The organism is Nostoc commune NIES-4072 (assembly GCF_003113895.1).
GTDB lineage: Bacteria > Cyanobacteriota > Cyanobacteriia > Cyanobacteriales > Nostocaceae > Nostoc > Nostoc commune.
In genome coordinates this window covers 2,816,383-2,931,725 of record NZ_BDUD01000001.1, presented here as the reverse complement: position 1 = coordinate 2,931,725, position 115,343 = coordinate 2,816,383, and the positions used below count along the sequence as shown (strand labels likewise).

Below are 115,343 nucleotides of genomic sequence, written 5' to 3'. Positions count from 1 at the left end.
AATTCAGTTTTCAACTTATCTAACCTCAACGGCACATCGGGCTTTGCCATCAATGGCATCAATCCAGATGACCGTTCAGGCAACTCTATTAGCAATGCCGGAGACATCAACAGCGACGGCATTGACGACCTGATTATCGGGGCACCCTTTGCCGACCCCAACGGCGACAATTCAGGACAAACCTACGTGGTGTTTGGCAGCAAAAAAAGTTTTGATGCCCAATTTTACCTCTCCACCCTCAACGGCACATCAGGCTTTGCTATCAACGGCATCAATCCAGATGACCGTTCAGGCAATTCTATTAGCAGTGCCGGAGATATCAACGGCGACGGCATTGACGACCTGATTATCGGGGCAAATGGTGCCTCCCCCAACGGCATCACTTCAGGGCAAACCTATGTGGTGTTTGGCAGCAAGGAAAGTTTTGCTGCCCAATTCAACCTCTCCACCCTCAACGGCAATAATGGTTTCACCATCAACGGCATCAATCAATACGACTCCTTAGGCAACTCTGTTAGCAGTGCCGGAGACATTAACGGCGATGGCATTGACGACTTGATTATCGGCGCACCCTTTGCCTCCCCCAATGGCACCTCTTCAGGGCAAACCTACGTAGTGTTTGGCAGCAAAGAAAGTTTTGCTGCCCAATTCGACCTCTCCACCCTCAACGGCACTAACGGTTTCACCATCAACGGCATTAATGAAGATGACTTATTAGGCAACTCTGTTAGCAGTGCTGGAGACATTAACGGCGATGGCATTGACGACTTGATTATCGGCGCACCCTTTGCCGACCCCAACAGCTCTTCAGGGCAAAGCTACGTGGTATTTGGCAGCAGGGAAAGTTTTGATGCCCAACTCAACCTCTCCACCCTCAACGGCACAAATGGCTTTGCCATCAACGGCATCAATCCAGATGACCGTTCAGGCAACTCTGTTAGCAGTGCCGGAGACATCAACGGCGACGGCATTGATGACCTGATTATCGGGGCACCCTTTGCCGATGCCAACGGCGACAATTCAGGGCAAAGCTACGTGGTGTTTGGCAGCAGGGAAAGTTTTGCTGCCCAATTCAACCTCTCCACCCTCAACGGCACTAACGGCTTCGTCATCAACGGCTTCAATAAAGGTGACGGCTTCTTCAGCAGTTTTGTCAGCAGTGCCGGAGACATCAACGGCGACGGCATTGATGACCTGATTATCGCAGCACCCTTTGCCGACCCCAACGGCACCAATTCAGGGCAAAGCTACGTGGTGTTTGGCAGCAAGGAGGGTTTTGGTGCCCAACTCAACCTCTTCAACCTCAACGGCACAAATGGCTTTACCATCAACGGTATCAATTCAGATGACCGTTCAGGCTACTCTGTTGGCAGTGCTGGAGATATCAACGGCGACGGTATTGACGACCTGATTATTGGGACACCTTTTGCCGACCCCAACGACATCAGCTCAGGGCAAACCTATGTGGTGTTTGGCAACCGCGCTCCCGTTCTCGACCTCAACGGCAACTCAGAGGGTATTGATTTTAGCACTACCTTTAGCGGCACTCCCGTCTCCATCATCGATAGCACCTTCACCCTCGACGACAACGACACTACTCTAGCTGGTGCCACCATCACCATTACCAATCTCTTGAATGGCGCAACCGAAAGCCTAAATGCCACTGCCATCGGCAACATCACCTCTACCTACAACCCTACCACAGGCACTCTCACTCTTAGTGGCACGGATACCATTGCCAATTATCGACAAGTCCTCAGCAGCGTTACCTACAACAGTACAGCTACTAATGCTAACACTACAATTGAGTTTGTCGTCGATGACGGGCAAGATTTGAATAACACCAGTGCAGTGGCAACCACCACTTTAGGTTTTGTTCAGAAATTGATTACGGGCACAAGTAGTGCAGATATCCTCATCGGCACACCCAACAACAACATCATCGAGGGCAAAGCTGGTGACGACAAGCTCACTGGTAATGGTGGTCGAGACAAATTCATCTTCTCAACAGGTGATGGCATCGACACCATAACCGACTTTGGCGGCGTAGGTAGCGTAGGTATTGATTCAAATCCATCAACGGCGGTAATTCCTGAAGTTGACACTTTAAATCCATCAACGGCGGTAATTCCTGAAGTTGACACTTCAAATCCATCAACGGCGGTAATTGCTGAAGTTGATACCTTGGATTTTACTAGATTAGGATTGACTGCTAAAAATCTGCAATTAAATCAAAATGGCAACAATCTAGAACTCACTTTTGAAAATACAAGCAATACCCAAATCATTCTAGAAAACTTCCTGTTAGAAAACTTTAATAATTTACCAGCATCTGATACCAGCCCAGCTATTGGTAATATCCTGTTTGATAACCAGAGGGGTATCGTTGACAGTTTTGATGTCTTCGATGCCAACTCCACTCAAACTGACTTATTTAAGCCAAACACCGTTACATTCCTGAATGACCTTAACAATAACATTACGGGTTTTAAGGACTCCGGTGATGTGATTAATGGTCAGGGAGGTGATGACATCATCAACGGCAATAGTGGCAATGATTTACTGCGGGGTGGAACTGGTAATGATACCCTCATCGGTGGTGCTGGCAATGATACTCTGGTTGGCGGTGCTGGCAATGACGTACTCACAGGTGGTGAGGGTGCTGACACATTCCTTTACAACAGCAGTACTGCTTTTAACAGCACTGATGTTGGTCTAGATAGTATTAATGGATTCTACGGTGTATTTTTTGCAGCCACTACACAAAGTGACAAGATTGTACTGAATAAGTCTACCTTTAATACAATTACTTCTGTTCCGGGAATAGGTTTTAGTAACGAGAGTGATTTTGAAATCACTTCTTCTGCGGAGACTAGCACGGCGAAAATTGTCTACGATCCTGTGAGTGGACAGTTGTTCTACAACGAAAATGGCAGCACGGCTGGTTTCGGTAGCGGTGGTCTATTTGTGACTCTAACTGGTGCGCCAATTCTCAAGACATCTGATTTTATTATCCAAGCGTAGGTCGCTTGGAACTCAAAGTTTGTTGTTCCAAGCACTAAACTTCGAGTTCCAAACAACAAACCCCGAGAAAAAAACATCAAACTCCAAGCTTGGAACACCAAAGTTTAATACCATTTCACACAAACCCTGATAGTCAGTAGGAAGTATAATCTTTGATAATGGCTTAGTTTGTTCTGATAAGTTACTAAACTAAACCACATCCAATACTTGTCGGGTTTTGGGGAAAAGGGGAAAGGGAAAGGGGAAAGAAAAAACCTTTAACCTAAACCCAGTAACCTTTTCCCGAAACCCAATTCCGAGTTAAAAATCCTTAACCGAGCAGTATTGAATTGCGATCGCGCTGCCAAGACACTGTTAGCATTACGTTGTAACCAATCTTGGGAAAAACGAATTGCTGTAACTCTTGATCTTCCATCTTCAGTACCTTTAGTAAAGGAGAAGGGGATATCATTGAGAATGAAAGTTTGACTGCGCCGGAAATCGAATGCTAACGAAAGAGCAAATTCGTTATCGCTGCTAGGGCGATCGCATACGCTACATTCTCTATATAACACTAAAAATCGGTTTAAACTGTGACTCTTGTACCGTCAAATTTGGTGAATGTGAAGCCATTGAATCTTTCGTTGTAACCCAGTCTCTCATCCCTAAGCAGGCTAATAGCAACCTCTTCTCCCAAAGCCAAAGCAGCTGAACCATCTGAACGCCAATGGATACCGCCGTGACCGCGACCAATAGCATAGTTAGTTGCTAGTTTATTCAACTCTCCACCCACAGTTAATGGTGGGCCACTGTAAGAAATTACTTTTGTGGGGTCATTGGGATCAGGCACTACTGGTGAGGGGATAACAAAGTTTTCATCAAAAAACGCTTTCAACAGTGTGACATTGACGCCAGCAGTGGCAGCCGCACCTCCGGTATAAGAGGAATGAGTTGGCGCTCCTTCTGGATATGCTTGGGGCAATAGATAAGTGCCGAAGGTGCTAAAGGTCTGAGCCAAAGCTTGGGAATTAAAAACCTCCGAATTAATCGGATACTTAGTTTTATTAACAATGTTGTTGTAGACTAGACCACCAAACGCTTCTGGGCGTAGAATGCGGTGCACATAATACTTCTGCCAGTATGATGCTCTAATCGCACGCGAGCTACCCAAATTAAGCAAGGCTTGTAAATGTCCCACTGCAAAGGTTGCAGCTGAACCACTTTGAGTTTTCGATCTGACGTAGGGATTACCCGGATTCAAAGGTGTACCATTGCTATTAAGAATCAAGGAGGCTCCCAGGTATGTAGGGCCGCCAATATGGGCATACTCACCTAAATCCCGAACTGTGGTTATGTAACGGTTTTTGGGGTCGTATTTTATGGATTTCCCGGAACTACCTCCATTCTGAACAGTCAACCATTCTTGGAAATTGAGGAGAAAGTCATTACCAGGAAGAGCAGTACGAATCAATGGCGAAACAGACTGAGTTCCCCAAGGAATAGTTAGCAACAAAAATTGTGAGAGATAGGGCCCATCTAGTACCCCTGGTGGAATAACATATCTTGTACTTGAACCTGAACCAACGTAGTTGACACTACCACGAAACAAAGTTTGAGGAGTGACACGGCCATTTTGTTTTGGCCCTCGAAACGCCGAAAGCTTGTTGAGGTCTTCGACGGCTGCTAAGACTTTTGGGTTGTCAGTATTGTTTTGGAACTTGGAAAGAGGTACATCTCGAAGTAAAGCTTGCCAGTAAAGTTCAACTGCTTCAGCAGCCCGTTCTGCGCTAGCTAAAGCTGGTGGTGGTGGCACAGCTATCTGCGCTGCATTGATTCCTTCTAGGCTAATTGCCAGAGGCCCTTGAGGATTAACCAGCTTTCTGTCGCCACCTAAGATGATATTTTCAAAATCATTCGGGTCTTGCGTTGTCAGTGCTTTGGTCAAAGAGTTGTAAGCTTCTAGCTTGACTTCGCCTAGATTATTATGTGGGAGTCCTCTACTGTCAGAGCCAATTTTGTTGGGATAACGCTCCTCATCGCCATTAGTCGGATGCGGCGGAATCGGAATATTTCGTTCACGTGTCGCTGCTTCAAGACGTACTCGATAGGCTTTATCAACAAACCTCCTGTAGTCGAAGGGTCGATTATTATTATAATAATACCGCCTGTTGATAGCTTGGGCTTGTACAACATCTCCTCCGTTCTTTGAGGAGAAAGTTGAACCTAAAACTCCTGTAACAACGCTAGCGGCACTAAACAAACCAGCGCGACCAAGAAATGAGCGTCTGCTGGCGTGAGTACCAAAAAAACGTTTGTTAGCTACACGGGGTTGTTTCAGTTTATCTTCGCTATTAGCCTGAGTATCTTGCTCGGAACCTTCATGAGAATTAGGATCTACTTGCATGAGATGTTCTCCACTGATCAAAAATAAGACAAAAGTTTAGTCATGAGTGAATACATGAGCATTGCAAAGCTAGAACAACTAGCCACGCACAAAATACGCGCCTCCGGAAAAACAAGTTAATATCGCCGGATTTAGGATGAAATCTGGGATTACTCTACTGGAAGGTAACTTGCATAGAAGTTGATTTTCCTGAAAGTCATGTAAGTATTCAGTCCTGGTATGATGCTTCCATCACACGGCTGTTATAACTTTGTGGTTGTAATCAGTCTGATAGGATGTTGCCGGGGTTAAACCACAGCTATAACTACCACCTAATTCAGGTCAATCCATAAAGTACTGTAAATCTATCGAATTAATGTATTTTATAGATATTAAATCAGACTTTCTCACAATCGGTGATGAAAATCAAGAGGTTTTTACAATAAACTTAGCAAGACCGTCAAAGCCTTAAAGGAAAAGGCGCACAGTGTCTTGTTCCTTGCACAAGACTGTGGATCAAGCGCGACACGCTGGGTTTTGATGAAGTATCAAAGGCGGTTGTGGTTGAAAGGTTGAGTTGAGAGAATTAGGCATAGGCGTAGCCCGTCGTAGACATCGCTTCCAAATAAACATCCTATAAAAGCGGACTTAGCCTTTATTTGACTGTGTAATTAAGCCCAACTCTGCGTAAATTGGATCGAATTAGTTAGTTGATAAACTAGCCATACCAAAGCAATTTGAGTCATCCAAGATCCGAAAAAAGATAAACTTTCTCCGATAACAAAACAGGAGAAATTGACAGATTTAAGCGCAGCAGGAAGTTTAAAATAAACAAACTTTGGTTTATGATTTTGGAAGTTTTCTCTATTACTTGGTATCATGAGCTTTTCCCTATTTAAAGTTTTCATCCTTCGTTCGTTGTTAAGACTTACGGATAAGAGATCCCCCAACCTCTAAAAAAGGGGCTTTTGAGTTTCCCCTTTTTTTTAGGGGAGATAGATGTTTCAAGTTGTTAGTGCGTAAGTCCTGGTTGTGTTCGCGTTGGGTGTGCTTTGCGTTCACTCTGTTCATAGTGCTTCTTCCTTTAACCCATTACGCTTTGACAGGTACTCCTAGCACCTGCGTCAAACGTTGCTCTAGTTGTTCGGCAAAAACTCGCCCTCGGTAAAATGTTGCTGTTGTAAAGCCGTATGCTCCAAAATGTACTCTGGCTCTAGCTAATTTTTCTACTTCTTTAACAGCTTCTTCATTAATGTCATCCATTGATTCATAGCTCTCAGATGCGTGTGAGCGTTGAGCAATCACGCGATGGCTATGAATACTGACTTGACTGGAAAAAGCAGAGTGAAAGTCAGGCTCAAACGTGGTGTTACCTGCGGGTACTAGCAAGCCAAGACGGATCTGCCTATTAAAGTCAGCTTTCGAGTACATATAATACCTCTTTTTGACAAGCCTGATTATGTCTAAATATTTATTTAGTTACACTAATAATTAGGTATACATATTTTCAGGAAGACTGTATAATATAAAAACTACGTTAAATCGACCGATAAACTGTAATATATCATCTAACTGACATAGATACCTGCCACTCAATTATTGAACTGCACTAATTAACACGTCTGGCTTTTGTCTTATTGCTTTAGTTGGAGTTGTGCAATCTCAAATAGTCTGCATCCACGATGATTATAAGGAAAAGATTTCATGAGCAACATACAACTGTACTTCGCCAAAGCCTCTACTTTCTCTCAACGGACTCGTGTAGTCTTACTGGAAAAGGGCATTGACTTCACCGCGATAGAAATTGACTTACAGAACAAACCAGATGGGTACACTCAGATTTCCCACTATGGCAAAGTCCCAGCTATCAAACATGGGGATGTTGTAATTTACGAGTCCGCCATCATCAATGAATATCTAGATGAAGTCTTCCCGGAACCACCTCTATTACCCCGTGATCCCGCAGCTAAAGCGATCGCTCGCATCTGGATAGACTACGCTAATACTCGGTTTGTACCTGCATTTAACAAATTTCTGCGCGGTAAAGATAGCCAAGAACAAGAACAAGGACGAAGAGAGTTCACAGAAGCACTTCTATATATTGAACAAGAAGGATTAGGCAAAGGTGATTATTTGTTAGGAGATCAGTTTAGCCTAGTTGATATCAGCTTCTATCCTTGGTTTGAACGTTTACCACTCTTAGAACACTTCCGCAAATTCACACTACCAGCAGAAACACCTCGTTTGCAGACATGGTGGAATCTAGTAGGCGATCGCTCCTCAATTCAAGCAGTAGCAAACCCTGTGGACTTCTATTTGCAAAGATTCGCCAAAGTTGTCGGAGAACCTGTTCCCGTTGGTGCAGTTCAAAAATAGGACGTATGGATGAATGGCACGCTTGATAAGCGTAAACCCATGATATTACTGGCTTTTGGGTATAGGGTGTAGGGTGCAGGGTGTAGGGAAAGAAGAAGATGTTGTTCTATTTGATGCACTAAAATTCAATTTTATTAAACACTACACCCAACACCCTACCCCCAACAAGATAGCCCTGACTAGGTTTCATCTTTTCTTAGTGCCATTCGGACGTATGGATTCATAGAAATTAACTAAAATCCAAAATGAGATAACCTATGAGCTTAAATAACCAAGTTCTAGACAAACCGATTTCCGCAGAACTGCCATACGTAGAGGCTAACCTCAGTTACCTGGTTCCAATGGCGGAAAAACCTGTTAACTATACTTACGAACCACCGCCAGGGATTCCTCGCACCAATGCAACTTATCAAACGCACAAACTGCCAATTTACAATGCTCGTTCTATCTCAGAGAACATCTCGTTAGATCGAGAAGGTTTCGCCTTTACTGGACATAATACTAATGTCCGCAACTTTTACGATGAAGACGAAGTACGCCGCGTCTACTATCCAGAAGCCGAGCAATTGTTAAAAAAAGTAACAGGTGCAACGAAAGTAATAATATTTGATCACACCTTGCGTAATGCCAGTCAGTCAAAGCCCGGTGAGAATAATATTAAAGAACCTGCCTTGCGCGTACACAACGACTTCACCGCCAAATCCGGCTATACTCGCGCCCGTTTGGAACTAGCAGCGCGAGGCATAGATGATATTGATACGCTACTTAAACAACGATTTGCCATCATCAATGTTTGGCGAGCGATCGCAACACCAATTCAAGAGTCACCCTTAGCAGTGTGTGACGCGCAAAGTATCCCACCCACAGACCTTGTGGCTGGTGATTTAGTGTACCGCGATCGCGTCGGTGAAACATACGGAATCACATATAATTCCAAACATAAATGGTTTTACTTTCCGCAAATGCACAGAGAAGAAGCACTATTTATTAAATGCTTCGACTCCGCAGAAGATGGATATGCCCGTTTTGCCGCCCATACAGCCTTTGAAGACCCCACCAGCCCAGCCAACGCTCCCCCACGAGAAAGCATCGAACTACGAACATTCGTCTTTTACCCTGCATAGATCGCAAAACTTCTCTTATACTCCTACTCTCTGCGTGAAACAAATTAATTAATCCTTGGAGACACAAATATTATAGCATCGGGCTGTTTTCACTTCAACTGTATACGAAACCCTCCATCCAGTTGTCCGCGTCCATCCTGAATCTGGTGAGCGTGGTTTATTTATTGGTGGGTTCGTGCGCCGCCTGCGCGGTTTTTCACAGAATGAATCCGATGAAATCGTGAAATTGTTGCAAGCTTACATCACACGTCCTGAAAACACAGTCCGGTGGCGTTGGAAAGTAGGCGATGTGGCTTTCTGGGATAATCGCGCTACTCAACATTATGCGATCGCAGACTACGGTAATCAACCTCGCCACGTTCAACGAGTTACACTTGTGGGTGATATTCCTGTTGGTATTGATGGTAAGCAGATTCAGGAGTGCTGAGTGCTGAGTAACCCCATAGATAAATCTAGGGGATTGAAGTAAGGACGCATTATTTCTCGTGCTACGCATCTCGAAATAAATCTTTTTTTGTTTTTCCATACCGCATGCTGGGGCTTCAAACCTTTTGTGCTGAGTGCGCTTATTACTTTTTTTACTCAGCACTCGTTACTCAGCACTCAGCACTGTTTCGGTGAGGCTATTAAGGGAGATTCTTCTGCATATAACCGACGTGAACCCGCTTTAGTTTAGAACAGATCAATACCTTTTTTATCTTTGTGTGGGCAGTCCGTACCCTCTGGGTTCGCTGAAAGCGTTCTCGTAAGAGTAGCCGCTATGCAATACTTGTAGGGTTTTGGGGAAAAGGGGAAAGAAAAAACCTTTACCCTTTAACCTTTACCCCAAACCCAATGCCGAGTTAAAAATGCTTTACCCGAGCAGTATTGGCAATACTATTTATTTTTTTGCCTTTTCAATAATATACAACTTACCTACAGACTTGCCGTAGTTTAAAATAATTATAGATTTAACTAAACAGAAATTTTAATTAGTTTCATATAAAGGTGCGATCGCTTCACCCAATAACTTTGTACCTTTAACAGCACGACTGATAAATATAGCGGCTTGAGGCGCAGCACCATGCACAGTATGTAGGCGCGTTAGCTTATTGATTTACAACCAACATCAGAACTATTTACTGCGTTACTGCATTAAAGTTTGTGGTTGATTGACTTTTTTGGTTGATTACTTTGTCCTAGTGTCACAGACTCGATTGTGAGATTGATGCTATGTTATTTTTGCACAAACTCCTTTATCTCAATCGCCATACAAGCTATGACACTCAATTTATATTTACTGCGACATGGAGAAACTACTTTTAGTCAAAGTGGTAATTTCTGCGGTGAAACAGATGCGGAGTTGACTTCTGAAGGTATGCAGATGGCATCCAGTTTTGCCGATGTGTATCAAAAATTGAAGTGGGAGGCTGTTTATGTTAGCCCTATGAAGCGCACAATTGCAACTGCCAAGCCATTTTGTGATGCTATTGGTATGGATATGCAGTTGCGTGACGGACTTAGAGAAGGTAGTTACGGCGAATGGGAAACTAAGAGTAAATCGTTTGCCCAAGAGAATTACGCAGAAAACTATATAAAATGGTTGACAGAACCCGCTTGGAATGCACCACTAGGTGGAGAAACTGCGGTAGATATTGCTAACCGTTCTATGCCTGTAATTGCTGAAATTCAAGAAAAATATCCCCAAGGAAATGTTTTAGTAGTTTCCCATAAAGCTACGATTCGGATTATGCTTTGCAGTTTACTGGGGATTGATTTGGGACGCTATCGCTATCGGGTGAATATTTTGGTTGCGTCGGTAAGTATGGTTAAATTTGACGTTAATGGCCCTTTGTTAGAAATATTAGGCGATCGCCATCATATACCCGATCATATTCGCTCTCGTTCGGGAACATAAAGTTTTTTAAACAAAAATCGAAGACGAGCGATCGCGTGGGTTGAGGGGGTAAATCAGCAATCGTACAGAAAGTTATGCCTAGAGTATCGCTATCGGGGAGTAATGAAGCGCCATCAAATTTTTTTGCGTATTCAAATATTTGAATACGCAAAAACTTAAGTATTAGTCTAATTTGGCACCTGGATGACCATTCTCAACAACATATGATTATGCTGCTAGTTTTGATCTAGTTTGAACGAAAAATCTTCGTTTCAGGCACAAGAAATTTTCGATTCATACTATTTTCCTGGATTGGCAAGGTGACGCCTATATTGACCGCTTGACGAATAAAAGCATAGCGCCTTTTAGCAACAGATCAAAAGCTGTTGCACGTTACTTTGGCAAAAACAGCAGGCACTTGCCGATGTGGTCAATAATTTGACACTCAACATCTCTACCCATACTTACCACCAATTGGTAGAGGACTTAAAGCTCTGACAAAGTGTAGCTTTGTTACAAGAACCTGGAAATAGGGAGAAACAGGACAAGTGCGATGATCGCCCGCAGGCGACAGCATTTGTGTGTACACCATAGGTTACCTGCTCCAAAGGCGTTTGTTAACCAACCCCAATGAGTAGCACACTGTCTAAGACTGTCCACTTGTCAAGTATATGTAACTTTTGTTAATCTTAAGTCAAGGGAATATATAAAGCTAATGTTGCAAAACACTGGAGATTAAAAACTATGGATATCCCTATGGAGCTTAACTTAGAGCAAAAATTCAACCTCAAACTTTACGAAGAGCAAATTAAGGGGTTAAACCAGGAAGAATCTAACAAATTGCTTTTAGAGGTACTGCGGCAGTTAATGGTCAAAGACAATATGATTAAGCATCTTCTCAAGCAGACTTAGGTAATTGGGGATGTTTGTTAATTTTCTAGAGTCCAAGTAGAAACAAAAGGATGTGGCAAGCCTTCTCTAGATAAAACTGCAAGCCGACTCTATCCTCTGGCATATATTCAATCTCAACAAAACTGGCGTTAATGTCGTTCTTGGCTAAGGAGGTTCATCTCCACAACGTTCATTAGCAAAAGCTGGTCGGATTTACTCAGCACGATCGCACTATTTTTTAGAACCAAGCAGAAAAATGGGCATGAGGCATTTGTCAATGTTATTTCTCTTCTGCTTCCTCATCTTCTTCATCCCCTTAATCCCAATCCCCGTTACCCCTTCGCCCTTAATCCTGAAAGCGTACCCCTACTTCCCCAGTCAGACCAATGCTGACTGGGGATTGTTTGTTAAGGATTATTACTTAGTTTCTCATAACTGAGACTAAGATAGGTGTCATCTTTTATGTTCTATATTGTCTTGTTCAGGGAACAGGCAATCAAGTTTCAGAGAAAACCAATTTTTAAGGAGAGCGAAATGCTTGACGCTTTTTCTAGAGCTGTAGTTTCAGCAGATGCCAGCACTTCTAGCGTATCTGATATTGCTGCCCTCAGAGCCTTCGTTGCTAATGGTAACAGACGTTTGGATGCTGTAAATGCGATCGCTAGCAACGCTAGCTGCATCGTCTCTGACTCTGTTGCTGGAATGATCTGCGAAAACCAAGGTTTGATCCAAGCTGGTGGTAACTGCTATCCTAACCGTCGCATGGCTGCTTGTCTGCGTGATGCAGAAATCATCTTACGCTATGTAACCTACGCTTTATTAGCTGGTGACGCTTCAGTTCTAGATGATCGTTGTTTGAATGGTTTGAAAGAAACTTATGCAGCTCTTGGTGTACCCACCACCTCTACAGTACGTGCCGTTCAAATCATGAAGGCGTGTGCAGCTGCTCACATTCAAGACACCCCCAGTGAGGCTCGTGCTGGTGCCAAATTGCGTAAGATGGGTTCTCCTGTCGTAGAAGATCGCTGCGCTAGCTTGGTTGCTGAATCTTCCAGCTACTTTGATCGCGTAATTTCTGCTCTGAGCTAAGGAATTTGCGAATCGCAATTCACTCAACAGATTGACATCCAACACAGTTTAAATAAAAAGTCTTTTGGGAGATTTAAGAAATGAAATCAGTTGTTACCACCGTTATCGCATCAGCAGATGCCGCAGGTCGTTTCCCCAGCACCTCTGATTTAGAATCAGTACAAGGTTCTATCCAACGTGCTGCTGCTCGTTTGGAAGCTGCTGAAAAGCTAGCTAACAACCTTGATGCAGTCGCAACCGAAGCTTACAACGCTGCTATCAAAAAATATTCTTACTTGAACAACGCTGGTGAAGCTAATTCCACCGATACATTCAAGTCGAAGTGTGCTCGTGACATCAAGCACTACCTCCGCCTTATTCAATACAGCTTGGTAGTTGGTGGTACTGGCCCATTGGATGAGTGGGGTATTGCTGGACAACGTGAAGTTTATCGCGCTTTGGGCTTGCCCACTGCTCCTTACGTTGAAGCTTTAAGCTTTGCTCGTAACCGTGGTTGTGCGCCTCGTGATATGTCTGCTCAAGCATTGACTGAGTACAATGCTTTACTAGACTACGCTATTAACTCTCTCTCCTAGTTAGTTGCCAAACTTGTCATTTGGTGATAAGAGTACATTGTGACTCTACAAGCCTGGAGGTTCTTGGCTCTTTGCTTTGCCTATTAAGGTTGAGTAATGGCAAAGAATCTTCAGGTTTATTTTGTCTTAATAAGATTCGGCAAGTTGATATAGCAATCCGATTTGATTTCTGAATCAGTCCTAAAGGTAAGGGATTGGGAACTGGGGACTGGGGACTGGGAAGAAGGAATAAAGGTGTACTGAGTTTTGTTCAAAAATCAAATATGAGTCCTATATATCTATAATATATGGATAAACGCTTTTTTAATTTTTTTAATCTCACAGAAGACCAGGCGATCGCTCTTTTGGATACGCCTCAAGACCAATTGAGTGAGGATGATTCACGTTATATTGCCGCTTCTCATTTAATTAATTTTCCCACAGAGCGATCAATTAAAGCGCTGATGCGGGCGGTGCAGCAAACTGACCCCTTGCTGGATAATCGCATCGTCCGCCGTAAATCGGTAGAGACTTTGGGGCGACTGCAAGCTGAGTCAGCCTTACCAGTGATCCGCACCTGTCTTTTTGATGAAGACTGTTACACTGTGGAAAATGCTGTTTGGGCGATCGGTGAAATTGGTACTCAAGACCCCAACATATTAGAAGATATTGCTCAATTGCTGGATAAGCCAGGGCAAACCTATCGAGTAATTATTCATACATTAACAAAGTTTAATTATCAACCTGCCCTAGAACGAATTCGCAAATTTGTAGATGATACCGATCCACCGACAGCTAGTGCGGCAATGGCCGCAGTTTGCCGTTTAACTGGCGACTATTCCCAGATGGGAAAAGTAGTGGCAATGTTACAACACCCAAATGTGTTAGGACGGCGGTTGTCTATCCAAGATTTAATGGATGCCCGTTACTATGATGCAATACCTTATATTGCCCGATGTCCAGTATCTTTGGTGTTTCGGCTGCGAGGAATTCGGACTTTGGCAGAAGCCGGAATCACTGCCAGAGCAATTACTTTTGCCACGATTCAACCTTATTTAGAGCAGACGTTATACGACCATCCAAATGATCTGAGTTTGGTGCATAGTTACCCAAGCCCGCCTACCTTACCAGTTCTGATTCGGGGGTTGTATGAAACAGACTTTGGGCGCTGTTATTTGGCAGCTAAAACCATTCTTGACCATCACGCTGATGCTGCTCCTGAGGCTTTGTTTGCCACTTACGCCGAAGAAGCAAATAATGATTATGGTGCTCACTTCCATGTGATAAAGCTGTTCGGTTGGTTGAAACATGCCCCAGCTTATGATTTACTAGTTGAAGGTTTGCATAATAAACAACCACAGTTTCAAAAATCACGGGCAGCAGCAGCGATCGCTCTTGGTGAACTCGGCGATCCACGGGCAATTCCCGAACTGAAACCCTGTCTAGAAACCAAAATTTGGGATCTGAAGTATGCGGCATTGATGGCGCTAGAAAAACTTGGTGATACCAGTGGTTATGAACAAGTCATCAATGATGATGATTGGCTGGTTCGTGAAAAAGCCAAGTCAGCCCCTGCGGGGAATTAAAAATTAAAAATTAAAAATTAAAAATTAAAAATTAATCACACCAATGATAAATCTAGAGGGTTGAAGAAGAGGCAAGGGAGCAGGGAGCAGGGAGTAAGGGGGAAAGTTATACAATTCGCAATTCGCAATTACGTGTTGTAATGGGGATTTAAACCCCTACATTTTGTTCAAATGGGGATTTGGCCGATTCGTGTTTAAGAACCACTGCACATTTTTGATAATTTATTAAAATCTTGTTATGTCCACAGAAGAACTATTCCAACAACTAAAACACCCCAACCCCCATCTACGTGACCAAGCAATGTGGGAATTGGCTGATAATCCTGATGAGACAACTATTCCCCGGTTGATGAGTATTCTTGATGAAGAGGATACCACCTATCGACGAGCTGCCGTCAAAGCTCTAGGTGCGATCGGCCCTGATGCAGTGACTCCTTTAGTTGAAGCCTTGCTCAATAGTGATAATGTCACCGTCCGGGGAAGTGCCGCCAAAGCACTGGCACAAGTCGCCATTAATCATCCAGATGTTCCCTTTGCAGCTGAAGGTGTGCAGGCTTTAACGACTGCTCTTAATGACCCCAATCCTGTAGTGAATATTGCAGCTGTCATGGCTCTAGGTGAAATTGGTTCTCCCGTGGTGGATGTTTTAATTGAAGCATTGCAAACCACAGACAACCCAGCACTGGCAATCTCTCTCGTGAATGCTCTTGGCTCAATTGGCGATCGCCGAGGTGTGGAAGTGCTACAATCACTCATTCAAGATGAATCCACTGACTCCTATGTACGTGAGTCTGCCACTAGTGCATTATCTCGCTTAGAGATGACGGTGAAGTTTCAGCGAGGAGAAAAATAATACCCACAGGACGAAAAATAGCTTGGTAGAGGGAATTTCTGCATCTGCTTGTAACTCGCTTTCAAGCTATCGATTGAAAATGAGATGTCGGTAGAGACAGCAAGCAGCTGAACGGGAACATTACCAATCATCTGCTTCGGACTGGCGTTCAATTTGCGCGATCGCTAGTTTAGCCAGAACCCGCACCACCTCTTGTTGATCATTAAGTAGCGGCTGTAATGATTCTAATGCACTGCGATCGCCAATTTTACCAAGAGAATTGATTGCTGCCTTCCTTACGTCTAAATCAGTATCTTGAATTGCCAAAATTAAATGCGGCACAGATGGAGGATAATTTACTTGTCCCAAGGCTGCGGCTGCTTCAGTGCGGATAAGCGCTTCTGGATCAGTCAGAGCAGAAACTAGAAGGTTGCAGGATTTTTCGTCTGACTGCTCTTGCGCCACATGACCAAGGGCGCCGATGACAGCACATCGGACATCTAAAGAGGCGGCGTTCAATGCTTTGTATAGATGGTCTGCTGCTTCCGATCCAATAAACGCCAACGCCCATGCCGCAAGACCTTTAATATCTTGTGGATGCTCGTCTGATGCTAAAATTTCCAGCAACGCTGGTACAGATGCTTCTCCGGTTCTGGCCAACGCCCCGGCGGCTGAACTTCTGACTACCCTATCTTCATCATTGAGAAAAGCATGAAGCAAGTCTGGCACAGCAGACGGGTCAGATATGATAGTAAGTGTCTTGGCAGCAGCTCGCCGCACAACTACATTGGAATGATTTGCCAGTGCCTCTACGAGAAATGGCGTTGCTGCTTCACCAATTTCACCCAAGGTTTCGGCAAACCGCAGTCGCACCATTCCCCGTGGATCTCCTAAACCCTCCACGAGTTGTTTAAGAACTTTGTGATCTGTAGAATCGAAGGTTTCTAGTGTAATCTGCTCATTTACCCTCTGAACCAGATCATCATTTTCAGCTTGCACTCGCAGGATGAGATCATCCACTGCTGGAGCTTTGGAGTTGAGCGATTGACTCATGACAAATTCCCTATCACCGTTATTGTTAAATGATCTAGTACAGGTCGGCAGAAATAAACCTACCGTTTTATTACAGCCAGAAAGCCTAAAATTAAAGCTTTTTGACCGTCGCTTCCCTCCAATTAAAAATTGAGAAAAATACCTAAATTTTTAATTTTTAATTCTTAATTTTTAATTCCCCAAAGGGGTACTAGTTACCAGATGTCAGAGTAGATTGCTGCTGTCGTAGTGACTCAAGAGTTGCATCTAGCTGGGCAAGCTGAGGTTGCAGGCTAGCAAGTGCTTGTGTCTTCATAATTTTGGCGCGTTGCGCCATTGACAAGGTATCGTTAACCAGGCGTTCCCGATATTCTTCTAATTCAGCGATCGCTTCTGTTAGTTCTTCAAGGCTGGTTTGAGCGATTGAAGTGAGTTCTGTAGTATCAGCCATATCCTTTGTGTTTCCTAAAAGTAGATTTAAAATGCCCATGTTCGATTTTCTCAGATTCAGTTACCAACGGACAAACCTTTTTGATTATCCTGGTTCTACTGGTCTGTCAAATTCATTTTGATGACGGTTGGGGAGACGCGATAAATCGCCGTCTCTACAAGGAATCTATCCGTCAATTATTTTTTGACAAACTACTACCTTTGATACCAACTTCGGATAGGTAATCTTGTTTCAAACTTATAGAATAGTTTATCAAGCAAGATTTTTAATCCAAAATCCAAAATCTAAAATTGGTATTGCTTCATCTAATCGCTGATGTTAGCTTTCTTTCCAAATCGAATAAAAACCCGTGGATATATTCTTCTGTCCACTCAGCACCGTAAAAACGGGTGAACATTCCTCGTGCTGGATCTTTTTCGGCTCGATAGCGCAGATAACGCAGTTGAGCCTGTTCAATGTCTGCTAAATATTTGGAGTCGGTTATCGGTTGTGCCTGGTCAACAAAATCCAGGTAGGCTTGTAGATAGTCAATGAACGCTGCAAACACATGGGTTTCCACTACCTCAGTTTCCTGGGGGCGCGTCCAGAGAAAGGCGGGTGAGAAAAAGGGCTGGGCTTCTTCAGGAAAGTCGCCCCCCCAAGGTAGATGCTGCTGATGTGCGTGAAAAGTTGGCAGGATAGGCTGGGTATACTTTGCCTGATACTCCAAATCATCCCGAAATAGGGGTTGCATATCGAGGGCAATTAAGTGTCCTCCTGGCAAGGTAACTAAATCTGCGCCAAAGAAGGGCAAATCGTAATTCAGATGGGGGAAAATAACGAAATTTAATACCTGAAGTGAGTTACCTCCTTGTACATGGGCGGCTCGAATTTGCCGGAGTTTGGTAGTTTGATAGGCATAGCTAGTGGTTAAGACCTCTTGTTGATGTTTGCCTTTGCCTACTGTTGCTTGCTTCGACTCAAACCCTTGAGGAATTGCATAAGGCTGCAAATTCAAGCGTTCCTGCAAAAGCGCGATCGCATAATCTAAAAATGGCTGATAGAGAGTCAATGTCGCTTCGCTCCCAATTCAAAATTAAAAATTCAAAATTAACTATCACCATTTTTTTGTGGTGATGTAGATTTAAAGCACTATTTGGCTGCATTAACTACTAATGGCACAGCATCCTCAAACAAAAATTCATGCAAAAATCGCTCTGACCATTGATGTCCAAAGTAGCTACTGAACAAACCAGATGCAGGATCGCGATCGGCACTATATTGATCGTAGTCTTTTTGGGCTTTGACAATCCGTTGAATGTCTGACTGGTCGTTCAGAGGTTTAGCTTGGACTAGCATCTGCCAGTACAAATTTAGATAGTCTTTGAATGCCTCAAAGACCCTCGTTTTTACTGTTTCTGCATCGGTTTTGGCAAATAAGAGATATTTTGAGAAGTACTGATTAGCATCATAAAATTTCATTTCCAAGCCTTGTGCCAAGTCTGGATACTTATCATGCAATGTCTGCAATGGATGTATGTACTTCCTTAAGTAAGCTTCATCTTGAAATAAAGGCTGGAAATCCATCACAATCAGGTTTTTTACCTGACCGAAAGAGAGAAAATCAATGCCAAGTAAGGGCAACTCGTAGTTATGACTGGGATAAATCACACTATTAAAAATCTGGGCACTTGCGCCTGCATCAATGTATGTATAGCGGATTTTCCGTAACTGTGGACATTGATAGCACCAACTCTGAATTGTGGCGGGATTTCTGCCGCGATCGCTCACCTGATACTCTAGTCCTGGGGGAATTGGGCGACTTTCTAATGTAAACCGTTGCAAAAGCCATTGTTCCAGATGCTCAAGGAAGCACTTATACATAAAATTTATAGCCTAATTTGCCTTAACCCCAGAGAATAGGGTATTCCCAGATTCGCCGTCTCGAATATGTTAAACAAAGCAACGATCCTTAACGTTAGGATTAGGCGATGGTGCAATGCCTATTGATGGCGATCGCCAGAAATATGGCCTATAAACGATAGCAAGTCCTTCAAAATTATGAGCGACCAGATAATCAAACGGATGCTCTAGATAAATTGTGTTGCACCATTTGTGCTAAATTCGCCTCAGTTAAATAGCGTCGTTCAGAACAATAGGTCATCAAATACACTCCATTCATCATCCGCACTGTGCTGACGCGTACCCGAAAATCATCGGTCATGAACCAGCACCGTTCCTGACCTTGGTTGGTTTCATACTCAGTATCGATGGTTAAAATACCATCTTGTCCAAACCAGTAACGGCTAACTACCGGAATTTTTTCCACATAGCCTTGGTTGCGGAGCAATTTTCCTGATCGCCCTGTTTCATCATCTGGTACATCAATTAAGACAGCGACACGATCAAGATTGGGTTCTTGGTCGTCGTCATGTTCTTGCCACATAAAGCTAGCACCTCCCTTAGCACTAGCTGGATCGATACCTTGCGGCTGGCAGATTGCTTTTACTCGTGGGTCATCAAGTGCGATCGCGCCTACATAAAGCTTTGATTCTCCTGATTGATCCGGTACCATATCAAAGTGATGCACTGTGCGCTGGGTAAACCAGACTCCTTCACTCTTACGGAAAAACTCCATCATGGTCATTGGTGGTACAAAAGGCATAGCTGATCCCCATAATGATTGTAGATATGTCGCGGTACAATACCCCTAAATAATCTCACGATTTCAACCCATGATCAGCAGGGATCAGAAGACACCCCAAGAGGTTTTGGCTGTCCTCAAGGCAGGATTTGCTCTAACTCAAGAAGATTTATATCAATTCAACCTCAGTGGTTTAGAACTGCAAAGAGCTAATTTGCATCAAGCTACTTTGATTCGAGCGAATCTCAGTAAAGCCGATCTCAGTGCTGCCGATCTCAGTGGCGCTGATTTACGCGCAGCCGATCTTAGCCAAGCGATTTTAAGGGATGCCAATTTACAGGCAGCTTGTTTGTACCGAGTCGATCTGAGTGGCGCAGATTTACGGGGAGCTATTTTGACTGATACCAAGCTGCTAGGGGCAATATATGATAGCCAAACTCTGTTTCCTGAAGGCTTTAATTACAAATCCTCTGGGGCAATTGGGCCAAATGCCTATTTGAATGGTGCCCAGCTGAATACAGCCAACTTGCGTCATGCTGATTTGCAAGGTGCAAGTATGTTGGGAGCATATTTAGGGGGGGCTGATTTAACTCATGCTAATCTTCAGGGAGCGCGGCTAAGTCAGGCTGACTTGCGGAAAGCCTGGTTGCCAGGAGTATCTTTACGCAATGCTCGATTAAATGGAGCCAATCTTGCAGGAGCTGATTTACGAGCAGCAGATTTGACTGGCGTTGATTTCGAGCATCTGGAAAGCATTGCAGGAGCAGATTTTAGCCATGTTCAAGGGCTAAGTAACGAAATGCGATCGCGCCTCCTTAGCCAACCTGCACAAGAGCTAGATACACCTCATGCTTTAACTCGTCGCACCACACGCGCTAGTCTAGAAACTAAGTAGGTCGTTGGGATAAGGTAGGGGGCAGGGGGAAAAAGAGTTTTAGCGTTGTTGACTTTTATTCACACAGTTTGAGTTTATTGTTATGAAAGTTTGATAATGGGGGCAAAGAGGACAAGGAGGAGAAACAACTCAAAGTTATTTCCTGTTCCCCATTCCCCATTCCCCATTCCCCATTCCCTATTCCCTATTCCCTTCTTAAGATTTAGTAGCTGTCCAATCTTTTTTCAGCAACGCCAGAAAGGTAGCAATTCCTTTAGAAAATCCTAGTGGGTCGGGTAGAACATACTGCGGAAATTCTTCATACGGCCGCCACGGCTCTGAAGAATTATGCCGCAGGTGCAAAACGCGATCGTCCCCTTCCAATTTCCAGAGCATTTGACCGCCAGTGGGAATTTCAGCCATTTGTTTCTCCTATGGTGCAAACAATAATACTCAGTCACAGTTTGCTCTTTCCCAATTCTGCCAGTCTAAATATTAATTTATGTCAAGATTGCTACAAAATTTCTAGACTTTTGTGTTGAATTGCTGTATGAGCATGGATAAATTATAGGTGTTCATCACTGAGTTAGGCATAACTCAAAGAAATAGTTTTCTTCTCCACCTAGTGGTAGAGTCAGCCTCAACTCTTGGAGACGCCACGCGAACGTGGAAGTCAAAAGTCAAAAGTCAAAATTAAGAACCCCATAAATGAATTTAGTTGCTCTGCATCCAAATTATTTTTTGGATAAAAATCAACAGTAAATATTCTCCTCTGTCCCCTTGTCTCCTTGTCCGGTTCCCCCTGCTCCTCAAGAGATTAAATTTTCCATTGCCGCCCCCACCACCCGATGATCGGCATCCTGTCTGAGTTGCGCCAGGGCTTCCTTGGCTTCAGGAGTATTAAAGTGCTTGAGAGCATAAGCAACTCGTACCCGGATATATTCAAACTCAGAATTTTTCAGGTTTAGGAGTTGGGACAAAGCTACCTCAGACTGACGGGAAGCCGCCAATGACCCCAGCGCATCTATAGATGCTTCCTGGACTGCGGCATCGTCACCTTCTAGCCCCAGAATACAAACCTCTACAACTTCTTCAGGGCAATCCATTTCTACCAAGGCTGCCAAAATACTCCGACGTACCAACCAGTGATCGTCTCGTAAAAATGTCTGCACCAGATGAGAGGCTGAAATTCTGCCAAACAAGGACAGGGAATTAGAGGCTTCTGCGCGGACATTGGGGGTGTTATCAAATTTCATAATTTGCAACAGGACAGCAAAAGATTCTGAGGTTTTTTGCTTACCTAACTCCCTAGCAACAAAGGTTCGCACCAGAAACTCTGGGTCTTGGATATGGCGGTTGAGCAAAGGAAAAGCGACATCCGCCGGATAATCTTGCAGGGCAGAGATCGCCTTCAGGCGGTATTGAAAATCCGAGTTTTGCAGATCGGTTTCGATTTGACTGAGATCCATAGAATTGACAATCTGAAATTAAGTTACAGTTTTAAGCCCTTCAGGAATGGGAAAGCGTTCTCCTTTTAGGTAAGCAGCGAAGTGCTGCTTAAAATACAGTGTACTGGTCATATTTGGTTCGTTACTCTGGTCAGGTGTAAATTCATAGTTTCCCTTTTGAGTTTCCTAACAATTTACCGCTACAGTGTTACTAACTAGTGGTGTGTCTCATTAATTCTGAAGGGTTATAAAAGTTCGTAGTAAGGACTTTAGTCCTTGATTTGAGCGATAAATCGCTCACTACAAACCCAGCAAAATTAATGCGATGAACCACTAGTAGTCTGCCAACCCAAAAATGTTAGGTGGAGGTTGGGTAAAGGTTAAAGGGAAAAGGGTAAGGGATAAAACCCTTTTCCCTTTACCCCGCCAAGTTGCCTTGGCGTACTACTAGCCCTGCTGAAAATTTGAAAAAGGGCAGGAGTTCTACTTTTCAACCAGTCTATTAATAGTTTTGACCATGACTCAGCCACAATTGAGCGAAAAAGTTCGAGAACTGATTCAAAAAGCAAGGATTGTCAGTTTTGCTACTTGGCAAAATACCCATCCAGCAGAGGCTATTCAGCTATTTCAGGCGGCTGACGATCAAGGACGCTATCTTACTGATGAAGATTTGCAGCAGATTCAGCAGCTTGTATCAGCAAATACAAAACTCATTGCCGTAAGTCAGGGGCTACGCGATCGCGTCCGTGAAATCGTAGATGAAGCCAGAACCCATGTATTAGCTACATTTCCCAACATTACCCAACCCGGTGGTGGACTCTACCCAGCAATAAGGGCTGATGCCTGTTGGCGTGATTTCTGGCACTTCCTGCGCTGTATTACTTACGGCATTGCCGGACAGCACACCGACTATACTAGTGTCGAAGGATTGCACTACATGCAACTGTTGTATCAAGAATTGCAAGTACCTTTAGATGCAATGGTTGTAGGGTTAGAAGGTATTAAAACTGCCAGTTTAAAGCGAGTGGAGCCCGATCAGCAAGCAATCGTTGCTCCCTACTTCGATCATCTGATTGAGCAATTAAAGCAATTTCGCTAATTGTTGGTGCGATCGCTTTGCCAACGTCTTCGGTGGACACTTTGGGCATCAATTCCCCATCGGCTGTATTGATTTTTCTATAGACTTTGCGGTTTGAGCTATTTCCGACAGCAGCCCCACGCCGTCCCGAAGGGCGGCGATGGGAAGAATGTCGGGGCGGTGACGAACACACCCCCGAACCGATGTCAACCGCTAGGTTGACGGGGTGAGTGGGGTGTGTATTGAATCAAGTTAGCTTGTAGTTGTCAAGTTAGCTTGTAGTAATAACTTGTAGTAGTATTTTGTATAGATGACTTCAGGTGAAAACTTTATGACACTAAGAGAGTCACTAGGACTCACTCAAAGACAAATAGCTGAAGCAGTAGGTGTTACCGATCAAACTGTTTCCAACTGGGAGCGTGGAGTTCATGCTCCGAAACTTACCCTAAGACAAACTATCAAGCTTTGCAAAATCACGAGATCCACAGTTGAAGATTTAGCTGATTTATTTGAACCAGAAAAAGATTAGATCAGAATGCGCCTAGCCTACCAGTACCGTCTAAGACCAACCAAACAACAAATAGCCACTTTTGAAAACTGGCTTGAATTGTGCCGTCGTCAATATAACTACAGGTTGGCAGAACGGTTTAACTGGTGGGAGCAAAATCGCTGTAACGTTGACCGATGCTCTATCATTTCTTGTGGTATTGCACCACTAAAAGACAAACCCAGTTATTACAGTCAGAAACGCGATTTAACCAACACCAAAGCCTTGTTCTCTGACTATAAAGAAATCCCCTCGCACACCCTACAAGATGTAATAGCAAGGGTAGAGAAAACGTTTGACCGTTGGCTGAAGGGAGATGGTAAGGGTTTTAAGTCTGGTCGTCCCCGGTTCAAAGGCAAAGGGCGCTATCATTCATTGGCATTTCCTGACCCCATCAAACCAGAACACTTAACGGGTAAATTTATTCAGTTACCCAAAATTGGCAAGGTCAAAATGATTTTGCATCGCCCTATTCCTGACGGTTTCAAAATCAAAACCGCCACAATTACCTGTAAAGCTGACAATTGGTATATCAGTCTTAGCTTAGAAGATGTAACCGTGCCTAGTACTAAAGTTGATGTCATCCCCGCACTGGATAACACACTCGGTATTGACATGGGACTGAAATCATTTTTGGTGACGAGTGACAAACAGGAAGTAGAAATCCCTCGACATTATCGCAAATCTGAAAAGAAATTAAAGCGGTTGCAGCGTCAATTATCCCGTAGAAAGAAAGGGTCAAAACGTCGTCAAAAATCTATTAAGCGTGTTGCAAAATCTCATTTAAAAGTTGCTAATCAACGTAAAGATTTTCATTATAAAACTGCCTTATGTTTACTTAAGCAATCCCAGGTTATTGCACATGAAAACTTAAATATCAAGGGACTAGCAAAATCAATGCTAGCGAAATCTGTAAATGATGCTGGATGGGGTCAATTTCTACAAATTCTGAACATCAAGGCTGCAAGTGCTGGGTGTTTGATAGTAGCGGTAAATCCCAACGGCACAAGTCAAGAATGCTCTGATTGTGGCGCGACAGTCCCAAAAACACTGGCTGACCGATGGCACAGTTGCCAGTGCGGTGCTAGTTACGACCGTGACCACAACGCAGCGCGAAATATAAAACATAGGGCGGTGGGGCATCCTGTCCTTTCAAAAGCTAGGGAAATGTCCAACCCGTTGGGGGGAGTCACCTAGAAGCCCTCGCCGTCCCGGAGGGCGGCGCAGGGAGTATGTCACGCGGAATAATCATTCTACCCCTTTTATTTCCGAAACTTTTCCTGCCTACTTATTTATAAGCTTTAAGAGATTTGTTAGTGTCGTTCCTGAGTAGTATTGAATATCGGGAGAATGAGTAACTTTATCTACAACGAAACCAATTTTCATTCCAGATGTATAGGTGACTCCGGAATGGGCAGTTTGTTCGATGCGAATTTCATACTCAACAGGTTGCTCTGGTTTAAGCCAAGAATCAAAGCGATCGCCCAAATTGATCTGATAAGCATCGGCCCAGTGAGGATAGGGTTGATGTGGAACAAGTGGGTAAGACATCTCGCTGACTTTGGAGTTGTTCTGGGACAAAATAATTGTCAATTTAACCGTTTTTAACTCGCCCAGAAGCTTACCTTCATCTAAAAGAGTAAAATTGCGGGGATCGGGGAAGCGATCAAATCCTTTAAATTTAAAACGTCCTAAACGTTTAGGGTGAATACCTCCAGTAATCGTAATTTCGGTTTGGTTTGGCGAATTATTGAGAATATAATCCAATGTGCCTGGAATATAAAATTGCAATTTCCCCGATTCAGTAATTTCAGTTTTGAGCGGAGGATCTCCTAAATCTTCTGGGCGTTTAATAGTTTGCCAAGACACTTTAAAAGAATTTTGGACGGTTTCTAATAAACGATAACTATCTCGGACATCCGAACCAATACCAAGTAGACTCTGTAGCCCCATTTTTTTCGACAAATTTTTCTTGATCAGCCTAATGCTTCGATCGACTAACAGACTAACGCGATCGCTATAACTAATTTGTTCTTGAGGAATTTCTGTACCCTTAACTAACAATACTTGACCGTAACTACCAGGTTCCCCATCTATACCGTTGCGTCCCGGTTGACCAGTAAGGCCATTCTCACAAGTAAAATCTCTCTGTTGTGATAGACCAATATATTTCCAGCCATAACGGTAGTTTGGATCTAAAATTGCTGGCTGGGGTCGATCTTGTTGTTCGTCATAGAACGCATCACCCGAACAGCGAAATAATTCTCTGTTAACTTCTCTCCACTGGGCGTTATCTACATTGATTTGCTGCGCCATCAATGCCCAAGTGCAATAGTTTACAGTCCAGCGCGGTTGAGTACAGTTACATCCACTACCTGCTTGTCCCCCCTTTCCTCCAACACCTGCCCTCCCACCCCGATTATGTAACACCACATTCTTGAGTTGAGATAATGACTCAAAGTAAACAGTAGCATTACCGCCATAACCACCGCGACCACCATTACCACCATTACCGCCATTGCCGCCTTTAGCACCGCATACATTCACTGTCACATCCTGCGGCTGTTGGCATCCAGAAGCTTGTTCACCAGAGGTAGCAGATTCTCCCGCTTCGCCATCTGTACCGAAGATGTCAATCGTTTGTAGTTGTTCGCTAGCGCGAATTATTCGCTCGGTGGCAGAGTTTCCATCTCGTCCAGACCGACCATCTACCCCATGTCTACCATCTTGGCCAAAAATTTGTACTTCAGCAGCAACAACATTGACAGCTAAAGCATTAACAGTTGTTGCCAAAAGGCATAGTTTGAGAATGTACTGAAGCGGCTGATTAATATTCATACAAGTTACCAGTATTACAGACTAGTCAAGCATCAATCAGGTTACAAGCTTTTTATTATTTAGCAATTAACTTACTAAAATTTCATTCTCAAACTCAAATGTTTGGTAAAAACTTAAAATTTTTACAAACCTTTACAAACCTTTACAAACCTTTACAAACATAGTCCTCAAACTACGACGACCGCTACTCATTTTACTTCACCACAAAATCCCCAAAAGTTTGGGAGGCAAAGACGAATATAAAGAAGGCAGTCCCGATGAAAAGACAATTGAGGATGGGTCAGTAACCCTGTTTTGTCACTCTCGGAAAACAATAATCGAACCTAAATTCTGAGACTTGGAATTAATCAAGCTTTAAGGCTTTATTTTCTAACAGTAACTAAAATTTCTAGTTAAAAAGCAGAAATTAAAGCGCCAAAAGGGTTTCAGCTATTGGGTTTTCCCACTCTGACAAAACAGGGTTAGTGAAGTACAGATGACAATGTGCCGATTCATTGAGAAGCCGTGTAATGGGAAACTATTAAGCACGGTTTTGAAGACCAGCGAGTTTCGCGAGGGACTCGCTGAGTTTACTAGTATGCCAACTGATGTATTTGTAAATGTTTATTCGCAAAAAGGTATCGGTGGAATTTTCAAGCTACATAGTCAAAAAGCATAGTGGTCATGTAGCGTTCAGCCCACTCTTGACCAAAGGATTTCTCTAGAACTCGCCGAGTTTTATCATTTTGTTGCTGCTTGGTACAGTAATTTCGTTGTCCTGCTAGAACCTTGGAAATGTCAAGATTTGATGTCAGAGGTGTCTGTTGACTAGCAATCTGACAATGAATGGTTAAAAACTCCCGAACTCGATTGAGAAACCTATCTTCTTCTTGAGAGTCCCCCGGACGGACAAATAGACAAAATTCCGAAAAGATATCGCCCCATTCTGGTAAAGCCCGTGGTTGGGAAAACTCAAGCCCAGACAAAACAGACAATTGTTGAGAATAGCTTGGTGGTAAGGTACGATCGCTACTAACCGGAGATAAATCAGCGATCGCCGCACTAATTCCTCCTCGTCCGCCAACCAAATCTGTGCCAAAAATCGGCAAGGCATATTCGGCATTAGGGAACATTACACAGTGCAGAATATCTAATCCATTGCCAACCTGAGCCAATTCTAAATGCAGTTTGCGAAATTGCGGAGCTTGATAGCAATGATTTTCAATGATCAGCCGTTCACCTTCCAAATGTCCCTCGACGTAGCCTAAACCTTCTGGTACAGAGTAAGGGGAGATATCGAGGTACTGTTGCCAAATTTCTTCGATGGAATCCGCTAATCTGTGGATTAATGGATGCTGACGGGTTCTTAACGACGTTTGCATAGAGTTCAACATACGCTTCTCTTTGAGAATAGAATTAATATTTACCTTGGCGTATAGTTTGTGCAAAATTTGTGCAGTCTTGAGGGATTGGGGATTCTGACTTTTCCCGTTAAGTCGTGAAACAACGAGATAGCAAGGGTTTCAGGCTACATTTTATTCTCAATAGCTTAATATTAATGACAAGAAATAACGAGATAATGCGGCTTTGGGCTAGGGGTTTAGTTAGTGATCGCTCAATTAATGAGATAACGGGAAAAGTCAGATTGGGGATTGGGGACTGGGGACTAGGGATTGGGGATTGGGGATTAGGGATTAGGGGATGAGGGGATTAGGGGATTAGGGATTAGGGGATGAGGGGATGAGGGGATTAGGGATTAGGGGATGAGGGGATGAGGGGATGAGGGGATGAGGGGATTTGTGAGAACTTGCAACAAGTCTTTCCCCTTGTCCCCAATCCCCAATCCCCAATCCCCAATCCCCAATCCCCAATCCCCAATCCCCAATCCCCAATCCCCAATCCCCAATCCCCAATCCCCAATCCCCAATCCCCAATCCCCAATCCCCAATCCCCAATTCCCCTATCCTATAATCAACTTGCCCAAGCCTTAACTCTTTGTAACCGTCGCAGAATTCGGTTAGCTAGTTCGACTCCTTTAACGGGCTTACACAGATAATCGTCAGCACCAACAGTAAAAGCTTGATTCTGAGTGGCGGAATCTGTCAGCACACTCAGAAATAAAACTGGCAAACGCTGCCAATGAGGATCACTGCGGAGAATCTGGCAGAGTTCAAATCCGTTGATCTGTGGCAGATTGACATCTAATACTAGAGCATCGGGGGTGACAGTCTCTAGTACTGTCCAAAATTGTTGCGGATCGGCAAGGGTTGTAACTTTAAATCCCCAAGGTTTCAGCAGGGTGGGAAGAGTGTGCAACCAGTCTTGATCGTCATCAAGAATCATCACCTTTTTTGTGATCTCAGTACCGCGCAACAAGTTTACTACTGTGTCAATCACCTGTTCAGGAGGAATTGGTGCTGTCAAAAATAGTTTTCCGCCCCGCCGCATTGCCTCCAAGCGATCGCTCAATTCACTGCGATCGCTAATCACAACAATTGGCAAGCTAGGGTAACGCTGTGCTAATATCTGCAATGTTTCCCAAAAATTACTTACTTGGTGAGTATCGGGTTGGGATGGAATTGAGGCAAAATACAACAGTATGATATCAGGATTTTGGTCTAAGCTATCAAAAACTGAATCTCTTGCTCCCAAAGCTTTAGCCATATTCTCCAGCATCGGCGCAATCTGAATGCGAATTCCCCGGCTTGCCGCCACAGGCTCTAACGATTGGTTAAACTCGATATCCGAACTCACAATCAGTAAAAGCGGTGATTGCCCATTGGGAACCTGAGACAATTGAATCAGTGTAGTCTGCTCAATGTCTTGCTGGAGAGCCATTACCAGGGTTTTCATCAACGGCGCGTGTTTCGGTTGTAGCGGTTCTTGACCACCCAACCAATACTCTAACTGCCGTGCGGTATGCATTGTTTTGCTTAACCCAAAGATTCCCAGATTTCCCGCCAGTTTGTGAGCAATTTGTTGCGCCTGTGCTTGTTGTTGAGGTTTGAGTTGATTTATTTGTAAATCTCTGGCAACTTGTAACAAAATTGTCATCTGGTCGAGGCTTTTCGGTTTTGTAGTTTTCCAAGTTTCGTTGAGAAAAGCCAAGTATTGTTGTTGGGAATCGTCAGGAAAATCATACTTTGGGAAATCACTCAACGTTTTTAAAGATACAGCGATTTGAGAGTCACCCGCAGCATTATTTACAGCAGGTGTCGCCGATTGAGTGGTTGATTCTTCTGTGTTTGGTGCTTTTAAGTAGTAACCCCGTCCATGCATGGTAGCGATAAAATCATGAGGCGCACCGACTGCAACTAGCTTTTGTCGCACTCGACGGATATGGGAACGTACCGTTGCGCCAGATGGAAAATCTTCTGAAGACCATAATTTATCTAAAAGTTCTTCAGTGCTAAACACATGCTGGCAGTTTTGCAGCAAAAGTTCTAGCAAATCATATTCCATTGTCGTCAGGTTCAGGGGGCGGCCATTGTAGGTCACTTCACAAGTACTGGGGTTAAGGAGCAAATCCCCCCAAGTCAGTAAAGGAAAGGGATTATTACTTCCCCGCCTCAGCAATGCCCGAATCCTAGCAATCAGTTCTATGGGATTGAAAGGTTTTACAACATAGTCATCTGCACCTGCATCCAATCCCTGCACTTTGGCAGTAATGTTATCTTGAGCTGTAAGTAACAGAATTGGGACGGTGTATCCCTCTGTCCGCAGACGCTTGCATAAGCTAATGCCATCCAATTTCGGCAGCATGATATCTAGTACAATCAAGTCATACTCAAAGGTGGAGCTATAAGTCCAACCCATTTCCCCATCTTTGACGACATCTACAACATAGTGATGGGTTGCCAGATTTCTAGTCAGGATCTTAATTAATAAATCGTCATCATCTACAAGCAAGATTTTCATCTAAACCTCCCAAGAGACCCCCACTATATCGTTACTCCGATTAGTGGTGGGAGGAATGGGAGAAAAATTACGAAACGTTTCCTGACCACTTTTCTGCATAGCAGAAACCGTAAGGGAAACAGTTGAGTAATTTCTAAATCTTTTATTGTGTATATGAGTAGCCATCTTTTTTGTGAATTACTGAACAATATTTGTGACTAATTCCTTGAACTAATCCGTTTTTAGTAGAGATGTTGAAACTCCCTGTTGCACGAGTTGCAATTCTCCCAATATATTCACCAACTTTCTTACCAGTTTTAACAACAGCTTTAACAATGTCTCCAGTCTGAAAACCAAAGTGAAATTTAGCTCTTGAACAATGACGATTTGGAAAACCGTATTTATCTGTGCGACATAATTGCCTAGTACCATGACCGTTAGCTATAATCAACAATGGTTTAACACCTTTAATAATCAATTTGGGCGTTGATTTACCAACACAAGCAGCATCTAACCAATGAGTTTTTTCTAGATTCTGTTGGCTACGATTAAACTTTGTTAATCCACCAGAACCTGTTTCTATTGTTAATCCAGTTGCTTTTAGAGCCTCTAGCAATGCAAAACGAGTTGTGTTTACTGCTGCTGCATCAGTTAATGTTTTTTTTGTTTGAGCCAATATTTTTGCTAGCCTTGTTTTGTCTTTTTTTAGGAACTCTTTGATATCCTTAATTTCTTTCTTTGTGTTGCATTTTTCACAACTTAGAGTCAGGTTAGTAATCGAATTACTGCCTCCTTTGGCTCTTGGGTGAATATGTTCTATCTGTAGTGGAACGTCTTTAGCATCACAGTAAGCGCATTGTCTACTCCATTTTTCAAGTAAATATTCTCTGATTTCGTAACCAGTCAAAGTACCTTGTTGATACTCCTTTCCTTGGATATCTGGATTACGCATTAATTGCATATCAAAGCGTACTAATTCCTGGCTAATTGCTTCAATTTGTGCAATTTTACGTAGCTTATTAACCCATGTTTTGATATTTTCAACACGACTTTGTAAGCTCGGTGCTAACCACCCTTTTGGACGTATTCTGTTTAAGAATCTTGGTTTACGGTATCTAGTTTTACGGCTTCTTCTGCTACTTCTCAACTGTCTCCTATAAGTTAAAGCATCTCTAATTGCAAAGCCTCTATGTTTTAGTTCGGCTGCAAATATAACTTCCCCAGTAGTATCGTTGACCAATATAATCCCTGTTGTTTTAGCTCCAGGATCAAGCTTTAATCGCAGTGGTGTTACTGATAAATCTGAATGTGATTTTTTGAGAATAATGGTGAACGGAAAACGGCGGTAAACTGCTGCTTTACCGTTTCTTAATAGTTGTCTAGCTTGGGCTGAATGGATTGGGTCTAATGGTCTTTTTTCAGTATCAATTACAAATACTTTGGACATAAGTCCCTCCTTTCGGGTAATGTTAGCTTCGTCAATGTTTCAGGTCGGTAACTATCTCAAAAGTACTGGCTTAACCCTTAAACCTGTTTAACTCTTAAGTTCTAGAGCAAAGAACTAGCTACGCATTCTCTGGTAGGTCTTGAACACTTACCTTAAACGTAGTGATTTAACACTTAGACTGGACAACTAGGCTCTTTCAAGCTCCCACTATATCGGTACTCCGATTAGTGGTGGGTGGTTGACTGATGCAGCTACCAATGGAGAATTTTACTAATTTGCTCCGGTAGATTGAGGGAGTTAAATGGTTTTGTAATGACACCACTAACTCCCAAATCATTAAACTGGCGCTTTTCTGCCGTTTGTGCCTTGGCAGTTAAAATAATCACCGGAATTTGTTCTGTTTCAGAATGAGACTGGAGTTCTTTAAAGGTAGCAATACCATCCATATCTGGCATCATCACATCCAGCAAAATCACATCGGGTTTTTCGCTTTGGGCAGTCTGGATGCCTTCAAAGCCAGAACTAGCCGTGAAAACTTCCCAACCTGCTGCCATTTTGATGCCAAATTGCACAACGGTTTGAATGGTTTCTTCGTCATCAATAATTAAAATCCGCTTCATATTCATAGCTCACTCTCCATGAGATATTGACGCACTCAAGGGTAGGTAATGTAAATGCAAAGGTGCTTCCACTCCCTGGAGTACTCTCAGCCCAAATTCTACCGTTGTGTTGTTCAATAATTTTGCGACAGATGGTCAGCCCTAAACCAGTACCACCTTTTTTGCGGGAATCTGATGAATCTACTTGTTGAAACTTTTCAAAGATCCGTTCGAGTTGGTCAGCAGGAATGCCTTGACCTTCATCTCGCACTCGAAACACTAATTCTTTGGGGAGGTTTTGGGAACCTTGCTCTTGTTCTACGGTTAGCCAAACAGTCCCCCCAGGTGATGAAAACTTGATGGCATTACTAATTAAATTTGTCAAAGCTTGCAAGATATAATCTGCATCTGCCCACACTGAGATATCTTGTGGTTGTTTGACCAGAGTGATTTCATGCTGCTGTGCCATTGCTTGCATTGCCTCTGCTGCTTGGATCATCAAATTAGCAGCATTACAAGCTTGGCACTCCATGATGACTTTGCCAGACTCAATTCGCTGTAAATCGAGGACGTTGTTAACTAAACGCACTAACCGTTCAGTGCTATCATCGGCAATTCCTAGCATTTGTTGTCCTTCGGTCGAGAGAGTGCCCAATCGCCCTGTAGCTAAGATTTTTAGGGCGCTGTGCAACGAAGTTAGGGGAGTTCGCAATTCATGGCTAATTACAGAAATGAATTCATCTTTCATCCTTTCAATAGCTTTGCGATCGCTAATATCACTACTCAAGGCGAAAAATCCCTTCACGGTGTTCTGGTCATCTACATCAGGGATGTAAGTTACATCAACCGATCGCCAACTCCCATCTTTTAAAAGAATATCATTTTCATAGTTGACGGCTTGCCCAGATAAAGCTGTTTTTACATAAACTTGCATTCTTTGGTAGCAATCTTCTCCCCAAACCTGTTGGAGATGGGAACCATAAATTTCTTTAGGAGATTGTCCCAGCCAATCCTGATATGCTTGATTATTAAAGCGATATTGTTGTTGATCGTCCACATAGGCGATTAGTACTGGCAGCGCATTCGTAATTAAACGCAATTGCTCCTCACTCTGTCGCAGTGCCGCTTCCGCCTGCATCCGCACATTAATTTCCTCTTGTAATTCTGCGGTGCGATCTGCTACAACCTCTTCTAAACGTTCCAGTAGTTGGGCTTGAGATAAAGCAATACTGATTTGATCGGCTAGTTGTTGCATCAATTCCAACTCAAAATCTACCCAATGGCGAACGCTGTCGCATTGGTGCGCGATTAACAAACCCCAAAGGTGATTCTGTGACTGGGCATTGAGGTTTTGCACAATCGGTACAATTAATTTGGCTTTAATCTGGAATTGATCGACAAATTCCACCAAACAATCTGCCAAGCCAGCCGCCGGATCGTGTACATCTGCGGTTGCACGTACCCGTCCGTGAGCATACAGTTGTTGATACTCTTGGGGAAAAACTTCTTCAGGAAATTCTAGATCCATCAGTGTGGGATAATCTGGTAAAACTGCTTCGCTGATGGTTTTTCCTGTACCATCCGGTAATACCTGATAAATTAGCACGCGATCGGCTTGCAGAATCCGTTGCACTTCCGTAACAGTGGTATGCAGAATTTCCTTTAGCTGTAACGACTGGCGAATTTTCAGCGTCACTTCTGAAAATAGTTCTACCCGTTGCTGTTGCTGTCGTAATTCCGCCTGCATGGATTCCCGGCGCTGACTAATGTCTCGTAATAGCAGCAGATGACAGTGGGGAAGGACGTTAGGTATTAAGGTATACTCCATCTCTCGCTGGTTCTGGGCAGAAGATGAAACTAACAGTTCCCCCATCAATGATTGTCCGGGTGGAAAACTAAGAGAGTTGGGTTGACAAGCAAATTCGGCAGTGATGAAATTAGCTAAAACTTGCCCTTTGAGTTGCTTACGTGATAAACCGAGTAAATCACTTGTAGCAATATTCATATCCACCAAACATAAGCGATCGTCAATTAAGGCGATCGCATCATGAGCGTTTTTAAATAAAGTTTGAATCAGACGCTTCTGAGTTTTTCCTTGATGTTTAGATTTTTTCGCGCCAGATTCCTTTGGCAGAACCTCTGGCAGAGAAGCTTTCCGTTCGCCTAGCGTCTCACAGAGAAGAAATCGCTGCTTAGAGGAACGTTTAGACACCTACATTTATATGCAAAGGGACATTTCCATTTTTTACTGAACTTATGGAAAGTTCAAATCTTATAAAGTTAATGTTGGAAAATTTAACATTTGGTCTAAGTCTGCACCAACGTACAAGTCCCCACTCCCCGGCCACCTAGATAATCTCAAAAATCAAATACAATTCCTATAGTAGACTGAAGGCATTGATTGGGCTAAGTTGACCTATGACTATTGCGATCAACCAACCAATACAACAGAAGCCACTCAGCTTTGATGAGTTTCTCGCCTGTTATAGTGGCGATAAGCGTTATGAACTGATCGATGGAGAGGTGTTTGACTTGGAACCAACAGGTCTCCATGAACAGGTTGCAGCCTTCATTACCACAAAGATTTGTGTCCAAATCGACGGAGCAGGCTTACCTTGGTTTGTCCTTCAGCGAGGACTATTGCGCCCTTCTAACACTGGTATGACAGCATTTCGACCTGATGTTGCAGTTGTCGATCCAGATGAACTTATCAAAGAACCGCTTTGGTCTGACCAATCAATCCTAACACTGGGCAGTTCGATTAAATTTGTGGCGGAAGTTGTTAGTAGCAACTGGCAAAATGATTATGCCCGTAAGGTTGAAGACTACGCGGTTTTAGGCATTCCCGAATATTGGATTGCAGACTACGCAGCTAATGGTGGTACTCGACACATTGGCAAGCCCAAACAACCCACCCTCTCTATCTGTACGCTAATGAATGGGGAGTATGAAATTCAGCAGTTTCGAGGCAATCAGACCATCGTCTCTCTAACTTTCCCAGATTTAAAACTAACGGCTGAACAGGTGTTGAGGGCTGGTAGATAAAATCGCTATCATTCGACTACTCAAATACAGCAGAAAGTTAAGAAGCACTGGTGCTGAGTTTAAGTTTACTTGCTGCCGCTAATTTGAACCGTTGACAAAGTTGAGCTAATATGAATGCAACGTGCGTTTTGCCCTACTGAGGCTTACGTCGCGCCGCTTCTCTGATGATTGAGCGATCGCTGCATAATGTTATAACTAACAGTCTCTTGAACGCACCTAATACCGCGAAAAGTCATGTTTTTCGCCAAGGCTAAATACTCGCTCTACTACGTCAGAGCCTTCCCCATCAATCACCTACTGCACATATCTATCTTTAGGTACAGAAAAATTTCATTTTGATTTCATTTTTTTATGGAACACTATGGATAGGGTGAACGGTAAGACATTTCAGACATTTATATACCTTCATTGATGACAAGTGATTGCTAAAAATATGTTAGCCAGGGGTAAAATTCTCTGGTTGAGGCTTTCCCGTCAGTTGGTTCAACCCAGGCGCTTGGCTTTCGTGGAAGCTTGCCTGATTGGTCTAGTTTCTGGGCTAGCAGCAGTTCTGTTAGGACAGGCAGTGGATTGGGCAGGCGCATTGCGAGTGCGTATTTCTTACCTTTGGCCTGCCTACTTGGTGCTACCAGGCATTGGACTGATAGGAGGAATTTTAGCTGGTTGGCTAGTCGAGCGCTTTGCACCTGAAGCATCAGGTAGTGGAATGTCTGAAGTCAAAGCCGTATTGGCTCGCGTACCAATGCCGTTAAATCTGCGGATTGCTTTGGTCAAGCTGGTGAGCGCTACACTAGTGCTGGGTTCTGGAATGCCTTTAGGAAGGGAAGGGCCAACTGTCCAAATTGGGGCAGCCTTGGCAAATCAACTTAGTAACTGGGCACCGACTTCACCAGAGCATCGTCGCCAACTGATCGCCGCCGGAGCTGGAGCTGGGTTAGCAGCAGCTTTTAATGCACCGATCGCAGGTGTGCTTTTTGTAGTGGAAGAATTACTCCAAGATGTGTCAGGTATCACTCTTGGTACTGCGATTTTGGCTTCTTTCATCGCTTCAGTCATCTCTCGGCTCTATGGTAGCCACAATCTGGATCTAAATCATCTAAATTTAGGTCTTCCCGATACAACTTTCTTCGCTCAAGAAATCCCTTTCTACTTGATTTTAGGAGTGCTGGCGGGACTTCTAGGCATTCTGTTTAATAAGGGTATTCTTGCCAGTTTAGCAATTAACCGCCGCGTACTACGCCTAAGTTTACCTTGGCGAATTGGACTTGCTGGGTTAGTCAGTGGTGTTGCGATCGCTTTATTACCTGCTACCTTTCGGGATCATGCTGGACTGAGAGAAATTTTGCTTGGGGGTAATACTAATTGGTCATTTGCTGCGATCGCTCTTTTAGTTCAGTTTATCCTAATTATTTTTACTTACGGCTCTGGAGCGCCAGGGGGTTTGCTAGTTCCCACCTTGGCCTTGGGAGCTGCCCTTGGTTACTTAGTGGGTGCTGTCGAACACAGTTTACTGGGAATGAGTGCTGCAACAGTCTATGCTCATGTGGGCATGGCTGCCTTTTTTAGCGCCGTCTCCAAAGTACCAATTACAGCAGTCGTCATTGTATTTGAGATGACAACAGATTTCAATCTAGTGCTACCGCTAATGATTGCGTCTGTGGTTGCCTATTTAGTAGCAGAAAAAATTGACCATCGATCGCTCTACGACCTTTTACTAGAGTGGAAAGGGATTCACATCACCAAAGAGCCAAGCACAGAGGGGCTTCTAGCACAACTGAGTGCTGTAGATGTGATGCAACGGCGTGTGGAAACCCTCTCTAGCCAAATGAGTACTGATGAAGCAGTACAGGCATTTTCCCACTCTCACCATCGCAACTTCCCGGTTTTAGAGAATGGTAAAGTTGTTGGTATTGTCACTCAGAAAGATTTAGTTAATATTGCTTCGCAAGAGTTAGGTAAAGATACAACTATTAGCCAGATTATGACACCAGAGCCAGTGACAGTAACTCCCACAGCTACACTAGCTCATGTACTGCATATACTCAATCGTTATCGTCTAAGCTGTTTACCTGTTACAGAAAATCGGAAGTTAATCGGAATTATTACTCGTAGTGATATTATTCGTGTAGAAGCAGAGCGACTCAGTGGTAATAGCCAACAAATAGAACCGAAATCAGCACCTTCTTATGTAGTTTACCAAACTCGCGCTCCGGCTACAGGCAAAGGACGTTTGCTAGTACCACTTTCACATCCACAGACAGCCGAGACTTTATTGGAAATGGCAGTTGCGATCGCCAAAGATCGCAATTACGAAATAGAATGCCTACAAGTGATTATTGTTCCGTCTGGCCGCATCCCATCGGAAACACCAGTGCAAATCAGCAAAAGTCTTCAACTTTTGCAACGAGCAATACTTTTAGGAGAGAAATGGCGGATTCCCGTTCACACCCAAATCCGAGTTACCCATAATGTTGCTGGGGCAATTTTGGAGACTGTCAAAGATCGACATATTGACTTGGTGCTGATGGGTTGGAAAGGTAGTACATCAACTCCTGGTAGAGTTTTTAGCCGAGTGGTGGATACCATAATTCGACAGGCTCCTTGTGATGTTATTTTGGCTAAATTAGATCATAAAAGAGCTTTTGACCGTTGGTTGTTGCCAATGGCAGGCGGCCCTAACTCCAGCCAAGCAATTAAGTTATTACCTGCTCTGGCTTCTCTAAGCACTTCGCCCCAAATCAAGCTATGTCAGGTTTTTCAGCCTACTAACTCCATTCCTGACACAACATTACTAGATAAATCTGTTCACTTTCTGCAACGCCGAGTTAGTGGTAAAGTTATGGCAACTCCAGTTCGTGCCAATTCTGTTTCTGATGCTGTCTTGAAGTGTGCAGAACTTGACAATAGTGATGTGATTGTTCTGGGAGCTAGCCGTGAAAGTCTACTACAACAAGCGATTCAAGGAAATATCGCCGAGAATATTTCTCGCAAGAGCAATTGCACAGTTATCATGGTCAAAACTTAATTACGAATTGCGAAAATCTCTACTTTGCTGTTCTGACAACAGAGAAACTGGTGTTATTTTTCGCCAGCGTTTCACTGCTGTTTGTAATTCCCCCGACAACCAGGTATCAAATTGCGGATACACTGGCGATCGCGCCACCAATTCCCACCCAGCAGGTTGTAAAATTTCTCTTAATGCTTGTTCTTGAACATGAGGATAATCGGGATTCACTTCATCTTTTGGGCCAATTCCACCTAAATCTCGCGCACCAGCTTCGATACAAGCGAGTAACCAGCAGTTATCTTTAACTAAATTGGGCGGAATTTGAATAGTAATATCTGGCGGTAAAATCTGACGCGCTTTCGCAATTACTTCTGGTAATTTATGGGGATCAAAAGGTGGTGCATCAAAAGTTTGCTGATGTCCAGGACTATGAGGTTGTAGGATGACTTCTTGAATGTGATGATAACGTTGATGCAATTTAGAAATAGCTTCCAAAGTTTCCCACCAATCATTTACAGTTTCTCCAATTCCCAACAGTAACCCAGTTGTAAAAGGAATCTGCAACTCTCCCGCCCATTGTAATTGTTGTAGCCGTACCTCTGGTAATTTACTCGGTGCGTGCCGATGTACAGTATTTAACAATGCTGGTGTTAACTGTTCCAACATCAGCCCCATTGAAACATTTACACGCTTAAGCTTTTGCATTTCCTCAAAACTTAATGGTCCCGCATTGGTATGTGGTAAAAACCCCATTGAAAGTGCTAATTCACACAAATCATAAATACGCCCAAACCACGCCTGACGCCTTGACGAATGAGGATGCACTTCACCGCTAAGGATGAGGATTTCACAGATATTTTGGCTTTGAAGTGGCTTTAAAATACTTTCTACATCTGAAATACTCATCCAGGGACTTTTACCCGGTTCACTGCGAAAGTTGCAGTAACTACAACGATTAAAGCACTCGTAAGTAGGAACGATTGTATAAGCAGGGCTATAGGTGACAAGACGACAATTATTAATTGGCATAAGTAGGATAATCTAAAAGAATGCTTTACTCAAACTATATAGATTATCGTGTAATTCTTATTGCTATTATATTAGATAGACAATAACTATTTTGCTTTGTAAATTTCTGGTAACTGCCACCAACAAACATTGGGATATTGGTGATGTTCTTCGTGGTAGCCGAAATGATAGCATGTAATAAATGACCACCAAATTGGACGGCTAATCGTTTGGGCACAATGAGGCTGTACATAACCTCCTATTGGTTCACTATGAGGTAAAAAAGTGCCGAAATAGAATAATTGTAATGAACTTAAAAGCGAGGGTAACACCCAAAAGTAAGTTAGATTATCAGTTGGTATATGGAGTATGTATTTAGCAAAGTTATAAATAATAGTCAAAGCAATTATTTGTCCCCAACTCCAGTAACCTTTCATAAAATGAAAATACCAAGCAAAGAAATTTTGGTGTTTACCATTATGAAAATCTGGGTCTATTTTAGTTGCGGGATTATGGTGATGTAACCAATGTTTTTTCAGGAGTTTTTGATATGGTAAAAGAGCATAAAGGGATAAGGTCAATGTTCCAATAAAATGATTAATCTTGGGATTCTGGGGAAATACTACACCATGCATGGCATCATGAGATGTAATAAATAATCCCGTATATAAAAATGTCTGCCATAGGATAACAGGCAATAATATCCAAAATTTCAGCTTGGAGATGTCAAGTGAAAGTAATATACTCAGGCTAATAACCCATGCGCTAACAATGACAATAGCAATGAAAAGCCCTTTGAACTGAGATTTACTTTTCACTACTGGAGTCCGTTTTGTTTGATGACTGGGTGGTTGTTCTAACTGGATCACGCTTTTACTCCGCCTCGCATTCAGATGAAAATTTCAAAAATAAAATATAGTCATGACAAAAAAGACTAACCGAGAAAATCTGTTAGTGGTCAATTTTTTGCACTGGACAATGCCACTGCTAAAAAATATATAGAAATATTAAGATACTTTAACTAGTATTACACAAGCCACTGCTATTCTAAAAACTGTTTTCAGTTAAAAGGTTGGTTCAGTAGTGCTGAGTACTGAGTGCTGAGTGCTGAGTATAACCCCATAGTTAAAACTAGGGGATTGAAAACAAGGACGTATTTTTTCTTGCACTACGTGTCTCAAAAAAAATATTTTTATTTTTTTCATAAATAAATTGTAAGGATTCAGACCCTATATGCTGAGTGCAATTAATTTTACTTTTTACTCAGCACTCGTTACTCGGCACTCAGCACTGTTTTGGTGATATGAGTGGAGACTTCTGTATTGTCTCCTTCCCCTAAAACCATTACCCTTTTCCCCAAGAGTGCAAAAAGCACTTTTGCAAGAGGTCTATTGTATGCAGTTTCAGTTTTATCACTAAGAGTAATTGCCATTATTAAGTTAATTTAAGAAGTTCATTACATTCTTCATATTACTTAACTTAGCAATTTGACGCTATCTGTCTCTAGTTTCAAAGTAGAAGCAACTCTAAAGAATGAGATTTTAAGGAGTTGAGCAAAGATTTATCTAACAAAAGTTCAATAATAGCTTCTATTAGTCTGTAAACCAGAGGTATTTTTACTAAACAACTGCTAACGAGAACTTGTAATTTCACTAAAAAACTATTTTGGAAATGAGAAAAAATCTAACAAAAGTTAGAAGGTTTGTAGAGTGTTATTAACTAGACAAATCAACAGTAAATAGGTTTTTCAAACTTAAAGTATGACTCCTACGGTACTGATTACAGGTGCGATGCTTGGTTGGGAGAATTTATCGCAAGCTTTGTATCGGTTGTTCCCTGGTTTAATAAAGTGGGTTTCGCGGCAAGGGTTGAAGAATCAGGATAATTAATTTTTGCTAGCAGTAGATTCTGTTATTGCGACTCACATTCTCGTTTCGTTACATAGTGGCGATAGCGAAACATAGCTTCTAGTTGCACTTGTACTAACCAACCACTGACAAATTCAACTGTTCCTCCGCCAGGCATAGAGAAGGAAATAGCATCAGTCAGCCTAGTTTTGCCAGCTTCTGGTTCAAATTCATGTCGATGTACCCAAGATTCAAAGGGGCCAGATATCTGTTCATCGGTAAACAGGCGATATTTTTCACATTCAGTATGACGCGCTAACCAAGTTAAGGGTAATGGGCCGAGAAACAGGCGAAATTCTGTGATAGCGCCTACGTTCAGTCCCCCCTCACGACGAACCACTTGGACTGGCTGCCAAGGTGGATTCAGCAGTCGCAAAATATCTGCCCTTTCGTGAAATTTCCAAACTACTTCTGGTGGGGCATTAATTACTGAGGAATGTTTAAAGTGCAGCATGGAAAGAAAAACCTAAAATTCAACTTTCGGATTCTGTATCAATCTCGATATCTAGGGTATCTTCATCAACCCGCACATACAAAATATTTGGATTACAGCAAACTTGACAATCTTCAACGTAGGATTGCTGTCCTCCAGCACTCAAGTCAATAAAAGTTAAGTTCGGTTCGCCGCAATAGGCGCAGTAATACTCGGCTGTGTTTTGCATCAAGTTTTCAGCTAGGAATTCAATGGTATTGGGCATTGGGCATTGGGCATTGGGCATGGGAAAGAGGACTTGGGGACTCTTGAGAATTGGGGACAAGGGGAAACACTTGTTGCAAGTTCTGATTTAAGTCGCCTTGTCCCCTTGTCTCCCCTGCCCCTGCTCCCTCATCTCCCCACTCCCCTACTCTTTAGTCCCTAGCCCCCAGTACTGGCTGTAATTCCTTTGGGGATGGGTTGATATAACTCTGAGCTTCAGCCAAATGCTTTAGTAGTGTAGACTGTGGCAGAGGCCCTTGCAAGTGGCTCCAGGGTAATACTTGTTCTGTTGACCATTCGGCGTGGACGTAGAAATCTAAATCGGGGATTTGTCCTTTGAGTTGTTTAAAAGCACGTTTGTAGCTACCCAAGGAGTCGCCAAAGTCACGAGTCAGTTGCAGGAGTTGGGACACTCTGCGATCGCCTCTCGATAACAAAGCCTGTATAATCGACCAATTATAGCTTTCTGGGCGAAACTCTATCCCCTGTGGTTTTAGCTGTTTTTGCAAAAACTGCAACCGCTTTTCGGCTTGGCGATTCACCCCAAACCATTGAAACGGTGTGTGTGCTTTGGGTACAAAGGTGCTGCATCCGTATGTTAACCGCAATCCTGGCGCAGCTTTTTTGATATTACGCATCATCACCACGGTTTGTTCTAAATCTTCTACTTCTTCACCGGGAATTCCTGCCATTCCGTAGAGTTTCAAGCTTTTTAATCCGCCAGCTTTAGCATTTACCGCCGCTTGGATAATTTCGTCGTTATGCAGCTTTTTGTTGATGATTTGCCGGATTTTCTCCGAACCACTTTCTACAGCAATGGTAAGCGATCGCGTGTCTCGTTTCGTCAAAGTTTCTGCTAACTGCACTGTTACGGTATTGGTTCGCACTGAAGCAATACTGAGACGGACATCATGATACTTTGGTTGACTAATATAATCTAGCAAAGTCCCAAATTCTGGATGCTGAGTTACAGAAGCCCCCAATAATCCTAACCGATTTGTGACTTCTAAACCTCTTTCAATGGCTGGAATTAACGAACTTTCAAGACTGGCTGTTCTAAAAGGCAGTGTGAGATAACTCGCCAAACAAAAGCGGCACATTTCTGGACAACTTCTTACCACTTCCACCATGTAAATATTTTCCCATGCGGCTTTTTCGGTGACTACAGTTGATGCCGATAGCGTGTTTCCTCTGTAAGTTTGCTTTTGCACCACTGCGGGAATTTCGGGAGAAATTGGTTTAATTGACTTTACTGCACCATCTATGCTGTGATATTCGACTTCATACAAACTGGGTACATAAATTCCTGGTATTTGTGCAAGTCTTTTGAGTTGAGTTTGTCTAGAAGCATTTCTCACTTCTTTGTACGCCTCAATGAAATTTCCCAAGAGGTTTTCGCCATCCCCCAGTAAAATTACATCAAAAAAATCTGCAAAAGGTTCGGGATTCGCTGTAAGAACGGGCCCACCACCAAAAATTATCGGATGAGAATCATCACGAGAAGTTGCTAGAATCGGAATTTCTAAAGATTCCAGCAAATTTAAAATATTTACATAATCCAGTTCCCAGGAAATCGAAAATCCTACAATTTCCGGGGTTCTGGGGAGTTGTTCGTGAGTATCTGTAAACAGGCGACTCACCTGCACATCATCACGCATTGCTAAGGTTGCCCAAACTACCTGATAGCCGAGGCTAGTGATGCCTACGCTGTACTCATTGGGAAAGGCGAAGATGATGGGGATAGCTTTGGCATCTGGGTTAGCGGGGGTGAAAAGGAGGTGTTCAGAGGTAAATACAGATGATGTCACAAATGTTGTTAGGTGTGTTTAAATAATGGAGTCTCATAGAATTCGCGCCTACACAGGCAAAAACCACTTTTCCTTCTCTTTTCTACGAGATGGGACGCGAACGTGGGTTTTATTTTAGTCCACGCAGGCTGACAAGAGTTTGTCTAGCCGAGATTTATAGTCATCAGGGCTTCTTTATCTATATTTAATTTTAAGCCATAAAATTATCAAGTTAAAAAACAATGTCACACTATTAGCAAGAATAATTGGCTTTTAAGTTCCAAGCATCCAAGAATAAATCATCAGTTGATTCTACGAAAGACCCAGCACGGGCTGAACCTGCATTGTTAATCAAAATATCAATTTGATTAAATTGGGCTAATGTTGTAGAGACAACTTTTTCAACATCTTCTGCTTTAGTCAGATCGGCGCTGATGGCAATAACTTTAGCGCCTAGCGTGGGTAAGGATTGGATGTCAGCCACAGCTTGATCTAAGCGTTCTTGATTGCGGGCTGCGATCGCAACACTCACGCCCTCACTATAAAGTGCTTTGGCAGTAGCTAATCCAATTCCCGCACTTCCTCCGGTAACGATCGCTGTTTTACCTGATAATTTTAGTTCTAAACTCATACAACCTTACGCTCAAAAATGTAATTTACTTGCGAACCAATAATATTGCCGATTGAGAACCTGTATTATGGATATCCAAGATGGCTTGATTTTCCCCAGAAGTGCAGCCCAGAAGTATTTTGATTTCTGTATCCCGTTTTTCTAAGTCAACACTACAAATGACGGCGGTGACTTTTTTACTAGACAAACTACCTATCCAGACATCTATTCCGCACTTCGCTTTGTAGCACACCAGTACTACAGTTTTGGGGCTAATAGTCCTTGAATAGCGATCGCTAAAAGTCTAGTAGATAGCAGTTTCAAGTTGTAATTTCATCATTTATAAGTCGGTTCATATTTTTTTGCAACAGTTGTTTGACAATATATTGGCCAGTTTCATGAGTAACTGGTATCATCAAAATTTGGGCAACTGTCCGCGCTAGTTGTATAAAGTCAAATCCTGGCAATTTTTGCAATAGTATCCAAATACGTTTGAGGTATTCTAGCGTCTCTAAATCAATAACTACTAAATTTTGGTGATGATAATTCAGATGCATCCCAAAAATAACTGGTGTTTTAGATAGCAAGGTTTCGCCAAAAGCATCTAAGATTTTGAGTAGCTCATCCGCTAGACGGATGCGAACAAACTTCCCTTGATCTGATAATAAATAACTAACACCCTGTTCTAATGTTCTACTAAAGTTAAAATCTTTAGTATTACTAAAGTTAATTAATACTGTTTCTAGACGATTCCACCGAAAATTACCATTTTTAAAGAGTAGATTCTTAAAAGTCGGTTGTAATTGTGGGGCTGGATCAGTTAAAAGGCGTTTGAGAACGTAAGGATATGCAGAAACTAAAACTTTAAAGTCCGGGTCTATGGTGATTGCAATTCCCTCTAATGCTACCAACGAACGAATAATTAGTGCATAGTACGCTGGTACTTGAAAGGAATATTGGTACATCAATTCTGAAAGCTGTTGAATAATTACCTGAAAGTTTAATTGAGCAACGCTAGATGTAAGGGCATCATTAAACAGCTTTGTCAATGCAGCACTAATGGGAGTTATGTCTGCATCAGGAGGTAAAAACTCCAATTCTATATAGTCTTCTACCAGTGCTGAAAAATCTCGATTGACAATGTGAACGACAGCATTAATTAAAGCATACCTTTGATGAGGCTTAATTTCGCTCATCATACCAAAGTCTAAATAAGCTAGTTTGCCATTTTCCATTGCCAGCAAATTACCTGGATGAGGATCGGCATGAAAAAAACCATGTTCTAGCAATTGCCTGAGAGTACACTGTACTCCAACTTCAATTATTGAACGAGCATCAATTCCCTGAGACTGTATTTCGGCTGGGTGAGTTAACTTGGTTCCTTTTATCCATTCCATCGTCAAAACGCGACGATTAGTATATTGCCAGTAGATTTTAGGCACATAAATATCAGTCAACTGACCATAAAGATTAGCAAAGTGTTCTGCGTTTTTTCCTTCTTGAATGTAATCCATCTCTTCAAACAGATGGGTAGCAAACTCATCTAAAATGGCAACTAAATTAGTACGAATTTCTTGATATCGCTTTTGTAAGATAGTAGCCAGAATCCGCAATATATATATATCTAGAGCAATTGTTTCTGCAAGATCAGGTCTTTGAACTTTAACAGCAACTATCTCTCCTGTGTGTAATCGGCCTTGATAAACTTGCCCTAGAGAACCGGCGGCGATTGGTTCAACAGATAATTCTGCATAAATTTGGTCTGGAGTTTTCCCTAATTCTTCTTGAATAAATTTGTATGCTAGTTCGTTAGAAAAAGCAGGCAATTGATCTTGAAGTTTAGCAAGTTCATCTATATAGACTGAAGGCAGTATATCAGGGCGAGTTGATAGTGCTTGACCAACCTTTATGTAGGTGGAGCCAAGGCGAGTGAAAATTTCTCGCAGTTGAATGGCTTGACGCTGCTGCTTTTGTGCAGACTGTCCTGTTTTGCGGTTCCACCACCATTTAACAGTAAAGTCAAGTATGGGAAGTACAACTTGCAGCAACCGCTTGAAGACTTGCATTTTACGATCGCGGTAATTTTGAGCGATCGCTTCTGGGTCATAGCGGAGAGGTTTTTCTAATGGAATGGTGACTTTACTCATTTTTTCAGTAGTTATGCCCAAACTTCTAGCCAAACAATCTGTCATCTCAAGCGATTTGCAAACCGATTTCAACCCTATCGACTACGACTATTCCTAAATCAAAAGCCATCCTAAACGTTAAAGCGATCGGTAAGGAAACAATGGCATTAATAACACCGCCAGAAATATCTTCGCGTAAGTTTCGGAAATGAATTCTATTTTTAGTCTACTTTTTATTTACAGTAATATCTATTGCTCAAATAATTACTACTTAATAACACTCATCTCTGAAAAATTACGAATTATTTATTGCCTAATTGGGCGTAATTTTCTGTCTGAAAAACAGGATATAGGGAAAGAGATTTGGATTCCCTTGTTTGCCCAATTCGGCATGAATTTCTGTATCTACAAATAGTCCTCTACTACTGAGTGTTTCTACGCCAACGAATAAACAACTTCTCTAGTTCAATCCACACAAAGGTAAGTGCGCTAAAACCAATACAAATCATTAATTCCATGAAGGTGAGGTAGTGGGTGCTGAAGAAGTTCCGTAATGGTTCAACGTAAATCAATAGCAGTTGCAGTATTGATGTCAATATTACCGATGCCAGAATAAAGGGATTAGAGAAGGGATTAATCTCCATAAACAGACGAGTGTTGGAGCGAATTGCTAGAGCGTGTCCCATCTGTGACAAACACAGAGTAGTAAAGACCATTGTTTTCCAACGGTCTGGATCAAGAGTACCACCCGCCGTATTTGCTTGGGTGTATCCATAAGCCCAGGACATCATAGCGATAGTAATGATCGCTAAAACAATTCCAATCCGAATCATGTATGATCCTAAGCCACGGGCAAAAATATTCTCCTTGGGATTTTTGGGAGGTTGTTGCATCACAATTGGTCTACCCGGTTCCACAGCTAGTGCTAGAGCGGGAACTCCATCTGTAACAAGGTTCATCCAAAGGATTTGTAGTGGTGATAGGGGTACGCCACCTAAACCCATCAGAGGTGCAGCAGCAATTGTGAGTACTTCTCCAATATTACTGCCGAGAATATAGCGGATAAAGCGGCGGATGTTGATGTAAACGACACGTCCTTCTTCTGCTGCTGCCACAATAGTAGAAAAGTTGTCATCTAATAGCACCATGTCGCTGGCTTCTTTACTGACATCAGTGCCAGTAATACCCATTGCTACACCAATATCTGCTTGCTTCAGAGCCGGAGCATCATTAACGCCATCGCCAGTCATAGCCACAACATGACCCCGATGTTGGAGTGCTTGCACAATCTTCAGCTTGTGTTCTGGAGAGACGCGAGCGTAGACACTAACGCGGTCTACATGTTGTTCTAGTTCTGCCATGCTAAGTTTTTCGAGTTCTCGCCCGGTGAGGACTTCATCTTTAGGACTGGCAATACCTAAATCTTCAGCGATCGCTTTTGCTGTTAGTTGGTGGTCGCCTGTAATCATTATCGGACGAATTCCTGCCGTGCGACAGCGAGCAACTGCATCCCGTACTTCCGGGCGAGGAGCATCCAACATTCCCACCAATCCTAGCCATGTGAGAGCGTTTTCGGAAATATCTTCAGAACCTTCTGGTGGTAGTTCAGTTAATAGTTTGTTAGCAAAGCCGAGAACCCTTAGCCCCCGCATTGCCATCTTGTTATTTTGCTCTAGAATACGGCTTCGTTGTTCTGCTGTTAGTGGCTTGACATCGTTACCGACTTGAATGTGAGTGCATCGTTCTAATGTCAATTCGGGAGAGCCTTTAGTAAACATCAGATGGGGAGTTGTGTGCAAATGGAAGGCGCTGATACCTGCACCAGATCCTTCTGCTTCTACCATAACGCTCATCCGTTTGCGTTCTGAGGAGAAGGGAAACTCTGCCACTCGTGCAAAGCGATTATCTTGCTCGTCTTTGCGGAAAGAACCTTTACCTGCCAATGACAACAATGCACCTTCTGTGGGGTCGCCCAAAATTGACCACTCGCCATTTTCTTTTTGTAAGATGGCATCATTACAGAGTACGCAAGCTAGTAATAAGGCTTGTAGTTCTGGGTGAGCTTGGGAAAGATGGGTTTTATCTTGCCATTGAAATTCACCATTAGGAGTATAGCCATCTCCGGTAACGTGGGCTGTATTGCTGGCTATGCAAACAGCTTGTACTACCATTTTGTTTTGAGTCAAAGTTCCAGTCTTATCAGAACAAATGACGGTGACGGAACCGAGGGTTTCTACCGCCGGCAATTTGCGAATCAGTGCATTTCGCTTCACCATGCGCTGTGTTCCTAATGCCAGCGTGACTGTAATTACAGCAGGTAAGCCTTCTGGTACTACCGCTACCGCCATACTCAAAGAAACTTTGACTAGTTCTTCAAACAAACTGGGATTGAAGAGAGTACCACCAACAATTACAATCACCACTAGCACTAATGCACCTGTGACTAGGACATTGCCTAGTTGGGTCATGCGTTTTTGAAGTGGGGTAGGTTCCGATTCAACTGATTGTAAAGCACTGGCGATTTTTCCTAATTCTGTCTGCATTCCGGTGCTTGTAACTAGCACCGTTGCTCGACCTTGCACTACCTCTGTACCTGAAAAAACTAGATTGATGCGATCGCCTAATGGTGCATCTTCTGGTAATTGTACTTCGGCTTGCTTGTTAACTGCGTGAGCTTCTCCTGTTAAGGCAGATTCTCGTACTTGTAAGTTCACCGCCTCCAACAATCGCCCATCAGCAGGAACCTTAACACCGGCTTCCAGTAGCATGACATCTCCGGGCACTAATTCTTTAGACTCCACCTCTAGGGTTTTGCCATCTCGAATTACCCGTACTTTAGAAGATGCCAAGTTTTTCAAAGCTGCTAAAGCTTTTTCTGCACCACTTTCCTGTATATAGCCCAATACGCCATTCAAAATCACTACTACAAAGATGGCGACGGCATCTTTAGGAAAGACGAATGTTCCTTGAGTTAATGCTTCCCGCACATCTAGAACAGCAGAGATAATTGCCACAGCAATTAACATCAACAACATGATGTTTTTGAATTGATCCCAGAGGATTTCTCCGGGGGAGCGGGTTCCACCTTCTGTTAGCTCATTTGAGCCATAACGGCTGAGATATTCTGTAACTTTTGAGGTTGTTAAACCAAATGTGCGATCGCTTCCTAATCGCCTGAGAGCTTTAACAACTTCTAAGGTATGCCATGCAGACGTTTCAGCTGGTTGAGTGAACCCAGAGTCTGACGTAGTAGAAGTCATAGATATTCTCTTTCAGATAAAAAACTTGAACTCACATAGCACTATAATTGAATGCTATGAATCCGCTTATTGCCACTATTAAATAGTACAATCTTTGTTGAGTCAATAAGACAATGTAAAGATAAATAAATATAAAAATGAAGGCAGAAGGCAGGAGGGAAACCAAGAGTTGTCCATAATTCTTCTTGGTTTTAATCAACATTCCGCCTACAAAGAGGGAGGTTTTAAACTCAATAGCAGACATGAAGGATTTACCTAGAACTGGCATAAATTTTTACTTTTCAAACATCCTCATAGGATTTTGGCTGAAGCTTCGGTTTACTGAGATTCTGATTGGTGGTTTCCCCAAACGTAAAACGTTCCCATTCACCGTAGAAAGTTTCAGTTCGGAAACGAATTTGACTAGCAGCTAGATCCAATCCTTTGGTGGTGGCACAAGTACCAAAAATATGCATAAATGTAGGAACAGCCGCTATACCTCCTGGAGTAAAGCCGGCAACAGCTGCTCCGGCTGCTGCAAACATGATGCATTGTCCAAAAGCTTTCCAAGTTTCCTCATTAACATTATCAGACCGTTCAATACTCACAAAAGCTTTGAGAGTTGTTTTTCTGGTTTCAAGTACTGGCGTTAGTAAAAAGCCATTACTATCCATCACAACTCTAAATTCTGGCAAACCGTCTATACTCCCCAATTCAAAATCTCTAGTAGTCATTTTTGTTGTCAGTTGTCAGTTGTCATTAGTCATTAGTCAAGAGTTAAAACTTTGCCCGTTCTCCCCTGCCTCCTGCCCCCTGCCTCCTTAAGTCGGGTCATAAAAGAACAAGACACTAATAACGCCAAAGAAAATCAGCATTTGCAGTCCATTTAACCAATTACATCGCCCATCCTGAGAAATTTGAGTCATGATTAGAACACTACCGATAAGCGCAGCAATTTGTGGAGGCGAGAAGAGAAAATCAACGGGTTTACCCACCACAGAAGAGGCAATAATTAGCGTCGGAATCACTAACAATGCAACTTGAGAAGCAGCATTCATGCCAATCTCAAAACTCAGATCCAATTTATTTTTATAAGCAACCAGAACAGCACTCATAATCGCGCCCACATTGCCAATAATGCCAATTACGATCGCCCCCACAAACATCTCAGTCCATCCCAGTCCAGTAGTAACAGAATCTACGCAATCAGCAACAAAATTAGATAAAAAAGCCATCAAGACGCTAGAAGCGGCAAGTACGCCAATAGAAAGGGGGACATCCCAAGACATTTCTACATCTTCTTCTGGCACAAAAACTTCCGCGAGATTTTTGGCTTGTGGTGCTGACTCGGAATGCACAAAAGCTCCCACGAGATTCTTCGCTTGCAGTGCTGGTTCCGAATATCTAAATCTAGCCAGGGTATAGATTATGCTCCCGCCATAAGCCATGAGCAAAAATACAGATAACCAAACAGAGACATTCTTGATTACATCAGCAGCACTTACATTTTCACTAGAAAAATCAACTGCATGAGCATAAACTGACGGCATAAGAATTGCCACCGCCGCAATCATTAATCCTGCGGCTGCATCTTTGGCTCTATCTAAGGGAAATGTCACCGTACCAAAGCGATAGCCACCAACCATAATGGCTGCACCAACAGCAACCAACATATTGCTGATAATTGCACCTGTCCAGGCAGCTTTTGCTAGCGGCCCTAACCCTTTAGCCACGGCAATTAAACCAAAAATTAGTTCAGGTAAGTTACTGAAGGCAGCATTCATCATCCCACCCCATGTGCAACCAACCTTGTCTGCTAATTGCTCTGTGGCATTGCCAAGCCAGTAGGCAACAACAACCATCCCCAGGCAGGAAGTAAAGAACAGGAATATCTCATTCCGAAGTCCTGGCAGGTATGCTATGACTAAACTTATTGGCAGAAAAATTGCTAACCAGTTAATACTAGGTTGGCTTAATACTTGCTTAACTTCTTGAAGCTGCATAATTTCAACGCTCAAGCAATAACATTGTTAAAAATTGCTCTGAAAGTTTCTACAACGTTGAATCATTGTCTAGATTGATTCAGATTGTGATTTTGAATTACTTATCCTGCTACGATAGGATGTAGGAAAAATGCTGTGGCTAGCATTAGGTAAGTCATCAAGAGCATGATTCCTTCTAACCAATTGGAATAACTGTTGGGTCTGACTGAGTTAGTCATGACAACGGCAATGCCCACTCCTAGAACTGTAAAGTTATCAAAGTCTAGGTTCATTGGTTTGCCAATTATGAAGCCAGTAAAAACCAAGATAGGTGTGACGAACATTGCAATCTGTAAGCTGGAACCAATCGCCACTGAAGATGCAAGATTGACTTTGTTCTTAGCGCCACAGATACCACAAGTGATGATTTCTACGGCTGCACCAAAGATGGGAAGCAGAATTACTCCGGTGAATAAGCCACTCATCCCAGTAGTAGCGATCGCCTCTGATAAACTATCTACCAGTGCTTCAGAGACAAACACCAAAACAATTGTTGTGGCTAAAAGCAAGCTAATATGCAGCTTTAACCCATATTTCTCCCCTCTAGCTTCACTACCGTAACTCTCTGGTTCGGCATCCTCATCTAGTCCATAAAGATGGCTGTGAGTCTTCATAGAGAACAACAGCATGAGGATGTAACTAGTTAAAAGCAGTGCTGATGCGATGTAGGAAAAGGCGTTAGTTGTCTGGAGGTGTAGCGCCAACGAAGTCACTTCAATGGCGGTGGGTGCTAGTAAAAAGACAATCACCAAATTAAGCAAAGAGGCATTGACACGACCAACTGCGCTCAGGTGGTCTGGGTTAATGCGGGAGTTTTGTTGATTAATCTGCAACCCTCCAAAAAACAGGGCGACACCTAAACCTAAGAGCAGATTGGCAATCATCGAACCCATCAAACTGGCTTTGACTACATCTATCAGTCCAGCTTTGAGAGCAACAATAGAGACAATCATCTCAGTAGCGTTGCCAAAAGTAGCATTGAGCAAACCACCTATAGCAGGGCCAAGGCGAGAGGCGATCGCTTCTGTAAAGTTAGCTGTCCATGCTGCTAGAGGAATAATCGCCAAACCTGCTGTCATAAAGACAATTTTGGGATTTACATTCAGGTGGTGCAAAATCAGGCAGATGGGAACAAAAACCAGCATCCGTAAGAGTAATGCATCCTTACGGGACATTGAGCTAGGTTGCCTGGTTTTTTTGGTTGTTGGTAAGCGCGATAATCTGCCGGGCTTTGTAACTGACATTGTTCAGCCTCCAAGACCTTGTTATTTGTCGAGATGGTATAGAAATTTGGTGGTTACTGCGCTAGTGAGCGATCGCAATTGGGAGCAATCTATTGATTTGATGACATTAGTTTTAGTCTTCCGGGCTTCTCTCTAGAAAGTTCATAAATTTATAGTCTAGAGTTGCTCAGGTGAATATCTGGTACTCTGACCGAGAAGGCGTATAACGCTATGAGTTTATGGGGTAAAGGCTATAACTTTTGCATTTACAAGGTACTTTAGGGCAACACAATAAATATTACTTATTGTTAATAATATATATAGATGCGTTTGCCTTTGGATAACCCACACAATTAATCTATGGGTTGGTAATCACCGGGAGATACTAGTTCAATCTTTGAATGGGTACTTACTTGTAGCTTACAGTAATCACCGAAAGAAAGAGATGATGAAGTTGCTTACACTGATACAAATTTTTAATCAAAGATATAATGTGAGGCAGACATCTTGCTTTGAAAACCTACATAACACCTGAGATATGTTGACTGCTGACAGGTGAGCAAATAATTGCTAATTCGTAATTAAAAGAGTACAAGCCCCCTAGAAGTGCAGCTACAAATTACTTAGCTTGCTTATCTTGGAGCGAGTATTATTACTACAAATTATTTTGACTATTAACTGTAAACAGTCTATACGTTAAATATGCAACTAAAAAGTGTAGCAGATATTACTGATTGCCTTTCTTGAATACTTACAGCACCAAGTTGTTCTGGGTTTTGTATGATGAGTACTGAGCAAGGAGCATAGTGGGTAACATAGTTGCTGACACTGCCCAAAATTAGTTCGCTCATACCAGAAAGACCTCGCCGACCGATGACAATTAATCCAGCCTCCCAGACGCGGGCAGTTTCACAAATAATATCACCGGGCCGACCTAAACCTTGGTAATATTCAGTTGGTACTCCGGCGGCGATCGCTTTTTCTGTGAGAGATTTGAGTAAATCCAGACCGGGTTTTTCAAACTCTTCCCAAGGTTTCTTATTCTCTAGAGTATTAATCAAGGTCAAGATATTTGGGCTTTCTTGTTCGTCAACAGATAAAACGTGGAGCAGCTTTAAAGATGCATTAGTGGCTTTTGCCAACTCCAGTGCTTCTTGAAAGATATACTTGCTGGTATCGTCACAACGATTGAGGGCGACGAGAATTTTACGAAACATAAAGCCTCATAAGCAATTCAAAATTCAAAAAAAGGAATGGGTACTCCAGAGTACCCAATATCCTCTAAACTATGTTTGCTGTCTCTGATTCAGACTCACTCACACCCAAATCATTAGTTTGAGGTTCTTCCACATTAGACGAAAGAACAACTACTTCAGTCTCTACTTCTATAGAAGTTGGTGAAATATTAACTGCTTCGGATCTATGAGCACGTTCTTGTAATCGCTTTTCTTCCTCAGCAATTTCAGCTGCACTGAGCTGATGTCCTAATGGCGTAGCTTCACCAGGGCCGATAAGCGGACGTAGACCATTGAGTTCTGCCAGGATCGCAGTACCGTTGTTGATTACTACCGCTAAAAGTGGGTCGAGAGCGAAGAAAATACCGGAGATTAACGCACCTAAGTTAGGAGCTGCCACAATTATGGTGTTCTGCCAAATAATATCCATTGCTTGACGCGCACATTTAATCGCCATGATTAAGCCGCGCAGGTCATCTTCCATCAGCACTACATCGGCTGTTTCTCTGGCGATGTCGGTTGCACCTGCAAAGGATATTGATGCATCGGCGTAAGCTAAGGCGGCAGAGTCGTTAATACCATCGCCGCAGAAAGCCACAACTTTACCACTGTCGTGTAATCCTTTAACTACTTCTACTTTCTTTTCTGGGAAAGCTTCAGCAGTGACATGATTGGGATGGATGCCAAGATTAGTGGCGATAGAGTTAGCAACCCGTGTCACATCACCTGTGAGCATGTGCACAGTAATGCCCATTTCCTTGAGTTCGCGGATGACTTCTTTGCTTTCTGCACGTGGTGGATCACTATAGCGGATCACGCCAAGCAGTCTACCATCGCCTGCTACGTAAACTAGGGATTGACCGCCTGATTTGGCATCGGGATAGCGAATGTCGTATTCCTCCAAATCCACGTTTTCTTGCTTCATGAACCGGGGGCTACCGACGATGATATTCATACCATCGATTTTTGCTACTGCACCTAGACCAATCTTATATTCCCACTCTTCACATTCTTTGAGGGCAACACCTGTGTCTTTGGCGTGATGAACGATCGCCTCAGCAATGGGATGGGTTAGACCTTTCTCAGCGCTAGCCGCGTAACACAAGATTTCATCTTTGGTTAAGCGGACTTCCATAACATCAATATCGTTGACACCTGCATGACCAATAGTGAGTGTGCCTGTCTTATCGCAAACAACGGTGTCAATGGTCGCTAACATTTCAATAGCGCGACCACTGCGGATCAGAACGCCATTGCGAGCCGCATAGGTGAGAACCGATAGAATTGTTGTAGGTACAGAAACCCGAATGCCTGTACCAAAGTCTAAGGTGAGCAGTGCGATCGCTCGGTTCAGGTTGCCGCTAAAAATGCCCACACCTGCACCAATTAACAAGGTGGGAATTACCATTTGATTTGCCACTGTTGCCGCGTAATTTTCGACCCGTGTATCATGCACAGGTGCAGCCTGCATCAGGTTGACAATCACACCAGCCCGGGTATTATTGCCAACTCGTTCTGACAGAATAGTTAATGTACCATCAACCAATAAGCTAGAAGCAAAGACTTCTTCTCCGACTCTGCGCGTTACGGGTACTGATTCACCCGTAAGTTTGCACTGGTCAATAATCCCTGTTCCTTCCATAACAATCCCGTCAACGGGAACTTGGTCACCGGGATAGACAATGACGTGATCACCAACAATTACATCTTGAGTAGGAATCTCTACAACCTGTCCATCGCGGATTACAAAGGCAGTCTTGCTCAAGCAATCTAGAAGGTCGAGGGATGCTCGATCACTACCCCGCGCCGTCATATCCCGGATGACTTCGCCTCCTTCTACCAAACCTAACATGAAGGATGGAGCAAAGAAATGTCCCGTCCCTGTGTGCAAGGCGATCGCTAAACCATCCAAGAAGTCAATAGTTAACTGGCGCTCTTCTTGAATAGCATCCCATGCTCGTTTGAATACTGGAATTGCACCAACAAATACAACAGCACCAATCAAAACAGGAGGAATTGGCAGCCCAATCATTGCACCCAAACTGAGTACTAAACCTGCTAAAGGAAAGCCTAGACGTTCTACAAAGTCTACTTCGTTGTTAGCTTTTTCCTTCTCTTCACCAGTCCATCCTGTAGGAATTTCAACAATCGATGCTTGCTGAATTGCCTGAAACAATTTCTCTTGAATAGTGGCGATGCCTATTGCAGTTGGCTCGTGATCGTAGTTAACAATTAACGAACTAGCTAGAGCGTTAATTTGAACTTCAGTTGCAAAATCTGATTTATCTAGAACATACTTCAACTGTTGACTATATTCTTCATCCCAAACAAGTTGGGGAATCCGAACGCGAAACCGCCCCGGAATCCAATGAACCACCTCGTAATGTATAGTTTCAGCGTGACTTAACGGATAAGTCTCAATAACGCTTATAGCAAGCTTTTCAGCAGTGGTTTGACCTGACATAAGGCTTTGTGTTTGTATTGGGGTTGTGTATACATTGAGGAAAATTGCACAGCAGTAGCTAGACTTAAAATCCTTGGCATAGCCTATCCACAAATAGGACACGTTTACCTGAAATTTCCGAGTGCCAAAAGCTAGTAAACAACTATTTCCTACTTCGATTGGTAAAATTGCCAGAATTACTGATTAGCAAGCATTCCGTAACCTAAGATTCTCAAGTCATCAAATACTTACCATAGTAAAGTTTTATTGCTTTCCTCTTCTGAAACACATTTTACAAGCCTTGAAATTTAGGGTTATGGAAGATTGTGTTTCTTTAGTAATGTTGCTAGTGATGTTTGCCGCTAGTTGTCGGCTGATATTTGCCAAAACTTAGCTCTTAGCCCAACTAAACACAAACAATGTTGAGGTTAACAACAAGAGGTTAAGCATATCTTTATAGAGTATGGTATGACTCTATTGGTCTATTGCTAATATACAAAGTCTACAGTATATTTCGCTTGAATAAAAACAATGTTTACGAAAGTCAACTCAAGCTCAGGGCGTTGCTGAATCAGAATATGAAATTACAAAATTACGCTCCTTTTTCTTTGTAGCCTTGCGCTTTGGGCGAAAAAGTCGCGTATTGCCGCTCCCGAAGTTCTGTTCGTCGGAGAAGTTACCGTAGGCATTGCTGACTTCCGGCGCTCAGACCATTTCACGAAAAATTTGATGCGGATGTAAACCCTGAAAGCCTTACTGCATCTAAATTTTTTAATTGCGTTAGCGTAGCAGGGCGTAGCCCATTGCGAATTCGTATCAGACTTCTCTTTGTAACGCACTGCCTTGCCTTAGCGTGAGCCTAATGCATACTTTTAATCAGCAACGCTCCTGTGATCTCGACTTTATCCATTTTTTGACAACGCTCAAGCTGATGCTGAAACCTTTGTGAGAGGGTAGCTTTACTTTTTAGATTTTACCGAGAATCAGTAACATGAAAAAAGCTTTTGCCAAAAAGCTAAGTTTTTGTCGTATCAAGAGAGCCAAATGATTAATTTTGGATCAAGTCGAGCTTGGAACCAAAAAGTTTCAAGAGAACTGTCTCATCAGTGTTAGCATATTCTGGTTTATGTAGACTTCGACTTCTGTGGAAGTAAAGCTGTAACCATACTCTGCACCTAATTGTACCGTTAACTCTACAAAATTGTCTCGGTCAGATGCACTTTTTAGCTTTTCTACCAGAGAAGGATTTTGGCTAATCAGTTCGTGAAATTGTTTGACCTGTTTTGACATATTTATCCTCACTTAACTAGTGCTGAGTTGTCATTTGTTATTCTCCCTGCCTTGCACTAGAACAGACTACTCGAAAACCAATACCACTACCCGCGTGATCAGCTTTATCCCAGTGGCGTTGAGCGGCACGACAAAGGCTTGGGAGACAATACCAAGAACCACCCCGCAAGAGGCGATGCTCTTGAAGTTCTGCCTGTTCCCAAACGCTACCGTCACAGGGAGCTTCTTGATAGTTGTCGTGCCAAGAATCGGCACACCACTCCCATACGTTGCCATGCATATCGGATAGTCCAAATGCGTTAGCAATTTGGAAACTTCCTACTGGTACTGTCTGTTGGCGATATTTACCTACAGGTTCTAAGTTGTAGATATAATTGCCGTCATAATTAGCTAATTCGGGTGTGATGGTTTCACCAAAATGGAAAGGTGTTGTTGTTCTGGCGCGACAGGCGTACTCCCATTCTGCTTCGCTGGGTAAGCGATAATCTCGTTTGGTGAGTTTGGTTAGTCGTGCGCAAAATTCGATCGCATCGTGCCACGAAACTTGTTCTACAGGTTGGTTTTCGCCTTTAGTATGGGCTGGATCAGGATTGAGGGAGCGATAGATGCTTGGTAAATTAGCGATCGCTCGCCATTGTGCCTGAGTAATTGTAAATCTTCCCATACAAAAAGGCTCAATTGTTACCTGATGCTGGGGTTCTTCGTGGCTTTCTCGCCCTTGTTCCGCCTCTTGGGAACCCATCCAAAAGACACCCCCTGGCAGAATAATCATATCTAAAGCAACATTCTCTAGTTTTTCCTGGAAGTAGCGAGCTTCACTTCCATAGCAATTAGCCAGTTGTCCTTGTGTATCAACAGTCACTACCTGAAAAATCAAAGTTTGCACCTTGATTGGTAAAGCTGTTGTAATTTGGGATTGTTCCAGTTCTAAAAGGGTTTGACCTTGAGATTCTGCTTCAATGATCTCTGGTGTTGGAGATTGAACCTGAAGTTGATTTGTTTGTTCTAGTTGTCCCCGTAAGTTGCTTAATTCATGGTTTAACTGGTCTGCTTGTAAAAGCAGACGGGCTAAATCTGATTCTCGTTGTTGTAAGGTGGCTAAAAGTTTTTGACATTGTTGGTTTGCTTGCTCTAACTCAGAATGGAGTTGAGCGATGGTTTGGTCTGCTTCTTGAAGCTGAGACTGAAACTGCTGGATTTGTTCACGAGCAGGTTTGACCGTTGCCCAGATATTTTGTGCCCATTTTAACCTCGCCTGCTCTTTCAAGGAGATTTCTGGAATCAGCCCGATTAGCAAAGAGTGCCCTTGGAGGTTCCAACTACACACTGAGCAATTCTCGGTTTGATCTGCAACGTATTTCGTTTGGCAAACAGGACATCGAGGCATAATAGTTTCCTCTGAACCTGAAGCAGCATTTACATTGATGAATATCTAATGCATTGTACGATGAAATCGCATATATTCCACAAAAGTTTTGACAAATTATTAACTGGGGACTGTGGGCTGGAGATCGAGAGTAAGTAGTTGCAGTTCTCTAGAATCAGCAAGGGTTTCAGCAGATTTAGCAGGGCGTTTAGTATCGGGTATAGATTTTACCACGACTGAATCGAAGCTAGGAGCGGCTTCGGCATTAAACAGGGGGCGGAAACTGTTCAACTCGGCAATCAGGGCTGAACCATTACTGACGATGACGCCTAAAACTGGATCGAAAGCAAATAAAATGCCTGCAAGTACTACACCAATATTTGGTATAGCAATGAGGGCAGTATTCTGGTAAATAATATCCATTGCTTGTTTTGCGATCGCAATGGCATGAGGTATGCTCCGCAGATCATCCTCTAAGAGAACTACATCGGCGGTTTCGCGTGCAATATCAATACCACTAGCAAAAGAAATAGAAACATCCGCATGTGCTAAAGCTGCGGCATCATTTATGCCTTCTCCAATGAAAACTACAGTCCGTTCTTGGTTTTGGAGTTGGCGAATGACATCGACTTTTTGATCGGGAAACGATTCTGCATAAACATGACTACTATTAATGCCTAACTCTTGAGCCACACGACTGGCGACTCGTTGACTATCGCCACTTAACATATAGGTCTGCTGACCTTGGCTTTCTAAAATGGTAATTACTTGGGCGCTTTCTGGACGAACGGGGTCTGTATACAAAATCACACCTAATAATTCACCACCCATAGCCACATATACTGTAGATTGGCTGCCTGTTCTTAGCTCTGGATGACGTTGATGAGTGAGATTAATATCTATGCCTTCTTGCAGCATCAGACGATAGCTACCGGCTAAAACCCGTTGTCCAGAAATTTGGGCAACAACACCAAAGCCAATGCGATAATCCCAAGCTTCACAAGGTCGAGTTTCGATATTATTCTCCTGGGCATGACGCAGAATTGCGCTAGCTACAGGATGAGTGTTACCTTGTTCTGCCGATGCTGCAATTTGTAAGACATAGGCTGAAGAAATTTCTGGTCTGGCGGTTTTGATCGCTACAACTTCGGCATTACCTTGGGTTAGCGTTCCGGTTTTATCGAAAACGACTGTATCTGTCCGTGCTAATATTTCCAGGGCACGTCCGCTACGGATGTAGATCCCATGCCGCGCAGCATAGGTAAGCGCTGCTAAAACCGTAGAAGGTACGGCAATGCGAATGCTGTGGCTAAAATCGAGGTGGAGAGGAGCAAGCGATCGCGATACATCTCTAGTAACAGCAAAAATTGCACCGCTTAATAGCAGGGTTGGTACAATGGTCGCATCAGCAACTTTGGCTGCATAATCTTCAACGCGTGTATCATGAACGGGAGCAGATTGCAAGAGTTCGACTGTCACTCCTAAGCGGGTATTTTTGCCAATTCGTTTTGTTAGTATGCAAATCTTGCCTTCTAACAACAAAGTAGAGGCGTGAACTACCTGTCCTTCAGAGCGAGAAACTAACATAGACTCTCCCGTGAGTTTATGTTCATCAATTAATGCTGTACCCCGCAGTACTCGCCCACTCACTGGAATCATTTCACCTGGATAGACAATAACGCGATCGCCTTTTTGTACATTTTTTAGGGGAACCTGCACCTCTTGCCCATCCCGTTCCACCTTGACAGATTTATCCATACCCATGAACAAATCCATAAATTGCCTCTCCGAAGCGCGGGCGGTAGCATCTCGCAGTGCATCCCCTGTTTCCATTAAACTCAACATCAGTGACGGGCCTACAAAGTCTCCTTTAATGGTGTAAAGACCTAGCCAAAGTGCGTCAAGAATATCCGCGTCTAGTCGTCGTTCTTTTACAGTTGTTTCTATAAGCCTAGTCACAAAGGGTGCAGCAGCCACAGCAATTAAGCCACCAATTGCTAAAGCTGGGATGGGTAGCATCAACTGGCTAGAAAGCACAGCCAAACCCAAGCTGATCATAGGTAGTCCAAGCCGCTCTATCCAGTCGATTTCTGGTCTGAGTTCCGTTTTTATTGGTACTGTCCCTGGCGGAAGTTCAACGATGCTAGCTTGCTGAATGCTATTTAACAAGCTTTTTTGTACCGTTGTTACAGACACGTCGGGTTCATAATAGACAATTAACGAGCTAGATGGCTGGTTAATCCGCACACTAACAATAAAATCAAAAGATTCTATGAGCCAAGTCAGCGAACTTGCATACTCTGGATCATCCGCCAGCCGAGGTATACGAATCCGAAGTCGCTCCTGAGTAATGTGGACAATTTCATAATCTATTTCCTGAAATTGATTTTTTATCGGAATTTCATATTCTGTAGGTGCGGGCATAAAATCTTACCTCTTAGGGAGAATTAAGGAAAAAAGTTTGAAGTGTAAAGAATAAGGGATGAAATAAATCAATATACGCCTTATGTGAATTAAAAATGCCCTACCGATAGCAAGGGTTTCAGGCTGTGGTTTAGCCAAGATGTTTAGCTATGTTGACGTATTTACGCCTTTCCAGATTCCAACTCACATAAGCCATATATGCCGAATCAATGAAAATTAGGGTCAAAGGGTATGGAAAGCCTAATTAGCATAATGATCCTAGTGATATTTATTTTATAAAGCTTTACAGTACTTGCATGTTACAAAAATTATGCATTTTCTCATAGGTCGCTGCTTCTAGCTACAGGATAAAGACTGAAAAGGGATTAGCTAGTTGTACCATTAGCAATATTTACCTAAACTCAATGCTGAGTACTGAGTGATGAATAAAGTATAAACTACTCAGCACTCCCCCATTATACTGGCTGAGAAATGATTGCTCTTAGGAAGTCTCTTAAACCAATTCGCAATTCGCAATTCGCAATTACGTTTTGTGACGGGGATTTAGACCCCGACACAAAACGTGCTGCCTATCTTGCTGGGGACTTAAACCCCCAAAGTTCGTTAAATCTCTAGCTATAAACACAAGACATTTTCAATCCTTCTTCCGGAGTAAATACCTTTCCTCCTTAGGGTATGATAAATTAGCCGAGAGATACTGTTATAATTTTGCCAATTGCAAGTATTCTTAACTTAAAGATTATGCCATAAGAAGCGTTATCTGTTTGATACAAAGCTTTTACAACATAGTTAAGTTAACATTATGAATACAAAGCAAATTTATTAAATTTGTGTGATAGGCAACTTACAGAAAATTTTCCCAGATTAGCCTTACTATAATTTATAGTATAAACTCTGCGTAAGTAAAAATCTTACTTCAGTTGATCAGTCTATTGTATTTAGATTTTGCAGTTTCTCACCAGAATTAATATCAGCATTGATATTATAATGATCGACTAAAATTTTTTGATGCAATCCTCTCGTTTGCTGTGTAGAGGAATCCTCAAGAAAGATAAACAGATAAATATCGATGTTAGAAGTAAGAGCAATCTGTTACGGTGCAGGCTTCACTTGCAAAGAGCCGTTTTCAATTTGGAAAATTTTGTGATATTTTTTAGTACTTAAGTACTAAAAATATAGGATTTCACAATTTAATACCAAGTAATCGTGAAGAAAGATTACTAGAGTTGTTTTTTGCTATATTTTCTATAGTATTCATAGTCTTTCTCTATCAATCCAATTTTTTGGTAGCTTTTATGTCCTTTATTGCCATTGATAGGGTTAGTATCCAGCCCAACAGGCGTCCTCTGAACGACCGAAAAGTTGCTGAGTTGATGCAATCTATTAAGGCAAACGGACTCTTGAACCCTATAACCATCGATCAAAATTTCAATCTGATTGCAGGACTGCACCGCCTAACTGCTTGCAGGCTCTTGGGGCTGGAACAGATTGAATACCGGATTATAACTTGTGAGGACGTAGACCATGCCAGATTGGCTGAAATCGATGAAAACCTCATTCGTAATGAACTAGAAGTCTTAGAACGCTCTGAACTCTGGCTAGAGAGAGACCAAATCTTAGAGCGGATAGGTTTGCGTGCTCAATCTGGAGAGAACCAATACACCAAAAAAGGGGGTGAATCAATTTCACCCCCTGGTAAAACTACACTACAACTAGCTCAAGAGGCAGGTTATAACAAGCGGACATATCAATTAGGAAAGCAAATTGCTAAAAATATTGACCCAGAAGTTAAAGAGGTAATTAAGAAAACACCTGTTGCCAAGAGTCACTCCACTTTGTTAAAAATAGCCAGAGCAGGTAGTAAAGAGCGCGAGCAAGCAGAACAGGCAGAACAAAAAGCACAAGAAGCGAAGCGTCAGCAAAAGCAAGAAGAAATGGAAACACAAGCCAAGTTAGCAGCAGAGGCTAGAATCAAGCTTAAGGAACAGCAATTGATTGTACTACAAAGCTCTACTGCTCAAAAACAGGCAAAACAGTGTATAAAATCTGCTAAACCACAAGTTGAAAAAAAAATCAATGCTACTCCAATTCTACCAAGGGCAGAGTTAGGAGATGAGTGGATACTTGATAAGCATTTAATTTACTGTGATGATACGGCTGAAGATAAATTTATTGGCCTTCTTCCTTCCAATGCTGCTTTAGCGATCGCTACTCTTTCATCTGAGTGGAATCACGATTATCTCATTAATGAAGCTCATGTTGTTGCTGTGCTAGCTTGCGAAGGACATATCCAAGATTTTTGTGCTCGCCATCGTATGCCCTTTAGATTTGAGTGGGTCTTGGGTGAATTATATGTCGGGATTTACTCTCAAGCTACCATTGTCAAACCAGAAAAGCCTGTTGACATTGAGGGTGTAGAGGGAATTGTTGCTTATTTAATTAGTTTGTATACAAACCATGATAATTTTGTGATTGCACCTTTTTTAGGACATGGTGAAGTATTAATTGCCTGTGAAAGGATGGGACGCATCTGCTTTGCTGGTGACAAAGTCACAGAGAATGTTGACCGAGCGATCGCTCGGTGGCAAAAGTGGACAGGACAAGAGGCGAAAAGAGAAAAACACTGTTATACGTAGAGGCTTTCAAATACAAAATATCCTATTGTCTATATTGACAGTCAACTGTCAACTATCAAAAGTCAACACAATTGATTAGTTTTTACTAAGCGAGAGTTACGAATAACTGAACTGTCGCTCCTTTAATATTGCAAGTCCAGCAGTGTATAATATCGTAATTCGTGAGGAATAACTATCACTAGAATTACCGAGGCTGCTGTTTTTTTGTTTCAAAAATCCGTTATAAGGCTCAGTAGATAAAGCAAGGAGCGTAATTATACCTTCAATAAATCCAAGCAGACTGAATTTTTGATTTACAAGTTAGAGAATTATCTATCGTCCATTTTACTTGGAGACGTGCGGAAATATGGCATTTCTTAAAGTTGATAATATGATCATTAATACCACTTACATTGCTGCTGTCAGGCTAGAAGGTCAAGACGCCTTTGGAGAAGAGAAAGTTTCTTTATTAATTGCAATTCCTACTTTTCCTCTGAATCAGCAAGAAAAGACCTCTACCACTTCTACTAATTTTTATCAGTATGAATGGGTCGAATTTCATGGTTTTGCTGCCATTGCTCTGCAAGACTACTTCAGCAGCTTTAACAATGTGATTGATTTAATGCCCCAAAATAACCGACGAGTGTTATCCAATTCTAAGGAATATTTGGGAAGTTAAGTTAAATCTCTAGCAAAAAAGGAACATTTACTCATGAAATATATGAGGTCTAAGGAATGTGGACTTATCTTATCCACATTCTTTAGTGTTTTTAGCATTACCGTCTGTTATTGATATCCAAAAATGATCACAAAGCTAAGGCATAAGGAAATATTCATACACCCCAGTGATGATAACCAGAGATGCTGAGAGGATACCAGCCCGAAGTCCAGATATCTTGGTCGTAAAGCGATCGCCTAGAAAGTATCCGCCTGATATTCCCAACAAGCTGAGGGTAAAAACTAAAAAGGAGGTAATAACCACATTTAAGTTAGAAATTCCACCACCTAATCCCGAACCTAAATTATTGAGAGTCAAGCCAAACGCCAGAGCAATAGATTCTTGCACATCAATATAACCTGAGCGGTCTACATCTGCTTTTTCAGGATGTTCCAAGAATTTTTCGTAAGAAAACTCTTGCAAGAATTCTTGAGAAAATTCTTGTGATAAATCGTTGTGGGAGCTATTAGATATGGCCCGGTTTGAACCTGCTGCGACTAAAAAACTCCTTTCTTGACGCATCCTGACTTTTCGACGTTGGCGTTTGAGTGTTTTCCAGATACTCCAAATTCCGACGGCTATCAAGATAAAGCTACCCAATACATTGGCGACATTTACAGACAAGTAATTTCTAATGTCATTCCCGACGGAAATCGCCAGATATGTGCCGGCTGCGGAAATTATACCAATAAATAGGTTAGTAACCCAGCCGATTTGGAGTTTTTTAATTCCGTAAGCGATACCAACCGCAAAATTATCGACGTTAACTGCGATCGCAAGTAATACAGCAGATAGGATATGCATATAAAGGATGAAGAAGTGAAAATTGTTGAACAGTAGAGTTAGATCAGTCCAGAAATAATGCTGATCGTTAGAGTAAGAATGACGCTGTAGAAAAAGAACGACATCACTGTATGTCCTAAAGCTAGTCGTCGCATGGCAGATGAGACAAGTGCTGTATCCGAAGTCTGGGAGGTCATACCCAGAGTAAATGTGAAATACATAAAGTCCAAATAGTCAGGCGGTTCCCCACTGGAGAAATCTAGCCCTCCTATATATTCTGCTTTTGGAGCAAAGGAATGCTTACGGTAATAAAATGCGGCATAATGCAGCACAAAAGTAGTTTGCATCAACAGCCAAGAGCAGATAATTGCCACTATGGATAGCCCAACCTCAGGAGTAAAACTATCTTTATGTTTTGCTAGCACTGCTGCAATAACAAACAAACTAGCAAAAGCTATAAAAACAACCAAAATAAAAACTGCCAAATGGTCAATTTCCTGTCGCTGTGCACAATGACGTGTTTGTTGATGATTTGCGCCAATCATCATTAAACCCACTAGTATTAAAAAACATAAAACTCCCGTATCCCAAGCAGCAAGCAGGCGAAATTCCAAGCTTGCAGGCGATAGTAGCAGAAAAACAACCCCGGCCAGTACCAACGATAACAGCAAACGAGGTTTAGAATTTTCAATCAGACTAAGTAAAATGCCAAATTCCATAACTTTTTCTCCCAATCATCATTAATCCATCGGTTTAAATCAGCCCCGATGCCACATTCACGCTCGAAGCTAAAATCACCATGTAGAAGAAAAAAGAAATCATTGCATGTCCTATAGCAAGCCTTCGCATTCCGAGAGCTGGAAGCGAAACATCTGAGGTTTGAGCTGTCATGCCGATAGTGAAAGAGAAATACATAAAGTCCCAGTAGTCAGGTAACTCATCCCCTGGAAAACTCAAACCGCCAACATATCCTATCTCCTCGTTCAAGAAATCTGGATGGTAGTAGCAGGTGGCATAGTGAAGCGCAAACATAGTGTGAGTCAGAAACCAAGAACAGATAACAGCTACTAAAGACAGCGCAATTTGCAGTGCTAAGGCAGATTCAGGAATATTTTTGCTGTCGTTAATTGCTTGCATTAGCCCAATCGCAAAGATACTTGTACAGGCAGTAATGACTACTAAAATAAAAATAGCTAAATGTTGGGCTTCTTGACGTTGAGCGCGATAACGCGTTTTTTGGGGAGTTGCACTGCACATCATTAATACTACTAATGTCAAAAAGCAGAAAACTCCTAAAATCCAAGCTGTGAGGATGCGATTGGCTAAATGTATGGTATTTGGCAGTCGTAAAAAAACTGTCATTGCCAACATAATACTTAACCCCAGGCGGCTTTTTGAATCTAAATGCGACAAACTATGCCCAATTGAAAGACCGGTTATCAATACTCTACTCTTCGACTTCAGAGGAGATTTAGTATTTTGATGGGGTTCAGGATCAGGTGTCTTGTGTTGTGTAGTTTTCACAGTTTTTACATCTCATCTATGTTTCTGAATATGAAATGCTGTTTTAACAGGTCTTAGTTGATATTTGGCTGGGCGATCGCTTCCTAACTATCAAGAAAGCGACATTATGGACACCAGCCATCAAAAAGCCTATTAAATTCAGTAAATTATTGCTTGTCTATTACAATTACGGGCTATTAATGATACATTAATGCCGTAAATACTTAATAGCTGTTGGTGTTCACTATGAGAGAAGAGTACAAAATCTGGTTACGCTTAAAAAGATTATATGATATGAGCTTCAAAATAACAAAAATATCTCAACTCATTTTTACTTAGTATTTTATTAACAATATCAATCATCACTCATTACTGATGCTATAACGAAAAGCTATTAATCTTACCTGATTTGAGAGGTTGCATAACCATTAACATTGTGCCATAAATGCTGGAGACATAGCACTTTGAGCGATCGCCATAGATGACACATACCTGATAACACTACTAGTATTATTAAGTAAAGTTACAATTTACTGTAATAGTATGTATAGATATACTGACTAATATTTATAGACTTAACAATTTTTCATGAATAGAGCATTTTAATTACTTGTATCATTGGTAGGTATGGATGTAGAATCTAATTCAAGAAGAGATTCTTCCTACCTGCTAATATATTTCGTACAACCACCGTCTAGGGTGTGCGGTATTAAGTTTCCATTTTCCATACATGGTTTAATGAGGTAAAGCCAACTCAGACCTGATGATGTTTGGAAATCGATACCGTCACATGTAGCGCATGGTGGCAAATACGAATCATGATTAGCGATATACCTTTTTTGGAGACTATATAGAATGTTTGAACTAGAAGCTTTATTGCTAGGACTAGAGCCAATGACTGCTGCGGTAATTGGTGTTGGCGCACTAGCTATTGCCCCTATTGTTGGTGCTGTAGATGCTGCGACGGGTAGCAATTTATCTGACTCAGCGCGATCGACAGCTAAGACTGGATTAGTTTGGGTTTTCCAAGCCTTTGACAAAGTGCAAGCTAGCGCTGCTGAAGCTTCCGAATCCTTCCAGGATTTAATTGCAGAAGCCAAATCTGATATCAGGTCTTCCAAGAATGGCACAAGTGAAGTAGCTCCCCGTGAGGTAACGATTGGGTAAGCCCTAAAGAGTAAACAGTTGCTCAGTTCTGAAAAGTTACAAAGGCTGATGACTTGTTGTTTAGTCGAAAAAATGGGAGTGTGAAGGAGTCAGAGTGTAGAGGTGTAAGGTAACTCCATTAATTAAATTGAGGCAGCTCAAACCTTTTGAGTCTTGGGGTTACATAGCCTTTCCCTAAACCTTATATTCTCAAACTCTTACACCCCTTTTCGGTCAGTCGTCAGTCTTTATTTTTCTAAGATTAAAGATTTTGCGGAATATGGCAGTTATTCTATAGATGCAATTTCTATAGATAGGCGTTGCTAAATCAAGAATTGAAGGGGAGAAATTCTTAAAGACTCTCTCCTATAAGGAGCTACGATGTATAGACAAAGTGGTTCAATTAGCCAAAATTTTTGGAAAACTTCACCAGGGAGCAACGCGAAAAAGTGAGATCGGGGTTTAGTTCTCAATTACACCCCTATATTCTCAACAAAATCTGGTTTTTTAGTTGCGATCGCATCCTGAAACAAGCTATATACGTCCCAGATTTTAGCACCTCACAAAATCGCGTTGCTCCCCTTCACCATATCCTAGAGAAATCTCTCTCCTTGCCTAAATACGGTGTGGTGTACAAACAAGTCGAATTAGGCCCCTTAATCCCTTTTATTGATGAGGGAAACAGAAAATTTAGTTTCCTTGATAAGGGGAGGGTTAGGGTGGGGTAAAACTAACGCTAAAACCTCAGTTAATCAGCTATTTTCAGACTTGTGTATACACCGTAGTTGCTTAAGGAGAGGTAAAGGTTTTTGTACAGTAAAAAGCGAGGGTGGGGTTTTTGTAGATTGTGGATAACCTAGCAAACTATCACATTGCTTGGAAACATACTTGTATATACACGGTGGCCTATAAGGGGGGGATGAGAATATGTTGCACAACGCTATATTAACCTTCTCTGTGTATCTGGAGCGTGGGCAAACCATACCGTCGTTCAGCAACGCCGGTAACTGCTATTGATGACAACAACTACTTTCTCTCAAAGAGACATCATGCTTGATAATCCAGATTTCTTAAACGTGCGTAAATTAGCATTCGCTCTTGCCCTTGGCCCCTTGGGTTTGCTGCTGCTATTCTTTATTCTTGACGTTACACTGCCTCACAGTAAATTATTGCAAGTTTCAGAGCGAGCGTGCTTGACAAGTGAGATGACAGCAAGTATCGCAACGTTGAACCCAAATAAGTGTGAGAATTAACATACTCTCATCACTAACTAATGATGTAGTTTTTAGTTTAGGTTGAACTGAGTTCAACCTAACAAATCAAAAAAATTGTGTCATGCAAAGCAACACACTTGCTCAATCTACAAATTTTTAATAGTTATCAGTGTCTCCATTCGAGTTGCTCCTTTCCTAGCATACGCAGTTTGCAACTGATAACTGTTCACCGAATTGATAGTCAAATCTCCAGTACTTGATGTACAGGCAGATTATCCATCACCCCGGCTGCTCTACAACCGGGGTGAAAAAACTTCTTGGACATAGGACACAAAAGACATCTCCGAAAATGATTGTAGAGACGTTGCAATGCAACGTCTCTACAAGGGTTTCAGGTAACGCATAATTAATTTCTGGAGATGTCTAAAGAGAATTTTTAATTTTCTTCTACCTATATAGTGATGGAAGGCTAATCATGGTAAACATATTTCCACAAATTCCATTCTCAAAATTTAAGATTGGTAAATGGGGTTCTAAAATAGAAGACGAAAAGTGGATATCTTCACAACCAATCGCCACAACAACAGCAGCAGTTATGCAGATTTTAGCAACTGTACCTAGAATTGCATATTGCCGCCCAAACTTGATTAAACATTCTCAGTCTAAGTTTATCCTCAGAGATGGCACTGTAGTTAAAACCTGGACAAGCCCATTTTTTAGAGACGATTATATATTTTTAGCTGATTCTGATGGAAAAATGATCTATGGCGGCTGTGTTTGGCGATACAAAGAACAACTCAAAGATGCCATAGAACTAATTAGCAGTAGGTTTACTTAGTAACACCGTTTCTCTATGAAGTTGTACTATATCTAACTCCCGCCTTCGGCGTCCTCCCCTGACCGGGACTATAGGGAGGTAGAATTAAGCGCATCTTTACATAGAATTGGTAAGCTGTTCCACAAATAAAATTGCATAATTACGGCGCTCATGTTGCCCACCCCACAAGAGTTATATCGTGTCCGGTTAAAGACTTATTATTAAGCGTGCAAGGGGGCAGGGGGAGAAAGAATTTCTAGGTTTTTGCACAGATGCAGAAATTATAACTAATCAGCCGGACATGATATTATATAAATTTTAAATATGCAAACTAGATGTGGTTTCAATACTGCTTGGGTAAAGCATTTTTAACTCGGCATTGGGTTCAAGGAAAAGGTTACTGGGTTTAGGTTAAAGGTTTTTCTTTCCCCTTCCCCTTTTCCCCAAAACCCGACAAGTATTGGATGCGGTTTAGCTTAGAAGATTTTTCATCATAAATCTGCAAAATTTATTTTTTGGATCATTATTGGAGTTTTTTGAATAATGAAAAAGTTGTTTGCTGGTTTACATAAATTTCAAACCAATTATTTCAAAAAACATCCAATAATTCCTCCAATACCAATTTGAAAAAAGAATGTGACAGATGGGTAGGGGCACAACATTGTTGTGCCCTTACAAATAATTGATGTGTCGCAAACATTATTTGAATTGGTATAAACTTCATAAAGGGGAAATAAGCCTCCACGGCTGGGTTTACAAGATTGAGACTGGAGGAGTTTTTGTTTACGGTATAGATCGTTGCAATATCCAAGCAGAGCCGGTGCAAATGTGGTAGCCTCATTTAATTCTTCATTGGCTGTCAACACTTGCAAGCTCTCCTAGAGCGCTCCTAAAGTAACTAATTTTGATCAGATTCTTGTTCACCAGACTCTCTGTTCACTATTACTTCTTTCTCAAGTATTTCTGTAACAGCCGAGCCAATTTTTTCGCCCATATCTTTACCAATTACTCCACCCTCTTGTCCCAATAAAACCTCACCAACAATTTCTCCCACAGTCTCACCAATTTTTTCTCCTGTTGTTTCACCCGCCGAAACTTCTGTTTGTTCTTGCGCTTCTAGTTCAGGGTACTTTTCTGCCTCTAGGTAATTGACATGTTCGGCTTCTTTACCTAAATCCTCTCCCAAGATTGCACCCGCGACAGTGCCAACTTCTTCACCAACAACCATTCCTATCGGCCCTGCAAGTATACCCCCTACAGTTTCGCCAACAATTCCTCCAACTACTTCACCTAGCACTTCACTTCCAACTTTTTCTACTTCCGTCTGCATCCTTTGTTCTTCAGGATTAGACTGATCTGTAGTTACAGTTAGCTCCGTTGGGCAAAAGATTTTTGAGACACTATCATAAGTCCAAGCAATGCTGTTTGGGTCTTTTTTCTGGCTCCATTGGCTAAAGTCAGGCTTTGACTTATATCGGCTTAAAGCTTTAGGATGTACGTCTAAACGCCTTGCTAAAGCTGATGTTTGCAACGGTGTTACATCAGAATTTGCTTGCTCTGTAACAGTATCTACTAACTCATCCTTGGTTTGGGCGTCCTCAACCGTTGATATCTGTGGCGTAGATAAATCTGCTTGGACTTCATTGCTGGGTGGCTCAATTGCTGGAGTCGTCTCATCTTCCCAAGGGTCTTTATCTGGGTTAACCTCTTCCCCCCTATAAGCAAACGACTCTTGTAAAACTCCTGTTGAAACTCCCGATGATTTCTCTTCTACTACTGCTAGTTCCGGTGCAGCAGGTGCAGACTGGGACTGTGGAGAAGCCACTTGTGCGATCGCTTCTTGAAGATGAGTCTGCATCACAGTACATGAAACAAACTTATATTTATAAGTGACAACCATTGACTCAGCTAGAGGGTTAATCCGAACATCGGTAACATAGTTCAAGGACTCAACCCGCTTTTGCAATTTACTGGCATACTCTGCTTCCTCAGCTAATAAGGGAATCCGAATGCGAATCCGTCCTTCAACAGCATGAACAATTTGATAATCCATAGCGGATTTGTCTAATATCAACAATTTTAAGCTGGGGTGAAAATTTTTGTTCCAAGAATGGAACACAGTCCGTACATATCCTTTTTGGGGACTTATTTAAGGTAGGGACGCAAGACCTTACGCCCCTAGTTATCTCTGATTCGTTAAACTTACTCTAAATCATAATAAACAAAAATGGAATTACTGGAATGCCGATGGCAGCATTGAGCCAATATGTTAATCCAGTCAGTACAATCGAACCGACAATAGAGATACCCAAAGATAAAACTAAATTGGGTAGTAAAATCCTCAGGTTATTCAGTGCCCCAGATACAAAGGAAGACTGTGGGGCATAGCTTGTAGAATAAGACATAAGCACCTCAAATGTGATAGTAAATGAAAATTTATGCAGCTTGTTTTATATACTGCTCATAATTACATGATTACCTGATACGCTAAATTAAACAAGCAATTTTAACAACTTGTAGGATAACTCCTATGCTCAAGCAAATCAGAAACGCCGGGAGAATTGTCGTTGGTTCCATTTGTACTGTTTTGGGTGTAATTGGGATACTTCTCCCCTTGGTTCCCGGTACTCCTTTTCTTCTTGTTGCTGCTTTCTGTTTCAGTACTTTGGAATCATAAAAATCAGTTAACTGGCTCCTGATAACTACCTCACTCCTCTCGCTAACCTGTAAACTTCAGTCCTTGAAAAAGACATAAGGGCTATGCCTTGATGAGCAGAATTATTACATTTTTAGGCAAGGCGGATACGAGACATACCACAGTGGCGATCGCCACTGCTAAATGGTTTGCTCAGTATTCTCAACGGGTGCTACTAGTAACCCACAATCCCAATCCCAGCGCAGAACTGCTGTTAGAAACTTCCCTCAAAGCAACTCCCCAAGAGATTGCGCCTAATCTAAGTGTGGTACAGTTGCAAGCAACAGTACTATTAGAACAAGTTTGGGAAGAAGTCAAAAAGTGGTTGGCTCTCTACCTCCCGCCCTCTGTAAAAATGGAGATATATTCGGGAGAGGTGATTATCCTACCGGGTTTTGACAGCCTTCTGTCTTTCAACGCTCTGCGAAAGTACTATCAAAGTGAAGACTATGATGTCATCATCTATGATGGGCGGGGAGATTTAGAATCATTGAGAATGCTGGGCATTCCCAACATTGCAGATTGGTATTTTCGCCGATTTCGTGAAGCGTTAGAATCTCTAGATTTGAGTAAAATCGCCGACTCGATTGGAGGGCCTCTCGCTAGTGCTTTGTTGAGTGCAAATATGGACACCCGAAAAGTGCAAGATGCTATTGTGCAGATTCAAGATTGGATTGCTAAAAGCGTTGCAGTTGTAGGAGATGCCAAAAGGTTAAGTGCTTATTTAGTGACTACAGATGAACCAGCAGCCATCGCTGAGGCTCGTTGGCTTTGGGGTAGTGCACAGCAGGTTGATTTGCGAGTAAGTGGGGTTTTAGCTTATCAAAGTTATGAAGCAGCTAACAAAACTGAACTAGAGCAAGCTTTTGCTCCATTGAAAGTAAACCTAATTCCAGCGTTGCAAAAACACAATTGGGAACCTCTACTAGAGGCACTACCAGATTTTAAAACTATTCCTCATGTTCCCCAACCTTTAACAGTTGATTTGGTGCAACGTCAGGTACAAGTATTCTTGCCAGGATTCAGCAAATCGCAAGTCAAGCTTACCCAGTTGGGTACAGAACTCACGGTTGAAGCAGGTGATCAACGGCGAAATATTGTTTTACCAGATGAACTACGAAATCAGCCAGTTACCGGAGGCAAATTTGAAGAACCTTATTTGGTTATTTCATTTTAGGTTGTGATCCGGTATTTGTAGAGACGTTGCAATGCAACGTCTCTATTAGACTTCTTGCATAAGTCGGGAAAAGGGAAAGGGGGAAGGGGAAAAGGTTCTGTATTGTCCCCTTCCCCTTTAACCATTACCCTTTTCCCCAAGAGTGCAAAAAGCACTTTTGCAAGAGGTCTATTGGTTTATCAAGAATGGGAAGAGGGAAGAGGAAAAGGTAAAAACCTCGCCTCTTGTGAGCAACCTGATTCATGCCTTTTCCCTTTCCTTTTTAACCTTTTACCCTCTTTTTTATGGATGAAAATAGAATGCTGCTCCTAAAACTGCGTAGGTAATTAGCAGTAAGGCTCCTTCTAGCCAGTTAGAGTTTCCATCTGTGCTGATGGAGTTGGTGATGAAAACAGCGATCGCCACAGCTAATACTTCAAATGGGTTAAAATCTAGATTCATCGGTTCCCCCATAAACTGCCCCACTAACACCAAAATTGGAGCAACAAACATAGCAATTTGCAGGCTAGAACCCATCGCCACTGCTACTGCTAAATCCATTTTATTTTTCATCGCAAAGGTCGCAGCAGTAATATACTCTACAGCACCTCCAAAAAGTGGAATCAGAATTACCCCTGTAAATAAACTAGTAAAGCCTAAAGTACTAATCGCTTTTTGTAAACTTGCAACTAAAACATCAGAAACAAATACCAACGCAATAGTACAAATTAGCAAGATAGCAACATTCTTCCACAAAGATGTTTGATGTTGATGAGACTTAATTTCTGCCTGTTTTGCTTCATCAAGCTCAGTAGCTCTGAGTTCATACATATCCCTGTGGGTTTTCATAGAAAACAGCAGCATCAACAGGTAAAACACTAACAGCAAAATCGCAGCAACCGCAGAAAAATTATTGATAGTTGTAGGCTGTAATCCTTTAGATGTGAAGTCGATAGCAGTAGGTGTAAGTAGCACTACCAACGCCAGATTTAGTGAAGAAGCATTAATTCGGGCCACCGTAGGCTGAAAACTTTGCTCTTTAAAACGTAACCCTCCCAAGAAAATTGCTGCTCCTAGAGCCAGGAGTAGGTTAGCAACGATAGTACCTGTAATGCTGGCTTTTACTACCTCCACCAAACCCGCACGAAGGGCAACAATAGAGATAATCATCTCAGTTGCGTTGCCAAAAGTAGCATTGAGCAACCCGCCGAGAGATGGCCCGACAACAGTAGCAATTTCCTCTGTAGAATTAGCAATCCACGCTGCTAAGGGAATAATTGCTAAACCAGAAGTAAGGAAAACAATCACAGGATGTAAATGCAGCCATTCCGTTATAAAGGAAATGGGTACAAAAACCAACATACAAAGCAGGATTTTATCTTTTGTTGTCATTCGGCTTAGTCCTTTAGAAAAAATATAAATAATTTTTATAAAACTCAAGTTATGAGAAGAAGTCAGGAAGCAGAAGGTAAAAGCCTTAACAAGAGCGGGTTGCGCTTGTTATGATTTTATATTTAATAATGTCGAACAGCTTAGATTAAGTAATACTTTTATACTTGCTTATTCTCTTACTTTGGGTAGAGAGTATTTGCATATTTCAGTAGAAGGCAAACAAAGTTTAATTGTTTTATATTTAAATGTAATCAGTAAACTATTTTGATAAAAAAATGAATTTCATTATCATAATTTCTGTTGCGACTTATTTAGTTATGTCGCTTATGGCATTTCAGATAATTAAAGCATGTAAGCGTGAAGTTCAAGAAATTTCTAGACGATATAATATATATCGTAAAACATCCTCTGTTATTTATTAAAATCTCAATAATTATTTCTGGAAATCAACAAAAATAGAAATTTGTAAAGGATTTTCAAAGTTATGTTACATCTGTCGCCAGGTAGTTTAGGACATAAACTGATCATCAAACCCGGACACCAATCAATACCTCTCGGTTAAGCTTATATCTATTCCAAGATTAGGGTAGCATAACATGGCTAAAAACCTGAAACTTCGTGAGCGAAAATCATTCCAAGTTTTTTAACCAAGAAGTATTGAGAGCAAGACATCACAGCTAGAGAAATTGTTGCGTTATGTTAAGAGTTATCCGACATGGTGAAAATTCAGTTTATGTTTTCCTGATTGTGACTTATTATATTGATCACAATGGAAGTTAAATATCTTCCCAACAGCAATCGAGAAATATGTTTTACGAAGTCGTTCATAGCACCCTGGGGCGCTGCCGTATTCGTGTACCCAGGCTGGCAGATGACTTAGAGTTTGCTGAAAAGCTCAATCGCTTGGTTGAGTCGTTGCAGTTTGTCACAGAGGTTCGCATCAATCCCGCAGCTAGTTCGCTGATTGTTAACTACAATGTTAGTGTGGTTAATTTTGAAGATGCCCAAAAATATCTGTCAACCTGTATTGAAAAGGCGAGTTGTATTCAACAAACGAATCTGATTGAAACTTCTGATGAAGAAACTATAGAAGAATCTGACCTGATTCCAGAAGTTAACCAATGGAGAGATTTAGGTCTACCTCTGCTCAGTCTGAGTCTGGCAGTATTTGCAGCTCCGTTGGAGTTACCACCTTTGTTGATCATAATAGCGATCGCGGGTGCTGCGATGCCTTGGTTCAATCGAGCAACTGACAGCATTGTTAACCAGCGTCATCCTAACATTGATCTTTTAGACTCGGCGTGGATGACTCTACAAACCGTCCAAGGCCAATATATTGCCCCAGCTTTGAAAACCAGTTTAGTAGAAATCCGTAGAAGCTTGCGCGGTACAGTTAATGAAGCTAAAGAACAAAAAGCCCTAGACTTTTTAAATTATTTGCATCAAGATATTTGGGTGCAGCGTGATCAATTACAGCCAGCAGTAAGAGCAATAGAGTTGCAAGCGGGCGATCGCATTACGATTCACGCTGGTGAAATAATTCCTGTAGATGGTAGGATTCTATTTGGTAGTGGTTTGGTGGATTGCTCCTACCTCACAAGCATAACTACACCTATGCATTATTCTCTAGGGCAAGAGGTCTACGCCTCTTCTCGGTTATTAGAGGGAGAATTGTCTATCTTAGTAGAACGGACGGGTGAAAATACTCGCCTGGGATTGATTGCTCATCTTATGCAATCTACTCCGGTGCATGATACGCACATTGGGGCACAACAAGCAGAATTTGTGAAAAATGCCATCGTGCCAACCTTAGTTTTAGGCGGTACTATTTTTGCTGCAACAGGTAATTTAGGAGCTGCTATTTCTCCTTTTCAGTTTGACTTTGGTAGTGGTATTCCTATTTCTATCTCAACAACCATCCTTTCTGCCTTGACTCACGCTGTCCAAAATGGCATTTATATTCGTAGTGGTCGTGTTGTGGAGTTGTTGACTCAGTTAGATACCCTTGTCATCCATGACTCTGCACTATTGTATTTAAATACAACTGCATCAGACTGTATTAAGGCGATCGCTACCCTAAAAGAACAGGGCATTACTGTCTACCTCGTCAGTGACGATAGTTTAGCAAAAACTACCATTCTTGCGGAAAAATTTGGCATTCATGCCAACCATATCCTTGCAGAATCTTATCCCCAACAACAAGCAAACTTAGTTGATGGACTCCGCAGCCAAGGAGGATGTGTAGCAGTGCTGGGAATAAATGGTGATTGTCAAGCAGACATTTCTGTTTCACTTGCCTTCAGGGGGAATGTTTGTACAGAAACAGCAGATGTCGTGCTTCTTGATCAGCAATTGCAACGATTAATTTATGCTATTGCGATCGCTAAACGAGCAATGGAGGTAGTTTACCAAAATACGGCAACTATTGTTGTTCCCAACCTGATGATGCAAATTGGTGGCGGTATGTTCTTTGGTGTCAATCCAGTTTGGAATGTCATTGTTAATAATGGCTCGGCATTCATTGCTGAATTCTTGAATAGTTCGCGCCCCATTTTTGATTCAATTGCGCCATCACAACAGAAAAACAATCACCAGACAAATGCTACAGCACTTCCTACCACTTCGACCGACTTCCATTTCGGGGTAAATATAGTGAAGACACTGTTGGCGAATTAATTTCAACGGTTCAAAAAGGGGTAGGATAGGGTTTAAACTCTAGTTAAGGTTATTCAGACGTTCCTACGTCGCTTTTCGCGTCGCTATCCGCAATTTCTGTCAAAACCCCCCAACTGAATTCTGACGACTGACGCCTCTATTATGTTCGATAACAAAAGGTTTAATAGTCTGCCAAACACGGCAAGACTCCGATAGCGGGATAGTGAGGTTGAGAATCCCCTTAACATGAGAGGCGTTGCGCTTGGAAAACTCAGCCAAAGCCTGAATCATCGCCTCGTCGCCTTTAATCTCAACCCCAGCCATCATAGACATCAACATTGCCCTAAGTCCCAACCGATGACGCATTAAGGGGTGAAATGAGCAACCGTACAGAAAGTTACGCTAAGGCTGAAACGATTACTGGATAAGGCTTTCAAAATTCCCTCTCCAACTCTGGTTTCTTGGCTGACTGTCTGTGGCGTTTGACAATATCATTGACAGTTGTCTTGCTAAGGTTGAGAATTTCTGCAATTTTGCGGTAAGAGTACCCCTGTTGCACCCCAACATACTTCGAGACTTGGCAGCTCGCGTTAATTTAGTTGTTTTCGCGTCCCACCCTCGCGCACCAAAAAAGACAAGAAGGGTACTAAAACGTACTCGTCCTTCCAAACGACCCCATGTTTCTACAGCTAAAATTCTATCCCAAAAATAATACCTAAAAGCAGACACCTTGAAAGGCCTGATCCTATATTATATTCTCAAATACCAAATTTTAATTGTTTATCAAAATTCAAATGCAGATAAATGCTTTGCGATTGAGTCAGCGTCTGGTGGTATTGGCGACTTGCCTTCTAGGTCGCGCAGTTACCCAATAAATTCTCCGATATTTGGAAAAAGCGTTTTGGAGCAAGGATTATACGATAATGCCAAACAACCAACATTGCTATCGCAGTGGTTGGGGGAGCAAAATGGCCCCTTTTACAGATTTGTTGGTACAGGAGTAATACCAGAATTGTCCAATTGCAGTAACATTACTCCCCAAGAAGCAGTCAAAGTTTCGCAGTCGATTCGATACTTGAATTAATTAACTACGGTTATTAAACCGCAGCTTTTTCATTTAACAGGAATTTACTCAGTATTTGATGAATTGCTAATCGGCATTTTATGTTTTTTCAGTTGGTAGAGAGCGAATTAATTCCCGGATCACATCGGTTGCTGGTCTGCCAGTCATTAAACAGTATTTTTCCAATTTGTCTGCTTCACTTGATGTCAGATTGATTGTAAGTCGTTTAACAGCCCATTGTTTATTCATAATATTAGACAAATTCAATTTAACAACTACCTCTCTATATCAATCACTTAATTTGTTACTACGCAGAGCGCGAGGGTGAATGATGCCGCAGCCGCAAACGCCGTCCCCGTCCGAATATGATTCCATATTGTCCAGTTGGCAAGGTAGCTAGACCATAAAGAAAGTTCGATGGAGCTACCCGGCTCGACTCTGGCCAGCGCGTCGTTGAGTGGCACATTGAAAACAATAGTCACGCCTAATGTGCCAACGAGATAAAGCAGGCTGCCGACGAGCAAGTAGACAGCACCAGGTTGATGCCACCTTAATAGTGAGAAGATAAATAGAAAAACGCAAGCCGCAGCCGTTCCGAATAGCGCCGTCATAAAGAACGGATTGATCGCCGCGATATTGATGGATTGCATGGCAGCAATCCCCTGTGTCGGCGGTATTTGGGCAAGAGCATTCATTACAAAGGTCGAAAAAGCGAAGAAGACTCCAGCAATCAACCCACAGCCGAGCGCGGCTAAAAGTTTCAATCCGAAAAGCGAGTAGTCAAATGTCAACAAATTTCTTTGGGAGTAAAGGTCTTGTGAACAGATAAGGGGAAAGGGGTAATTTCCCTCTCCCTCTTCGTTGAAGGTTTTGGAAAACTAGGGCAATATCTTCTAAGTGAAGCATTTAGTGTTGAGTTGGTGTACGACAATAAATTGACTTGGTAGGAGTGATAGTCAATCCTAACAGTCAAACCTCCTAGACTGGCTGTGGAAAATTAGTTTGGATTGAATAGGCATCCAATTTTAAAAAAGTTTTTCACTTTTGACAGGCTCATTCAAAAATATATCCTCTGCTAGATCCCAAGTAACTACTTAATTAATAAATTAAAGTATATTATATACAAAAATAATAAGTAATAAATGAAAGTTGGCATCCAAAATACAGCAGAAATCCTAGAGCAAGTTCACCAATTAGAGTCTACACTAGGTCTTAAAAACGAAGCCTGTCGTTCCAAATTTTTAATTCATCCTTACTTAACGCCAAAAGTTTTTTTGTTTTTGCATGGTTTTACAGCAGGCCCTTACCAGTTCGAGCCGCTCGGTAAAGCCTTTTTTAACAAGGGATATAACGTTCTGATTCCTTTACAACCTGGTCATGGACGCTCAGGAAACTGGAATCGTCAAAATCCTCCACCACTTCCAACAGATATTCAGATATATCAACAATTTCTACTCAAATGGTTGCAGATTGCAAAAACGCTAGGTCAACAAGTTGTAATTGGTGGATTGTCAACAGGTGGAACTTTAGCTGCTTGGTTAGCTTTAGAGCATCCCCAGGAAATTGACCGTACATTATTATTCACGCCTTATTTAGCTAGCCGTTACTCACTATTAGATCAACTTATCAAAATTCTGCCAATTTACTTTGAATGGTTCAACAAAGATGCATCTGGCAATTTTGGTTATAAGGGTTTTTGTCTTAAGGCATTACGGATATTTCTTCAATTGGCAGAGGAGGTTTTAGAAAAGGCTGAAAGCTGTGTTTCTGCTCCTATTTTAATGGTGTGTAGCGAAGGAGATCATGCTGTTAACCGCTCCAAACAACAGGATTTTTTCCGAAGGGTAGTTAAAAAGCAACCGAAATCCTGGTATTACTGTTTCGATGATTCGCTTCACATTGAACACCGGATGATGACAAAACTGGAAGACAATGATTATGAGGAACTGGTAATCACCCTTGCTAAGGCTTTTGTTGAGAGTGATTTGACTTGGGTAGAGTTTGAGCAAATGGCAAAGCTGATAGCGCAAGGACAAGCCCATGACCAAATCATGCTCAAATTCAACCTCGATAGTCAAGTTTCTCAAGAGCTATCTGCAATGATGACTCAAGCTTTTGGCTGTGAGCATCTCAAGTGCATCAATCCATACGAATAATGCATAATACTTTTTGATTACTAAGTACAAGATGCCCTGTCCCCTTTCTAATAGACTTCTTGGGATTTGTCGGGAAAAGGTGAAGGGGGAAGGGGAAAAAATTCTGTATTGTCCCCTTCCCCTAAAACCATTACCCTTTTCCCCAAGAGGTCTAATGTCTAAAATCTAATGACCAGAACTGCTGGAAATAGAATTATCAACCAGTTGCAAAGAATCGGTAATTTAATCTGGAACGATCGCACTCAGATTTGTTGTCTACAGTTACACGCTCTTTAAGGGTGTTAGGGCTAAAGTTTTCGTCAAATCACTAAGGAGAAAACGATCGCAGAGGTTAAACATTTCTACCTCAGTAGAGGTCTGTCGCATCAGCCGCAAAAAATCACCTTCAGTGTCAACACTTAGGGCAATGTAGTTGAGGAACATTTTCAGGTAGCCAAGGCGCGATCGCTCTGGCATAGTTGCTGCTGTGGGGGTTTGCCATAAACGGTCAATATAGTTGCGTACCTCTACTAAAGGAACAGGCGTGATCGTCTCGAAGCGCAAAGCCTGCCGAATTTGATTAAAAAGCCAAGGATTCCCAATCGCCCAGCGTCCCACCATTACACCCGCCGCGCCCGTTTGAGAAAGCACTTTAAGGGCAGTTGTCGCAGAGTGGATATTGCCATTGGCAAGCACTGGACAATCAACCCGTTTCACCGCTTCAGCGATCAAATCATATTTTACTGCTCCGTGGTACATATCTTTCACAGTGCGACCATGCAAACTCAGCAAATCAATGCTGTGGCGATTGATCATATCTAGAATTTCGTAAAAGTTATCTGTATTTTCAAAGCCTAAGCGCATCTTGACCGTCAAAGGGCGATCGTTGACAGCAGAACGCAGTTCTCCCAAAATCCGATCCACTTTTTCTGGTAATAGCAGCAATCCACCCCCAACTTTTTTGCGATAGATTCTAGGTGCTGGACAGCCCATGTTCAAGTCAACTCCAGCGATATTATAGTTGCAGAGTTCTTTTGCTGTTCTTACTAAATCTGGAATGCTTTCGCCAATCATTTGAGCAAAAACAGGGCGACCCGTGTCATTTTCGGTGATTGCTGCCAGAATGCTACGATTGAGCCGTGAGGTATCATTCACCCGGAAATACTCGGTGAAAAAGTAGTCAGGGCTGCCATAGTGAGCAATCACCTTCATAAACCAGAGGTTTGTTACATCCTGCATGGGTGCAAGAGCCGTGAAGGGTAGGTCTGGATGCAGCGATTGGGGGAGCGATACCTGGGACGACATAGAGATGAAGAGCGTTCGACAAAACTTCACTTTATCAAATAATGCTTACTTGTTGGCAAATACAATAGATTTGTCCCCTAAGAAAGTTTTTGAATTTTTCGAGCCAAGCAGAGTAAGGGTTTCAAACACCAATTTTTTAAACTGGAAGATGTATAAGAAAGAAATTGCTGATGTAGTAGCATTTATGGTCAGTGATGAAGCACGATAGATAACTGGGTAAAATATCTGCGTTAACGGTGGATTGCATGAGATGATATTTGAACAACTGCTGAAAAATCAAATTTCAATTTTCCACCTCTTTGATTTACACGCCAAAAAACTTATTCTCTGGCTTTAAGCAAATAAAGATTCTGTTCGTTGTAAAAGTCAATATTTTTTGATTCGTGAGGCTCCTAAATGGCACTGCAATTATATAGTCGGGTGTGTCTTGTTCCACTAGTTTTTTCTTTACTGAGCGTGGGTACAAGTACGGCAAAAGCGATCGCCCAAACTACGTTTCCATTCGACGTAGTATATAACATAAATGTTACTCTGACACCTATCCCATCAACCGACGTATCAAAAGCCTTTGTCTCAGGCTTTAATCCTGATGCTGATTATGGTCTGACTAACTTTTTAAGCATAGACAACTATAGCCGAGTTGACCCTGATACAGGAAATCTCGTGTTCGTTCAAGACCCAGCAAAATTTGGTTTACAAGGCTTACCAATCGGCAGAGACGAGTTTTTTGGCAGTGGCGATGATAAATTATTTGCCAGCAGTAACGCTACTGCTTCATTTGATTTTCCCAACCGCCAATTAGTAGGTTCTGGTACTATAACCATTACTGGTGGTGCAGGCAAGTTTAGCGGTGCTACAGGCATATTTAATTTTAATGAAACTGAGTCACTCGATCAAGAACCCACTGCTCCTTTGAAAGGTAAAGCTTTTTTGAGTGGTTCCTTCCAGATACCACAGAAAGTTCCAGAACCAAGAACTAAGGCAATGATATTCGGTATATGTGTAATTGGGATTGGTTTGATGTCACGCAGACTTAATTTTAAGCTACTGGGTGAATTATGACCAAAAAATAATTTGGATGCAGAGCAACTAAATTTATTTATGGGGTTCTTAATTTTGAATGAGTGAATGCGTGACTTTTGACTTCCTCGAACGTGAATTTATGTTGAGCAAAGTCGAAATACAGCGTTTCTAAAAGTTGGGGCTGACGGCGTAAGATCATTGGAGAATCACTGCTTATTAGGCCCCTAATTGTCTTGGTGATTTTCTGGGGAGTAAGGGACACCCAAGCCCTGCGGCGGTATAGATTTACCAGCTAATCCTAATAATGCAAATAAAGCGATCGCGTATGGTAACATGACTAAAAATTGATAAGGAATATTTACGCCTAGTGCTTGAATTCGTAACTGTAAAGCTTCCGTAGCACCAAATAAAAAACAAGCCAAAGTACTACCTAAAGGATGCCACCTACCAAAAATTAAAGCAGCGATCGCAATAAATCCTTTACCTGCACTCATACCTTCTGTAAAAAATTTTATTTGCACTAAAGCCAGATCAGCCCCTCCTAAACTCGCAAGACAACCACTGACTACTACAGCCAAATATCGCACCCTTGATACTGAAAGCCCAGCCGTAGCAGCTGCTTGGGGATATTCCCCCACTGCCCGCAAGGTCAGCCCAAAGCTAGTATAAAAGAAAATATAGATACTAACAGCAACTAGAGTTATCAGTAAATATACAAGAACATCTTGCTGGAACAATACAGATCCAAGTACAGGTATATTTGCAAGACCAGGAATAGGCATAGGCTCAATTCCTGGTAATCTTTTAGTACTACTGCCATTAAATACTAACCGCGCTAAAAATGATGTCAACCCCGCAGCCACCAGATTAATCGCTAACCCTGATACCAACTGATTAACATATAAAGTGATACACATAAAAGCGTGAAGTAAACCGACTAATCCCCCGGCAATCAAGGCACAGAGAAGACCAAGCCAAGGGTTGCCAGTATAAAAGGTAGCGGTTGCACTGGAAAAAGCACCAGTTATTAACATCCCTTCGAGGGCAATATTTAGCACTCCCGACCGTTCTGAGTACATTCCACCAAGGGCAGCAAATGCTAGGGGTACTGCTAAACTTAAACTAGCAACTAAGTAATCTGAGAAGAAGTTAATATTATTCATAGTTTTTTTTAACGCAGAAGTAGACGCTTTGCGGCTTGCCGGAGGCTACGCTAAGGGAAGCGCAGAGTATCGCAGAGAAACTTCCGCGTTAAACCTCAGCGTTACTTTGCGTTTTTATTCGTCTTTCTACAGCGAGACTGATAGCAATAAATAACACAGTTAATCCTTGAATTGCATAAACTACAGTCACAGGTACACCAGCACTACGTTGCATGACATTTGCACCGCTACGCAAGGCGGCAAAAAATAAAGAAGTCAAGACTACACCGCCAATACTACCGCGACTTAAAAAAGCGATCGCAACTGCATCAAACCCATAACCAGATGACACCTGTTCAAATAAGCGGTACTTCAACCCCATCACCTCAGATGCACCCGCCAACCCGGCTAAACCACCTGCTAAGGACATGATTAGTATGATGGTATTTTTTACTGAAATCCTTGCATAATGGGCTGCTGTGGGGTTAAAACCAACGGCGGCGATTTGGTATCCTAGAGGCGATCGCACTAATAATACCCACAAGAGGGCGGCTGCCATTAACGCAAGGATTATGCCTGCATGGGCTAAACTTTGGGGTAAAATAACGGGTAACTGTGCTTCTTTAGCAATTAATGGCGAATAAGGACTAGGTGCGCCTGGTGCTTTTAAGGGATTTTGCACCAAGTAGCTAACTAAATTCACCGCGATGTAATTCAGCAATAGAGTAGTGATGACTTCATTTACTCCTCGAACAGCTTTCAGATAACCAGGTATCCAACCCCAAACCGCACCAAAGAGAAATCCAGCCACAAGTGCTAAGGGAATGTGTATGACAGCAGGTATTCCTTGTACATATAACCCAATTAAAGCGCTACCCAACGCACCGAGGTAAATTTGTCCTTCGCCACCGATATTAAATTGACCAGCCCGCAATGCAACTAATACCCCTAAACTGGTGAATAATAGAGGTGTCATTTTGGTGAGGGTGTTGCCAAACCCAAAGTAAGTAGTTAGGGATTCTTGAAATAAAGCTGTGTAGGCAGTGATGGGATTTGCCCCAGCGAGTAATATAAGCATAGCACCAACGATGAGAGCAGAGGCGATGCCTACGGCGGGCTGCGCCAACGCAATTAGTGGTGATAGGATTGGTAGCAGGAGTTGAAAGCGTTTATTTGTGATCATGATGCAATGATTGCCATCCCTCAACCTCAAAAAATGAGCATCGACCAATATCTTGAATGGGAACCATTACAAGATAGTCGCTATGAATACGTTAATGGCAAAGTGTTTGCCATGACTGGCGGGACAATTCCTCACAATGATATTGCCCTAAATCTCTACAGAGCATTGTATCCTCATCTGCGTGCTAGAAGTTGTCGAATTAACGTTGCAGATGTCAAGGTGCAAGTTAGTACTCAAAGCCCATATTACTATCCTGATGTGGTAGTTAGTTGTGATGCTAGAGATTTAAATGCACGGAAATTTATTCAATATCCCAAAATCATTGTGGAAGTTCTTTCTCCTGGAACAGAAGCTAAAGATAGAGGAGAAAAGTTTGCTTCTTATCGCACTATGACCAGTTTGCAAGAATATATTTTGATTGAATCCGAAAAAATTGGAATTGAATTTTATCGTCGGGGAGAAGGCAGAATGTGGCTGTATTCTCCCTATACAATTGGTGACGATATCACTATAGAAAGTGTTGATTTTAGTTGTGCTATTGAATTGATTTATGAAGGTGTGACTTTTGAGAGTCGAGAATAAATCGAGAATAAATTTTACTCGATAAAGTTCTAATTCTTGATCAGCCATTTTTATCCTCTGCGTGTCCCCCCACCCATCAATAAACCAATTTTTTCTATCGTCGCCGTATGTGCATCCAAAATAGCGATAAACTCTCCTCTGTAGATTATGGCAATGCGATCGCTCATTGCCATCACTTCTTCTAACTCAGTAGAAATATACAAGATTGCGGCACCGCGATCGCGTTGTGCTAATAACTGGGAATGAACTGCGGCTGTCGCTCCTACATCTAATCCCCGTGTGGGTTGCATCGCTATAATTAAATTTGGTTCTCCAGCTAGTTCTCTTGCTAATATTACCTTTTGTTGATTTCCCCCCGATAGTTGGCTTACCTTCATATCTTCCCTAGTCGCACGAATATCAAATTCTTTCATGACAACTTGAGCATGATTTTTGATGGCTAGTGGTTGTAATAAAAAATTACGGCAGAATGGTAAGTTTTTAAAAGCATTCAAAATCAAGTTTTGGGCAATACTAAACTGCAACACCAAACCCATTTTTTGCCGATCTTCAGGAATGTAACCTATTCTCTGGCGAGTACAGAAGCTATTCAACTCAATTTTACCGTTGTTGATAGGAATTAAGCCTGCGATCGCATCAGCTAATTCTCGTTGTCCATTGCCATCTACACCAGCGATTCCTAAAATTTTTCCCGCCTGTAATTGAAATGAAATATTGCGAACAGCAAGAATACCCCTATCGTTAGCAACTGACAAATTGTGTACCGAAGCTATCACTTCTCCCGGTACAGATGAAGATTTATTCACTTGCAAAACTACTTCACGCCCCACCATCAATTCTGCTAGTTGCTGAGGCGTTACCTCTTTAGCTGTCGTTGTCGCTACTACTTTACTTCGTCGCAGCACTGTTATTGTATCGCAGAGATTGATTACCTCTTCTAACTTGTGGCTAATAAAAATAATCGTCTTTCCAGCCGCCGCTAGCTGTCGTAAGATATTTATTAATAGTTCTACTTCTCTTGATGTCAAAACTGCTGTTGGTTCATCGAGAATTAATAGTTGGGCTTGGCGATATAACACTTTGAGGATTTCTACTCGCTGTTGTGTCCCAACTGGTAAATTTTCTACTCGCTCTGTGGGGTCAATTTCTAGCCCATAGGCTTGGCATAAAGCAGCAATTTCTTCTTGTTTTTTCCGCAGATTTAAGCACCAATTCTTTTCTATGCCCAGGATGATATTTTCAGTAACAGTTAACTTAGGCACAAGCATAAAATGTTGATATACCATGCCTATACCTAGTTTGATTGCGCCCTTTGGAGAGGTAATTTTTACTGGTTTATCTTCTAGATAAATTTTTCCACTGTCAGGTTGGTATAGACCACTAATAATGTTCATTAAAGTCGTCTTACCTGCGCCATTTTCACCTAAAATACCATGAATTTTCCCAGCATCAACACTGAAGCTAATATTATGGTTCGCAACAAATGAGTTAAAGCTCTTACTAATATTTTCTAAACGTAAATACATTGAGATTCATGCTTTTTTGACACAACGGGTATCCTTCCCAGCTTCCTGACAATTTTCAAAAATAATTTTTTTATCGACAATTTCCTGTTGTACTTTGAAAATATTTTGTTTAACTGTTTCTGTTACTGCGGCCCCAAATTTACCTAAATATAATATATCTTTTCTTTCTAAACCTATATTATATATCTGTCCTTTAAGTTGTTTTTGTTTTGCGAGTTCTGCTAAATAAGCTATTGCTATATCTAATCGTTTAACTGCACTTGTTAACACTGCTTTTGGAGCAACATCTAATTGATCTTTTGTATTACCAAAAGCATAAATCCCTTTATCACTAGCTGCTTGTAAAACTGCGGGTGAAGCACTATCTAACCATTGATAAATTACATCAGTACCTGAAGAAATTAAGGCAAGTGTAGCTGATTTTGCCTTAGCAACATCATTCCAATCGCCTAGAAATGTAGAAGTAATTTTAATATTGGGTTTAACTGATTTTGCTCCTAAATTAAATCCTCGTAGTTCTTCTTGAGTAGCGGGGAATTCTTGCCCAGCAATATAAGCTAATTTATTAGATTTAGTGATAGCTGCACTAATAATGCCACATAAATAACTACCTTGCAAATGATCTATTCGCAAAGAGGCAATATTTTCTCCCTTGTTATTACCATTTACACCCACAAAAAATGTATTGGGAAATTGTGGAGCAACTTGCTCTATAGCTGCATCAAATTGTCCACCGTGGGCGAATACAACATTATAACCTTTGCGGGCAAAGTCTATTAATGCTTCTGTTTGATCTGCTTGGGCAACTTGTTCCAGATATGCAATTTCTGCACCCAGTTTTTGTTTAGCTAGGTTTAAGCCTTCGTAACCAGACTGATTCCAAGCTTTATCAGTGATCATTCCAGGGAGTGCGATCGCTATTTTAAAACCTTCCCCACTACTACTAACTGTTGGTGTCGTGGTTTGACTGCTCTTGCAAGCTTTCAGTAAGAGGCTAGTAGCAAAAGTAGCTGAACCATACAAAACAAATTTACGTCTAGGAAAATATAGTGTCATATCCTACCTGATGATATATCATCATTTTAGTGAATAAGGTAACTTTGCTTGAGGCAGATTATTAAAATAGTCACACCAATGTACTGAAAAACTTATCATTGCAGAAGCTTATACCCTATAAATAGACTGTTGAGGCTGCTATTAAAGAAAGTACAATCACATGGTTGATTCTGATAAATTTCTATACCATCGGAGTGTGCGCTCTATCGATATGCTCCAAGGTGTAATTACTTCTATCCTATTGCACTCAATTTTATTAATAGGGAGCAAATATTGGTACAAAGCTTTGATGCGTGAGCCGAACCAAGAAATTACCCAAGAGACTCCAATCGAGGTAGTTGAAGTTCCTGCTAATAAAACAGACGTACCTCCTCAAACCTCATTTCGGGCTACTAAAAATTCTATTGCTGGTGGTAAAGCTTTGCCAGAAAGACCTGTTTCTGTAATGAAGTCAGCGAATCCCACAGAATATAAAGCCTATGACAAGCGTTCTTCTAACTTAACAGCCTCATCTCCAGCAGAGGTATTCCAGACAAGACAGCAGCAGAAAACGGAATCACCTATATCTCGTCAACAACCACAATTTAAATCTCGAAAAACGGTATCAGCATCTGCAAGAGAGGCACAAGTACCTTCTAAAAAAATTGCAGTAGCACCAATGACTACACCACTACCAGTTCCACTTCATCAAACAGTGCCTAACCCAAAGCCAATACCTTCAGCACGTACAACCACAGTACAAGCCCCTAATCCTAAGAAAATTGCAGTAGCACCACTTCTTAAAACAGCGCCTTTGACAACACCTTTAGTACTCAACCCAAAGCAAACAGCCTCAGCACGTACAACCACATTACAAGTGCCTAATTCTAAGAAAATTGCAGTAGCACCAACGACTACACCATTACCAGCAACACTGAGAAAAACAGGGCTTGAAAGAGCTACGACATTACCAGTACCTAGCAACCCTAAGAAGTTAGGGCAATCGACAACTAGATTAAGTGCGCGAACACCTACCCAAGCTCAGTCATCTTTAAAAACAGGTGCAGCAAGTTTGTTGGGTGGTACTGTGGGTGTATCTAGTCAGAATTATCGTGGTGATGATCTGGCAGCCTTGCCTAATTCTAACCGCGATCGCCAAGCTCTTACTTAAACAAACTAAAGCAACGCGTTCGGCAGCAGTGGCTACCAGGAATGAGCCAGTCTAATCGGCGAACGGTGCTTAACTTCACTATTAACCGTTCAGGTCAAGTTAGCAATCTCAATATTGCACAAACCTCTGGATTCAGTGTAACTGATGAAGTAGCACTCAATGCCATACAACGAGCTGCACCTTTTGCACCTTTGCCCACAGAATATCCCAAGAACCATATTGATATCGAATTTACGTTTGATATCAATGTTTATGGCGAACTAAATTTATGGAATGGCGGCTAATAGCAGGTAAACAGAGTGCTGGCTGGCGATATCAAAGCTTATCGGGTTTAATGCTGCGTGGTTTTGTTGGCATGATGCCGCCGCCCTGCCTGTAACACCAGCTTACCCTAACCGTGTCGATGGGTACATAATTATATATATATATTTGGCAATTTTTTTTGTAACGAATTTATGCAAAGCTGTAAAAGAAAAATGCTTTGTTAAACGTTATCTATGAAGATCCATAAAGTTTCTACTACTCCTTTAAGCGACCAAAAGCCTGGTACTTCTGGGCTGCGGAAAGCAGTTAAGGCTTTTCAGCAGCCCCACTACCTAGAAAATTTTATCCAATCCATCTTCGATTCTGTAGGTGACTTGCGTGGGCAAACCCTAGTCCTGGGTGGTGATGGTCGTTATTACAATCGCCAAGCCATTCAAATCATTTTGAAAATGGCTGCGGCCAATGGCATTGGGCGAATTAAAGTTGGTCAACACGGGATTTTGTCTACTCCTGCAACTTCTGCTATTATTCGCAAATACCAGGCTATTGGTGGCATCATCTTGTCTGCTAGCCATAATCCGGGCGGGCCCAATGGTGACTTTGGTGTGAAATATAACATTAGCAACGGTGGCCCAGCCCCGGAAAAGGTGACAGAGGCTATCTACCATCGCAGTAAAGTAATTGATAGCTACCAAATTCTGGAAGCACCAGATGTAGATTTAGAAACTTTAGGTGAGTCACATTTGGGAGAGACGGTAGTTGAGGTGATTGACTCCGTACATGATTATCAAGAGTTAATGGAGTCCCTGTTTGATTTTGATCGCATTCGTGAACTATTAACAAGAGGAAATTTTCAGATCACTATCGATGCCTTACACGCAGTGGCTGGCCCTTATGCCCATGCCATTTTCGAGCAACGTTTGGGCGCACCAGTGGGAACTGTACGTAATGGTACACCCTTAGAAGACTTTGGCGGCGGACACCCTGACCCGAATCTGGTTTATGCCCATGAGTTGGTGGATATTTTATACGCAGAAGATGCGCCAGATTTTGGGGCAGCTTTTGATGGAGATGGCGATCGCAATATGATCTTAGGGCGTAAGTTCTTTGTCACCCCTAGCGATAGTCTCGCAGTGTTAGCCGCAAACGCCAAGCTAGTCCCTGGTTATAGTGAGGGTTTAGCCGGGGTAGCGCGATCGATGCCTACTAGCCAAGCAGTAGATCGAGTTGCTGCTCAGATTGGAATTGAATCCTATGAAACACCCACTGGCTGGAAGTTTTTCGGCAATCTTTTAGACGCGGGGAAAGCGACTCTTTGCGGTGAAGAAAGTTTTGGTACCAGTTCCAACCATATCCGCGAAAAAGATGGGCTATGGGCTGTGCTGTTTTGGCTAAATATCCTAGCAGTCCGACAACAATCTGTTGAGCAGATTGTCCGAGAACACTGGCAGACTTATGGACGCAATTATTACTCTCGCCATGACTATGAAGAGATACAGACAGGGCCAGCTAACACTTTAATAGAAAGACTGCGTTCTTTATTGCCAACTCTTAAAGGCAAGCAATTCGGTAACTATCAAGTTGAATACAGTGATGACTTTAGTTATACCGATCCTGTTGATGGTAGCGTTAGCGATCAACAAGGTGTTCGCATTGGCTTTACCGATGGTTCTCGAATTGTGGTGCGACTTTCTGGTACGGGTACTCAAGGTGCAACCCTAAGGGTTTATATAGAAAGCTACGAGCCAGATCCCAGCAAACATGACCTTGATCCACAAGAAGCACTTGCTTCTTTAATTACTATTGCTCAGGAGATAGCTCAAATTTGCGAACTGACAGGACGGGAACAGCCAACTGTTATCACCTAGTGCCGCAGGGCGGAAGTCAAAAGGAGCCAGTGCGCCCTTGCGGCTTTGCCGACTTGTTCGCGCAGCGTCTCCGACAGGAGAAGCAACTGGCGTTCAAAAGTCAAAAGTCAAAAGTTTTGTAATCAAGGCTTTTGTAAGTTTTAAAATAGTAGCTTGATTTCCGGCGTGCTGTACTAGTACTTTGCTTGCGCTATGAGGTTTGTAGTAAGCACAAAGCGTATTGTTTTCTAAGCACTCTTTGTGATTACTACGAATTTACTTACCATTGCCATTAGTTGGTGAAGCCCAGATATTAACCCAAATTGCTAGTTATGCAAAAGTGCGAACTGCGATCGCACAATTAATTGTTTACCACCTAACAGAGTTACAAAGAGTTATCTGGAACGTTAAAAGGGGCTATGTTATTCTTAGGCGTTGCAACTGGCTTAACTTTGATAAAAAATCCTTTTCGCAGTGGCGGTTGATTAAATTTATCTGTCACGATAATTTCAATTTGAGAGGGTGTTTGAAAAGTTTTGAGCGGTCAAATTTTATGCTAATCGTCTCACTATGATCCGGAGCATGGTAAGGTAGATAAACATCTCTGATGTTTCCGGCATTAACTCAACGTCTGCTGACCAATCACCGACACCCCATCAGCTTTCTCGTAAATGCACTCGACTACCCTACGCCATCTCACTCCTTCTACCAGGATATAGAAGATCCTATTGACGACTTCCCATATATTGACTTTGAAGTTTTAAGTATTACTTGTTCATTTAGGTACTCCTATGAAAAAATTGATTAAAGGTTTGCGCGAGTTTAAAAGTAGTTATTTTTCCGCCAATGAAGAACTGTTTGAACAACTTTCTCATGGTCAAAAACCCAGAGTACTATTTATTACTTGTTCAGATTCGCGTATCGATCCAAACCTGATTACACAAGCTGGGTTAGGTGAATTATTTGTTATCCGCAATGCAGGTAATATTATTCCACCATATGGTGCGACTAATGGCGGTGAGGGGGCGACAATTGAATATGCTATTCAAGCATTAGATATTCAACAAATTATTGTCTGCGGTCACTCACATTGTGGCGCTATGAAAGGGTTAATGAAGTTAGACAGCTTGCGGGTAGAAATGCCTCTTGTACATGACTGGCTCAAGTATACAGAGGCAACGCGAAGACTGGTAAAAGACAATTATAGCCACTACGAAGGGGAAGAACTCTTAGAAATAATTATTGCTGAGAATGTCCTTACCCAAATCGAAAATTTACGAACTTATCCGGTGATTCACTCTAAGCTTTATCAAGGGAAACTCAATATTTATGCTTGGATTTATCAAATTGAGACAGGAGAAATTTTGGCATACGATGCACAAAAGCACGCCTATGTCTTGCCTCAAAATCAACTTTCTCCATCAGAGATAGATGAGACATTACTTAGCCCACCTTTAAATAGCAATGTGGAAATACATTTTACTAAAACTCAACAACGGGAATTTCAATCATCCCCGGAACTTCCTATTTCCACAAATGAATGGTTTCCAATGACAGTGCTTTCTCCAGAGCAAATGGAGCGAATTTATCGAGGTTCGACAACAAAGTAAAACGGCAACAAGCAGTCAGTAGTGGGCATTGCAAGAATAGCTGCCCAGGCAGAAGCGCGTAGTACTATTGCTACTTTGTGCCGCGTGGATGCCAATTCTACTACTTTGTTTATGCAAAAATTTCATCGTTAAAAAACTTTCTGGTTTGGCTCTTACTGACATAATTCTTGTGATTATATTGGATAAAGTGCTGTACTTTCTGCGCTTTCACACCCTATGTATATCAATACTGCTCGGGTAAAGCATTTTTAACTCGGAATTGGATTTTGGGAAAAGGTTACTGGGTTTGGGTTAAAGGTTTTTTCTTTCCCCTTTCCCCTTTCGCTTTTCCCCAAAACCCGACAAGTATTGCTATGTATCAAAAATCAAATAGGAGTCCTATATATGCCAATACAGTTCAGTGTAAGGCTTGATCCTCCCTAACGGGACTTAAAAAGGAGGGAACTAAGCCCTCCAATTTATCGGGGGGTTGGGGGGATCTTCCGAGGTCAAACATCACTAATTGAACTGTATTGCTATATATACATCAGGATTTTTTTGAGATGGTATTAGTTAATCGCTGCTTAATCGATTCAGATAATCGTTCTGGATGCTTAGAAAAATAAAAGATTTTCAATAAAATAAAATTCAGGTTTCGAGCTAACAAAATTTTCCATTGCTCTATCAAAGATAGTGTTTTAATATAATCATTAAATAATTGTTTAATTCGCGTCAAACTGGTTCCTCTAGCAGAATCATCAAATGTTTTGGTTCCTGGATAATATCTATAATTACCCCAAATTTCATTGAAATATTTAACATGAGAATATCTAATAGCTTTCAAAAGAAAATCTATATCCATTACATAATGATCTTCTACTTTATAGAGTCCGATTTGCTGATGCAATGATTTGTGATAGAAGTAAGCAGATGGATTTACTGGAAAAGAAGCATCGATAATTTTATCTTCATTAACTTGCCTTTCTAACAAAAAATCAATTGTCCGTAATCGGCTAGGTTTATTAATATAAATTAGTTTACCTTGTTGATTACAAACATTACAGTTGCCAACAATCAAGCTAGGCTCTGGTAAAGTTTTAAAAATTTCACAAATGCGCTTAAGAACGTTTTTTTCATAAAAATCATCAACATTTAAAACACCAATAATTTCTCCTTGTGCCATAGCAATTCCTTTATTGAGAGCATCAGATTGTCCTCGATCCTTTTCGCTAATCCATCGGATATGGGGATATTGATTGGCTTTATCCTCAATAATGTCTATTGTCTTGTCGCTTGAACCTCCATCGACAATGATGTGTTCCACTTCTAAACAGTTTTGGTCAATTACAACTTGAATGCAAGATTCTATGAATTTCTCACCGTTATAAACTGGTGTAATTATACTAATCATTAACAAGCGCCTCTTGTGGGTATTCCAAACAAAAAAATAATTTAAAGGATTGATCTCTAATCATAGAGTTCCCCATTTGCACAAGTTTATAACGTAACGGACTTCCTACGTAAGTACTATACAATTTATACAATAACTCTGTATGCGACAAGAACACGGCTCCAAAGCATCAGTGAAAGGTTAAGATAATTGCACAAATGTCTGTGAGGGTGCAGTCCAAGGCGATAAATCTAGCTTGGAGACTGGCTACTTCAGAACTTGAAATTTTACGCGTTCAACAATGTCGGCGATCGCAATTTTTGGAGCTTGCATTTGCGGCTTATCCATGTGAATATTCTATCAGTAAGATACGGTAATTTGGTTGATTTACCGTAGTATTTATATTAGTTTTAGCTTAAATGTTCTACGTATCCTCAACACTCCCAAAAGCTTATGGACATCAACACCCAACAAATAAAAACTGATGTACTTGTCATTGGTGGCGGTACAGCCGGGACAATGGCTGGAATTAAAGCTAAACAAGCCAATCCTAATGCAGAGGTGTTGATTTTAGAAAAAGCTAACATCCGACGGAGTGGTGCGATCGCAATGGGTATGGATGGCGTGAATACCGCAGTTATTCCCGGACATTCCACCCCAGAACAGTACGTCCGCGAAGTCACCCTTGCTAACGATGGGATTGTCAACCAAAAAGCCGTTTATCAAACAGGCAAATTAGGTTATGAAGTTATCCAAGAATTAGAAAGCTGGGGTGTGAGCTTGAAACTCAAGCACAGTGAGAAGTTCCTGATGTTGATTGACCAAAGATTGTATTGTGCTAACTGGATTACGATGAAGGCGACGTTTTTGTTGGCGAGGAGCTTGTGCGATCGCTAATCTACGACGTTGAGTTTTATACTCAGCTATAGGTACTTCCCGAATTTGTTCAAGTAACTGTTTTTCGTTTTGAGCTACAAATAGAACTTGATATTGGCCCAAATCACGTAATTCAACAGTTGATTTGCGTCCACTAATACGTCGCTGATGGCGACGCAAATGACTAAATAAAGACTCGATTTTCAGGTTATCTGGTGGCAAACCAGGGATATCATAGCAGTGTAATAAGTCAGTACTGTATTTATCCCATAAACGTTGTAACTTTTTCTTGAGAGCAAACTGTGCCGGATGTTGTTGAGGGTCAGGCACAAACTTCTGTAATAACTCTTCCATCTTGCACCGAACTTGAAAACTTGTTAAGGGGATTTCTGCGGTTTGTGTAATATCAGTTACATTACCTGAGATACGGTGGGAGTTATTTGGATAGCGCAAACATTCGGCAATTCGTCGCAACCACTTGTGCGCTTCTGCCAAATCCAATGCTACGGAAAGATTGTTGCTTAAAGCTTGGTCAACCCATACTGACAATACAGACAAATAATCTGTGTCAATTTGTCGGCATGATAAACTACGTAGTACTTCTCCAATCGCTGATAATTGCTGGTAGCCGCTTAAACCACCCCAACTAAAAGGTTTGCGACTGGTGCGATTGACACAATCCTGAATAGCATCTCGAATCTGGGACTCCACCGCCATTAACTCTGCGTCTCGTGACAGATAGGGGATTGCTGAAAAAAGGGGCTATTATTGTCTGGCTGCTTTTGCTGAGTTGGGTCTTGAGGTCTTTCAGAAGATAATGGTACTTTTGGTAGTCCATCCAAATCTGTCTTTAATTGCTGTCGTAGCTTTGTATCTAAAGGCAAGACTGCATCACTCAAATTGTTGAGAAAGTGTGCTTCACAACGTTGATGTGGTGCATCTGGCCAACTTGAATTCATGGCAGTAATAATTGCTGTTGGTACTGTTGATCTCCATGCTTGCATGACTCCTTCTCCTATCCCTCCCCACGGAGTAGGTGTAGTAATTGATGCTAGTAGCACTGTATTAATCAATGGCTTACCAGCTTGCTTTCAAGGAAATACAATTCTAGAACCGCTTGGTTCTCCAAATAAAATTACTGGTGGCTGTTCAAGTGTTTTGATTGGAACTGGGTCAGCATCACCTATTTCTGTTGATATTAGTAGCATTGCTACCTCTATGACTAATCAAGCTGCTCAAGCGTCACAAAAAGCGGCACAAGATGTGCAAGAGAAAGCTAAACAAGCATCAGAGGGAAGCTAAAAAGAATGTGTTAGGTGCTGGCTCACACTCTATGTTGGGTGATTTGCTCGATATAAAGTCCAATGGGGAAGAAGCGTGGGATAATTATCTTTAATCCACTTTTTAACTTCGCTAGCTTTGTAGCCTTCCGAATTCATCGGTTCACTAAATATAATTCCAATTCCTCCTTGTCCTCGATGATCAAGGTAGACGAATCGAAGAGTAGATGGGATTCGCTTCACGCTGAACCATGTGTGATCATTAAAGTAGATGTGTTCAAAAACAGAACCGCCTCCGCTCAATTGCCCACTTCCATAGTTTGTTTCGGTAAGTTGTTCGGCTTCATCTACTCTCTGCAAGAATCGCCTCACAGACCCCCTACTCTATTGATGTTAAAACGGGATATTCAGGGAAAGTTTGCGCTCAAGAATGATGATTATCGTGAAGTACGTTCTTTGCGACTGACTGATGACACATGGAAAAGCTTAGGGATAGCCTCTGAATGTTTGGGTTTAACTAGGGCTGACTATTTAGAACACATTGTTAAACATAACATTCTACCAAGTATTACACGGGAAGACTCAGAATTTTTAGCTCCTGATCAGGGGCAAAACGAACCCCAACCGAGTATTACACGGCAGAGCGAGTTTTCTCTAACATCTGATACGGAGCGCGAAAGACAGTCTGTTGGTTTACCAACTATAAGAGAACTTGAAATTTTACGCGATGGCGTACCCGCCCGCTGGAAGCGATCGCATTATGTCTGAACTGAAATTAGGTAAGCAAGCTACTGGGTATAAAAATGTTCAGAAGGTTCTCAATCGTTTCATTTCTGAACTAATCGGTTCAGTTTAGCTGTTTTGGGAATTCGCCAACGGTATCAGATACGAGGAAAAAGCAGCAAGATGGTCTGAAAAGCCTTGCTGTATATAAGTTTGAGCATTTTTGAAGCGAAAGTAGGATTTTGCCTGAAGATACTTGCAGTCTGAGGGTCAATAATTGCTTTTCGCCTACCCAAGAGTTTAGTAAATACTGTGTGGTAGGAGGCTAATGCTTTGGGCTGTAATCCATTGCATATAGGAGTTTCAGAGAATTTACGGCGAAAGATATTCATCGTTCAACCTGTAAAACCTGTAAATAAAATTAATAAAAACTCTAGTTCTTGTAGCCCATATTCCGCACTTCGCTTTGTAGCACACCAGTGCTACAGTTTTTGGGCTAATAGTCCTTGAATAGCGATCGCTAAAAGTCTAGTAGATAGCAGTGTTAATACTTAATCAGAATAATAATTTTTTGTAGCATTTATTGAAGTATTAAAGCACTACATTTTGAAGTGCGGAATGTGGGTTTTATAACTGTCCAGCAAGTGACTTCCTTGGTTCAACTTGCTGGCTTTTGATTTAGGTGTAGAAAAAATTGATTTTCACATTTTCTGTGGATGGTGCTAATGGTGTAGAGCTAGCCATAGATAAAAAACTTGAAATTGACGCTGATTATCGCCATTAAAAAGTAGGATGTTTTTATGAATACTTGATTATTTTATTTCCAGCTAGATATATTTACTATGCAGTCAATAGCTTGCTAAATCAAGATATGCAAAACTACTTCTCAAGGAAAATCATAGCTCTAACAGCTAACAAAGAAGAAAACCTGCAAGCTCCTCTATTCGAGGAACTATTAGACTCCGAAACCAGCAAAATCGTCGGTGGAGCAAGTCTTCAGCCTACGATTTCGATTTCGGAGGAGGTACAGATTAATATTGGTAATATATATTCTTATCCTTCTTCTGCGAGCGTAAGAGTAGTGTAGGGATACGTCCGTAGTAATTGATCAATAACGCACTGAAAAAATTTGTTCAACAGTTAGATTTAAATCAGGAAATGTTGGGGACTCTATACGGTCGTCTCCTCTAAACTGTTTACCACGATATTCACCCTCATCACTTAAAAAGTAAATTGTGATTGTTGGCTGTTTGGGGTCGCCTATCAATTCTTTGCTACCCAAAGCAGCATAATCCACAATCCAATATTCTTGAATACCCATTTCTTCATAGTCAGCAAGCTTTTTATGATAATCATCTCTCCAGTTAGTACTGACCACCTCAATCACTAATGGTATCGATTCCGGTTTAGTAATTATCGATTCATTTTCCCAATATGCCTCATTTACTAAATTAGGAAGATTTAGTAAAAGAACATCTGGGAAGTATCCTGATATCTTATTTTCCAGTTTGACTAAAGTTTTACTTGGTATACCGTACTCAAGTTTAAGACGGTGACATTCGACCATTAGAATCATGACTAAAAACGCCACAATTTTTTCATGTTTTCCTTTCGGTAAAGGCATTTGTATAATTTCTCCGTCGTATAATTCGTAGCAAATATTTTCTGGTTGTGTTTTTAAAAAATCTACAAATTCATCAAATGTGAATAGTTTTTGTAGTGATTGAATCATACTGCTGTAACCTGAAAATTGAGAGTTAACGGGGTGTAGCGGTGAAAAGTGAAAGTAAATCGTCATGGACGCGCCAAGATACTTACTCTACAAGAGATACAACTAATTTTCAACCAGGGTTTTCAGAACGGCCGCGATCGCACAATATTTGGCGTATGTTTATTTAGTGCCTGTAGAATTCGAGAATGCTGTACCCTGTTCACCCAAGACATTTACACACCTAAAGGCAACGTTAGACCTCGGTTGGTGATTCGGAAAGCAAACACTAAAGGCAAGCTGGCTACTAGGTCAATCCCAGTGATTGAAGACCTACGGCGGTTACTGGTTGAATATTACCCAATGGCAGGGGATGTTTATTTGTTCCCCGGTCGCAGTGATGGACACATTAGCGAAGATTCAGCCGCTAGGATTTTAAGAACAGCTTGCAAACAAGTTGAGATAATTGGCGTGAGTACACATAGTTTCGGGTGAACGAAAAAAGGTGTGGGGAAGAGCTTAGTTAGCTAGCTTTGCCCGCTAACTAAGCTCTGAGTAAGATAAATTTTAATGTCCATTTTTGAAACAACGAGTGAGAATTTGGAAATTCACTACTGACTCCCAAGGCACAGGCTAATTCTAATACCATTGGTAGCCATTTATCTTTTGGTAGCCCTAACTCTTCATCAACTTTAACGGGAGCAACGCGATTTGGTGAGATCGGGCAAAAAAGCTGCGATCGCTAAAAATTATCTTTAAGTACAAAGTGACTTTATTTGCCATGCGTTCTCCAGTAGCTGATAATATAATCTCACCCATGTTTCTCATTAAATCCAGTGCTTGACCTTTTTTTAACATTTTACGAGACTTTTTAAACCATTGTTGACGCTCATTATTTGTGCTAAAAGCAGCATCGGCAAAGTCTTGTAAATGTGATGCTGCGTGATAAAAATCTAACAACTGATAAGTTTCGTGGGGACATTGTAGTTTTTTTAATAAAGGAGGGATATGTATCCATATCCACTCTGCACCATCCCCAATTAATAAAACTTGTTTTGCTTGGCTTATACCCAAATTTACTAAATACATTTCTAAAATCTGCATGAACCCTTGATAACCTGAATATGTACCATCATTAGTAATAGGAATTGCTGATGTCCTAATTTTTTGCCCTTGTTCATTTACTACATAAATTGTTAGTAATTTTGGCTCCATCCATTCACCTGCAAAGCCATAACGATTTGTTTTAACCTTACGCTTTCCTTTTTTCGGTATCCGAATACGGGTACGACCACCGTCTACAGCAATTACAACACGTTGGTCTTTAAGAATATTTAAAGTGGATAAATTACCAGATTTTAAGTCATTTAGCTTGTGAGTACGTAAATCTATTCCCAACTGACCAAAATAATATGTTAGCCGTTCTATTCGTTTTAAACTAATCTTTATTCCCCAATCAATTAGTGTTGTACGTGCAGCTTCAAACGAACCTGCAATTGCGCCATATTGAGCAACCTTTGATAAAACAACTGGGGTTAAACCCTCGGACATTCCTAAATATCTTAAGAATGGACAAAATCCTTCATGTTGTTTATTTTTATCTGGTTGATTTTGACGTTCAACTACATACGGTAATTGTAAAGTTACTTCAACATTACCAATCGTTAATATTTGTCGCTTTTTATAACCATGTTTTTGCGTTTTATTGTGCCACCAACCCTGTGTTTGCTGCATCGCTTTATCCAAAAAACCTTGGGACTTAGACAGATTATGAAGTAATAAAGCGATACATTCTCCTGCCAAAATTAATGCAGATTTCCTAATTTCTTCCTCACGTATTTTTAAAACTTGTCCATCAAATTCTGAGATGTCAGTTAATTCTAAAAGTTTCGTAACTTTTTCTTGAAAATATGACAAATATTTGCTTATATCGAAAGTAGAACATATATTATTTTTCATTGTAGGCATCCCTGTTTTTGTTTAGATATTAGATATCAAAACCTTTACTCCAAAGGGAATCCTACCTTTTTTTGTCTCCCAAAAATGAGTCATCTTTAGATATTAAAATATTCCACAAATCTAAAACAGTATTAATACTGTGTATTCTGTAGTAAAAATACAAATTATACTGAAACTAGTTTTTAGCGATCGCAGCTTTTTTGCCCGATCTCACCAAATCGCGTTGCTCCCTGTATGAAGCATGGTGTGAAATCATCAGGGGGAAGTCGCTGTTTAACACCTCTCCCTGCTGTTGGCGCAATTGCAAATACTCTGCTAAAACTTTCCGACTCTCTTTTTTTAGTGGAACTAAGTGTGGTTCATTGGTTTTGGTGTCAGGTAAAAACAGCAGCTTGCCATCAAATGAGCCAACATTTAGCTGTACAACTTCCCCTGCTCGGAGTCCATGACTGAGAATGTGAACGAGTGCTGTATCCCGTTGCTTTGTTTCTCCTAGCAATTCCAACGCTGACCATACCTGCTCCATCTGCTCTGGAGTTAAACTCTGGGCTGGTGGTAGTGGTACTTTTTCCAAGGCGCTAGGTTATTGCTGCGTAAAAATTCCAGCACCTTTATCCATCGAATATCTGTGGGTGTGCTAATTTTAACAGAACTTCTATATTTTCTTGTTTGCAGACTAGATAGATTTCTATCCAATGGTATCAGTTTTATCGGAGATAAAGAATCTGTGCTATAATCCATCTTTAAACTAAATAAATAATTTTAATATTTATATTTCTTTATAAAACAATTAATTAGCTTTTATATCATTAGTTCTTATAAAGATACTAAATTTACATACTCAAGGATATTTTTGCTGACTCATTAATACTTGCCTTTGTAGTAATCGATTAGGAAGATTAAACTGAAGTAACTTTGCAGTTGCTTGCCCTACTTGAGTTTTTCCCTCAATTCTTACACTCTCAAAATAGAAATGTTCATCCCAAATTTGACGCCGAGGATTGTACAATGGCACTATTTCTCCAGTAGCCGAGTCAATTGTCGCAAAATCAGAACCTTTATGACGATTGCATAATAAACATGAAAGAGCTAAATTTTCCGCCAAAGTTTCGCCCCCATGTTTCAGAGCAAGAATATGATCTACTTCATGGGTATATATTGAAAAATCTTGGTGAATTAAACAATATTCACAGCGTCCTGACGCTCTACTAACTACTAGCTTGCGAAGTTCTGTTGAAATTGAAGTACTGGCCATCAAATTTTCATTACTTTTCCATAGCGCGGGCCTTTAGCAGAATCATTAGATGTTCTAATTGTTCGTAAACATCTAATTGAGCTAATTCCATCTGAGTTAGTGAAGCAGAACGGTTTTTCTCTAATAATGCTTCTAACTGCATTTGCGCTTGTGATGAAACTTTAAAAGCAATTATCTCTTCTGGCGTTGGACGTTTAATCAAGAAATCCAGCACTTCTTGATACACTTCGGAAATCTCTACAGTTTGTGCATTCACTTTTGGCTGCTCGCTTGTTTGTTGCACATCTGCATCCAACAATAGCCAAAGTAATTGGGGTAAGCGACTCTGCAAAGGTTCTAGACGTTGAGCTAGTTCATCCGGGATCTGAATCGTTAATTTTGCCACGTCTCCAACTATGAACTAAGGTGTTTGCTCACATTATGCTTTAGATTACGTTGTAATACAAAACTACAACACAAAATAAGAGATGGTTATGTAGAGTACCGATGACTATAGCAGGGTAAACGCACCTTATTTCCTAACAAAAACTAATAAGGATTTTCAAGTCATCTATACAAGTACAAAACTTGATAAAATTATAAACAAAATAAATCGATTCTTTGGGAATCGTCTAAATTAACTTATCTCTAATAAAAGAACTCTTATTTAAGGATAAATTAGCTAACTATTCAGCCATGAATAAGTAAACTTATCCTTGAAAATAAGCAACAATCTTAACTAAATTATTGACAAATTAGTTTACGCTAAAGCTAAAACTCTTTCTAAATAGTTATTGTCCATTGCTGCCAAAAACTGTTTATTTTTGATTCCCCGTTTCACACGCTTCTCTTTACCTAAAAGATTTACTGCTATCTGCCGCATTACTGCAAAATTTTGTGGAGCATTATCTTTTCTAATGCGACAGTCATCTTCTTTTAAAGCCACATCTAATACCCAATGCAATGAGTTTTCTATCCCCCAGTGACTCCGAACCGAATTAGCAAATTGTTTAGCATTATCCTCAAGGCTACTAATAAAATAACGAGTCTCCACTGTTGTTTTACCACCTACTTGTCGGACGGATTCTACCATCCCAATACTATTAAAGTTCGACCAAACTGAATCAGGATCAAGCCGAGATTGAATTCCTGTTAACATCGCGTAGTTGCGAATTTAATGACGACCATGCCCATGTTCTTCTGTTTTGTATGTGCTATGTTGAAAATCTTGAAAACCCTTGCCTATCTCTGCTTTAAATAGTTGCTCTACTTCATCATAAAGATTACCTTGATTCTTTTTAAGGGTAATTACGTAATCTGCATTTTGTTGGCTAATTAACTTCACAATCTCCTTCTGGCAACCGATGGCATCAATTGTCACGATACAACCAGATAGTTCTAATACTTTTATTAATTCGGGAATTGCTGTAATTTCATTTGATTTCTCATCCACCTTTACCCCGCATTTCTCACAAGCGGTGCGATCGCTATTACCAAACCTTTATCAGGCTTAGATTTTGAGCGTTTTAGACACTGCACGAATCACAACAATATGTGAACGGCGTATTTTATCTCAAGTCTAAGTGGCATAAGCGTTTTGGGCTACTCGTTTAAACCTTTGTGAGAAATCCGGGTTTACCTGCCCTAACACTAACTTATTTGTAGTTGCCCACGCACTTACCATTTGTATTGCACTTTGCTCACTGCTTCTCTCATGGGAGCCACATAAAGTTTTACCGTCAATTGCTACTACTTCACCATCCGTTATGATCTGGATTGACCTTATCCAATTTAAGAAACATTCCTGAAATTTATGTGAATTCAATTGTGCAAATACTCGTGCAAATGTATCATGTGATGGAATGCCATTTGGTAGCTCTAAAAACGTTTTCAACCACTCATATTTCGTGCAGCCATACAATTCAATTGCTACCCAACTATCTGCTCCACATATCACTGCACACAAGGCAATTGTGAGAATGTCAATTAAATTGTGTCGCTTCGTGCGGTCTATTCTTGGGTCTTCCATTAGGGCAAAGTGGTCAGCAATCGTAATTTTGGGCTTGAGCTTCACGCTTTTTTAGGGGCTTTCCTCTACTTCTAGAATGACTTTATCATCAAAGCCTCATTGCTCAACTTCCATCCCATCAGCGATCGCTACCTTTCTTGGACTCATTAGTATATGTGTACCACATTTAGATGCGTTTGCCCTGACCATAAAGCCCAACAATATCTAGAGTAGAATAAGCTGTTGTATCTAAGAGAGTAGTAATTAAGCTAACTTGTTCAGTGCGAAAGCCAGGAACAACAATATAATAATATATCTCTCGTACAGTTATGGCTGAGGGTAAAGCATTAAATTCATCTTTGCTCAATCCCTGTGGGCATTTTTTAGGTTTCTGCCAAGTTACTAGCTTGTCACTTGATCCAATTATTTTACCTTTTCGCATTGTGGTTTTTCGAGCTTGGTGTTTCCGAAAAACTGCATCACAATTTCTATTTTTAATAGAAACAAAATCAGCATAAGCGCAAAATGCTCTATCCCCTAAAAGGATATCCAATGGATTAAGAAACTGATATAAATTTCTGGCTAATTTAATATCATGCGTATTCAGAATATCTATGCATAGTGCAATAGCGCTTCCAGTAGCTAAACTGAATATTACACCGATTTTTGCAATTGGGAATCCACATCCAGATGCTTGAGTAGAGGGTTAAGGGTATGCTTTTTGATTATCTGGAATATCTGGCATCGATACCGTAGACCCATCTATTACTTTCACATTTCTTCCACACCATAAATGCTCTATTTCTACCTTCTCTTCTAAGCTTTTCCCAACCTGACTAAAAAGGGTTTCTAAAAATTTTTCTGGTAATCTAGACCTAGCTTGACAATAAGCGCTCGTGTCAGACGATGGAATTTCTACATCAATTTCAGCTAAATAAGCAATGACTTTGCTAACTGCATTATGACAACTCTTATCAGCTTCTATTACTTGAGATAAAAACGCCCAAAGCGTTACTATTGGATCAAATAATCGCCTATAGTATCTAATTTTTAGCTCCGAGAGTGCTTGTTCAATTACAGATGATGGTAACAGTTCTTTGAAAGGTAGCCCCAAACGGGAGCAATGCGATTTTCTTAGGCGACTCAAAAAAAGTGCGATCGCTAATCATCTTTTTCAGTATATATATATATATATTACATTATTAATTAGTATTAATACGTAAAACATTCTCCTAATGAACAGCGTCCGTAACATCAGTTTGGAGTGCTATTTTTTTTGATCGCACTTTTTTTGGGTCGTCTAACAAAATCGCATTGCTCCCATCGTTTATCGCTACAAGGTACTCGCCATCATTTAATTAATTTTATTCCCAAATTCGAGGTTGCTGACTCTAAAAAACGGCTTAGACTTTATCGCACTTTACTAAAAATTATCGTTCACAAAGAAGTTCCTGACCGTCTCGCACGCACTGAACCACGAGTTACCAAACGCCGCCCCAAAGCATATCCCAGATTGACCAAACCCCGGCAAGAATTACGTAAACAATTGCAAACTGCTTAATTGATAAGCGTTTCGGCTTTTCTTAGTGCCATTCCTGTCTGAATAGTATTTCACTCAGCTTGATTGTTTGGGGTGAAGGCAAATCATCTGGATGTAAGTATGGTTGATTCATAAGGTTTTGGTAAGCTTCAAAAATAACGAAGCTGCGGTGAAGATTGGTACTTCTGATTTTTTGCAGATTGAATATTGCAGAAAAATCAGGTTTACTAGATTATCAGGGTAAGCGCATCTCAAACCCTATTGACACGGTGGTTTTGGGGTTCAGCCAAAGCACAAATCAGTTCCAAATTACTACACTGAGCCAAGGGGTGGGATTGACATTTTCGTCTTTATGTGGTCAAAAAACATAAAAAGCTATTTGACCCATGTTTTTTCAATCATTTACGACAATTTGTCCTATTTTGAATGAAAGACTGATATTCAGATAGAGGTTTAAGCTTTTTGTCTGTATTAAGAGCTACAAAATTAGATGCGCTTACCCTGACTAGATTATTGTTCTTGAGTGACAATCGACAATAAGTCTAACCACGACTGGAATAAGTTTGCTTGAGATTTGAGATTTGAAATTTGAGAGTGGAACACGCATCAAATTATTGGCATTTAACCAAACAACCTCGACTAGCCCCAAGTATTCTGCAACTTCTTTGAGTAGGTTTTTTTGTTCTACTACAGCACTAATTTGTCAGGATAAGATTTACCCCAAAGAACTCTCATTGGTTAGTAGTATGTTTTCTACGGCTTGCATTACTCGCCTATCAAGCATCAAAGCTGAAACTAATCTCTAAAACTGTATTGAATACTACTTTCTACCAACTAAATTGGTAGAAAGCTGCTACTAGATAAATGCTCTATTTATTATCGGAAATTGGGGCTTTTGAGCCAAAATAACAGTAAAAAGTAACCACCCGCAAATTATTTTTGCGCTTGGCAAGCAAATTTGCAATTTCTATGATAGTCTTTTTATATGGGGAATCAAGACAGCGAAAGCACAAAAACTCGTCAAAGAGAAATGATATAAACTCAAAGACCAGACTTTCGCCTTGGCAGATGCAATATTTAAATCCGCTACGGCTTTTTGAAACTAAGAGACAAAGCCAATGAAGCAGGATAGTGACCTCCGTAATAACTTGAAGTCGATTAGAACTCGCTTAGGCATGAGCCAACAAGATTTGGCTAACATCGCTAGTGTGACTCGTCAGACTATTAGTGGTGTAGAGTCGGGACTATATGCTCCCTCAGTAGCCATAACACTTCGCTTGGCCAAAGCGCTTGGCTGTCAAGTTGAGGATCTATTCTGGTTAGAGCGGGATTTACCTGAAATCGAAGCAGTTCTTGCTAAACCTGTTCCTAATGGTCAGCAACTACGAGTTAGCATGGCTCGTGTAGGCGGACAATGGATAGCTTATCCTTTAATTGGTAAGGATGCTTTTCGCCAAGATATGATTCCGGCTGATGGTGAAAGTACAAGTGTTGCAGGTACAAATAAAGTTCGAGTCCGTCTTTTAGACGATAATCTCGACACACTCCATAACACCGTTGTAATTGCTGGTTGTGCCCCTGTGATTTCACTATGGGCAAGAGCCACCGAACGCTGGCATCCTCAACTGCGAGTTCAATATAACTTCGCCAATAGCATGGCTGCATTGCACAGTCTATGCAGAGGTGAGGCGCACATTGCTGGGATGCATCTGTACGATCCTGAGACTGGTGAGTATAATACTCCCTTTGTTCGAGATGTTCTGGCTGGGAGGGAAGCAGTTCTGATTACCCTTGGTGTTTGGGAGGAGGGACTTTTGTTAAAGTCAGGGAACCCAATGGGAATTAGAACAGTTAGTGACTTAGTGGCTGGGCTGACTTTTCACGGGAAGTCCTCAAGCCTCGAAAAAGCGTGGCTTTTTCCACAGCCTAATTATCAATAGCTCTGAGTTAATGAAAATAGCTAACGGAAAAATCAGGGTTTAGGAAACCGCTAAAATAAGCTTTTCCACATGCCGTGAAAAGTCAGAGTGGCTGGGGGAGCGACTATTGTTAACCGTGAAATCGGTTCTGGTAGTCGGATGCTTTTGGAACAAACACTCCAAAAGGAGCAGATACCGTTCGATGCTGTTCAGGGCTTTGACAATATACTCAAAACTCACCAAGATGTTGCCCAAGCTGTAGTCAGGGGAGTTGCCGATGCAGGTATGAGTACGGCATCTGTAGCTACCGCTTTTGGGCTGGGATTTATCCCTTTACATCAGTCACGATATGATTTGGTGATTCTCAAAGAATATTTAGAAGAAGCACCTGTACAGCAGTTGCTCAGTACTTTGGGACATCGAATGGTTCACTCCCAATTTGAAATTCTCGGCGGTTACGATATTAGCAAAATCGGGGAAGTTGTAGCTGTAACGACCTGCAATACTAATCGCTCAAACCTGCAATCAAGACATTTACAAACCAGGATTAAATGCAACTATAATTGCGCTTCAGCCAGGATTAAATGCAACGTTCCCCTTGATTATTTGCAACCAACCTGCAATCATCGGTTTGAGCCAGGATTAAATGCAATCTCTTAAAGTAAAAAAAACGAACGGTTTTTTAACTGCGTCACCAGTAAGGCTTAGAGTTACTTTTACCGTTGGTTTTTAAGTAAAAAAACTCGGTAAAGATTTCATTGTTAATTTATAAAATTCTCAAATGAGTTTTTTGACAAACTCCTGTCAAGGAGAGAAAACTTAGTCATAGTAAAGTGTTGAGCTGATTTGCAATTAAACAAGCGTCGAAACGGATGATTGCAGGCTGGTTGCATTTAATCCTGGCTCAGTTGCAGTTAATTCTGGCTCAACTGAAATTATAGTTGCAAATAATTCTGGTTTGAAAAAGTCTTGATTGCAGGTTTGGGCATTTATAATTGCAGGTCGCTACACTTAATGACCTAACTCAAATTATCAAAGAGCAGCAACAAATTATTAATGAGGTTAAAGTAACTTTACTACATAGTCCGAAAGAGAATAAAGAAGCTAAAGTGGCTCTATTACCGGGCTTGCATATTCAAACTAATAGCAAATTTCCTAAACAACCTTCCAGCAATAAAACTTTTACAGTGGCTCAAGCAGTTGGAGACGATAACAAAGCTATTGAAAAACTGAATTGTCCCTAAGAATCAGTCATAAATGCTTTTTTGATTAGCAGATAAGAGCCTGGTTTTACTTGACTCAATTTGTAGGTTTAATCCTAAAACCCTCAAAACTAGCTTGACAAAATGCTACTTTGAGTTAATGCCCAAGCTGAATCAACATCACCCTATTGGCTCAACTCGGTTAGGAGTTGGTTTCGTCGCTTTGATGATGTAAATGCTACCTTGATGGCATTACGAGTTATGGCAAGCAATTCAGCAGCAGAAAAACCAAGGGTATGAGCTACTGTATACTCTCGCCCAATGGTAGTACAGATTTGGACAGGATCATCTGTACAAAGGGCGATCGCAATACCAGACTCCACAAGCTGCCGAACCGGATGCTCTGTATAAGAAGCGACGGCTCCCAAAACAACGTTACAACTAAGGGAACACTCAACGGTAACGCCGCTCGTCGCCAGCAGTTCTAACAAGTGCGGGTCACGAACAGCCTGTGTTGCGTGACCGATCCTGGTCAGTCCAGGGACGCGCAGAGCAGCAGCAATATTGGCGGTGGAGAATTCGCCTGCGTGCGCGGTAATACCTAGCCCCACCGCAGCAGCTCGCTCCGCAATATGATAGGCAGTTGTCCAATCCGCCTCGGTGTCATACGGTTCGTACAGGAAATCTATACCGCCTAGCCCCTCATCTGCTGCCTGAATACAAGCTTGTAAAAGTAGCTCAAGGCGATCGCGATCAAACCGTCCTAGTAAAAAAGTGAAAATTGCTTCGGCGCGGATCTGCGGATATCTCGTCTGAACACGACGCTCGGCTTCTCGAAACAATCCCATAAAGTCTGGTCTTAGTACCGCTTCGTTACCAAAACGGACTTCTACCAAGATGGCTCCGTCTGCTGCTGCTTCGTCCAGCAAATCCTCAATCCGTGCGATGAAGTTTTCTGGTTCGGCATCGACATCTCGCGCTACGGGGAAAATGCTAGCCAGGTATCGGAGACGCTGCATTCCAGGAGGTGTTTCAGCCATCAGTCGCTCTGCCAAGTGCCGCCAATTATAGGATGTCCGCCGCTCACGCCGCGCCAATACCCAAATAAATTTACAGTATCGATACTCAACCATCCTGTTGATATTGCCTCGGATTTACAAGTCCCAGAAATGGGGCTTTATGAAAAAAAATGCAGTAGAACAGATATACATAGGTATAGCCCGACTAAACCGTATAAATATGAAAAAATCCAACTACTATGACTATATTGCACAAATCTATGACCAAACACGCTGGCTAACAGAATCAATCGCAGAGGAAGTCGCCGACTTTATTCTTAAGCTGACTTGTGCCACGCCTAAAACCTCTTTTTTAGAACCAGGTGTTGGCACAGGGTTAAATGTTATTCCTCTTGTCAAACGGGGTTATTCTGTGACAGGAATTGATGCTTCTCAAGAAATGCTCGATCAGTTTCGTCAAAAATTAAATGTCGCTCCTTTTAATCTGAAACTGATTCACGGCGATTTTTTCGATAACAGATAATGTAATGCAAGAAATAGATTACCGAAAAATACAACGAAAAGGGGGATTGTTCATCTAAAATCAAAAAAAATAATATAAGTTTGAATAAAAGTTGAATCTTATTGATGAACTACAGGCATTTAATTAAAAATAGCAAAATTGAGAATATTAGAGATGGAAAAAAACATTACTTTCTCACACTAATATTCATTCAGGGAATAGCGATCGCACTCTTATTCATCAATACAACCGCATTGGCAGCCACAGTCAATCCCTGTCCCCAAGGTATGGCGATGATTTCAGGAGGAACGTTCAAAATGGGGTCTGATAATTCCAGTTTTGTGGAAGAGCGATCGCCTGGAGATGTAACGGTGACTGACTTCTGTATTGATAAATATGAGGTAACAAATGCACAATTTGGTGAATTTGTCAAAGCCACAGGATATGTGACAGTTGCAGAGCGTCCCTTATCTCAAGAACAGTTTCCCGATTTACCCGATGAGCAGCTATTACCAGGTTCCCTAGTATTTGAGATGGCAAAACCAGGTGTCAAGCAAATTTCATTTCTGAGTTGGTGGCATTGGACTACTGGCGCGAATTGGCAACATCCCTTTGGGCCAGACAGTGCTATCGCTAGCAAATCCAACTATCCAGTTGTTCACATAGCTTACGAAGATGCTCTAGCCTACGCCAAATGGTCTGGAAAATTCTTACCTACCGAAGCGCAATGGGAATACGCCGCGCGTGGTGGCTTGAATGGTGCAACATACACTTGGGGCAATGAATATTCTGAACATAGAGCCAACACTTGGCAAGGAATTTTTCCCTTTTTCAACACCAAAGCCGATGGTCACTTGGGCATTGCTCCTGTCGGTTCTTTTACACCCAATGGTTATGGACTCTATGACATGACCGGCAATGTTTGGGAATGGACTACTGATTTCTTTCAAGTCGGACGCGATCGCAAATCCGATCAAATTAATCCTATTGTCTTAAATCAAAGCTTTGATCCCAATAAGCCCGATGAACCAGAGTTACACGTCATCAAGGGGGGATCGTATCTCTGCGCTCCCAATTACTGTAGCCGCTTCCGTCCGGCGGCGCGGGAGTCAGAATCACCCGATACGGGAACTACTCATATCGGGTTTCGGCTAGTTAAAAATTTGCCTGACAGCACACTACCTATAAATCCAAAATCCAAAATCTAAAATCCAAAATTGTATGACTGATCCTCACAAGAGAGATTCTTTGTATGCATCTCTGAAGTTAACTTCTGGTGCGTTCGCGCAGCGTCTCCGAAGGAGAATCGCCTTTTTGACAGCCCTAACGCTAATATTTTCTAGTCTCTTACCTCTACCTGCTTGGGCGGACTATGGCGACAAATTGCCATTACCCCAACCATCTTTTAAAGGCAAAATTGGCCTTACTTACAAAGAATCCGAACCAGACTTCCCCAAACCTATTAAGGCTCCAGAAAATGCACCAAACGTGTTGCTGGTGTTGCTTGATGATGTCGGTTTTGGACAAACCAGCACCTTTGGCGGTCTGATCGATACGCCTAATTTAGACCGTCTAGCAGAAAGGGGATTGCGTTATAACCAATTCCACACTACAGCACTTTGCTCTCCTACCAGAGCCGCATTGCTCACGGGACGCAATCATCATTCTGTGAATACAGGTGTGGTTGAGGAGTTAGCCACAGGCTATCCAGGTTATACAGCGATTTTACCTAGAAGTGCGGCAACGATCGCTGAAGTATTGCGAGATTATGGATATAACACAGCCGCTTTTGGCAAATGGCACAATACCCCAGACTATGAAACCAGTGCAGCAGGCCCATTTGATCGCTGGCCAACAGGTTTAGGTTTTGAGTACTTCTATGGATTTCTGGGCGGTGATACTAATCAATGGAGTCCAGCTTTGGTGGAAAATACCCAACATATTCAGAAACCAAATCGCCCTGATTATCATCTCACCCCCGATCTAGCAGACCATGCAATTAAGTGGATTCGTACTCAGCAAGCGATCGCTCCAGATAAACCCTTCTTTACCTACTTTGCCACTGGCGGTACCCATGCCCCACACCATGCGCCCAAGGAATGGATCGACAAGTACAAGGGTAAATTCGATCGAGGTTGGGATAAATTACGCGAAGATATCTTTGCTTGTCAGCTAGCCTTGGGTGTAATTCCCGCCGATACTAAGCTCACTCCTCGCCCGGCAGAACTCCCGGCTTGGGATTCCCTCACTCCCACCGAGCAGAAAGTTTATGCGCGTCAGGCGGAAGTATTTGCAGGTTTCCTCAGCCATACCGATGCACAAATTGGTAGAGTGATTGATGCCATAGACCAACTGGGTGAATTGGATAACACCTTAGTCTTTTTCATCGCCGGTGATAATGGTGCGAGTGCTGAAGGCGGTTTAACAGGTAGTGTTAATGAATTAAAAGTCTTTAATGGCGTAGCAGAAAGTCCTCAAGAAGTTCTCGCGGCAATAGAAGATTTAGGTGGGCCAAAAACCTTCAATCATTTTCATGCAGCTTGGGCTTGGGCAGTAGATAGCCCCTTCCAATGGACAAAACAAATTGCTTCTCATTTCGGCGGAACCCGCAATGGTTTAGTTGTGGCTTGGGGCGATGCCTCCGGCGGGCTTCGCCAACGCATCAAAAATCGTGGTGGACTGCGAAGCCAATTCCATCATGTAATTGATATTGCTCCCACAATTCTGGAAGCTGTGGGGATTGAAGAACCAGAGGTAGTCAACGGTGTAAGGGACTTCCAAAAAATAAAATCAGCAATAAATAGAATAATAATCATTTTGAAGAGGGAGAGAGGAGCAGCCATTGGCTGCTCCTCTCTCCCCCAAGTTGTAGTAAATTTAACTTAGATTCAAATTTTTGGGTATTTGAAGTGTCAATACAATTAACTGATTCACTGAAAAATCTGCTCCAAGAAACAGCAACTCAATTAAAAGGTGCTGCCAGACGGCGTTTTCAAGCGCAGACTGTTATCGAATTAGGCCACGGAGGGCAACTACTGGCTCAACAGGAATTAGGATGGGATAGAAATACGATTCGTAAAGGGATTAAAGAATTAACTAGTGGCATTACTTGTGTAGATAATATGAGTGCGAAGGGGCGTAATAAGGCAGAGGAACATTTACCACATCTGTTAGAAGATATCAAAAACTTAGTTGATTCCCAAAGCCAAACTGACCCAAGTTTTAAAAGCCAAAGACTATATACACGCCTCACGGCTAGTGTTGTAAGAAGGCTATTAATTGAAAAACTTGGGTATAGTAAAGAAGAGTTACCAACTGAAGAAACAATTCGCCTCAAATTGAATTATTTAGGTTATAGACTCAAACGAGTAGCAAAAGTTTTACCTCAAAAAAAATTCCAGAAACGGACGCAATTTTTGAGCAATTAGCACTCTTTTAATCAATCAGC

At 41.7% G+C, this 115,343-nt stretch carries 102 protein-coding genes and 8 pseudogenes (2 of these 110 only partly in view); 47 read left to right on the top strand and 63 right to left on the bottom strand.

All coding sequences use genetic code 11. The annotated features are described in order from the left end of the window. Window positions 1–3,024, top strand: the 3' portion of a protein-coding gene (locus CDC33_RS41235) for a beta strand repeat-containing protein (RefSeq protein WP_109012561.1). Its footprint begins 6 nt before the window's first position; the window shows 3,024 of its 3,030 coding nt (coding positions 7–3,030); its start codon lies off the left edge, out of view; its stop codon occupies window positions 3,022–3,024. A gap of 323 nt (window positions 3,025–3,347) precedes the next feature. On the opposite strand, the pseudogene CDC33_RS13050 reads toward CDC33_RS41235, so the two are convergent. The 3 genes and pseudogenes from CDC33_RS13050 to CDC33_RS13035 all read right to left on the bottom strand — a co-directional run. Beyond that, a pseudogene (locus tag CDC33_RS13050) lies at window positions 3,348–3,536 on the bottom strand (ShlB/FhaC/HecB family hemolysin secretion/activation protein); the annotation flags it as partial. A 53-nt stretch (window positions 3,537–3,589) separates the two neighbouring features. After that, on the bottom strand, window positions 3,590–5,407 hold the full coding sequence (locus tag CDC33_RS13045; protein ID WP_109008827.1) for a vanadium-dependent haloperoxidase: 1,818 nt from the start codon (window positions 5,405–5,407) through the stop codon (window positions 3,590–3,592). A 1,071-nt stretch (window positions 5,408–6,478) separates the two neighbouring features. Beyond that, window positions 6,479–6,817: a hypothetical protein gene (locus CDC33_RS13035; protein ID WP_109008826.1), complete on the bottom strand. Its 339-nt coding sequence runs from the start codon at window positions 6,815–6,817 to the stop codon at window positions 6,479–6,481. Between the two features lie 273 nt (window positions 6,818–7,090). Between CDC33_RS13035 and CDC33_RS13030 the strand changes: the two genes are divergently transcribed. From CDC33_RS13030 to CDC33_RS13010, 4 genes and pseudogenes are all read left to right on the top strand, one after another. Next, window positions 7,091–7,762, top strand: coding sequence for a glutathione S-transferase family protein (locus CDC33_RS13030; protein ID WP_109008825.1), 672 nt, complete (start codon window positions 7,091–7,093; stop codon window positions 7,760–7,762). 257 nt (window positions 7,763–8,019) lie between these two features. Further along, window positions 8,020–8,886: a CmcJ/NvfI family oxidoreductase gene (locus tag CDC33_RS13025; RefSeq protein ID WP_109008824.1), complete on the top strand. Its 867-nt coding sequence runs from the start codon at window positions 8,020–8,022 to the stop codon at window positions 8,884–8,886. A gap of 76 nt (window positions 8,887–8,962) precedes the next feature. After that, window positions 8,963–9,313, top strand: a pseudogene (locus tag CDC33_RS13020) (TauD/TfdA dioxygenase family protein); the annotation flags it as partial. 831 nt (window positions 9,314–10,144) lie between these two features. Continuing rightward, entirely contained in the window at window positions 10,145–10,783 is a 639-nt protein-coding gene (locus CDC33_RS13010; protein ID WP_109008823.1) for a histidine phosphatase family protein, read from the top strand. A 433-nt stretch (window positions 10,784–11,216) separates the two neighbouring features. On the opposite strand, the gene CDC33_RS38680 is transcribed toward CDC33_RS13010, so the two are convergent. Then, window positions 11,217–11,354: a hypothetical protein gene (locus CDC33_RS38680; protein ID WP_181373995.1), complete on the bottom strand. Its 138-nt coding sequence runs from the start codon at window positions 11,352–11,354 to the stop codon at window positions 11,217–11,219. A 152-nt stretch (window positions 11,355–11,506) separates the two neighbouring features. Here CDC33_RS38680 and CDC33_RS13005 point away from each other — a divergent pair, with 152 nt between their 5' ends. The 5 genes from CDC33_RS13005 to CDC33_RS12985 all read left to right on the top strand — a co-directional run bounded on the left by CDC33_RS13005 (window position 11,507) and on the right by CDC33_RS12985 (window position 15,735). Continuing rightward, on the top strand, window positions 11,507–11,674 hold the full coding sequence (locus tag CDC33_RS13005; protein WP_109008822.1) for an NblA/ycf18 family protein: 168 nt from the start codon (window positions 11,507–11,509) through the stop codon (window positions 11,672–11,674). A gap of 513 nt (window positions 11,675–12,187) precedes the next feature. Beyond that, complete coding sequence (gene cpeB, locus CDC33_RS13000; RefSeq protein ID WP_109012560.1) at window positions 12,188–12,742, top strand: phycoerythrin subunit beta; 555 nt, start codon at window positions 12,188–12,190, stop codon at window positions 12,740–12,742. An 80-nt stretch (window positions 12,743–12,822) separates the two neighbouring features. Further along, on the top strand, window positions 12,823–13,317 hold the full coding sequence (cpeA, locus tag CDC33_RS12995) for a C-phycoerythrin subunit alpha (RefSeq protein WP_109008821.1): 495 nt from the start codon (window positions 12,823–12,825) through the stop codon (window positions 13,315–13,317). Between the two features lie 287 nt (window positions 13,318–13,604). Beyond that, window positions 13,605–14,882 carry a C-phycoerythrin alpha-cysteine-82 phycoerythrobilin lyase CpeY gene (cpeY, locus tag CDC33_RS12990; RefSeq protein ID WP_109008820.1) on the top strand — a complete coding sequence of 426 codons (1,278 nt, stop codon included), beginning with the start codon at window positions 13,605–13,607 and terminating at the stop codon, window positions 14,880–14,882. Window positions 14,883–15,120: 238 nt separating this feature from the next. Next, window positions 15,121–15,735, top strand: a complete 615-nt coding sequence (locus CDC33_RS12985) for a HEAT repeat domain-containing protein (RefSeq protein WP_109008819.1) — start codon at window positions 15,121–15,123, stop codon at window positions 15,733–15,735. 120 nt (window positions 15,736–15,855) lie between these two features. Here CDC33_RS12985 and CDC33_RS12980 read toward each other — a convergent pair whose 3' ends face one another. The 5 genes from CDC33_RS12980 to CDC33_RS12960 form a co-directional block, all read right to left on the bottom strand. After that, window positions 15,856–16,767 carry a HEAT repeat domain-containing protein gene (locus CDC33_RS12980; RefSeq protein ID WP_109008818.1) on the bottom strand — a complete coding sequence of 304 codons (912 nt, stop codon included), beginning with the start codon at window positions 16,765–16,767 and terminating at the stop codon, window positions 15,856–15,858. Between the two features lie 190 nt (window positions 16,768–16,957). After that, entirely contained in the window at window positions 16,958–17,197 is a 240-nt protein-coding gene (locus tag CDC33_RS12975; RefSeq protein WP_109012559.1) for a DUF8630 family protein, read from the bottom strand. A gap of 301 nt (window positions 17,198–17,498) precedes the next feature. Beyond that, a complete protein-coding gene (locus CDC33_RS12970) occupies window positions 17,499–18,248 on the bottom strand; it encodes a phycoerythrobilin:ferredoxin oxidoreductase (protein WP_109008817.1) in 750 nt (249 codons plus the stop codon). An 80-nt stretch (window positions 18,249–18,328) separates the two neighbouring features. After that, complete coding sequence (locus tag CDC33_RS12965) at window positions 18,329–19,060, bottom strand: 15,16-dihydrobiliverdin:ferredoxin oxidoreductase (protein WP_109008816.1); 732 nt, start codon at window positions 19,058–19,060, stop codon at window positions 18,329–18,331. A gap of 193 nt (window positions 19,061–19,253) precedes the next feature. Next, the gene (locus CDC33_RS12960) at window positions 19,254–19,841 is read right to left on the bottom strand and encodes a phycobiliprotein lyase (protein ID WP_109008815.1); all 588 of its coding nucleotides are present in this window, start codon (window positions 19,839–19,841) and stop codon (window positions 19,254–19,256) included. A gap of 70 nt (window positions 19,842–19,911) precedes the next feature. On the opposite strand from CDC33_RS12960, the gene CDC33_RS12955 reads away from it, so the two are divergent. After that, the gene (locus CDC33_RS12955) at window positions 19,912–20,715 is read left to right on the top strand and encodes a pentapeptide repeat-containing protein (protein ID WP_109008814.1); all 804 of its coding nucleotides are present in this window, start codon (window positions 19,912–19,914) and stop codon (window positions 20,713–20,715) included. Window positions 20,716–20,910: 195 nt separating this feature from the next. Here the strand turns inward: CDC33_RS12955 and CDC33_RS12950 are convergent, their stop codons facing one another. Both CDC33_RS12950 and CDC33_RS12945 read right to left on the bottom strand, forming a co-directional pair. Then, on the bottom strand, window positions 20,911–21,117 hold the full coding sequence (locus CDC33_RS12950) for a hypothetical protein (protein ID WP_109008813.1): 207 nt from the start codon (window positions 21,115–21,117) through the stop codon (window positions 20,911–20,913). A 386-nt stretch (window positions 21,118–21,503) separates the two neighbouring features. Continuing rightward, window positions 21,504–22,163, bottom strand: a complete 660-nt coding sequence (locus CDC33_RS12945) for a HEAT repeat domain-containing protein (RefSeq protein WP_109008812.1) — start codon at window positions 22,161–22,163, stop codon at window positions 21,504–21,506. 496 nt (window positions 22,164–22,659) lie between these two features. On the opposite strand from CDC33_RS12945, the gene CDC33_RS12940 reads away from it, so the two are divergent. The 4 genes from CDC33_RS12940 (at window position 22,660) to CDC33_RS12930 (ending at window position 24,964) form a co-directional block, all read left to right on the top strand. After that, window positions 22,660–23,241 carry a bilin-binding protein gene (locus CDC33_RS12940; RefSeq protein WP_109008811.1) on the top strand — a complete coding sequence of 194 codons (582 nt, stop codon included), beginning with the start codon at window positions 22,660–22,662 and terminating at the stop codon, window positions 23,239–23,241. 86 nt (window positions 23,242–23,327) lie between these two features. Continuing rightward, window positions 23,328–23,450, top strand: coding sequence for a hypothetical protein (locus CDC33_RS41230; RefSeq protein WP_280524411.1), 123 nt, complete (start codon window positions 23,328–23,330; stop codon window positions 23,448–23,450). Between the two features lie 101 nt (window positions 23,451–23,551). Further along, window positions 23,552–23,749, top strand: a complete 198-nt coding sequence (locus CDC33_RS12935; RefSeq protein ID WP_244919171.1) for a helix-turn-helix transcriptional regulator — start codon at window positions 23,552–23,554, stop codon at window positions 23,747–23,749. Between the two features lie 6 nt (window positions 23,750–23,755). Further along, the gene (locus CDC33_RS12930; protein WP_109008810.1) at window positions 23,756–24,964 is read left to right on the top strand and encodes an RNA-guided endonuclease InsQ/TnpB family protein; all 1,209 of its coding nucleotides are present in this window, start codon (window positions 23,756–23,758) and stop codon (window positions 24,962–24,964) included. A gap of 87 nt (window positions 24,965–25,051) precedes the next feature. Here the strand turns inward: CDC33_RS12930 and CDC33_RS12925 are convergent, their stop codons facing one another. The 7 genes from CDC33_RS12925 to CDC33_RS12890 all read right to left on the bottom strand — a co-directional run bounded on the left by CDC33_RS12925 (window position 25,052) and on the right by CDC33_RS12890 (window position 34,739). After that, window positions 25,052–26,605: a hypothetical protein gene (locus tag CDC33_RS12925; RefSeq protein WP_109008809.1), complete on the bottom strand. Its 1,554-nt coding sequence runs from the start codon at window positions 26,603–26,605 to the stop codon at window positions 25,052–25,054. A 632-nt stretch (window positions 26,606–27,237) separates the two neighbouring features. Beyond that, a complete protein-coding gene (locus tag CDC33_RS12920; protein WP_181373994.1) occupies window positions 27,238–27,978 on the bottom strand; it encodes a phycocyanobilin:ferredoxin oxidoreductase in 741 nt (246 codons plus the stop codon). Window positions 27,979–28,340: 362 nt separating this feature from the next. Further along, a complete protein-coding gene (locus tag CDC33_RS12910) occupies window positions 28,341–28,532 on the bottom strand; it encodes a hypothetical protein (RefSeq protein ID WP_146195808.1) in 192 nt (63 codons plus the stop codon). Window positions 28,533–28,555: 23 nt separating this feature from the next. Next, window positions 28,556–30,502 carry a response regulator gene (locus CDC33_RS12905; RefSeq protein WP_109008806.1) on the bottom strand — a complete coding sequence of 649 codons (1,947 nt, stop codon included), beginning with the start codon at window positions 30,500–30,502 and terminating at the stop codon, window positions 28,556–28,558. Window positions 30,503–30,644: 142 nt separating this feature from the next. After that, on the bottom strand, window positions 30,645–31,928 hold the full coding sequence (gene iscB, locus CDC33_RS12900) for an RNA-guided endonuclease IscB (RefSeq protein ID WP_109008805.1): 1,284 nt from the start codon (window positions 31,926–31,928) through the stop codon (window positions 30,645–30,647). Between the two features lie 251 nt (window positions 31,929–32,179). Further along, window positions 32,180–32,554 (bottom strand): response regulator, encoded by a 375-nt coding sequence (locus CDC33_RS12895; protein WP_109008804.1) that lies wholly within the window; start codon window positions 32,552–32,554, stop codon window positions 32,180–32,182. After that, the gene (locus tag CDC33_RS12890; protein WP_244919223.1) at window positions 32,526–34,739 is read right to left on the bottom strand and encodes an ATP-binding protein; all 2,214 of its coding nucleotides are present in this window, start codon (window positions 34,737–34,739) and stop codon (window positions 32,526–32,528) included. The genes CDC33_RS12895 and CDC33_RS12890 overlap by 29 nt, the downstream gene beginning before the upstream one ends. Window positions 34,740–34,945: 206 nt before the next feature. Here CDC33_RS12890 and CDC33_RS12885 point away from each other — a divergent pair, with 206 nt between their 5' ends. Together CDC33_RS12885 and CDC33_RS12880 are read left to right on the top strand one after the other, a co-directional pair. Further along, window positions 34,946–35,572, top strand: coding sequence for a Uma2 family endonuclease (locus CDC33_RS12885; protein WP_109008803.1), 627 nt, complete (start codon window positions 34,946–34,948; stop codon window positions 35,570–35,572). A 433-nt stretch (window positions 35,573–36,005) separates the two neighbouring features. Further along, window positions 36,006–38,597: a chloride channel protein gene (locus CDC33_RS12880; protein ID WP_109008802.1), complete on the top strand. Its 2,592-nt coding sequence runs from the start codon at window positions 36,006–36,008 to the stop codon at window positions 38,595–38,597. Here the strand turns inward: CDC33_RS12880 and cofG are convergent, their stop codons facing one another. Beyond that, a complete protein-coding gene (gene cofG / locus CDC33_RS12875) occupies window positions 38,598–39,608 on the bottom strand; it encodes a 7,8-didemethyl-8-hydroxy-5-deazariboflavin synthase subunit CofG (protein ID WP_109008801.1) in 1,011 nt (336 codons plus the stop codon). An 86-nt stretch (window positions 39,609–39,694) separates the two neighbouring features. Continuing rightward, complete coding sequence (crtW, locus tag CDC33_RS12870; RefSeq protein WP_109008800.1) at window positions 39,695–40,456, bottom strand: beta-carotene ketolase CrtW; 762 nt, start codon at window positions 40,454–40,456, stop codon at window positions 39,695–39,697. Window positions 40,457–41,347: 891 nt separating this feature from the next. Here crtW and CDC33_RS41225 point away from each other — a divergent pair. Continuing rightward, window positions 41,348–41,476 (top strand): hypothetical protein, encoded by a 129-nt coding sequence (locus CDC33_RS41225; protein ID WP_280524410.1) that lies wholly within the window; start codon window positions 41,348–41,350, stop codon window positions 41,474–41,476. Window positions 41,477–41,498: 22 nt separating this feature from the next. Here the strand turns inward: CDC33_RS41225 and CDC33_RS12860 are convergent, their stop codons facing one another. The 15 genes from CDC33_RS12860 to CDC33_RS12790 all read right to left on the bottom strand — a co-directional run bounded on the left by CDC33_RS12860 (window position 41,499) and on the right by CDC33_RS12790 (window position 61,976). Beyond that, entirely contained in the window at window positions 41,499–41,948 is a 450-nt protein-coding gene (locus tag CDC33_RS12860; protein WP_109008799.1) for an SRPBCC family protein, read from the bottom strand. A 19-nt stretch (window positions 41,949–41,967) separates the two neighbouring features. Further along, window positions 41,968–42,156, bottom strand: a complete 189-nt coding sequence (locus CDC33_RS12855) for a CPXCG motif-containing cysteine-rich protein (protein WP_012411100.1) — start codon at window positions 42,154–42,156, stop codon at window positions 41,968–41,970. A 187-nt stretch (window positions 42,157–42,343) separates the two neighbouring features. Then, window positions 42,344–43,999 (bottom strand): B12-binding domain-containing radical SAM protein, encoded by a 1,656-nt coding sequence (locus CDC33_RS12850; protein ID WP_109008798.1) that lies wholly within the window; start codon window positions 43,997–43,999, stop codon window positions 42,344–42,346. 232 nt (window positions 44,000–44,231) lie between these two features. Then, complete coding sequence (locus tag CDC33_RS12845) at window positions 44,232–44,609, bottom strand: SDR family NAD(P)-dependent oxidoreductase (RefSeq protein ID WP_244919222.1); 378 nt, start codon at window positions 44,607–44,609, stop codon at window positions 44,232–44,234. 25 nt (window positions 44,610–44,634) lie between these two features. Further along, window positions 44,635–44,796, bottom strand: coding sequence for a hypothetical protein (locus CDC33_RS38670; RefSeq protein WP_181373992.1), 162 nt, complete (start codon window positions 44,794–44,796; stop codon window positions 44,635–44,637). Window positions 44,797–44,908: 112 nt separating this feature from the next. Then, window positions 44,909–46,780 carry an ABC1 kinase family protein gene (locus CDC33_RS12840; RefSeq protein WP_109008797.1) on the bottom strand — a complete coding sequence of 624 codons (1,872 nt, stop codon included), beginning with the start codon at window positions 46,778–46,780 and terminating at the stop codon, window positions 44,909–44,911. 356 nt (window positions 46,781–47,136) lie between these two features. Beyond that, window positions 47,137–49,974 carry a cation-translocating P-type ATPase gene (locus tag CDC33_RS12835; RefSeq protein WP_109008796.1) on the bottom strand — a complete coding sequence of 946 codons (2,838 nt, stop codon included), beginning with the start codon at window positions 49,972–49,974 and terminating at the stop codon, window positions 47,137–47,139. Window positions 49,975–50,255: 281 nt separating this feature from the next. Beyond that, complete coding sequence (locus CDC33_RS12825; protein WP_109008794.1) at window positions 50,256–50,687, bottom strand: hypothetical protein; 432 nt, start codon at window positions 50,685–50,687, stop codon at window positions 50,256–50,258. A gap of 87 nt (window positions 50,688–50,774) precedes the next feature. Beyond that, on the bottom strand, window positions 50,775–51,956 hold the full coding sequence (gene cax, locus CDC33_RS12820) for a calcium/proton exchanger (protein ID WP_109008793.1): 1,182 nt from the start codon (window positions 51,954–51,956) through the stop codon (window positions 50,775–50,777). Window positions 51,957–52,057: 101 nt separating this feature from the next. Further along, on the bottom strand, window positions 52,058–53,239 hold the full coding sequence (gene cax, locus CDC33_RS12815) for a calcium/proton exchanger (protein ID WP_244919221.1): 1,182 nt from the start codon (window positions 53,237–53,239) through the stop codon (window positions 52,058–52,060). 668 nt (window positions 53,240–53,907) lie between these two features. Further along, entirely contained in the window at window positions 53,908–54,435 is a 528-nt protein-coding gene (locus tag CDC33_RS12810; RefSeq protein ID WP_109008792.1) for a universal stress protein, read from the bottom strand. Window positions 54,436–54,499: 64 nt separating this feature from the next. After that, complete coding sequence (locus CDC33_RS12805; RefSeq protein WP_109008791.1) at window positions 54,500–56,917, bottom strand: heavy metal translocating P-type ATPase; 2,418 nt, start codon at window positions 56,915–56,917, stop codon at window positions 54,500–54,502. 1,065 nt (window positions 56,918–57,982) lie between these two features. After that, window positions 57,983–58,186: a Nif11-like leader peptide family natural product precursor gene (locus tag CDC33_RS12800; protein ID WP_109008790.1), complete on the bottom strand. Its 204-nt coding sequence runs from the start codon at window positions 58,184–58,186 to the stop codon at window positions 57,983–57,985. A gap of 37 nt (window positions 58,187–58,223) precedes the next feature. Beyond that, window positions 58,224–59,573, bottom strand: coding sequence for an SUMF1/EgtB/PvdO family nonheme iron enzyme (locus CDC33_RS12795; RefSeq protein ID WP_109008789.1), 1,350 nt, complete (start codon window positions 59,571–59,573; stop codon window positions 58,224–58,226). Between the two features lie 99 nt (window positions 59,574–59,672). Next, a complete protein-coding gene (locus tag CDC33_RS12790) occupies window positions 59,673–61,976 on the bottom strand; it encodes a heavy metal translocating P-type ATPase (RefSeq protein WP_109008788.1) in 2,304 nt (767 codons plus the stop codon). Window positions 61,977–63,271: 1,295 nt separating this feature from the next. Here CDC33_RS12790 and CDC33_RS12785 point away from each other — a divergent pair. Together CDC33_RS12785 and CDC33_RS12780 are read left to right on the top strand one after the other, a co-directional pair. Then, window positions 63,272–64,612 (top strand): ParB/RepB/Spo0J family partition protein, encoded by a 1,341-nt coding sequence (locus CDC33_RS12785; protein ID WP_109008787.1) that lies wholly within the window; start codon window positions 63,272–63,274, stop codon window positions 64,610–64,612. Between the two features lie 346 nt (window positions 64,613–64,958). Further along, a complete protein-coding gene (locus tag CDC33_RS12780) occupies window positions 64,959–65,270 on the top strand; it encodes a hypothetical protein (RefSeq protein WP_109008786.1) in 312 nt (103 codons plus the stop codon). A 135-nt stretch (window positions 65,271–65,405) separates the two neighbouring features. Here CDC33_RS12780 and CDC33_RS12775 read toward each other — a convergent pair whose 3' ends face one another. The 3 genes from CDC33_RS12775 to CDC33_RS12765 are packed head-to-tail and all read right to left on the bottom strand — an operon-like array spanning window position 65,406 to window position 67,454. Then, window positions 65,406–66,113, bottom strand: a complete 708-nt coding sequence (locus tag CDC33_RS12775; protein ID WP_109008785.1) for a manganese efflux pump — start codon at window positions 66,111–66,113, stop codon at window positions 65,406–65,408. Window positions 66,114–66,151: 38 nt separating this feature from the next. Further along, window positions 66,152–66,811 (bottom strand): DUF1345 domain-containing protein, encoded by a 660-nt coding sequence (locus CDC33_RS12770; protein WP_109008784.1) that lies wholly within the window; start codon window positions 66,809–66,811, stop codon window positions 66,152–66,154. Window positions 66,812–66,845: 34 nt separating this feature from the next. Beyond that, the gene (locus CDC33_RS12765; RefSeq protein ID WP_181373991.1) at window positions 66,846–67,454 is read right to left on the bottom strand and encodes a DUF1345 domain-containing protein; all 609 of its coding nucleotides are present in this window, start codon (window positions 67,452–67,454) and stop codon (window positions 66,846–66,848) included. Between the two features lie 996 nt (window positions 67,455–68,450). Here CDC33_RS12765 and CDC33_RS12760 point away from each other — a divergent pair. The 4 genes from CDC33_RS12760 (at window position 68,451) to CDC33_RS12750 (ending at window position 70,793) form a co-directional block, all read left to right on the top strand. Next, on the top strand, window positions 68,451–68,762 hold the full coding sequence (locus tag CDC33_RS12760; RefSeq protein ID WP_109008782.1) for a DUF5132 domain-containing protein: 312 nt from the start codon (window positions 68,451–68,453) through the stop codon (window positions 68,760–68,762). Between the two features lie 428 nt (window positions 68,763–69,190). Continuing rightward, entirely contained in the window at window positions 69,191–69,469 is a 279-nt protein-coding gene (locus CDC33_RS37770) for a hypothetical protein (RefSeq protein ID WP_146195806.1), read from the top strand. A gap of 288 nt (window positions 69,470–69,757) precedes the next feature. Beyond that, window positions 69,758–69,994 carry a hypothetical protein gene (locus tag CDC33_RS12755; RefSeq protein WP_146195805.1) on the top strand — a complete coding sequence of 79 codons (237 nt, stop codon included), beginning with the start codon at window positions 69,758–69,760 and terminating at the stop codon, window positions 69,992–69,994. 436 nt (window positions 69,995–70,430) lie between these two features. Next, window positions 70,431–70,793 (top strand): hypothetical protein, encoded by a 363-nt coding sequence (locus tag CDC33_RS12750; RefSeq protein ID WP_109008780.1) that lies wholly within the window; start codon window positions 70,431–70,433, stop codon window positions 70,791–70,793. An 877-nt stretch (window positions 70,794–71,670) separates the two neighbouring features. Here the strand turns inward: CDC33_RS12750 and CDC33_RS12740 are convergent. Together CDC33_RS12740 and CDC33_RS12735 are read right to left on the bottom strand one after the other, a co-directional pair. Next, window positions 71,671–72,825, bottom strand: a complete 1,155-nt coding sequence (locus CDC33_RS12740) for an HMA2 domain-containing protein (RefSeq protein ID WP_109008778.1) — start codon at window positions 72,823–72,825, stop codon at window positions 71,671–71,673. Between the two features lie 154 nt (window positions 72,826–72,979). Then, window positions 72,980–73,177 carry a hypothetical protein gene (locus CDC33_RS12735; protein ID WP_109008777.1) on the bottom strand — a complete coding sequence of 66 codons (198 nt, stop codon included), beginning with the start codon at window positions 73,175–73,177 and terminating at the stop codon, window positions 72,980–72,982. Window positions 73,178–73,302: 125 nt separating this feature from the next. Here CDC33_RS12735 and CDC33_RS12730 point away from each other — a divergent pair, with 125 nt between their 5' ends. Beyond that, window positions 73,303–73,449, top strand: coding sequence for a DUF454 family protein (locus tag CDC33_RS12730; RefSeq protein ID WP_109008776.1), 147 nt, complete (start codon window positions 73,303–73,305; stop codon window positions 73,447–73,449). 91 nt (window positions 73,450–73,540) lie between these two features. Further along, window positions 73,541–74,644 (top strand): Get3/ArsA fold putative tail anchor-mediating ATPase NosAFP, encoded by a 1,104-nt coding sequence (locus CDC33_RS12725; RefSeq protein ID WP_109008775.1) that lies wholly within the window; start codon window positions 73,541–73,543, stop codon window positions 74,642–74,644. Between the two features lie 282 nt (window positions 74,645–74,926). On the opposite strand, the gene cax (CDC33_RS12720) is transcribed toward CDC33_RS12725, so the two are convergent. After that, window positions 74,927–76,015 carry a calcium/proton exchanger gene (cax, locus tag CDC33_RS12720; protein WP_109008774.1) on the bottom strand — a complete coding sequence of 363 codons (1,089 nt, stop codon included), beginning with the start codon at window positions 76,013–76,015 and terminating at the stop codon, window positions 74,927–74,929. An 807-nt stretch (window positions 76,016–76,822) separates the two neighbouring features. Here cax (CDC33_RS12720) and CDC33_RS12715 point away from each other — a divergent pair. After that, a complete protein-coding gene (locus CDC33_RS12715; RefSeq protein ID WP_109008773.1) occupies window positions 76,823–78,691 on the top strand; it encodes a P-type ATPase actuator domain-containing protein in 1,869 nt (622 codons plus the stop codon). Between the two features lie 99 nt (window positions 78,692–78,790). Here the strand turns inward: CDC33_RS12715 and CDC33_RS12710 are convergent, their stop codons facing one another. Together CDC33_RS12710 and CDC33_RS12705 are read right to left on the bottom strand one after the other, a co-directional pair. After that, window positions 78,791–78,997, bottom strand: coding sequence for a hypothetical protein (locus CDC33_RS12710; protein ID WP_146195804.1), 207 nt, complete (start codon window positions 78,995–78,997; stop codon window positions 78,791–78,793). Between the two features lie 106 nt (window positions 78,998–79,103). Next, a complete protein-coding gene (locus CDC33_RS12705; RefSeq protein ID WP_244919220.1) occupies window positions 79,104–79,229 on the bottom strand; it encodes a helix-turn-helix domain-containing protein in 126 nt (41 codons plus the stop codon). Window positions 79,230–79,400: 171 nt separating this feature from the next. Here CDC33_RS12705 and CDC33_RS12700 point away from each other — a divergent pair, with 171 nt between their 5' ends. Beyond that, window positions 79,401–79,754: a hypothetical protein gene (locus CDC33_RS12700; protein WP_109008771.1), complete on the top strand. Its 354-nt coding sequence runs from the start codon at window positions 79,401–79,403 to the stop codon at window positions 79,752–79,754. 78 nt (window positions 79,755–79,832) lie between these two features. Here the strand turns inward: CDC33_RS12700 and CDC33_RS12695 are convergent, their stop codons facing one another. Both CDC33_RS12695 and CDC33_RS12690 read right to left on the bottom strand, forming a co-directional pair. Continuing rightward, window positions 79,833–79,982, bottom strand: a complete 150-nt coding sequence (locus CDC33_RS12695) for a ribbon-helix-helix protein, CopG family (RefSeq protein ID WP_181373990.1) — start codon at window positions 79,980–79,982, stop codon at window positions 79,833–79,835. A gap of 47 nt (window positions 79,983–80,029) precedes the next feature. Next, window positions 80,030–80,524 carry an anthrone oxygenase family protein gene (locus CDC33_RS12690; RefSeq protein ID WP_244919219.1) on the bottom strand — a complete coding sequence of 165 codons (495 nt, stop codon included), beginning with the start codon at window positions 80,522–80,524 and terminating at the stop codon, window positions 80,030–80,032. Window positions 80,525–80,875: 351 nt separating this feature from the next. Between CDC33_RS12690 and CDC33_RS12685 the strand changes: the two genes are divergently transcribed. Continuing rightward, window positions 80,876–81,889 (top strand): alpha/beta hydrolase, encoded by a 1,014-nt coding sequence (locus CDC33_RS12685; protein WP_109008769.1) that lies wholly within the window; start codon window positions 80,876–80,878, stop codon window positions 81,887–81,889. Between the two features lie 261 nt (window positions 81,890–82,150). Here CDC33_RS12685 and CDC33_RS12680 read toward each other — a convergent pair whose 3' ends face one another. Then, window positions 82,151–83,173 (bottom strand): tRNA-dihydrouridine synthase family protein, encoded by a 1,023-nt coding sequence (locus CDC33_RS12680; protein ID WP_109008768.1) that lies wholly within the window; start codon window positions 83,171–83,173, stop codon window positions 82,151–82,153. Between the two features lie 396 nt (window positions 83,174–83,569). Here CDC33_RS12680 and CDC33_RS12670 point away from each other — a divergent pair, with 396 nt between their 5' ends. After that, window positions 83,570–84,235 carry a hypothetical protein gene (locus tag CDC33_RS12670; RefSeq protein WP_109008766.1) on the top strand — a complete coding sequence of 222 codons (666 nt, stop codon included), beginning with the start codon at window positions 83,570–83,572 and terminating at the stop codon, window positions 84,233–84,235. Window positions 84,236–84,420: 185 nt separating this feature from the next. On the opposite strand, the gene CDC33_RS12665 is transcribed toward CDC33_RS12670, so the two are convergent. Further along, complete coding sequence (locus CDC33_RS12665; RefSeq protein WP_109008765.1) at window positions 84,421–85,359, bottom strand: ABC transporter permease; 939 nt, start codon at window positions 85,357–85,359, stop codon at window positions 84,421–84,423. 88 nt (window positions 85,360–85,447) lie between these two features. Beyond that, a complete protein-coding gene (locus tag CDC33_RS12660; RefSeq protein WP_109008764.1) occupies window positions 85,448–86,521 on the bottom strand; it encodes an ABC transporter permease in 1,074 nt (357 codons plus the stop codon). Between the two features lie 6 nt (window positions 86,522–86,527). Between CDC33_RS12660 and CDC33_RS12655 the strand changes: the two genes are divergently transcribed. Then, complete coding sequence (locus tag CDC33_RS12655) at window positions 86,528–87,103, top strand: Uma2 family endonuclease (RefSeq protein WP_109008763.1); 576 nt, start codon at window positions 86,528–86,530, stop codon at window positions 87,101–87,103. 50 nt (window positions 87,104–87,153) lie between these two features. On the opposite strand, the gene CDC33_RS12650 is transcribed toward CDC33_RS12655, so the two are convergent. Continuing rightward, a complete protein-coding gene (locus tag CDC33_RS12650; RefSeq protein WP_109008762.1) occupies window positions 87,154–88,629 on the bottom strand; it encodes an ABC transporter ATP-binding protein in 1,476 nt (491 codons plus the stop codon). A 6-nt stretch (window positions 88,630–88,635) separates the two neighbouring features. Next, window positions 88,636–89,685 (bottom strand): BMP family protein, encoded by a 1,050-nt coding sequence (locus CDC33_RS12645; protein ID WP_109008761.1) that lies wholly within the window; start codon window positions 89,683–89,685, stop codon window positions 88,636–88,638. A 160-nt stretch (window positions 89,686–89,845) separates the two neighbouring features. Between CDC33_RS12645 and CDC33_RS12640 the strand changes: the two genes are divergently transcribed. The 4 genes from CDC33_RS12640 (at window position 89,846) to CDC33_RS12615 (ending at window position 94,556) form a co-directional block, all read left to right on the top strand. Further along, window positions 89,846–90,835 (top strand): hypothetical protein, encoded by a 990-nt coding sequence (locus CDC33_RS12640; RefSeq protein WP_109008760.1) that lies wholly within the window; start codon window positions 89,846–89,848, stop codon window positions 90,833–90,835. Between the two features lie 41 nt (window positions 90,836–90,876). Continuing rightward, window positions 90,877–91,119 (top strand): energy transducer TonB family protein, encoded by a 243-nt coding sequence (locus CDC33_RS12635; RefSeq protein ID WP_109008759.1) that lies wholly within the window; start codon window positions 90,877–90,879, stop codon window positions 91,117–91,119. A 213-nt stretch (window positions 91,120–91,332) separates the two neighbouring features. Beyond that, window positions 91,333–92,967: an alpha-D-glucose phosphate-specific phosphoglucomutase gene (locus tag CDC33_RS12630; RefSeq protein ID WP_109008758.1), complete on the top strand. Its 1,635-nt coding sequence runs from the start codon at window positions 91,333–91,335 to the stop codon at window positions 92,965–92,967. A gap of 770 nt (window positions 92,968–93,737) precedes the next feature. After that, complete coding sequence (locus tag CDC33_RS12615; RefSeq protein ID WP_109008757.1) at window positions 93,738–94,556, top strand: carbonic anhydrase; 819 nt, start codon at window positions 93,738–93,740, stop codon at window positions 94,554–94,556. Between the two features lie 526 nt (window positions 94,557–95,082). Here the strand turns inward: CDC33_RS12615 and CDC33_RS12605 are convergent. Further along, window positions 95,083–95,946 (bottom strand): glycosyltransferase family 2 protein, encoded by an 864-nt coding sequence (locus CDC33_RS12605; RefSeq protein WP_109008755.1) that lies wholly within the window; start codon window positions 95,944–95,946, stop codon window positions 95,083–95,085. Between the two features lie 432 nt (window positions 95,947–96,378). On the opposite strand from CDC33_RS12605, the pseudogene CDC33_RS12600 reads away from it, so the two are divergent. Then, a pseudogene (locus CDC33_RS12600) lies at window positions 96,379–96,711 on the top strand (FAD-binding protein); the annotation flags it as partial. Here the strand turns inward: CDC33_RS12600 and CDC33_RS41645 are convergent. Together CDC33_RS41645 and CDC33_RS12590 are read right to left on the bottom strand one after the other, a co-directional pair. After that, the gene (locus tag CDC33_RS41645; protein WP_109008754.1) at window positions 96,685–97,518 is read right to left on the bottom strand and encodes a hypothetical protein; all 834 of its coding nucleotides are present in this window, start codon (window positions 97,516–97,518) and stop codon (window positions 96,685–96,687) included. The pseudogene CDC33_RS12600 and the gene CDC33_RS41645 sit on opposite strands and share 27 nt — an antisense overlap. Continuing rightward, window positions 97,518–97,760 (bottom strand): hypothetical protein, encoded by a 243-nt coding sequence (locus CDC33_RS12590; RefSeq protein WP_109008753.1) that lies wholly within the window; start codon window positions 97,758–97,760, stop codon window positions 97,518–97,520. The genes CDC33_RS41645 and CDC33_RS12590 overlap by 1 nt, the downstream gene beginning before the upstream one ends. Between CDC33_RS12590 and CDC33_RS38665 the strand changes: the two genes are divergently transcribed. Then, the gene (locus tag CDC33_RS38665; protein ID WP_181373989.1) at window positions 97,759–98,103 is read left to right on the top strand and encodes a PAAR domain-containing protein; all 345 of its coding nucleotides are present in this window, start codon (window positions 97,759–97,761) and stop codon (window positions 98,101–98,103) included. The two genes, CDC33_RS12590 and CDC33_RS38665, sit on opposite strands and share 2 nt — an antisense overlap. A 29-nt stretch (window positions 98,104–98,132) precedes the next feature. On the opposite strand, the gene CDC33_RS12580 is transcribed toward CDC33_RS38665, so the two are convergent. Beyond that, window positions 98,133–98,453: a hypothetical protein gene (locus CDC33_RS12580; protein WP_109008752.1), complete on the bottom strand. Its 321-nt coding sequence runs from the start codon at window positions 98,451–98,453 to the stop codon at window positions 98,133–98,135. Between the two features lie 18 nt (window positions 98,454–98,471). Between CDC33_RS12580 and CDC33_RS12575 the strand changes: the two genes are divergently transcribed. Beyond that, complete coding sequence (locus tag CDC33_RS12575; protein ID WP_439956597.1) at window positions 98,472–98,849, top strand: hypothetical protein; 378 nt, start codon at window positions 98,472–98,474, stop codon at window positions 98,847–98,849. A gap of 1,063 nt (window positions 98,850–99,912) precedes the next feature. Here the strand turns inward: CDC33_RS12575 and CDC33_RS12565 are convergent. Next, window positions 99,913–100,536: a Uma2 family endonuclease gene (locus CDC33_RS12565; RefSeq protein WP_109008750.1), complete on the bottom strand. Its 624-nt coding sequence runs from the start codon at window positions 100,534–100,536 to the stop codon at window positions 99,913–99,915. 48 nt (window positions 100,537–100,584) lie between these two features. Here CDC33_RS12565 and CDC33_RS12560 point away from each other — a divergent pair, with 48 nt between their 5' ends. Further along, window positions 100,585–101,007, top strand: coding sequence for a tyrosine-type recombinase/integrase (locus CDC33_RS12560; RefSeq protein ID WP_219930027.1), 423 nt, complete (start codon window positions 100,585–100,587; stop codon window positions 101,005–101,007). Between the two features lie 288 nt (window positions 101,008–101,295). Here the strand turns inward: CDC33_RS12560 and CDC33_RS12555 are convergent. The 7 genes and pseudogenes from CDC33_RS12555 to CDC33_RS39820 form a co-directional block, all read right to left on the bottom strand. Then, a pseudogene (locus tag CDC33_RS12555) lies at window positions 101,296–102,471 on the bottom strand (ISLre2 family transposase); the annotation flags it as partial. Window positions 102,472–102,646: 175 nt separating this feature from the next. Next, a complete protein-coding gene (locus tag CDC33_RS12550) occupies window positions 102,647–103,045 on the bottom strand; it encodes a tyrosine-type recombinase/integrase (RefSeq protein ID WP_244919217.1) in 399 nt (132 codons plus the stop codon). A gap of 267 nt (window positions 103,046–103,312) precedes the next feature. Continuing rightward, window positions 103,313–103,726 (bottom strand): HNH endonuclease, encoded by a 414-nt coding sequence (locus tag CDC33_RS12545; RefSeq protein WP_109008749.1) that lies wholly within the window; start codon window positions 103,724–103,726, stop codon window positions 103,313–103,315. Window positions 103,727–103,736: 10 nt separating this feature from the next. Further along, window positions 103,737–104,111 carry a hypothetical protein gene (locus tag CDC33_RS12540; RefSeq protein WP_109008748.1) on the bottom strand — a complete coding sequence of 125 codons (375 nt, stop codon included), beginning with the start codon at window positions 104,109–104,111 and terminating at the stop codon, window positions 103,737–103,739. 354 nt (window positions 104,112–104,465) lie between these two features. Continuing rightward, window positions 104,466–105,734, bottom strand: a pseudogene (locus CDC33_RS41920) (ISAs1 family transposase). 166 nt (window positions 105,735–105,900) lie between these two features. After that, window positions 105,901–106,155, bottom strand: a complete 255-nt coding sequence (locus CDC33_RS39825; RefSeq protein ID WP_219930024.1) for a hypothetical protein — start codon at window positions 106,153–106,155, stop codon at window positions 105,901–105,903. Window positions 106,156–106,419: 264 nt separating this feature from the next. Beyond that, complete coding sequence (locus CDC33_RS39820) at window positions 106,420–106,860, bottom strand: transposase domain-containing protein (protein ID WP_219930023.1); 441 nt, start codon at window positions 106,858–106,860, stop codon at window positions 106,420–106,422. A 129-nt stretch (window positions 106,861–106,989) separates the two neighbouring features. Between CDC33_RS39820 and CDC33_RS12520 the strand changes: the two genes are divergently transcribed. The 4 genes and pseudogenes from CDC33_RS12520 (at window position 106,990) to CDC33_RS12505 (ending at window position 110,416) form a co-directional block, all read left to right on the top strand. Further along, entirely contained in the window at window positions 106,990–107,274 is a 285-nt protein-coding gene (locus CDC33_RS12520; RefSeq protein ID WP_219930022.1) for a hypothetical protein, read from the top strand. Window positions 107,275–108,371: 1,097 nt separating this feature from the next. Further along, window positions 108,372–109,157: pseudogene (locus CDC33_RS12515) on the top strand (substrate-binding domain-containing protein); the annotation flags it as partial. 135 nt (window positions 109,158–109,292) lie between these two features. Continuing rightward, a pseudogene (locus CDC33_RS12510) lies at window positions 109,293–109,661 on the top strand (substrate-binding domain-containing protein); the annotation flags it as partial. A gap of 506 nt (window positions 109,662–110,167) precedes the next feature. Next, entirely contained in the window at window positions 110,168–110,416 is a 249-nt protein-coding gene (locus CDC33_RS12505) for a hypothetical protein (protein ID WP_181373987.1), read from the top strand. Window positions 110,417–110,559: 143 nt separating this feature from the next. On the opposite strand, the gene CDC33_RS12500 is transcribed toward CDC33_RS12505, so the two are convergent. Beyond that, entirely contained in the window at window positions 110,560–111,507 is a 948-nt protein-coding gene (locus tag CDC33_RS12500) for an amidohydrolase family protein (protein WP_109008747.1), read from the bottom strand. A gap of 46 nt (window positions 111,508–111,553) precedes the next feature. On the opposite strand from CDC33_RS12500, the gene CDC33_RS12495 reads away from it, so the two are divergent. The 4 genes and pseudogenes from CDC33_RS12495 to CDC33_RS12480 form a co-directional block, all read left to right on the top strand. After that, entirely contained in the window at window positions 111,554–111,916 is a 363-nt protein-coding gene (locus CDC33_RS12495; RefSeq protein WP_244919216.1) for a class I SAM-dependent methyltransferase, read from the top strand. 104 nt (window positions 111,917–112,020) lie between these two features. After that, a complete protein-coding gene (locus tag CDC33_RS12490) occupies window positions 112,021–113,103 on the top strand; it encodes a formylglycine-generating enzyme family protein (RefSeq protein ID WP_109008746.1) in 1,083 nt (360 codons plus the stop codon). Between the two features lie 13 nt (window positions 113,104–113,116). Further along, on the top strand, window positions 113,117–114,781 hold the full coding sequence (locus CDC33_RS12485) for an arylsulfatase (RefSeq protein WP_244919215.1): 1,665 nt from the start codon (window positions 113,117–113,119) through the stop codon (window positions 114,779–114,781). A 236-nt stretch (window positions 114,782–115,017) separates the two neighbouring features. Continuing rightward, a pseudogene (locus CDC33_RS12480) lies at window positions 115,018–115,343 on the top strand (ISAzo13 family transposase); it runs 691 nt beyond the window's last position.

Excerpts from the sequence above, each read along its gene's own strand:
- CDC33_RS13045 (WP_109008827.1), bottom strand. The coding sequence starts at position 5,407 with ATGCAAGTAGATCCTAATTCTCATGAAGGTTCCGAGCAAGATACTCAG.
- CDC33_RS13035 (WP_109008826.1), bottom strand. The coding sequence starts at position 6,817 with ATGTACTCGAAAGCTGACTTTAATAGGCAGATCCGTCTTGGCTTGCTA.
- CDC33_RS13030 (WP_109008825.1), top strand. The coding sequence starts at position 7,091 with ATGAGCAACATACAACTGTACTTCGCCAAAGCCTCTACTTTCTCTCAA.
- CDC33_RS13025 (WP_109008824.1), top strand. The coding sequence starts at position 8,020 with ATGAGCTTAAATAACCAAGTTCTAGACAAACCGATTTCCGCAGAACTG.
- CDC33_RS13010 (WP_109008823.1), top strand. The coding sequence starts at position 10,145 with ATGACACTCAATTTATATTTACTGCGACATGGAGAAACTACTTTTAGT.
- CDC33_RS38680 (WP_181373995.1), bottom strand. The coding sequence starts at position 11,354 with ATGGTGTACACACAAATGCTGTCGCCTGCGGGCGATCATCGCACTTGT.
- CDC33_RS13005 (WP_109008822.1), top strand. The coding sequence starts at position 11,507 with ATGGATATCCCTATGGAGCTTAACTTAGAGCAAAAATTCAACCTCAAA.
- cpeB (WP_109012560.1), top strand. The coding sequence starts at position 12,188 with ATGCTTGACGCTTTTTCTAGAGCTGTAGTTTCAGCAGATGCCAGCACT.
- cpeA (WP_109008821.1), top strand. The coding sequence starts at position 12,823 with ATGAAATCAGTTGTTACCACCGTTATCGCATCAGCAGATGCCGCAGGT.
- cpeY (WP_109008820.1), top strand. The coding sequence starts at position 13,605 with ATGGATAAACGCTTTTTTAATTTTTTTAATCTCACAGAAGACCAGGCG.
- CDC33_RS12985 (WP_109008819.1), top strand. The coding sequence starts at position 15,121 with ATGTCCACAGAAGAACTATTCCAACAACTAAAACACCCCAACCCCCAT.
- CDC33_RS12980 (WP_109008818.1), bottom strand. The coding sequence starts at position 16,767 with ATGAGTCAATCGCTCAACTCCAAAGCTCCAGCAGTGGATGATCTCATC.
- CDC33_RS12975 (WP_109012559.1), bottom strand. The coding sequence starts at position 17,197 with ATGGCTGATACTACAGAACTCACTTCAATCGCTCAAACCAGCCTTGAA.
- CDC33_RS12965 (WP_109008816.1), bottom strand. The coding sequence starts at position 19,060 with ATGTATAAGTGCTTCCTTGAGCATCTGGAACAATGGCTTTTGCAACGG.
- CDC33_RS12960 (WP_109008815.1), bottom strand. The coding sequence starts at position 19,841 with ATGCCTTTTGTACCACCAATGACCATGATGGAGTTTTTCCGTAAGAGT.
- CDC33_RS12955 (WP_109008814.1), top strand. The coding sequence starts at position 19,912 with ATGATCAGCAGGGATCAGAAGACACCCCAAGAGGTTTTGGCTGTCCTC.
- CDC33_RS12950 (WP_109008813.1), bottom strand. The coding sequence starts at position 21,117 with ATGGCTGAAATTCCCACTGGCGGTCAAATGCTCTGGAAATTGGAAGGG.
- CDC33_RS12945 (WP_109008812.1), bottom strand. The coding sequence starts at position 22,163 with ATGGATCTCAGTCAAATCGAAACCGATCTGCAAAACTCGGATTTTCAA.
- CDC33_RS12940 (WP_109008811.1), top strand. The coding sequence starts at position 22,660 with ATGACTCAGCCACAATTGAGCGAAAAAGTTCGAGAACTGATTCAAAAA.
- CDC33_RS12935 (WP_244919171.1), top strand. The coding sequence starts at position 23,552 with ATGACACTAAGAGAGTCACTAGGACTCACTCAAAGACAAATAGCTGAA.
- CDC33_RS12930 (WP_109008810.1), top strand. The coding sequence starts at position 23,756 with ATGCGCCTAGCCTACCAGTACCGTCTAAGACCAACCAAACAACAAATA.
- CDC33_RS12925 (WP_109008809.1), bottom strand. The coding sequence starts at position 26,605 with ATGAATATTAATCAGCCGCTTCAGTACATTCTCAAACTATGCCTTTTG.
- CDC33_RS12920 (WP_181373994.1), bottom strand. The coding sequence starts at position 27,978 with ATGTTGAACTCTATGCAAACGTCGTTAAGAACCCGTCAGCATCCATTA.
- CDC33_RS12905 (WP_109008806.1), bottom strand. The coding sequence starts at position 30,502 with ATGAAAATCTTGCTTGTAGATGATGACGATTTATTAATTAAGATCCTG.
- iscB (WP_109008805.1), bottom strand. The coding sequence starts at position 31,928 with ATGTCCAAAGTATTTGTAATTGATACTGAAAAAAGACCATTAGACCCA.
- CDC33_RS12895 (WP_109008804.1), bottom strand. The coding sequence starts at position 32,554 with ATGAATATGAAGCGGATTTTAATTATTGATGACGAAGAAACCATTCAA.
- CDC33_RS12885 (WP_109008803.1), top strand. The coding sequence starts at position 34,946 with ATGACTATTGCGATCAACCAACCAATACAACAGAAGCCACTCAGCTTT.
- CDC33_RS12880 (WP_109008802.1), top strand. The coding sequence starts at position 36,006 with ATGTTAGCCAGGGGTAAAATTCTCTGGTTGAGGCTTTCCCGTCAGTTG.
- cofG (WP_109008801.1), bottom strand. The coding sequence starts at position 39,608 with ATGCCAATTAATAATTGTCGTCTTGTCACCTATAGCCCTGCTTATACA.
- CDC33_RS41225 (WP_280524410.1), top strand. The coding sequence starts at position 41,348 with ATGACTCCTACGGTACTGATTACAGGTGCGATGCTTGGTTGGGAGAAT.
- CDC33_RS12860 (WP_109008799.1), bottom strand. The coding sequence starts at position 41,948 with ATGCTGCACTTTAAACATTCCTCAGTAATTAATGCCCCACCAGAAGTA.
- CDC33_RS12855 (WP_012411100.1), bottom strand. The coding sequence starts at position 42,156 with ATGCAAAACACAGCCGAGTATTACTGCGCCTATTGCGGCGAACCGAAC.
- CDC33_RS12845 (WP_244919222.1), bottom strand. The coding sequence starts at position 44,609 with ATGAGTTTAGAACTAAAATTATCAGGTAAAACAGCGATCGTTACCGGA.
- CDC33_RS12840 (WP_109008797.1), bottom strand. The coding sequence starts at position 46,780 with ATGACAGATTGTTTGGCTAGAAGTTTGGGCATAACTACTGAAAAAATG.
- CDC33_RS12835 (WP_109008796.1), bottom strand. The coding sequence starts at position 49,974 with ATGACTTCTACTACGTCAGACTCTGGGTTCACTCAACCAGCTGAAACG.
- CDC33_RS12825 (WP_109008794.1), bottom strand. The coding sequence starts at position 50,687 with ATGACTACTAGAGATTTTGAATTGGGGAGTATAGACGGTTTGCCAGAA.
- cax (WP_109008793.1), bottom strand. The coding sequence starts at position 51,956 with ATGCAGCTTCAAGAAGTTAAGCAAGTATTAAGCCAACCTAGTATTAAC.
- cax (WP_244919221.1), bottom strand. The coding sequence starts at position 53,239 with ATGTCAGTTACAAAGCCCGGCAGATTATCGCGCTTACCAACAACCAAA.
- CDC33_RS12810 (WP_109008792.1), bottom strand. The coding sequence starts at position 54,435 with ATGTTTCGTAAAATTCTCGTCGCCCTCAATCGTTGTGACGATACCAGC.
- CDC33_RS12805 (WP_109008791.1), bottom strand. The coding sequence starts at position 56,917 with ATGTCAGGTCAAACCACTGCTGAAAAGCTTGCTATAAGCGTTATTGAG.
- CDC33_RS12800 (WP_109008790.1), bottom strand. The coding sequence starts at position 58,186 with ATGTCAAAACAGGTCAAACAATTTCACGAACTGATTAGCCAAAATCCT.
- CDC33_RS12795 (WP_109008789.1), bottom strand. The coding sequence starts at position 59,573 with ATGCCTCGATGTCCTGTTTGCCAAACGAAATACGTTGCAGATCAAACC.
- CDC33_RS12790 (WP_109008788.1), bottom strand. The coding sequence starts at position 61,976 with ATGCCCGCACCTACAGAATATGAAATTCCGATAAAAAATCAATTTCAG.
- CDC33_RS12785 (WP_109008787.1), top strand. The coding sequence starts at position 63,272 with ATGTCCTTTATTGCCATTGATAGGGTTAGTATCCAGCCCAACAGGCGT.
- CDC33_RS12780 (WP_109008786.1), top strand. The coding sequence starts at position 64,959 with ATGGCATTTCTTAAAGTTGATAATATGATCATTAATACCACTTACATT.
- CDC33_RS12775 (WP_109008785.1), bottom strand. The coding sequence starts at position 66,113 with ATGCATATCCTATCTGCTGTATTACTTGCGATCGCAGTTAACGTCGAT.
- CDC33_RS12770 (WP_109008784.1), bottom strand. The coding sequence starts at position 66,811 with ATGGAATTTGGCATTTTACTTAGTCTGATTGAAAATTCTAAACCTCGT.
- CDC33_RS12765 (WP_181373991.1), bottom strand. The coding sequence starts at position 67,454 with ATGACAGTTTTTTTACGACTGCCAAATACCATACATTTAGCCAATCGC.
- CDC33_RS12760 (WP_109008782.1), top strand. The coding sequence starts at position 68,451 with ATGTTTGAACTAGAAGCTTTATTGCTAGGACTAGAGCCAATGACTGCT.
- CDC33_RS12755 (WP_146195805.1), top strand. The coding sequence starts at position 69,758 with ATGACAACAACTACTTTCTCTCAAAGAGACATCATGCTTGATAATCCA.
- CDC33_RS12750 (WP_109008780.1), top strand. The coding sequence starts at position 70,431 with ATGGTAAACATATTTCCACAAATTCCATTCTCAAAATTTAAGATTGGT.
- CDC33_RS12740 (WP_109008778.1), bottom strand. The coding sequence starts at position 72,825 with ATGGATTATCAAATTGTTCATGCTGTTGAAGGACGGATTCGCATTCGG.
- CDC33_RS12735 (WP_109008777.1), bottom strand. The coding sequence starts at position 73,177 with ATGTCTTATTCTACAAGCTATGCCCCACAGTCTTCCTTTGTATCTGGG.
- CDC33_RS12730 (WP_109008776.1), top strand. The coding sequence starts at position 73,303 with ATGCTCAAGCAAATCAGAAACGCCGGGAGAATTGTCGTTGGTTCCATT.
- CDC33_RS12725 (WP_109008775.1), top strand. The coding sequence starts at position 73,541 with ATGAGCAGAATTATTACATTTTTAGGCAAGGCGGATACGAGACATACC.
- cax (WP_109008774.1), bottom strand. The coding sequence starts at position 76,015 with ATGACAACAAAAGATAAAATCCTGCTTTGTATGTTGGTTTTTGTACCC.
- CDC33_RS12715 (WP_109008773.1), top strand. The coding sequence starts at position 76,823 with ATGTTTTACGAAGTCGTTCATAGCACCCTGGGGCGCTGCCGTATTCGT.
- CDC33_RS12710 (WP_146195804.1), bottom strand. The coding sequence starts at position 78,997 with ATGATGGCTGGGGTTGAGATTAAAGGCGACGAGGCGATGATTCAGGCT.
- CDC33_RS12695 (WP_181373990.1), bottom strand. The coding sequence starts at position 79,982 with ATGAATAAACAATGGGCTGTTAAACGACTTACAATCAATCTGACATCA.
- CDC33_RS12685 (WP_109008769.1), top strand. The coding sequence starts at position 80,876 with ATGAAAGTTGGCATCCAAAATACAGCAGAAATCCTAGAGCAAGTTCAC.
- CDC33_RS12680 (WP_109008768.1), bottom strand. The coding sequence starts at position 83,173 with ATGTCGTCCCAGGTATCGCTCCCCCAATCGCTGCATCCAGACCTACCC.
- CDC33_RS12670 (WP_109008766.1), top strand. The coding sequence starts at position 83,570 with ATGGCACTGCAATTATATAGTCGGGTGTGTCTTGTTCCACTAGTTTTT.
- CDC33_RS12665 (WP_109008765.1), bottom strand. The coding sequence starts at position 85,359 with ATGAATAATATTAACTTCTTCTCAGATTACTTAGTTGCTAGTTTAAGT.
- CDC33_RS12660 (WP_109008764.1), bottom strand. The coding sequence starts at position 86,521 with ATGATCACAAATAAACGCTTTCAACTCCTGCTACCAATCCTATCACCA.
- CDC33_RS12655 (WP_109008763.1), top strand. The coding sequence starts at position 86,528 with ATGATTGCCATCCCTCAACCTCAAAAAATGAGCATCGACCAATATCTT.
- CDC33_RS12650 (WP_109008762.1), bottom strand. The coding sequence starts at position 88,629 with ATGTATTTACGTTTAGAAAATATTAGTAAGAGCTTTAACTCATTTGTT.
- CDC33_RS12645 (WP_109008761.1), bottom strand. The coding sequence starts at position 89,685 with ATGACACTATATTTTCCTAGACGTAAATTTGTTTTGTATGGTTCAGCT.
- CDC33_RS12640 (WP_109008760.1), top strand. The coding sequence starts at position 89,846 with ATGGTTGATTCTGATAAATTTCTATACCATCGGAGTGTGCGCTCTATC.
- CDC33_RS12635 (WP_109008759.1), top strand. The coding sequence starts at position 90,877 with ATGAGCCAGTCTAATCGGCGAACGGTGCTTAACTTCACTATTAACCGT.
- CDC33_RS12630 (WP_109008758.1), top strand. The coding sequence starts at position 91,333 with ATGAAGATCCATAAAGTTTCTACTACTCCTTTAAGCGACCAAAAGCCT.
- CDC33_RS12615 (WP_109008757.1), top strand. The coding sequence starts at position 93,738 with ATGAAAAAATTGATTAAAGGTTTGCGCGAGTTTAAAAGTAGTTATTTT.
- CDC33_RS12605 (WP_109008755.1), bottom strand. The coding sequence starts at position 95,946 with ATGATTAGTATAATTACACCAGTTTATAACGGTGAGAAATTCATAGAA.
- CDC33_RS41645 (WP_109008754.1), bottom strand. The coding sequence starts at position 97,518 with ATGGCGGTGGAGTCCCAGATTCGAGATGCTATTCAGGATTGTGTCAAT.
- CDC33_RS38665 (WP_181373989.1), top strand. The coding sequence starts at position 97,759 with ATGGCAGTAATAATTGCTGTTGGTACTGTTGATCTCCATGCTTGCATG.
- CDC33_RS12590 (WP_109008753.1), bottom strand. The coding sequence starts at position 97,760 with ATGAATTCAAGTTGGCCAGATGCACCACATCAACGTTGTGAAGCACAC.
- CDC33_RS12575 (WP_439956597.1), top strand. The coding sequence starts at position 98,472 with ATGTTAAAACGGGATATTCAGGGAAAGTTTGCGCTCAAGAATGATGAT.
- CDC33_RS12565 (WP_109008750.1), bottom strand. The coding sequence starts at position 100,536 with ATGATTCAATCACTACAAAAACTATTCACATTTGATGAATTTGTAGAT.
- CDC33_RS12545 (WP_109008749.1), bottom strand. The coding sequence starts at position 103,726 with ATGGCCAGTACTTCAATTTCAACAGAACTTCGCAAGCTAGTAGTTAGT.
- CDC33_RS39825 (WP_219930024.1), bottom strand. The coding sequence starts at position 106,155 with ATGCGAAAAGGTAAAATAATTGGATCAAGTGACAAGCTAGTAACTTGG.
- CDC33_RS12500 (WP_109008747.1), bottom strand. The coding sequence starts at position 111,507 with ATGGTTGAGTATCGATACTGTAAATTTATTTGGGTATTGGCGCGGCGT.
- CDC33_RS12495 (WP_244919216.1), top strand. The coding sequence starts at position 111,554 with ATGAAAAAAAATGCAGTAGAACAGATATACATAGGTATAGCCCGACTA.
- CDC33_RS12490 (WP_109008746.1), top strand. The coding sequence starts at position 112,021 with ATGAACTACAGGCATTTAATTAAAAATAGCAAAATTGAGAATATTAGA.
- CDC33_RS12485 (WP_244919215.1), top strand. The coding sequence starts at position 113,117 with ATGACTGATCCTCACAAGAGAGATTCTTTGTATGCATCTCTGAAGTTA.